Annotated in this window: 87 protein-coding genes, 1 pseudogene and 1 riboswitch; of the genes and pseudogenes, 57 read left to right on the forward strand and 31 right to left on the reverse strand. The window is 48.0% G+C overall.

Annotation, left to right across the window (positions count from 1 at the left end; genetic code table 11):
* On the forward strand, positions 1–168 hold a 168-nt coding region (locus tag AC0J20_RS10875), incomplete at its 5' end, for an IS3 family transposase (RefSeq protein WP_473021722.1).
* Positions 169–266: 98 nt separating this feature from the next.
* Here the strand turns inward: AC0J20_RS10875 and AC0J20_RS10880 are convergent.
* The 4 genes and pseudogenes from AC0J20_RS10880 to AC0J20_RS10895 form a co-directional block, all read right to left on the reverse strand.
* Positions 267–1,769, reverse strand: a complete 1,503-nt coding sequence (locus AC0J20_RS10880; RefSeq protein WP_473021723.1) for a DEAD/DEAH box helicase family protein — start codon at positions 1,767–1,769, stop codon at positions 267–269.
* Positions 1,758–2,585 (reverse strand): annotated as a pseudogene (locus AC0J20_RS10885) (TOTE conflict system archaeo-eukaryotic primase domain-containing protein); the annotation flags it as partial. The gene AC0J20_RS10880 and the pseudogene AC0J20_RS10885, both read right to left, overlap by 12 nt.
* Entirely contained in the window at positions 2,582–2,875 is a 294-nt protein-coding gene (locus tag AC0J20_RS10890) for a type II toxin-antitoxin system RelE/ParE family toxin (protein WP_473021653.1), read from the reverse strand. The gene AC0J20_RS10890 and the pseudogene AC0J20_RS10885, both read right to left, overlap by 4 nt.
* Complete coding sequence (locus AC0J20_RS10895; protein WP_473021654.1) at positions 2,862–3,122, reverse strand: type II toxin-antitoxin system ParD family antitoxin; 261 nt, start codon at positions 3,120–3,122, stop codon at positions 2,862–2,864. The genes AC0J20_RS10890 and AC0J20_RS10895 overlap by 14 nt, the downstream gene beginning before the upstream one ends.
* Before the next feature lie 491 nt (positions 3,123–3,613).
* Between AC0J20_RS10895 and AC0J20_RS10900 the strand changes: the two genes are divergently transcribed.
* The 10 genes from AC0J20_RS10900 to AC0J20_RS10945 all read left to right on the forward strand — a co-directional run bounded on the left by AC0J20_RS10900 (position 3,614) and on the right by AC0J20_RS10945 (position 12,563).
* A complete protein-coding gene (locus AC0J20_RS10900) occupies positions 3,614–4,852 on the forward strand; it encodes an RNA polymerase sigma factor (protein ID WP_473021655.1) in 1,239 nt (412 codons plus the stop codon).
* 109 nt (positions 4,853–4,961) lie between these two features.
* Positions 4,962–5,834, forward strand: coding sequence for a YciI family protein (locus AC0J20_RS10905; RefSeq protein ID WP_473021656.1), 873 nt, complete (start codon positions 4,962–4,964; stop codon positions 5,832–5,834).
* A 10-nt stretch (positions 5,835–5,844) separates the two neighbouring features.
* On the forward strand, positions 5,845–6,201 hold the full coding sequence (locus AC0J20_RS10910) for a YciI family protein (RefSeq protein WP_229530022.1): 357 nt from the start codon (positions 5,845–5,847) through the stop codon (positions 6,199–6,201).
* A gap of 48 nt (positions 6,202–6,249) precedes the next feature.
* A complete protein-coding gene (locus tag AC0J20_RS10915) occupies positions 6,250–6,729 on the forward strand; it encodes a VOC family protein (RefSeq protein WP_473021657.1) in 480 nt (159 codons plus the stop codon).
* Positions 6,730–6,747: 18 nt separating this feature from the next.
* Positions 6,748–7,125: a nuclear transport factor 2 family protein gene (locus tag AC0J20_RS10920; RefSeq protein ID WP_229530020.1), complete on the forward strand. Its 378-nt coding sequence runs from the start codon at positions 6,748–6,750 to the stop codon at positions 7,123–7,125.
* Complete coding sequence (locus AC0J20_RS10925; protein WP_473021658.1) at positions 7,122–7,436, forward strand: hypothetical protein; 315 nt, start codon at positions 7,122–7,124, stop codon at positions 7,434–7,436. Before AC0J20_RS10920 ends, AC0J20_RS10925 begins: the two co-directional genes overlap by 4 nt.
* A 12-nt stretch (positions 7,437–7,448) precedes the next feature.
* Complete coding sequence (locus AC0J20_RS10930) at positions 7,449–8,012, forward strand: GNAT family N-acetyltransferase (protein WP_473021659.1); 564 nt, start codon at positions 7,449–7,451, stop codon at positions 8,010–8,012.
* 85 nt (positions 8,013–8,097) lie between these two features.
* A complete protein-coding gene (locus AC0J20_RS10935; RefSeq protein WP_473021660.1) occupies positions 8,098–8,463 on the forward strand; it encodes a hypothetical protein in 366 nt (121 codons plus the stop codon).
* A 73-nt stretch (positions 8,464–8,536) separates the two neighbouring features.
* Positions 8,537–11,080, forward strand: a complete 2,544-nt coding sequence (gene secD, locus AC0J20_RS10940) for a protein translocase subunit SecD (RefSeq protein ID WP_473021661.1) — start codon at positions 8,537–8,539, stop codon at positions 11,078–11,080.
* Between the two features lie 19 nt (positions 11,081–11,099).
* On the forward strand, positions 11,100–12,563 hold the full coding sequence (locus tag AC0J20_RS10945) for a potassium/proton antiporter (protein ID WP_229530015.1): 1,464 nt from the start codon (positions 11,100–11,102) through the stop codon (positions 12,561–12,563).
* On the opposite strand, the gene AC0J20_RS10950 is transcribed toward AC0J20_RS10945, so the two are convergent.
* Complete coding sequence (locus AC0J20_RS10950; protein WP_473021662.1) at positions 12,560–13,672, reverse strand: Kelch repeat-containing protein; 1,113 nt, start codon at positions 13,670–13,672, stop codon at positions 12,560–12,562. The genes AC0J20_RS10945 and AC0J20_RS10950 overlap by 4 nt on opposite strands.
* Before the next feature lie 212 nt (positions 13,673–13,884).
* Here AC0J20_RS10950 and ylqF point away from each other — a divergent pair, with 212 nt between their 5' ends.
* On the forward strand, positions 13,885–14,889 hold the full coding sequence (gene ylqF / locus AC0J20_RS10955) for a ribosome biogenesis GTPase YlqF (RefSeq protein ID WP_473021663.1): 1,005 nt from the start codon (positions 13,885–13,887) through the stop codon (positions 14,887–14,889).
* A gap of 29 nt (positions 14,890–14,918) precedes the next feature.
* Here the strand turns inward: ylqF and rlmE are convergent, their stop codons facing one another.
* Positions 14,919–15,539, reverse strand: a complete 621-nt coding sequence (rlmE, locus tag AC0J20_RS10960) for a 23S rRNA (uridine(2552)-2'-O)-methyltransferase RlmE (protein ID WP_473021664.1) — start codon at positions 15,537–15,539, stop codon at positions 14,919–14,921.
* 95 nt (positions 15,540–15,634) lie between these two features.
* Between rlmE and AC0J20_RS10965 the strand changes: the two genes are divergently transcribed.
* Entirely contained in the window at positions 15,635–16,378 is a 744-nt protein-coding gene (locus tag AC0J20_RS10965; RefSeq protein ID WP_229530011.1) for a TrmH family RNA methyltransferase, read from the forward strand.
* Positions 16,379–16,433: 55 nt separating this feature from the next.
* On the opposite strand, the gene rluF is transcribed toward AC0J20_RS10965, so the two are convergent.
* Positions 16,434–17,171, reverse strand: coding sequence for a 23S rRNA pseudouridine(2604) synthase RluF (gene rluF / locus AC0J20_RS10970; protein WP_229530010.1), 738 nt, complete (start codon positions 17,169–17,171; stop codon positions 16,434–16,436).
* A gap of 140 nt (positions 17,172–17,311) precedes the next feature.
* On the reverse strand, positions 17,312–18,904 hold the full coding sequence (locus tag AC0J20_RS10975) for an ABC-F family ATPase (protein WP_473021665.1): 1,593 nt from the start codon (positions 18,902–18,904) through the stop codon (positions 17,312–17,314).
* 502 nt (positions 18,905–19,406) lie between these two features.
* On the opposite strand from AC0J20_RS10975, the gene AC0J20_RS10980 reads away from it, so the two are divergent.
* On the forward strand, positions 19,407–20,195 hold the full coding sequence (locus AC0J20_RS10980) for a peptidylprolyl isomerase (RefSeq protein ID WP_229530008.1): 789 nt from the start codon (positions 19,407–19,409) through the stop codon (positions 20,193–20,195).
* Between the two features lie 155 nt (positions 20,196–20,350).
* Positions 20,351–22,054, forward strand: a complete 1,704-nt coding sequence (locus AC0J20_RS10985; RefSeq protein ID WP_473021666.1) for a protein adenylyltransferase SelO — start codon at positions 20,351–20,353, stop codon at positions 22,052–22,054.
* Positions 22,055–22,162: 108 nt separating this feature from the next.
* Here AC0J20_RS10985 and AC0J20_RS10990 read toward each other — a convergent pair whose 3' ends face one another.
* Positions 22,163–22,831, reverse strand: coding sequence for a hypothetical protein (locus tag AC0J20_RS10990; protein ID WP_473021667.1), 669 nt, complete (start codon positions 22,829–22,831; stop codon positions 22,163–22,165).
* Positions 22,832–22,860: 29 nt separating this feature from the next.
* Here AC0J20_RS10990 and AC0J20_RS10995 point away from each other — a divergent pair, with 29 nt between their 5' ends.
* The 12 genes from AC0J20_RS10995 (at position 22,861) to AC0J20_RS11050 (ending at position 33,630) form a co-directional block, all read left to right on the forward strand.
* Positions 22,861–23,019, forward strand: a complete 159-nt coding sequence (locus tag AC0J20_RS10995; protein WP_473021668.1) for a hypothetical protein — start codon at positions 22,861–22,863, stop codon at positions 23,017–23,019.
* 99 nt (positions 23,020–23,118) lie between these two features.
* Positions 23,119–23,265: riboswitch (cobalamin riboswitch) on the forward strand.
* Positions 23,266–23,368: 103 nt separating this feature from the next.
* Complete coding sequence (locus tag AC0J20_RS11000) at positions 23,369–24,184, forward strand: ABC transporter ATP-binding protein (RefSeq protein ID WP_229530002.1); 816 nt, start codon at positions 23,369–23,371, stop codon at positions 24,182–24,184.
* Positions 24,185–24,186: 2 nt separating this feature from the next.
* On the forward strand, positions 24,187–25,209 hold the full coding sequence (locus AC0J20_RS11005) for a FecCD family ABC transporter permease (protein WP_473021724.1): 1,023 nt from the start codon (positions 24,187–24,189) through the stop codon (positions 25,207–25,209).
* Between the two features lie 4 nt (positions 25,210–25,213).
* Complete coding sequence (gene cobT, locus AC0J20_RS11010; RefSeq protein ID WP_473021669.1) at positions 25,214–26,284, forward strand: nicotinate-nucleotide--dimethylbenzimidazole phosphoribosyltransferase; 1,071 nt, start codon at positions 25,214–25,216, stop codon at positions 26,282–26,284.
* Entirely contained in the window at positions 26,277–27,083 is an 807-nt protein-coding gene (locus tag AC0J20_RS11015; RefSeq protein ID WP_473021670.1) for an adenosylcobinamide-GDP ribazoletransferase, read from the forward strand. Before cobT ends, AC0J20_RS11015 begins: the two co-directional genes overlap by 8 nt.
* Entirely contained in the window at positions 27,080–27,595 is a 516-nt protein-coding gene (gene cobU, locus AC0J20_RS11020) for a bifunctional adenosylcobinamide kinase/adenosylcobinamide-phosphate guanylyltransferase (RefSeq protein WP_473021671.1), read from the forward strand. Before AC0J20_RS11015 ends, cobU begins: the two co-directional genes overlap by 4 nt.
* A 4-nt stretch (positions 27,596–27,599) precedes the next feature.
* Positions 27,600–28,238, forward strand: a complete 639-nt coding sequence (locus tag AC0J20_RS11025; protein WP_473021672.1) for a histidine phosphatase family protein — start codon at positions 27,600–27,602, stop codon at positions 28,236–28,238.
* A 6-nt stretch (positions 28,239–28,244) separates the two neighbouring features.
* Complete coding sequence (locus tag AC0J20_RS11030) at positions 28,245–29,738, forward strand: cobyric acid synthase (protein WP_473021673.1); 1,494 nt, start codon at positions 28,245–28,247, stop codon at positions 29,736–29,738.
* A 12-nt stretch (positions 29,739–29,750) separates the two neighbouring features.
* Positions 29,751–30,602 carry a cobalamin-binding protein gene (locus tag AC0J20_RS11035; RefSeq protein ID WP_473021725.1) on the forward strand — a complete coding sequence of 284 codons (852 nt, stop codon included), beginning with the start codon at positions 29,751–29,753 and terminating at the stop codon, positions 30,600–30,602.
* A gap of 196 nt (positions 30,603–30,798) precedes the next feature.
* The gene (locus AC0J20_RS11040; protein ID WP_473021674.1) at positions 30,799–31,968 is read left to right on the forward strand and encodes a hypothetical protein; all 1,170 of its coding nucleotides are present in this window, start codon (positions 30,799–30,801) and stop codon (positions 31,966–31,968) included.
* Positions 31,965–32,768, forward strand: a complete 804-nt coding sequence (locus tag AC0J20_RS11045; RefSeq protein ID WP_473021675.1) for a hypothetical protein — start codon at positions 31,965–31,967, stop codon at positions 32,766–32,768. The genes AC0J20_RS11040 and AC0J20_RS11045 overlap by 4 nt, the downstream gene beginning before the upstream one ends.
* Positions 32,755–33,630: a hypothetical protein gene (locus tag AC0J20_RS11050; RefSeq protein ID WP_473021676.1), complete on the forward strand. Its 876-nt coding sequence runs from the start codon at positions 32,755–32,757 to the stop codon at positions 33,628–33,630. Before AC0J20_RS11045 ends, AC0J20_RS11050 begins: the two co-directional genes overlap by 14 nt.
* Before the next feature lie 132 nt (positions 33,631–33,762).
* Here AC0J20_RS11050 and AC0J20_RS11055 read toward each other — a convergent pair whose 3' ends face one another.
* Positions 33,763–35,295 carry a hypothetical protein gene (locus AC0J20_RS11055; RefSeq protein WP_473021677.1) on the reverse strand — a complete coding sequence of 511 codons (1,533 nt, stop codon included), beginning with the start codon at positions 35,293–35,295 and terminating at the stop codon, positions 33,763–33,765.
* Positions 35,296–35,934: 639 nt separating this feature from the next.
* Here AC0J20_RS11055 and AC0J20_RS11060 point away from each other — a divergent pair.
* From AC0J20_RS11060 to AC0J20_RS11070, 3 genes are read left to right on the forward strand one after another with little or no spacing between them, the layout of a single operon-like run.
* The gene (locus tag AC0J20_RS11060; RefSeq protein ID WP_473021678.1) at positions 35,935–38,406 is read left to right on the forward strand and encodes an imelysin family protein; all 2,472 of its coding nucleotides are present in this window, start codon (positions 35,935–35,937) and stop codon (positions 38,404–38,406) included.
* Between the two features lie 3 nt (positions 38,407–38,409).
* On the forward strand, positions 38,410–40,635 hold the full coding sequence (locus AC0J20_RS11065; protein ID WP_473021679.1) for a TonB-dependent receptor family protein: 2,226 nt from the start codon (positions 38,410–38,412) through the stop codon (positions 40,633–40,635).
* 9 nt (positions 40,636–40,644) lie between these two features.
* Entirely contained in the window at positions 40,645–41,637 is a 993-nt protein-coding gene (locus tag AC0J20_RS11070; protein ID WP_473021681.1) for a sterol desaturase family protein, read from the forward strand.
* A gap of 82 nt (positions 41,638–41,719) precedes the next feature.
* On the opposite strand, the gene AC0J20_RS11075 is transcribed toward AC0J20_RS11070, so the two are convergent.
* From AC0J20_RS11075 to AC0J20_RS11090, 4 genes are all read right to left on the reverse strand, one after another.
* Entirely contained in the window at positions 41,720–43,468 is a 1,749-nt protein-coding gene (locus tag AC0J20_RS11075; RefSeq protein ID WP_473021682.1) for a HEAT repeat domain-containing protein, read from the reverse strand.
* Positions 43,468–45,441: a hypothetical protein gene (locus AC0J20_RS11080; protein WP_473021683.1), complete on the reverse strand. Its 1,974-nt coding sequence runs from the start codon at positions 45,439–45,441 to the stop codon at positions 43,468–43,470. The genes AC0J20_RS11075 and AC0J20_RS11080 overlap by 1 nt, the downstream gene beginning before the upstream one ends.
* Positions 45,442–45,553: 112 nt before the next feature.
* Positions 45,554–46,606, reverse strand: coding sequence for a helix-turn-helix domain-containing protein (locus AC0J20_RS11085; protein WP_473021684.1), 1,053 nt, complete (start codon positions 46,604–46,606; stop codon positions 45,554–45,556).
* 643 nt (positions 46,607–47,249) lie between these two features.
* Positions 47,250–48,632: a sensor domain-containing diguanylate cyclase gene (locus AC0J20_RS11090; RefSeq protein ID WP_229529985.1), complete on the reverse strand. Its 1,383-nt coding sequence runs from the start codon at positions 48,630–48,632 to the stop codon at positions 47,250–47,252.
* Positions 48,633–48,829: 197 nt separating this feature from the next.
* On the opposite strand from AC0J20_RS11090, the gene AC0J20_RS11095 reads away from it, so the two are divergent.
* Entirely contained in the window at positions 48,830–50,245 is a 1,416-nt protein-coding gene (locus tag AC0J20_RS11095) for a diguanylate cyclase (protein ID WP_229529984.1), read from the forward strand.
* A 122-nt stretch (positions 50,246–50,367) separates the two neighbouring features.
* Here the strand turns inward: AC0J20_RS11095 and AC0J20_RS11100 are convergent, their stop codons facing one another.
* The 4 genes from AC0J20_RS11100 to norR all read right to left on the reverse strand — a co-directional run bounded on the left by AC0J20_RS11100 (position 50,368) and on the right by norR (position 55,002).
* Positions 50,368–50,760: a VOC family protein gene (locus AC0J20_RS11100; RefSeq protein ID WP_229529983.1), complete on the reverse strand. Its 393-nt coding sequence runs from the start codon at positions 50,758–50,760 to the stop codon at positions 50,368–50,370.
* Positions 50,761–50,972: 212 nt separating this feature from the next.
* The gene (locus AC0J20_RS11105; protein WP_473021685.1) at positions 50,973–51,749 is read right to left on the reverse strand and encodes a PRC-barrel domain containing protein; all 777 of its coding nucleotides are present in this window, start codon (positions 51,747–51,749) and stop codon (positions 50,973–50,975) included.
* 270 nt (positions 51,750–52,019) lie between these two features.
* The gene (trpS, locus tag AC0J20_RS11110) at positions 52,020–53,042 is read right to left on the reverse strand and encodes a tryptophan--tRNA ligase (RefSeq protein ID WP_229529981.1); all 1,023 of its coding nucleotides are present in this window, start codon (positions 53,040–53,042) and stop codon (positions 52,020–52,022) included.
* A 379-nt stretch (positions 53,043–53,421) separates the two neighbouring features.
* Positions 53,422–55,002 (reverse strand): nitric oxide reductase transcriptional regulator NorR, encoded by a 1,581-nt coding sequence (gene norR / locus AC0J20_RS11115; protein ID WP_473021686.1) that lies wholly within the window; start codon positions 55,000–55,002, stop codon positions 53,422–53,424.
* 184 nt (positions 55,003–55,186) lie between these two features.
* Between norR and AC0J20_RS11120 the strand changes: the two genes are divergently transcribed.
* The 5 genes from AC0J20_RS11120 to AC0J20_RS11140 all read left to right on the forward strand — a co-directional run bounded on the left by AC0J20_RS11120 (position 55,187) and on the right by AC0J20_RS11140 (position 58,696).
* Positions 55,187–55,474: a hypothetical protein gene (locus AC0J20_RS11120; protein WP_473021687.1), complete on the forward strand. Its 288-nt coding sequence runs from the start codon at positions 55,187–55,189 to the stop codon at positions 55,472–55,474.
* A gap of 4 nt (positions 55,475–55,478) precedes the next feature.
* Positions 55,479–56,690, forward strand: coding sequence for an NnrS family protein (locus AC0J20_RS11125; RefSeq protein ID WP_473021688.1), 1,212 nt, complete (start codon positions 55,479–55,481; stop codon positions 56,688–56,690).
* A gap of 10 nt (positions 56,691–56,700) precedes the next feature.
* On the forward strand, positions 56,701–57,876 hold the full coding sequence (gene hmpA / locus AC0J20_RS11130; RefSeq protein WP_473021689.1) for an NO-inducible flavohemoprotein: 1,176 nt from the start codon (positions 56,701–56,703) through the stop codon (positions 57,874–57,876).
* Between the two features lie 159 nt (positions 57,877–58,035).
* The gene (locus tag AC0J20_RS11135) at positions 58,036–58,200 is read left to right on the forward strand and encodes a hypothetical protein (RefSeq protein WP_473021690.1); all 165 of its coding nucleotides are present in this window, start codon (positions 58,036–58,038) and stop codon (positions 58,198–58,200) included.
* 67 nt (positions 58,201–58,267) lie between these two features.
* Positions 58,268–58,696, forward strand: a complete 429-nt coding sequence (locus AC0J20_RS11140) for a nuclear transport factor 2 family protein (protein WP_229529975.1) — start codon at positions 58,268–58,270, stop codon at positions 58,694–58,696.
* Here AC0J20_RS11140 and AC0J20_RS11145 read toward each other — a convergent pair.
* From AC0J20_RS11145 to AC0J20_RS11165, 5 genes are all read right to left on the reverse strand, one after another.
* Positions 58,693–59,190 (reverse strand): hypothetical protein, encoded by a 498-nt coding sequence (locus AC0J20_RS11145; protein WP_473021691.1) that lies wholly within the window; start codon positions 59,188–59,190, stop codon positions 58,693–58,695. The two genes, AC0J20_RS11140 and AC0J20_RS11145, sit on opposite strands and share 4 nt — an antisense overlap.
* Positions 59,191–59,412: 222 nt before the next feature.
* Complete coding sequence (locus AC0J20_RS11150) at positions 59,413–67,887, reverse strand: FG-GAP repeat domain-containing protein (protein ID WP_473021692.1); 8,475 nt, start codon at positions 67,885–67,887, stop codon at positions 59,413–59,415.
* 175 nt (positions 67,888–68,062) lie between these two features.
* The gene (locus AC0J20_RS11155; RefSeq protein WP_473021693.1) at positions 68,063–68,569 is read right to left on the reverse strand and encodes an RNA methyltransferase; all 507 of its coding nucleotides are present in this window, start codon (positions 68,567–68,569) and stop codon (positions 68,063–68,065) included.
* A 72-nt stretch (positions 68,570–68,641) separates the two neighbouring features.
* Positions 68,642–69,079: a hemerythrin domain-containing protein gene (locus AC0J20_RS11160; RefSeq protein ID WP_473021694.1), complete on the reverse strand. Its 438-nt coding sequence runs from the start codon at positions 69,077–69,079 to the stop codon at positions 68,642–68,644.
* Positions 69,080–69,256: 177 nt separating this feature from the next.
* On the reverse strand, positions 69,257–69,874 hold the full coding sequence (locus tag AC0J20_RS11165) for a TetR/AcrR family transcriptional regulator (RefSeq protein WP_229529970.1): 618 nt from the start codon (positions 69,872–69,874) through the stop codon (positions 69,257–69,259).
* A gap of 138 nt (positions 69,875–70,012) precedes the next feature.
* Here AC0J20_RS11165 and AC0J20_RS11170 point away from each other — a divergent pair, with 138 nt between their 5' ends.
* Genes AC0J20_RS11170 through AC0J20_RS11180 form a run of 3 tightly spaced genes read left to right on the forward strand, consistent with a single transcriptional unit; the run spans position 70,013 to position 75,496 of the window.
* Positions 70,013–71,203 (forward strand): alpha/beta hydrolase, encoded by a 1,191-nt coding sequence (locus AC0J20_RS11170; protein ID WP_473021695.1) that lies wholly within the window; start codon positions 70,013–70,015, stop codon positions 71,201–71,203.
* 54 nt (positions 71,204–71,257) lie between these two features.
* Positions 71,258–72,382 (forward strand): efflux RND transporter periplasmic adaptor subunit, encoded by a 1,125-nt coding sequence (locus AC0J20_RS11175; RefSeq protein ID WP_473021696.1) that lies wholly within the window; start codon positions 71,258–71,260, stop codon positions 72,380–72,382.
* Between the two features lie 3 nt (positions 72,383–72,385).
* Positions 72,386–75,496: an efflux RND transporter permease subunit gene (locus tag AC0J20_RS11180; RefSeq protein WP_473021697.1), complete on the forward strand. Its 3,111-nt coding sequence runs from the start codon at positions 72,386–72,388 to the stop codon at positions 75,494–75,496.
* Between the two features lie 60 nt (positions 75,497–75,556).
* Here the strand turns inward: AC0J20_RS11180 and AC0J20_RS11185 are convergent, their stop codons facing one another.
* The gene (locus AC0J20_RS11185) at positions 75,557–76,432 is read right to left on the reverse strand and encodes a LysR family transcriptional regulator (protein ID WP_267498321.1); all 876 of its coding nucleotides are present in this window, start codon (positions 76,430–76,432) and stop codon (positions 75,557–75,559) included.
* 129 nt (positions 76,433–76,561) lie between these two features.
* Here AC0J20_RS11185 and AC0J20_RS11190 point away from each other — a divergent pair, with 129 nt between their 5' ends.
* Together AC0J20_RS11190 and AC0J20_RS11195 are read left to right on the forward strand one after the other, a co-directional pair.
* Positions 76,562–78,073 carry an NADH-quinone oxidoreductase subunit L gene (locus AC0J20_RS11190; RefSeq protein WP_473021698.1) on the forward strand — a complete coding sequence of 504 codons (1,512 nt, stop codon included), beginning with the start codon at positions 76,562–76,564 and terminating at the stop codon, positions 78,071–78,073.
* The gene (locus AC0J20_RS11195) at positions 78,070–80,469 is read left to right on the forward strand and encodes a YbcC family protein (RefSeq protein WP_473021699.1); all 2,400 of its coding nucleotides are present in this window, start codon (positions 78,070–78,072) and stop codon (positions 80,467–80,469) included. Before AC0J20_RS11190 ends, AC0J20_RS11195 begins: the two co-directional genes overlap by 4 nt.
* A gap of 16 nt (positions 80,470–80,485) precedes the next feature.
* Here the strand turns inward: AC0J20_RS11195 and AC0J20_RS11200 are convergent, their stop codons facing one another.
* From AC0J20_RS11200 to AC0J20_RS11225, 6 genes are all read right to left on the reverse strand, one after another.
* Positions 80,486–81,895 carry a winged helix-turn-helix domain-containing protein gene (locus AC0J20_RS11200; protein WP_473021700.1) on the reverse strand — a complete coding sequence of 470 codons (1,410 nt, stop codon included), beginning with the start codon at positions 81,893–81,895 and terminating at the stop codon, positions 80,486–80,488.
* A gap of 46 nt (positions 81,896–81,941) precedes the next feature.
* A complete protein-coding gene (locus tag AC0J20_RS11205) occupies positions 81,942–82,721 on the reverse strand; it encodes a hypothetical protein (RefSeq protein ID WP_473021702.1) in 780 nt (259 codons plus the stop codon).
* 7 nt (positions 82,722–82,728) lie between these two features.
* Entirely contained in the window at positions 82,729–84,399 is a 1,671-nt protein-coding gene (locus AC0J20_RS11210; RefSeq protein WP_473021703.1) for an alpha-amylase family glycosyl hydrolase, read from the reverse strand.
* 163 nt (positions 84,400–84,562) lie between these two features.
* Entirely contained in the window at positions 84,563–85,564 is a 1,002-nt protein-coding gene (locus AC0J20_RS11215) for a LacI family DNA-binding transcriptional regulator (protein ID WP_473021704.1), read from the reverse strand.
* 22 nt (positions 85,565–85,586) lie between these two features.
* Positions 85,587–87,119: an MFS transporter gene (locus tag AC0J20_RS11220; RefSeq protein WP_473021705.1), complete on the reverse strand. Its 1,533-nt coding sequence runs from the start codon at positions 87,117–87,119 to the stop codon at positions 85,587–85,589.
* A gap of 34 nt (positions 87,120–87,153) precedes the next feature.
* Positions 87,154–88,503, reverse strand: coding sequence for a GH1 family beta-glucosidase (locus tag AC0J20_RS11225; RefSeq protein ID WP_473021706.1), 1,350 nt, complete (start codon positions 88,501–88,503; stop codon positions 87,154–87,156).
* A gap of 235 nt (positions 88,504–88,738) precedes the next feature.
* On the opposite strand from AC0J20_RS11225, the gene AC0J20_RS11230 reads away from it, so the two are divergent.
* The 9 genes from AC0J20_RS11230 (at position 88,739) to AC0J20_RS11270 (ending at position 103,605) form a co-directional block, all read left to right on the forward strand.
* Positions 88,739–91,255 carry a glycoside hydrolase family 3 protein gene (locus AC0J20_RS11230; protein ID WP_473021707.1) on the forward strand — a complete coding sequence of 839 codons (2,517 nt, stop codon included), beginning with the start codon at positions 88,739–88,741 and terminating at the stop codon, positions 91,253–91,255.
* Between the two features lie 16 nt (positions 91,256–91,271).
* Positions 91,272–92,624 (forward strand): MFS transporter, encoded by a 1,353-nt coding sequence (locus AC0J20_RS11235; RefSeq protein WP_473021708.1) that lies wholly within the window; start codon positions 91,272–91,274, stop codon positions 92,622–92,624.
* Complete coding sequence (locus AC0J20_RS11240; RefSeq protein WP_473021709.1) at positions 92,621–95,008, forward strand: GH36-type glycosyl hydrolase domain-containing protein; 2,388 nt, start codon at positions 92,621–92,623, stop codon at positions 95,006–95,008. Before AC0J20_RS11235 ends, AC0J20_RS11240 begins: the two co-directional genes overlap by 4 nt.
* Complete coding sequence (locus tag AC0J20_RS11245) at positions 95,005–95,511, forward strand: gluconokinase (RefSeq protein WP_473021710.1); 507 nt, start codon at positions 95,005–95,007, stop codon at positions 95,509–95,511. Before AC0J20_RS11240 ends, AC0J20_RS11245 begins: the two co-directional genes overlap by 4 nt.
* Positions 95,501–96,271, forward strand: a complete 771-nt coding sequence (locus AC0J20_RS11250; protein ID WP_473021711.1) for a sugar-binding protein — start codon at positions 95,501–95,503, stop codon at positions 96,269–96,271. The genes AC0J20_RS11245 and AC0J20_RS11250 overlap by 11 nt, the downstream gene beginning before the upstream one ends.
* Positions 96,272–96,545: 274 nt before the next feature.
* Positions 96,546–99,482 (forward strand): TonB-dependent receptor, encoded by a 2,937-nt coding sequence (locus tag AC0J20_RS11255; protein WP_473021726.1) that lies wholly within the window; start codon positions 96,546–96,548, stop codon positions 99,480–99,482.
* Positions 99,483–99,587: 105 nt separating this feature from the next.
* Positions 99,588–101,150: a tryptophan halogenase family protein gene (locus tag AC0J20_RS11260; RefSeq protein WP_473021712.1), complete on the forward strand. Its 1,563-nt coding sequence runs from the start codon at positions 99,588–99,590 to the stop codon at positions 101,148–101,150.
* Positions 101,147–102,619, forward strand: coding sequence for a tryptophan halogenase family protein (locus tag AC0J20_RS11265; protein ID WP_473021713.1), 1,473 nt, complete (start codon positions 101,147–101,149; stop codon positions 102,617–102,619). The genes AC0J20_RS11260 and AC0J20_RS11265 overlap by 4 nt, the downstream gene beginning before the upstream one ends.
* A 110-nt stretch (positions 102,620–102,729) precedes the next feature.
* The gene (locus AC0J20_RS11270; protein ID WP_473021714.1) at positions 102,730–103,605 is read left to right on the forward strand and encodes a class I SAM-dependent methyltransferase; all 876 of its coding nucleotides are present in this window, start codon (positions 102,730–102,732) and stop codon (positions 103,603–103,605) included.
* A gap of 36 nt (positions 103,606–103,641) precedes the next feature.
* On the opposite strand, the gene AC0J20_RS11275 is transcribed toward AC0J20_RS11270, so the two are convergent.
* The gene (locus AC0J20_RS11275; RefSeq protein WP_473021715.1) at positions 103,642–104,835 is read right to left on the reverse strand and encodes a GAK system CofD-like protein; all 1,194 of its coding nucleotides are present in this window, start codon (positions 104,833–104,835) and stop codon (positions 103,642–103,644) included.
* A 155-nt stretch (positions 104,836–104,990) separates the two neighbouring features.
* Here AC0J20_RS11275 and AC0J20_RS11280 point away from each other — a divergent pair, with 155 nt between their 5' ends.
* From AC0J20_RS11280 to AC0J20_RS11310, 7 genes are all read left to right on the forward strand, one after another.
* A complete protein-coding gene (locus AC0J20_RS11280) occupies positions 104,991–106,628 on the forward strand; it encodes a phosphotransferase (protein ID WP_473021716.1) in 1,638 nt (545 codons plus the stop codon).
* Positions 106,621–107,505 (forward strand): GAK system ATP-grasp enzyme, encoded by an 885-nt coding sequence (locus AC0J20_RS11285; RefSeq protein ID WP_473021717.1) that lies wholly within the window; start codon positions 106,621–106,623, stop codon positions 107,503–107,505. Before AC0J20_RS11280 ends, AC0J20_RS11285 begins: the two co-directional genes overlap by 8 nt.
* A 1-nt stretch (position 107,506) precedes the next feature.
* Positions 107,507–108,598 carry an HprK-related kinase B gene (locus tag AC0J20_RS11290; protein WP_473021718.1) on the forward strand — a complete coding sequence of 364 codons (1,092 nt, stop codon included), beginning with the start codon at positions 107,507–107,509 and terminating at the stop codon, positions 108,596–108,598.
* Positions 108,599–108,609: 11 nt separating this feature from the next.
* Positions 108,610–109,299 carry a histidine phosphatase family protein gene (locus AC0J20_RS11295; RefSeq protein ID WP_473021719.1) on the forward strand — a complete coding sequence of 230 codons (690 nt, stop codon included), beginning with the start codon at positions 108,610–108,612 and terminating at the stop codon, positions 109,297–109,299.
* A gap of 35 nt (positions 109,300–109,334) precedes the next feature.
* Positions 109,335–110,645 carry a metallophosphoesterase gene (locus tag AC0J20_RS11300; protein ID WP_473021720.1) on the forward strand — a complete coding sequence of 437 codons (1,311 nt, stop codon included), beginning with the start codon at positions 109,335–109,337 and terminating at the stop codon, positions 110,643–110,645.
* A gap of 9 nt (positions 110,646–110,654) precedes the next feature.
* Positions 110,655–110,918, forward strand: a complete 264-nt coding sequence (locus AC0J20_RS11305) for an amphi-Trp domain-containing protein (RefSeq protein WP_229529939.1) — start codon at positions 110,655–110,657, stop codon at positions 110,916–110,918.
* A 222-nt stretch (positions 110,919–111,140) separates the two neighbouring features.
* The gene (locus AC0J20_RS11310; protein ID WP_473021721.1) at positions 111,141–112,178 is read left to right on the forward strand and encodes a CHASE domain-containing protein; all 1,038 of its coding nucleotides are present in this window, start codon (positions 111,141–111,143) and stop codon (positions 112,176–112,178) included.
* Positions 112,179–112,209 lie beyond the last annotated feature (31 nt).

The following is a 112,209-nucleotide window of genomic DNA, read 5'->3' on the forward strand; positions in this document are numbered from 1 at the left end:
ATCCACAAAGATGGCCCATGGAAAGGGCTGGAGCAAGTTGAACTTGCCACCCTAGATTGGGTTGACTGGTTCAACAACAAGAGACTGCTACAACCTATCGGTGATATTCCACCTGTTGAATATGAGGAAAACTATTATCGACAATTAGGCGAACATGCGGCAGCATAGCTCAAACAAATCCGCCTCCGAATTTACCGGGGCGATTCACTTAGTAATTTTAGCTGACCTAAAGAACCGTATTTAGCCGTGTTTTGGGCTTCAAATAGTCAAGCTTTATTAATTTCGTAGCCTAACGCCAAATACCCTTTTTCTCTCTTTTGATACATACGATTTAACATTGGCTCGTTGATTTCTACATAATCATAAATGCGAACTTCTTCTTTATCATCAAAAGTACGATGAATACGACCAGCGTATTGAGCAAGTGTGCCTTTCCACGAAATCGGTAATGTAATAAAAAGAGTGTCCAGTCGGGGAAAATCAAAACCTTCACCTATGTATTTTCCGGTTGCAACCAACACTTGTGAGTTGGGCAGTCTTTCATTTGCTTCCTTTCTTTGCCTGGCGCTCATGCCACCTGTTAATAAAACACACCTCAAACCCTGTTCAACCAACATATTCAACAGTTTTTCTGCATGACCACGCCTTTCGCTTAACAGAAGACAATAGCGGCCTTCATTTGCTGAGGCAATAACATCATCAATAATCATGACATTGCGCTGTTCATCCTCACTCAGCCATTGGTAAATTTCGCTGATATGCAGCTTCGAATCGTCCTCGTTTGACCTAGCAAACTCAGCACTTCTAGTTTTGACAAACACTGTCTGTGTGAAGCTTTTATCAGCTTCATCTAAAACGCGATGCCTCACTTTGCCCGCTAACATAAACATGATTTTCTGCAAGCCATCTTGCCTGTTGGGCGTTGCGGTTAGTCCAACAATGTACCTTGCAGAAGTTTCAGAAAGAACCAGCTCGAAACTTGCCGCTGGAACATGGTGGCATTCGTCTATGATGATTTGTCCATAGTTATGTAGTATTGAATTTACCTTGTTGTCTTTCCGATTTATCAAGCTCTGGTAGGTCGCGATATCCACTTCATGCGAGACAGACTTCTTAGCACCCATATGCACTCCACATTGGATGCCAGTAGTAAAGGTGTTTATACGCTCCCGCCATTGATCGATTAATTGCTTGTTATGGACGAGTACCAGCGTATTTGTCTTTCGTTTAACGATAATACCAATTGCTGTGACCGTTTTGCCGAAAGCTGTAGGTGCATGCAAGATACCAATGTCGTGCTTTAAAATCTTATTAACGGCTTTGGCTTGCTCCTTCCTCAACCTGCAAGTCATCTTGATTTTGGTTAGCCTGTTCCCCTTTACTGTTTTTGTATCGAAATGTGGCTTAATGTTTTGGGACCGTAGCAAATCAATCAAGTCATCCTCGCAGCCGCGAGGTATTGAAAGGTAGTCTCCTTCTATTCGAGCCAGACTGATAAATCTTGGTGTGTCGTAAGTAGAAAACCGTAACGCCTGTTTTTTGAAAAATTCAGGATTGGAGAAACTGGCTATTCTTCGAATGCAACTAACCAACTTGGAAGGTAAACTCGCTACTGAAATAAACAACCGATTTGCTCTCACAATCGTTAATTCCTGAGGGCAGTCTGGAATTATTAATGTTGATACCGATTGCCTTTCCCACGGCAGCTCATCCATGGGTTGATCATCAGATTCTGATTTGACCATCTGAGCAACTTCTAAATGGCTCATTCTCGGCAAATGTTTTAAGAACTGCCATTGATCTTCTATTTGAGCCAAATTGGCTGTAACAAATTCAGTGAAGCCACTTTTTCTGCGCTTTTGTTGTAAAGGCAAACCAATCAAATTCCCAAATCCGCCTTCTGGCAATAAATCTTGGTTGGGGAACAGGCGATCATAAGAATCAAACGTTAAGCTTGAACACAATTCCATTGCTTTATCTAAGAGCAAGAAACCAAGGCGACGGGCAAGCTTTGCTGGAACATTTTCGCTGAAGAATACCCATAGGTGGGCACCGTTACCGGATTGTGAGATTTCTATAGCGTGTGGAATGTCCACCGTGATTGCAGCCTCAGCTGTCGATTTAACCGCGAGTTGCCAATCGGATTTATCAAAATCGATTGCCAAAAACCTACACACACCTGAACGTCCGAGAGCATAGGTTCCAATTACCTACATTTCGGTGAGATGTTTATAGGTTTCCTGCTCGTTTAGTTCTTTAAAGTTTTGATTTTTGCAATCTGTACATTTGGTATAGGGCTTGTTACAAATCCCTTGTATCCACTCATTATGACACGCTGGAGAATAACCAGACTTTCCACTTTTCAGGTTCTCCCACTTTAAAGCAAAAACATCACTCCTTCCCGTGAACAGATCCGTAAATATAGATATTCTTTCTTCAGCAGATATTTTGTCGGTGTTTGAAGGATTCTGTGATTGGTGGGTTTTCTCAAGACTAAATTTACGCTCAATTAAAATTTGCTTTCGACTCTCAAGGTCAGCGAGTTCTTCCTCTATAGCTTGTAATTGTTCGTCAATTGAACTCATTCGAAAGCTGAAAGTGGGTCCATTCTTTGGTGCAAAATCCTCGCAACTTCTATCCCTACATCAGACTTCCAATAATAGACAATGTGTTTTTGCGCAGGGAAACTCTTCGCCTCAGGAAATATTTCAGGCCTGTTTTTACCAATATAAGGAGTATTGGCGATTTGTGTCATTGCTTCATGAAGAAGCAACACATATTTTTCTGCCTGGGACCTACCCCAATCTTCAATAGTTCTTGCAGATATGAGTCGCAAGTCTTCTTCTGCAAGCTCAGAAAGTTTATAGCTTGCCATCTAGTTCTTTGTTCACATCAGCAAAAATATCCAGCGCAGACTTATCGGAAGTTTGCCCGTTAGCCAATTGCTGAAAGCCTTTGCCAACCTCTTCACGTAATATTTCTAGTTGTTGTTGCTTCGATACATCTTTTTCAAAAAGCAACCTCAAACCATCTCTGATTACTTCGCTGGCTGAGGTATAAAGGCCAGAGGCAACTTTCTCATTTATGCGTTTTTCAAATTCTGAACCAAGAGTAACATTCATAAACACCTCCACATTATATGCTCATATTATGCGCACATTATGACAATTTTTCTAATTTAAAATTATGATTTGAACAACGCACTTCTATTGAGCTTGTTGACCAAGAGACCGAGTTGAATACTTTGCTGGCTATGCAAAGAATTTGCAAAGTGTCTTTTTCGATTTTTAAACTATTGATTTAGTTAAACTAAAATACACGCAAACTTTTCAAAATCCGCCGGTAGCAATACTGTGCCGGTTCAAGTATGAAATACATCCTGTATTTCACCCTTCGGGCCATGCTTCGCAAGCCAGCTAAAGCTGTCCTATTTTGTTCCAGACAAAATAGTGTTGTATCTGGGCCTTGGTAATTTTTAAGTTGCCGGACTAAAGAAGCAATCCTTGGTATTACGCCCCACCCCAATATTGTTGCTTGCCAACTGCTTGATTGTTAGGTCGATAGTTGCTCAAATAAGCTCAGGCCTTCTAGTTGTCACTCAAAATTGAAGTCAGTGAATACCGCAATTAATCAGCAGCTATCTCAGCTATACAAAGAGCAATCAGGTAAAGTACTTGCCACGTTAGTGCGCTTGCTCGGTGATTTTGAGTTAGCCGAAGAAGCCATGCACGAAGCGTTTTCAGTCGCCCTCGATTCCTGGGGGAATAAGGGCATACCGGCCAATCCAACCCCCTGGTTAATCTCAACTGCTCGTTTTAAAGCCATAGATACCCTCAGACGCAACAAACGCTTCAGTGAACTAGAAGCTGACGTGCAACGATTAATCAGTGAGCTTGAAGAATACAATCACGAAGTCAGCACACAAGAGATTGAAGACGATCAATTGCGTATGATCTTTACATGTTGTCATCCGGCTATAGATCCGAAAATTCAACTCCCTTTGACCTTACGTGAAGTGTGTGGCTTATCTACAGAAGAAATTGCCAGCGCATACCTGGTATCGCCTTCTACAATGGCACAACGTATTGTCAGAGGGAAAAATAAAATTCAGAAAGCGAAAATACCTTTTGTTATTCCAGAGATTACTGAATTGCCAGAGCGACTCGAAGGGGTTTTATTGGTGATCTATTTAGTCTTTAACGAAGGCTATGCAGCGTCAAATGGCGACTCGCTGTTACGTGTCGACCTGTCTAATGAAGCTATTCGCCTTGCCCGCTTAGTTTTATCGTTATTGCCCGACTCAGAAGTTATGGGGCTGTTAGCCTTAATGTTGCTGCATGAATCCAGACGGTATGCCCGTACCGATGCCGACGGTAATATTATCTTGTTAGAAGACCAGGATCGAAGCCTATGGCTGCAAACCTATATTGATGAAGGCATGGCCTTAGTCCAGCAAGCATTTACCAACGGTCAGGTTGGCAGCTACACACTACAAGCCGCTATTGCCGCGGAATACGCTAAATCAACGGGTATCACAGACTGGAACCAGGTCATCAGGCTTTATTCCCTTTTACTCCAAGTAGAACCATCTCCCGTCGTTGAGCTTAATCGAGCTGTGGCGATTGCTATGCGTGATGGTGAAGAAGCCGGGCTTAAAATAATAGATAGCATACTAGCCAGTGGAGCATTGCAAGACTATCACAAACTCCATTCGACTCGTGGCGAATTACTTGTCCGCTCAGGTCAAATCTCTTCTGCCATTGCAGCCTTTGAGCAAGCATTAGTGTTAGTCAAACAAGCCCCGGAAAAACGTTTTTTAGTACAAAAATTAGCGCAACTAAAAAGCCAGTAACTCACTTTTATAAATTTTTTTAAAAATATTTTCATTTCTTGTCGATTAGCTTTTGGTTCATTCGATTAATCAATACAAACACAATCATTAACTACAACAGGAAAAATTTATGAAAGTCATGGTAATAGTCAAAGCAACGGATAGCTCAGAAGCAGGGGTTCCGCCTACTCAAGAGCTCATGAATGCCATGGGTGAGTTTAACGAAACGCTGGTAAAAGCGGGAATTATGGAATCCGGTGATGGTTTAAAACCCAGTAATCAAGGCTTTAGAGTGCGCTTCAGTGGTAACAAACGTGAAGTTGTCCAGGGGCCTTTTATTGAAACTAATGAACTGATAGCTGGTTATTGGATATGGAATGTCGATTCCATCGAACAAGCCATCGAGTGGGTGAAAAAGTGCCCTAATCCCATGTTAGAAGATTCGGATATAGAAATTCGTCCTTTCTATTCTATGGAAGATTATGCCGACTGGGATACTACTGGCGAAATTGCCGAGAAAGAACAATGCCTGCGCGACACTGTCACGATGCAAAACAGTATGCAACAAGCCACTATGAACAGTTATCTGTTTTTTTCTGGTCGCTGCGAAGAAGCACTCACCTATTACCAGGAGCACTTAGGTGCCAGTATTAGTATGTTAATGCGCTTTAGTGACAGCCCCGAACCGCTGCCAGAAGATGCATTAACGCCAGGCTTTGAAGATAAAGTCATGCACTGCGAATTTAGTATCGCTAACATCAAATTATTCGCCTCGGACGGCTGTGGTGATGGCACCGAGATAAGTGGTTTTAGTCTGGCGTTAACCCTAAATGATCCAGACGAAGCCCACAGAGTCTTTAATGCGCTGGCAAAAAATGGCCAAATCAATATGCCTTTAACAGAAACCTTTTGGTCACCACTTTATGGCCAAGTTACCGACCAATTTGGCGTTGCCTGGATGGTAATGTTACCGGGTGAAGCGCCCGATTCCGCAGATAAATAAGGAGCACAAAATGCAATATATGTTATTGATTTACAGTGACGAAAATTGTTGGACGGAAGAAGAAATGCAATCCTGCTTCCAAAAATCTATGCGTATAAGTGAAGAACTCGCTGCGCAGGGAAAATTAGTCTCTGCCGCCCCTTTGGACTCAATTACCACAGCCACCAGCTTGCGAGTTCGTGATGGTAAGCGACAAATCACGGACGGCCCCTTTGCTGAAACCACAGAGCAGCTTGGCGGCTATTATATTGTGGATGTAGAAAATTTAGATGAAGCATTAGAAATAGCAGCCCGTTTACCCCCAGCGGAAAAAGGCACAGTAGAGGTGAGGCCGTTGTTTCCACTTCCTGAGAAGGTTGAAGGTTAGTGCATGATTGAATGTGGCGAATATCAATACCCCTAAAGTAGGATAATTATGACAGAACTTGTAACTTGTGTATGGTTTGATCATGGTGAAGCCAGTAAAGCCGCGGCGTTTTACGCGGCTACGTTTCCCGATAGCCATGTTGAGCGAATAAATACCGCGCCTTGTGATATTCCAGGTGGTGGACAAACAGGCAGTGAACTAACCGTTGAGTTCACTATATTGGGACGTAAGTTCATTGGCTTAAATGGTGGGGAATACTTCAAACCTAATGAAGCGGTAAGCTTTATGCTGGTGACCAATGACCAGCAGGAGACAGATCATTATTGGCATAGGATTATTGACAATGGTGGCAGCGAAAGCGCATGTGGTTGGTGCAAAGACCGCTGGGGATTTTCGTGGCAAATCATTCCGAAAAGACTACTCGATTTAACAACCAGTAAAGATCTGGTGAAAGCCAAACAAGCTTTCGAAGCTATGATGAACATGAAAAAGATCGATATAGCAGCATTAAATGCTGCGGTTATGTAAGACGAAATTAGAAATAATATGACAAAGATTGTTTCAACACCTAATTGTGGTAACTCACCTAAAATGGCTCTTTTAACGCAATTCAATATTGCCTTTGCAAAGGCTGATATCGAGTTTTTAACAGAACATGTAACAGATGATATCGAATGGAATATCATGGGTGACAGACACCTGGTAGGAAAAAGCCAATTTATTGAACAACTTGAAAAGTTAAAGTGTGAAAACGTAGCTGAATTAACCCTCTGCCAGGTTTTGTCACATGGTAAAGAAGGGGCTGCAAATGGTATTTTAAAAATGCCAGATGGCCAGCAATACTCATTCGCTGATTTTTATCGTTTTCATGGAGCAAAAAACGTGAAGATAAAGGCGATTACCTCTTACTGTATCAAAACTTGAAGGAAGTATTGACCAGAATAAAGCTATGGTCAGATCCTGAAACCGGACGTTATCAAAGTGTTACTGTAAGACCTGCGCTCAGGGAGTCAGTTTCCCACACAAGCTGGCAGGCCATCATGAATCCACTCACAACGGATGCCGGCCAGTTTGCCGCATATTTAGTGGAGGAAGATAACGTAAACTGCACCCAAACAGCATATTCTTTCCGAAGTGAAGACAAGCCGTTTCTTGCCGGATTCATCGGACAATGGCATGTTTTAGAATACAATAAGAAACTTTTCGTCGATTATGAGCAAAAAAATAATGCGTAAGGGTTACATCCCATGAATGGTAAATTCAATTTTCAGCCTCATTTGAAGGGAGATACCTTCTCCATTCGCCCGTTGCGAGTAAACGACTTTGACGAACTTTATCAATGCGCATCGGATAAAAAGTTCTGGGAAGGACACCCAAGCAAAGATCGCCACGAAAAATCGGTATTTCAACGCTGGTTCGACAAAGCCATCGCTTCTAATGCCACAATAGTTATCACCGACAATACGAATGACGACGAAATAATCGGCACATCCAGGTATTATTTCTATGAAGATGATGACGACATCTCCATCGGATTTACCTTTATTGTTCGAAAGCATTGGGGCGGCAATACCAACTTCAAAGTCAAACAGTTGATGATGTCTTATGCCTATCAATTCTTTGATGTTGTATGGTTTCATATTGCACCACTCAACATCCGCTCACAAAAGGCCACCGAAAAACTCGGCGCTACCTTTAGTCATGAAGTGATATCCAATATTACCGGCAAACCAGAGCCATGGTATTGCTATCGTTTCGACAATAAGCAGTTCAACAAATTGATAGGACCGACCCATTACAAGTCTATGTAACTTGATTAATGTACAATACACCCCACATTGGGTATCTTGCACCCATTGAGCTGAATCTATTGTTTAACCCAGAGCAGACTTGCTTTTGAAAACCGCTAATTCCTTAAATAGGTTAACTTCGCACGCGCCACAATTTTTGGTGTGGGTATTGTTGTGCATGGTGTTTAGCGCCAGTTTTCAGACCGGTCAGGTGGCTAATCAGGCCGAGGTTACCGAAGATTCACCCTATGCTCAATTCAGTTACTCTGGCAATCAGTACACATTACGCTTAAATAGCACCAGGCTTGATAGCAATGACGGTGACGACGACTCCAAGGTCGCATTGCCCAACAATTCCCCGGTAATTTCTGAAAGGTTTAGTGTCCATGACGCACTTTTGCAGGTCACGGCCCTCAATGTTGCCCCACTCTATCGCCACAACCCAAGAGGCCCTCCCCTCATCCTGACCTAAACAGATTCAAACGGTGATTCGGCGAATTAAAGCGCCCTTTGCCTTGTATTTTATTTATTTCAGGAATTTAAAAATGACACGATTTTCAGTTCGTGGCTTAGTGTATTTGCTGATCGTATTGCTGGGATTACTCAGTGCAGCACCGAACCTATTGCCACACAACATAAAACAGCAATTACCCGAATGGTATAGCACCAATACGCTTTCCCTTGGTCTGGATTTACAAGGTGGCTCGCACCTGTTACTTGCGGCGGATACCGAGGCTCTTTTTGAAAAGCAGCTGAGCAGCTTTAGCGAAGATTTATTAGGCGAACTACGTCAGCAAAATATCCGATATACCCGTAAACCGGCTTCTGGCAAAGGTGAAATGAGTTTTGTACTACGCCATAAGGAAGATGCGCGCAAAGTAAGAGAATTAGCCTATTCGGTTTCTGCGCAACCCTCGGGAAGCAGCGCTTTGCAAATTGATATAGAGCAGGCGAAAGTTACTGTTCAGCTCAGTGAACTGTACACCAGCAAGCTGTTAAAAGATGCACTGGGCCGCAGTGTCGAAGTGGTGCGAAAGCGCCTCAACGAAACAGGACTCAATGAACCCAATGTCACCCTGCAGGGCAGTGATGCTATTTTAGTCCAAATGCCCGGGGTATCAGACCCAACCCAGGTCAAAGAACTGCTGGGTACTACTGCACAAATGAGTTTTCATTGGGTCGTTAACAATCAATCCGGGCAGACGATGGTAAAGCCTGATGACAGTGGCCACCTCTATCAGCTGGAACAAAAAATCGCCCTGGAAGGCGAACACATCGTTGATGCCGCCGGGACCTTGAGCAGCGAAACCGGACAACCGGTTGTTACCTTCCGCCTGGATAGTGCGGGGGCAAAACAATTCGCTATGATGACGCGCGACAACATTGGCCGGGCACTGGCCATTGTCTTGGATGATAAAGTGGTCACCGCCCCGGTGATCAATAGTCCAATCCCCGGAGGCAGCGGCGAAATTACCGGAAATTTCACGTTACCGGAAGCATCTAACGTTGCGCTGATGCTGCGAACCGGAGCATTACCTGTACCACTTACCGTCATTGAGGAGCGCACTGTAGGCCCCGATCTCGGTAGTGATGCCATTCAGGCTGGTATTGAAACCGGTGTGGCAGGCGCACTGCTGGTGCTGGTTTTTATGGTGGCGATATACGGCCGTTGGGGCGCGATTGCCAGTTTTGCCTTGTGTATTAATATCGCATTGGTGTTTGGGGCCCTCACCTTATTCGGTGCCACATTAACCCTGCCGGGTATTGCGGGCTTAATTCTGACTATGGGTATGGCAGTAGATGCTAACATTCTGATCAATGAACGGATCAGGGAAGAAAGCCGAAACGGACGGCCTGCCACAAGCGCCATTGAAGTAGGATTCAACAAAGCGTTTGCAACCATTGTAGATTCTAACTTTACTACCCTGATTGCTGTAAGTTTGCTATTTATGTTTGGCAGCGGACCAGTAAAAGGCTTTGCCATCACCATTGCATTAGGCTTGATTACCTCGGTATTTACGGCAGTTGCGCTTACAAAAATGATGATGTTGCGTGCAGTGCAATTCAGAAGAGTTGACCAGCGGGACCGTTCATCCCTGACCTTTTCGTCACCGTTGTTAAGGCTAAGTGACAAACTGCGCGGTATTAACTTTTTGGCGGCGCGCAAAATGGCGCTGCTGGTGTCGCTGCTGTTAACTTTGCTGTCAGTGGGTTTGTTTGCCAGACCGGGGTTGCATTACGGCGTTGATTTTACTGGTGGCACTATGATCGAACTGACGTCACCACAATTATCAACGGAAGCTTTGCGGGAGGTGATTCGCAGCAATGGCTTTGAACAGGTGGCCATTCAGGAATATGGCAGCGCGCACCACTACCTGCTCAGGGCTCCGGTTGTAAGCTCCACCGATGCCGACAATCCTGCAAGCCACAACAGCAATCACATCGAGCAGTTAAAAAGGGCCATCGCCCAGGCTGACAGCCAGGTGCGCTTTGATAAGGTGGATATGGTGGGCCCAAAAGTCAGCGGTAATTTTGCTGAGCTTTCCATTCTGGCATTGCTGATCGCCGGTGCAGGTATGCTAGTATACCTCTGGGCCCGATTCGAAGCGCACTTTGCCACAGCGGCACTTTTGACTGTGATGTTAGATTTAACGAAAACCATTGGTTTTTTCGCCCTGACAGGGATTGAATTTAACCTTACGGCAGTTGCCGCGTTATTGGCGCTGATCGGTTACTCGATAAATGACAAAGTTGTGGTACTTGACCGTATCCGGGAGCTTCTGAGAATAGATGCAACCAAACCGTTAAACAATATCATCAACGATGCCATTAACAGCACATTGAGCAGAACCCTGTTTACCTCAATGACCACACTATTAGTGTTGCTTCCCATGGCCTTTTTTGGTGGTGATGCCGTCGAGAGTTTTGCCGTGCCTATGGCGTTTGCGGTAGTGATTGGAACGTCCTCAACATTATTCATCACCTCAGGATTACTTTACTGGCTGGGAACAAGACGAGAACAACAAGGTAAAGCGCAGTTGAAGCCCACTGCCGAAGAAATCAAGGCTTCGTTGGCACACATGCCTTAATCTGAAAAAGGACCCCAAAATGTTCGCAGTTGATCACATTATTTTACTCAGTGCCGTACTCGCTATTATCGGTGTGTTGGCAAGTAAATTATCACCGCGCTTTGGGGTCCCGGTTTTAGTATTATTTCTCGGCGTCGGCATGCTGGCAGGCGAAGATGGGATCGGTCGTATTCTTTTTGACAATGCCGATGCAGCTCACGCCATTGGTACGTTAGCCCTTATTCTGATCCTGTTTGATGGTGGCTTACAGACCTCAAAAAAATCGATTGAACAGGCCTGGAAACCAGCCGCATTGCTGGCGACGATAGGGGTGATTGGCACTGCGGCCCTCACCGGGTTGGCGGCCACCTATATCCTGGATTTGCCGCTATACAAAGGCTTGCTGCTCGGTGCCATTGTCGGCTCTACTGACGCAGCCGCGGTTTTTTCGGTATTGCGCAATGCCGGGATCAGCATCCCCTCTAAACTCAAATCCACTCTGGAGCTGGAAAGCGCTTCAAACGATCCGATGGCAATATTTCTCACGATTGGGCTGATTACACTTATTCAGGACACCACAACACAGCCAGAAGATCTGTTGCTGTTGTTCAGCAGTCAGATGGGTGTGGGAGCGTTGGTAGGGCTTGCTGTAGGTGGTATTGCCGTGTGGTTATGTCGACGAGTTACCCTGATGGCCACCGGTTTGTATCCGGTATTTGTTATGCTGTTTGGGTTACTGGCCTTTGGTGTCGCGGCCAACCTGAATGGCAGCGGCTTTTTAGCGACCTTTATTACCGGTGTCATTGTAGGTAACAGTCGCTTTGCCTATCAACGCAACACTTTTGTCTTTCTGGACGGCCTGGCCTGGTTAGGGCAAATCGCCATGTTCGTTATTCTCGGTTTACTGGTCACCCCCACAGAACTATTTATTCACTGGAAAGAAGGGCTACTGATCGCCTGTGTCCTGATTTTTATTGCACGACCACTGGTGGTGATGCCGATACTGTTACTTACCCGTTTCTCGTTCAAGGCGTCCCTGCTAATTTCCTGGGTAGGATTGCGCGGCTCAGTACCTATCATTCTGGCCATTTTCCCGCTAATTTTCGGAATGCCTTACGCCGAACTGATCTTCAATGTGGTATTTTTTATCGTTCTGATATCCACCCTACTGCAAGGTTCTACCTTGCCGTTTGCCGCGCGAAAATTAGGCCTGGTGCTGGAAAATGAAACCCGTTCTTCGAATACCTTAGAAATTGTTAATATTGCAAAAAGTCAAAGAGAGCTCATTGAAATTGAGCTGTCAGCACGTTCTATAGCGGTTAACAAAACCATCCGTGAACTGGACCTACCGGACTACGCCGTAGTGGCCATCATTGCCCGCAAAAAAACCACCTTAATTCCCAAAGGCAGTACCAAACTGAAAAAGGGCGACCACCTGTTTATCATTAGCAAATTATCCGACACAGAAGCCGTCGAGCGTTGTTTTTACCCTGAGGAAGATTAGTGTTTCTGGGCTTGCAATCTTTCCGGTGAAAAGACACTCATAATGGCGCTGGTTTGTTTGCCACTGGCTTGCAAAGCACCGGCAATCACATAAATATCACCAGCTACACTCAGTGCACCAAGGCCGTGCCGGGGCTTCGGCATAGTGCCAGCGGCCTGCCATTTGTCACTTGCAATGTCGTATTGCCAAACCTCGGCATAAACACCGCCGCCATTGTCAAAATACTCGCCACCAAACACATAGATATATTGCTTGTGTGCGGCACAGGCTAACCCACCTTGAGCTTGCGGTAATGGCGCCAGTGTTTGCCATTTTTTAGTGGCAAAATTATAGACTTCGTGATTATCCAAATTACCCCCTGAGACCGTTCTGCCTGCAATGGTATGCCAGTTGCCATTCACTATGACACTACAGGCACTATTACGCGCAGTGGGGACACCGGCCCCTTGTGACCACGACAAGCTTTGTGGATCGAAGATATAGTGAGTGTTCACATCTGTTTGCTCAATCCACTGGCTGTTCCTTTCGCCATTAATGGGGGTTCGTCCTGTGGTAAGATGCACCTTACCCTCATGCACGGCACTTAAGGTTTCTGCCTGCGGCGCCGGTAATTGCGCTATTCTTTGCCACTGGCCGTATTGCAGTTTGGGTTTTTCTGACGCGTCCGGATTAGCCACCAGCTCATATACATCCACACTGTTATGCCACATGCCCTTCACATCAAGAGTAAATCCGCCAAATGAAAATAAGCGATCTTTCACCGCTACCAGCATCGGATGATGGCGCGGTTCAGGCAACCTGGGCGCTTCTATCCAGATCTGCTTTTTAAGGCTATAGGCCACCACGCGATCGGATACCCCAATCCGGTTTTCATTCACATCAGGCGACAAACCGCCCGCAACAACGATATGGTCGTTATAAACCGTCGGATAAATCTCCTGAACGCGGTACGGCAAATCCGGCGCTGATTGCCAGGCCTGCAAAGATGTATCTTCTGCATGAGCAACGGTCATTGCGAATGTCAGAATCAGCCCCGGGATTAACTGACAATACAACGCCAACGGGCGAAAAATGGTCGGGCGATGACTACCAAAAAGTGATGTAAGCATTGTATTAAGTGGCTCTGTTAAGGCTGAGTTTGAAAAAATTAACAGCTTAATCAGTCACCTGCAACAGCTATTCCACCATGGAGTAGCCTAATCACTGCTATTGCAATAACCACTCTGTTACCCATTCCTGACGGACAGCTACTGTTGCACGGGTGCTTATACAGCAGCAATACAGTAGAATACCCGCAAGAGTGATTTAAAGAGAAGTCGACGTGGCGTTACAGTGGTTTCCGGGGCATATGCACAAAGCCCTGAAAGAAATAAAAGAGTCGTTAAGTCAGGTAGATATCCTGATTGAAGTGTTGGATGCGCGCATTCCCTACTCCAGTGAAAACCCTGAAATTGCTAAAATTCGGGGCGAAAAGCCCTGTATTAAAATTCTCAACAAGTTTGATCTCGCAGATCCAGACATAACCCGCCGCTGGCAGGAAGATTTAGAACGCCAGCGCGGGGTCATGACTATTACTACGTCCAATGACAAACCTGCAGGCAGCAAGCAAATACTGGGGTTGATTCGCAAGCAATTTCCGCAAAAAGACTCCTCAGTAAAACACATTAATGCCATGATCACCGGCATTCCCAATGTCGGCAAATCCACCCTGATCAATATTCTTGCGGATCGCATCATTGCCAGGACGGGTAACGAACCTGCGGTCACCAAAAGCCAACAGCGCATTAATCTTGGTGATGGCATCGTGCTGTATGACACTCCCGGTGTGCTTTGGCCAAAGCAGGAAAATCCCAACTCTATCTATCGCCTGGCGGCATCTGGTGCTGTCAAAAATACCGCGATGGAATTTGATGATGTTGGTTTTTTTGCCGCCGATTATCTGATTAAGGCCTACCCGGAATTGATGAAAGCACACTATAAACTTGAAGAGCTGCCAGATACCGAATTAGCGTTTCTGGAAGCAGCGGCCAGGCAGCGGGGGGCAATCATGACGGGTGGCCGGGTTAACCTGCATAAAATCTGTGAGGTATTGATAACTGAACTGCAAGCCGGAAAGCTGGGCAGGATCAGCCTTGAAACCCCCGAGATGCTGACCAGAGAAAAAGCCGAAATGGTCACTGCCGCTGAGAAAAAGGCCGCAGACAAAGCAAGGCGTAAACAACGATTCAAAGAAGGTTCATTGACACCTGATAAACGCGATCGCAAAGAAAAGCGCACCGAAAAGCGAGCTGCTCAAAGTCAACGCATGAAAAAAGGGCGCGCTTAAAAGTCGTGGCCGGTATCAGTTACCGGCTATTAGCCTTTAAAGCCCTTACCTACCAGATAAACTTCCCGGGAACGGGGGCGAGAGGCTGCGGGTTTACGCACGATGACCTTGTCAAAGGAGCTACGCAAATCTTTTGCGTATTCTTCGTAGCCCACTCCCTGAAACACTTTTGCACAAAAACTGCCACCGGGTTTTAACACGTTGCGTGCCATATCCAGAGCCAGTTCCACCAGGTACATCGCAGCATATTGATCGGTGTTTTTAACACCGCTTAAGTTGGGTGCCATATCAGAGATTACCGTATCGGCCTGGGCGCCACCCAGTGCCTGTAAAATAGCGTCGTAAACGGATTCTTCGGTAAAATCCCCCTGAATAAAATCGACGCCAATAATCGAATCCATGTGCAGAATATCGGATGCGATCACGCGCCCGCGCTCACCCACCACAGGCGCTACTATCTGTGACCAACCACCAGGCGCGGAACCAAGATCCACCACCACACTGCCTGGTCGGTACAGATCGTCTTTTTCATTGATTTCAATCAACTTATAACTGGCGCGAGAGCGATAGCCATCCATTTGCGCTTTTTTCACATAGGGATCGTTAACATGTTCATCCAACCACTTTTTACTGGTTTTTGATCGCGCCATTAAGTTTGCCTGCTCCGGTATCGCAAAAAAGGCGAATATTGTAAACTCACCGGCCTGAATTGCAAAACGCTTCCCTCGACAGCAGGCCCATAAAAATGAAACTAGACGATGTTAAAAAACTGCATCAAAAAAAATACCGTGCGGAGTTTGGTCATTATTTGGTGGAGGGTGAGCATCTCATCATGGAACTGCAAAAAGCCTGCAAAGATGTCGCAGATGAACGGCGCATCACGTTATATGCCACTCAATCCAGACTTGATTGGGCACAAACTCTGTCGGCTGATTTTCAACTGGAAGTGGTCAGCGATAAACACATGGCCAAACTCAGCGATACCAAAACACCCCAGGGTGTCGTGGCCTGTGTACCTTTGCCCACGCCAGATAAAAAACCGAACGCAGTAACACCAAACGAGCGCTGTATTTATCTTTACGAAGTTCAGGACCCCGGCAATCTCGGCACCATTATCCGTAATCTGGTCTGGTTTGGTGGCTTTCGTTTATTGCTCAGCCCAAATAGCGTTGACCCTTTTAACTCAAAAGTAGTGCGTGCCAGCATGGGTGCTATCTTTCATCTGCCGCTGGAAACCGATGTCCCACTTGAAGCGCTGTCACAACGATTCCAAAAATTTGCCTTTCTGGATTTACAGGGAACGAAAATTAACCAGCCTGAATTTAGCCACTACGACTGCTATTTGTTTGGCAACGAAGCCCGAGGTGTGCCTCTGCAGGATCTGAATTCACTGAACGCCGACGCTTTTACCATTGCCGGCAGTGGTCGCATTGACTCACTAAACCTGGCCAATTCGGTAGGCATCTGCGCCTATCAGTTGTCGGTGTAAAAAACTAAATTAGCCGCGCGTGTTCTGTCGCATATCTTGCACCGACAATAGGGTGCTAAGCGGTTTTCCTGGAGTGTTTTACCGCGTCTTTTAATTGCTGTAGTTCCTGATTTGTCAGGTTGCGCCACTTACCCGGCGGTAGTTTGCCCAGTTGCAGGTGCATAATACGAGTGCGCTTTAGTTTGGTTACTTCATAGCCCAAAAATTCGCACATGCGACGGATTTGTCGGTTCAGCCCTTGTGTCAGAATAATACTGAACTGGAATTTGCCTCTCGCACTGACCTTACAGGGTTTGGTCACCGTGCCCAGAATCGGTACTCCCTTTGCCATTTTCGTTAAGAAACGCTCACTAATCGGCTGATTAACCGTCACGATATATTCTTTATCGTGGGCATTTTCTGCACGCAGGACTTTGTTAACGATGTCGCCATCACTCGTCAGCAGAATCAACCCTTCAGAGGGCTTATCCAGTCGGCCAATGGGAAAAATACGCTCTTTGTGGCCTATCGCATCGATGATGTTGCCTTTGACATGCCGCTCCGTAGTACAGGTGATCCCTATCGGTTTATGATAGGCAATATAAATGCGGTCAGACTTGTCTTTGGCAACGCTACCGACCGTTTTGCCGTCCAATTTAACCGTATCACCTGACTGAACTTTGGTCCCCAGTTCCGGCAACTTACCGTTGATAGTGACACGCTTTTGTTCAATCAGTTTATCGGCTTCCCGACGCGAGCAAACGCCGGTATCGCTCAAAAATTTATTTAGTCGCTTAGGTGCTTCAGTCGTCATATTAACAAGTCTATGTCACGGCTAAGGTGCCTTAAAGGCAGGTGGTAATTTTGACAAAGTATATCGAAATTTCATCATCCAGGCAGTGGTTAATCCCAAATGGCTAATGTCATTTATCGCGATACCATTTCCGACTGATATTACTGACTGGCATTACTGGCCTGAAACTCATCATAAGTACCATCGAAGTAGTTCAGTTTTTGATTTTTGATTTCTATTACCTGGGTTGCCAGTGAAGAGATAAACTCATGGTCGTGACTGACAAAAATAATGGTGCCATCAAAGCGCAATAAGGCGTCATTCAAGGCTTCGATTGATTCCATATCCAGGTGGTTAGTGGGTTCATCAAGCACCAGAACATTAATATCTTGCAGCATCAATTTACCGAAGAGCAGACGGTTTTTCTCGCCACCTGAGCACACCTTAACTTTCTTATTAAAATCATCGGCGCTAAATAACAAGCGTCCCAGCATGGCTTTCACCTGAATGTCGTCGTGCTTTTCGCCGCGCCATAAAGACATCCACTCATACAGAGTCCAGTCCCCATCAAAATCACGGCTGCTGTCCTGTGCAACATAGCCAATGGCGGCATTTTCGGCCCACTTAATTCGCCCTTCATTAACCGTTAATTCATTGATGAGACATTTTAATAAGGTGGTTTTACCGGCACCGTTTTCACCGATGACCGCCAAACGAGAGCCTGCTTCAAGTAATAAGTTTCCGTCATTAAACAGCGGTAAATCCGGATAACCATGGCCAATGCCATCCAGTGTAATGGCCAGGCGATGCAGTTTTTTATGTTGCTTAAACTGAATATAAGGACGACGTCGACTGGAGGCTTTTATCTCCGCCAGTTCAATTTTTTCCAGGCGTTTGGCCCGTGAAGTGGCCTGCTTGGCTTTGGAAGCATTGGCGGAAAATCTGGCCACGAAGGCTTGTAAATCCTCGATTTCAGCAGATTTTTTGGCATTTTCGTGCTGAAGTTGCTCCTGAATTAAGGCGGCGGCAGCGACAAAATCATCATAATTGCCAGGGAAGATGCGCAAATCCTGGTAGTCGATATCCGCCATATGGGTACAAACCGAGTTAAGAAAATGGCGATCGTGCGAGATGATCAGCATGGTGGATTTGCGCTTGTTCAACTCTTCCGCCAACCAATGGATGGTATAAATATCCAGGTTGTTGGTAGGCTCGTCCAACAATAACACGTCGGGTTCAGCAAATAGGGCTTGCGCTAATAGCACCCTCACTTTACGTCCCGGAGCCACCTCTTTCATCAAACCAAAATGATAGCTTTCCTCAATGCCTGCTGCAGCCAAGATGTCACCGGCTCGCGCCTCGGCGGTATAACCATCCATCTCAGCAAATTGCACTTCCAGATCCGCAACTCGCATGCCCTCTTCTTCGGTCATATCCGATTTGGCATAAATGGCATCGCGCTCTTGCTTCACTTGCCAAAGCGCGGTATCGCCCATGATCACAGTATCCACCACCGATATCTCTTCGTACGCAAACTGGTCCTGATTCAGTACCCCGAGCTTGGTGCCCGGTGCTAAAGAAACATTTCCGGCAGTAGGAGCTTGCTTACCGCTAAGAATACGCATGAACGTAGACTTTCCACAGCCATTGGCCCCAATAAGGCCATAGCGATTGCCATTGGAAAATTTAGCGGAGATGTTTTCAAACAGCGGTTTAGAGCCAAACTGCATGGTGATATTGGCGGCACTTATCAAAGGGGGGTACTCAAAAATTAAGGTTGTCAGAATAGCCGTTAGGCTGGCTGGCGCGCAGTATAGCAGACAACCACTTAATGTGGGTCAGTTCCCGCCAACTTTTTGAATACTGGATTCTCAATCTGCGCAATGGCTCTGTGATTGCGTTGCCAATCAAATTAGAGCGCAATAACAGATATCATATTGACCTTATTGTCGGAGTGTCCGACTGCACATAAAGGTAGTGAGGTTCAGTACTTCGAATAAACTCTGAGCAAAACCAAAAGCGAGGTAGTCTTGCTGTGTTATAAAATGACGACACTAAGTTTCCCGACATCATGGTCGCAAAATGAGCATTCATGCACTCACCCGGTATAACGGCGCCCTTAAACGGCTTATACTATCAATCAAGGGAATGCTAATTCAAAAGTTACAAATTGATACACGAAAACAGTTTTGACACCTTTGTAGTTTCCTTACCATTAGCCCCAATTTTTTAACCACTCAGAATAAGAATCTAATCGTGCTAAAAACAATACTCGCTTTTATTTCAGTCGCCCTGCTAAGTTGTCAGGCTGCGGCAACCGTCGTGGAAATTCGCACCAATATGGGCACCATCAGCGTGAACCTGTTCGATGAGGACACACCTGAAACTGTTGAAAACTTCCTTGAATATGTCAATTCCGGTGCCTATGCCAACAATGTGGTTCACCGTCTTGAAACTGACTTCGTTATTCAGGCTGGAGGCTTTCAGTACAACAACGAATTACCGCTGGATAATGTCGCAACCGGCGTACCGGTAGTGAATGAGCCTGAGCTGTCGAATGTGCGTGGCACTATTGCTATGGCAAAACTGGCTGGAGATCCAAATAGCGCCACCTCACAGTGGTATATCAATCTCGCCGACAACAGCCAAAATCTGGATGTACAAAATGGCGGTTTTACCGTTTTTGGCCAGGTTATTGGCGACGGCATGAATATTGTTGATCAAATCAGCGAGTTGCCCCGTTTTAATTTGGGCGGTGCGGCTACATCGATCCCGCTGAATAATTACAGTGAAGATGACGCCGCCAATGGCGTAGACCCGGATGAAGAGAATTTTGTACTGATCACTGATATCGTAGTCACAGACTCGGCTACTGTCACTAACCCGGACCTGAATCCCACGCCAAATACCCTGATCAACAGCGGTAATGGTGGCGGTTCTGACAACCCTTCCGACGGTGGTTCTTCAGGTGGTGCTCTTAACCCCCTGCTATTGATAATGCTGTCGCTGCCAGCACTATTATTGCGTCGCAGACAAAAATCCTGACCTTGACAGAAGGTATCAGTTGACCACAACGAAAAGGCGAAGCGAACAAACTTCGCCTTTTCACTGTTTAATCATTTCCCCAGAGCCGCTTTACCTGTTTTCAATTGTGCAGGAATGTTAATCTATCAGGTATTAAACCCTGTTATTGACAGTTTATGAGCAGCTTACCATCCAATAAAAGTCGTGCCCCGGTAAAGACATTAGACGATCTTGCCGAATTGGCAGATTACTCTTTTCTGGATAACCTGACACCGGACCCGGCAACCGTGGCATCCGGCGAAGATTATCGTCCGAGACAGGTCTTTTCAGGCCACTATGTCACCGTGAAGCCCACGCCGATAAAAGCCCCCAGATATATCGCTCACAGTAAAAAACTGTTTGAAGAACTCGGCTTTACCGATGAACTGGCACACACAGATGGTTTTCGGCAACTGTTCTCTGGCGATATGTCGCAACTTCCTGCGACAATGCGCCGGGTTGGCTGGGCCACGGGTTATGCGCTGTCAATTTACGGCACTGAATACATTCAACAATGTCCTTTTCAAACCGGCAATGGCTATGGTGATGGTCGGGCAATTTCAGTGCTGGAAGGCGTTTTTAATGGCCAGCGTATGGAGATGCAGCTAAAAGGTGCCGGACGCACGCCCTATTGTCGCGGCGCAGATGGCCGCGCGGTTTTGCGCTCCAGTGTCAGAGAGTTTCTCGCCCAGGAACACATGCACGCGCTGGGCATTGCCACCTCACGTTCGTTGAGCCTGTTTGTTTCCTATGCTGAAACGGTAGAGCGCCCCTGGTATCTGGAAGGCTCTGATTCACAAGACCCGGAAATTCTGGTAGATAATCCGGTGGCCATTTCCACCCGCGTTGCACCATCCTTTTTGCGAGTCGGTCAACTGGAACTGTTTGGCCGAAGAGCCCGCAGCCAACAGCATCCTGACGCAATGCAGGAGCTGGAGCAAATCGTGCAACATTTAATCGCCCGGGAATATCAGGAAGAAATAGATACAAGCCAGCCACTATCTGAACAAATTCTGCAACTGGCTGTGGCATTTCGGGGACGATTAACCACTCTGGTGGCTAACTGGATTCGGGTGGGATACTGCCAGGGTAACTTTAACAGTGATAACTGTGCCGGTGGTGGTTTTACCCTGGATTATGGACCCTTTGGCTTCTGCGAGTTGTTTGATCCGGCGTATCAGCCCTGGACCGGAGGAGGCAGGCATTTTTCCTTTCTCAATCAACCCGCTGCAGCAGAGAAGAACTTTGCCATGTTTTGCCGGGCTGTTATGCCGTTACTGGCGCAGACACCAGATAAATTACAGGCTTTGGACGAGATTCAAAGCGGTTTTTCTGACGTAATGGAAAGCAAAATGCAAGCTATGTGGGCCGCTAAGCTTGGACTGGAACACTATCATGCCGATCTCACCATGCAATTACTGCAACTAATGGCCCACTCATACGTGGATTACACCATGCTGTTCCGTGAACTGTCGGCACTGCCCACTGACGCAGCAGCACTCAGTAAGGCGTTTTACACGCCATTGTCAGAAAAGCTTCAAACACAATGGCAACAGTGGCTGGAAAGCTGGCAGCTCAAAATAGCTGAAACAGGCGATTCACAGACAATTGCTGAGAAAATGAAAAAAGTAAACCCCAAATACACCTGGCGTGAATGGTTGGTGGTACCCGCCTATCAGCAGGCTGAGCTGGGTAACTATGAACTGCTTGAAGAATTACAAGCAATCTTGAATAACCCCTATGACGAGCAATCCCCTGAGACCGAAGCCAGATATTATCAGCTAAGACCTGTAGCCCTGTTTAATGTTGGCGGTGTCTCTCACTACAGTTGTTCGTCTTAACTCGCTGATGACTACTCCATGTAAGCGAAAAAACCCGTAGACGCCTGTCTGCGGGTTTACCAGGGACTAATCACCAACGTTATATTTTCATCGTTGCGATTTAAATTGCTAATTACTGACAGTCCTGTAGATATCCCCCTCCATGGCATTCAGCTCGCTAATGATAAATCCTGAATTCGCCACATCAAAACCACAACTGCAGCGGGTTTCATAGCTCTGCCTTTTCGGTCCTTCATCACCAGAAAGCGACATGACTTCAATGTGATAATCAAATCCTTTGGCATGGTCGTTATCCGTCAAAACCTGGTAGTACAGGTTGCCATTGTGCACTTTCAGATTGCGGTAGCCCTGGGGTAAGTAGACTTGCATTGCCTGAAGGGCATGGTCTGGGATCACCACCGTTTGTTCCGCAGCAAGATCCAGTTGACTGACAGCCAGGTAATGTAAGCGATTGTCTTTGCCGTCTACCAGATATAAATACTCGGGAGATTGATGGTCTGTCACCATACTGGCCCAGCGCGCTGTCAGAGACACCAGTGAATCCGTATTTTTGCGGTACAAATAGCCACGATTTTTGCCATATTCTTCGACTCTGAAATAAATCAGATTGTCATTCAGCCACTCGGCACGGCGCAACAAACCTTTAGCCGTAACCAAAGCCGCCTCAGGAGACAGATCCAGCAAGCTATTACTCTCTGACTGTAAGCTCACATCCACCAGCCAGATATGACTCCTGTCACCGACTAAAAGAGTGCTATCGTCCGGAGAAAAAGACAAAAGCCGAAATCAGCCATGAAGCGTCATGGGTGCCCACCAGCCTTGCCAGTGAAAACGCGTGTGTCATTGGCGGAACACGCACCGGTGCGCAAAAACATCAGGATCTGCCGTTTGTCGGGGTCATTGATGAGATGTTATTGTTTTCCAGAGCATTGAGTGCTGACGAGATAAACGCGTTTTCTGAATAATACCAGTGTAAACCCATATTATTTTAGCAAACCCTGTAACCAACTGGTTTTATTCTCCCCCGCTTCTGTTCAACAGCAGCGGGATTCTGCTATATTCCAATGCTGAAAAAGTGTTGAGGTGTTTTCCAGGCTTTGGGCTTCGAAAACGTAACTGGGAATCTGGTGAAATACCAGAACTGTACCCGCAACTGTAAAGATGACGGCAGGTCATTAAAGTCAGATACCAACCTCTGCACAGCGCCATTAACTCGTGCGGGAATACGCGAACGCAAGTCAGCCAAAATTCTGGGCCACCGGGCACAGGATGCCACTTGCCTGTTTATTCTCGCCTGCCATGCAGGTGGAATCTTTGTCCGACCATAATAACTTACTGGTAAACCAGGTATCGCTGAATATCGCGGATAAAGTCATTCTCGATAACGTCAGTTTTGCGCTTAATCGCGGCCAGGTACTTGGCGTTCTGGGGCCTAACGGTGCAGGCAAAACCAGTCTGCTTAAGGTGTTATCCGGGCAACGGGAATATCAGGGCTCCGTTACCTGGCAACAACAAGCCATTTGCGACTATTCAATTCAGGCCTTAAGTCAGCAGGTAGCGGTAGTTAATCAGCTCAATGACATGGTGTTTTCACTGTCTCTGCAACATGTAGTGAGGATGGGCTTACTGCCGCATAAGCAGTTGTTATCGCGCCACACCAAAGCAGATGATCAGCGTATTCAGCAGGCCATTCAGGCGGTGGGACTCACCGACAAAGTACATCAGGAGTTCAGCAAACTTTCCGGTGGTGAGCAGCAGCGGGCATTAATAGCCAGGGCTTTAGTGCAGGGCGCGCCTTTGTTAATCCTGGACGAACCGGTAAATCACCTTGACGTGTATTACCAGCACCAGACGCTGCAGCTGTTACGCGATCTGGCGCAACAGCTGAATGTCACAGTTGTGATGAGTTTGCACGACATCAACCTCGCGGCCCATTATTGCCATCAGTTAGTGATTTTAGACAATGGAAAGTTGGTAGCCAGTGGTGAGCCGAATTCGGTACTGCAACCAGAACTGCTGACCCGGGTATTTGACCTGCCCTGTCAGGTAGAACTGCAGCACAGTATCCCGAAAGTCACCTTTTCGCCTGAAGGTAAAACCTTACTGGATTTAAGCAGGTGGTCCCTTTGAACATGCACATTAAATGGGCACTACTGATTGCGCTGGCCATACTCACGTCAGTTACCTCTTTGTTTTTTGGTGCCGCAGAGCTGTCTGCGAGCAGCATCACCCAATGCCTTTTTCAGCAATGTGAAACCGCCACCGAAGAGCTGATTTTCTGGCAAATACGCGCCCCCAGAGTGGCCGTGGGATTTTTGGTAGGTGTGGGTCTGGCCATTGCCGGAGCTACGTTGCAAAACGTCACCCGAAACAGTCTGACCGACCCTTATTTGTTTGGCGTTGTTGCCGGTGCCGGACTGGGTGCCAGTATCGCCACCCTGCTGTTTAACGATGCCACAGCTCAAAAGCTCCCCTTTAACATTCTGACCTCTGAAGCCGCGTTTTCTGTGGCACTACCCGCCGCGGCATTTTTGGGGGCGTTGTTTGCTGTTGCTCTGGTGCAGGTGCTGGTGGCCAGCGCCCTGGGAAGGCGCACTGAGCATCTGTTGCTGGCGGGGGTTGCCGTGTCTTTTATGTTAGGAGCGGTTTCGCATTTTATCCTGTTTCTGGCGGAACCATTTGCCGCCAATAAAGTGGTGTTCTGGTTGATGGGTAGCTTAGCCAGAGTGGAAGCCTGGTACGCCTGGGTTATGTTGCCAATCATTGCGGTCAGTCTGGTGCTGCTGCTGTTGTGCGGACGCCAGTTAGATGCGCTGTTGCTGGGTGACGAAAGTGCCCGCTCCCTGGGTGTTAACGCGCAACGCTTACGTATGATCCTGCTGGCCATTTGCGCCGCGTTAACGGCCTGTATTGTGTCTTATTGCGGTGGAATTGGCTTTGTGGGGCTGATGATCCCCCATATTGTCCGCAACTGGCTGGGTGTGACCAGTCGCACTCTGCTCCTGGGCTGTGTCTTGCTGGGCGGCTCTTTTATGGTCATTGTAGACATACTTGCGCGTGTTGCCCTTACCGGTCAGGAGATTCCTATCGGTATCATCACCTCTGCCATAGGCAGTCTGTTTTTCTTTTTAGCGATTCGTCAACGAGGCACCTGATTTCATGTCCACTCTGCCAAACTGGTCCATTCCCGCTATCAGCCATGACCTGGATCACCATTTTAACGGGTTGATAGATAATAAAGCCAAGCCCCCTGGTTCACTGGGAAAACTGGAAACGCTGGCCCTGCAACTGGCCCGTATGCAGTTAACTGAAACACCCCACGCAGAGCTGCAAATTAACCAACCCACCATGTTAATTTTTGCTGCAGATCACGGTATCGCCAGGCACCCTGTCAGTATTGCGCCGCCTGAAGTGACCCGGCAAATGGTATTAAATTTCCTGGCCGGAGGAGCGGCCATTAATTGTTTTTGTCGATTGCACGACATCGCCCTGAATGTCATAGATGCCGGAATGCTTGAACCATTATCTCAAACTCAAAACAATTATTTTACCCAACGCCTGGGGGCAGGAACCGCAGACATCAGTGTTGAATCGGCCATGTCCGCCGCGGTTGCTGAGCGCGGTTTGATAGCCGGAGCAACACTGGCCAAACAAGCGATATTGAGCGACAGTAATGTTGTCTGTTTCGGTGAAATGGGCATTGGCAACACCAGTTCAGCAGCCGCGTTATTGTGTGCCTATACCGGTAAAAAGGCCCGGGAAGTAGTGGGACGCGGTACGGGTATCAACGATGCACAGTTAGACGCCAAAATAGCGCTTGTGGACAAAGCCCTGCGCCGAACCGAACAAATGCCAGAAGCTGAGACTAAAAATCCCCTTCTGTGGCTGGCCTCACTGGGCGGATTCGAAATTGTGCAAATCATTGGCGCCATGCTGGCCACTGCCGAGCAGGGAAAGCTCATCGTTGTAGACGGATTTATTGTCACCGTCGCGGCACTTTACGCCTGTGCAATTGCTCCGGGAGCCAGACAGTACATGGTGTTTGCCCACATGGGCACAGAACGCAGCCATCAACTTGCGTTAACAGCCTTACATGCAGACCCCCTGCTGGATTTAGGCCTGCGCCTGGGTGAAGGTACCGGTGCTGCACTGGCAGTGCCGTTATTGCGCACCGCAGCCGCGTTTTTTAATGACATGGCCACGTTTGAGAGCGCCAACGTCAATGTCTGAACAAGCAGAAAAATCCTCATTCTGGCGCGCTGAAGTCAATTATTTTCGACTGGCGCTGGGCTTTTTTACCCGTATCCCGATGGGCCGGACGGTACAATACCAACCGGAATTTATGCATACCTGCACCCGTTATTTTGCCCTGATTGGCTGGTTACTGGCGCTACTACTGGTTGCCCTGGTTTACCTGGCTACGCCCATATGGGGTAGTACGGTGGCCATTGCCCTCATGATGGTCGCCAGCGTGCTACTCACCGGCGCTTTACACGAAGATGGCCTGGCCGATACCTGTGACGGCTTCTGGGGTGGCCTAACAGCAGAACGTAAAATTGATATCATGAAAGACAGTCGCATTGGCACTTATGGTAGCTGCAGTCTGATACTGGCGCTGACATTAAAGTTTGTGCTGTTGCAATCGCTGGCACAATCAGAAATGTTGTATCTGGCCATTGTCCTGGCCTACCCGCTTTCCCGGGCGATGGCGCTGACTCATGTTCAGGATTTACCCTATGTCTCGGGTCTGGGCACGGTCAAAAAGAATAAAAGCGATCCCCTGGCAAGGCCCGTTTCCCACAAACACCTGCTGTTTGTCATCGCCACTGGCGGAATAGCGGCACTGGCTTTGCCGGTCAGCACGATTCTGATTTTGGCTCTCGGCGTACTGCTGGTGCGCTATCTGTTGCGCTTTATTATGCAAAAACACATCGGCGGTTTTACCGGCGATGTGTTAGGAGCGGCGCAACAGGTACAGGAGCTCAGCATTTATTTAATTCTGCTGGCGATGGTGGGAAGTAATTCATGATTCATCTGGTTTTGGGGGCCGCGCGCTCCGGCAAATCCCGTTTTGCCCAGCAACAGGCAATGCAATGTGATAAACCTGTGATATATGTGGCCACCGCCACCATTACGGATGATGAAATGGCCTTGCGCATCGAACGCCACAAAGCTGACCGCCCTGCTCACTGGCAAGTATTGGAACATCCCGACAACTTGCCTGCCGTCCTGGAAAACCTGAATACTGTTGATGATGCCGTCATCTTAGTGGATTGTTTAACCTTATGGCTAAACAACGAGATGTACCTCAATCCTGAGTGTCACATCGACACGCTGCAATCAGACCTGGTGCAGATACTTAAAACCAGCCGCCAAGATATCATTCTGGTGAGTAATGAAGTGGGTATGGGTATCGTGCCAGCTTCGGCATCTGCGCGAAAATTTGCCGACTGGCAGGGCTGGCTCAATCAGGCGGTAGCCGGAGCGGCTGACAAGGTCACACTGGTGGTGGCAGGTTTACCCATGCAAATTAAGGGCTGAACTCTTGGTAAAAATAGCGCACCAGATTTATCTTTTACGCCACGGAGAAGTAGCGGGTCCGTCAGCCCTGTATGGTAAAACCGATGTACCGCTGAGCCCCCGGGGATGGCAAAACATGGAGGCACAGTGCGCTCGCCTGTCACAGCTTACTCAGGTGGTTTGCTCTCCGCTGCAGCGCTGTCAGCACTTTGCCAGACAACTCAGTGAACAACGCAATCTGACATTGCAGGTATTGGACGAAATGCAGGAATGTGATTTCGGACAATGGGACGGTGTCGCTTTTGATGATATACCTCAAAGTGCCTGGGCCGAACTGGACGCATTCTGGCAGGCCCCGGCCAGTAATCCGCTGACCGATGCTGAACCCCTGACGGTCATGTATGAACGGGTTTCAGCCGGCTGGCAAAAACTGGCAAAGCAACTGGCCAGCACACAGACGCCGCAAACTCTTTTGCTTATTTGCCATGGCGGCGTGATCCGACTGTTGCTTGCCCACCTGTTAAATCTGGATTGGCGCAACCCGGCGCTATACAGTCAATGGCAAATCGGTTACGCCAGTCTCAGTAAATTCACCCTGCCTGCGACAAATCACGCCCAAGCCATTATTCACTATGTGGGGATGCCCGCAGAGCATGAGATTTAACCCGATATGTTAACGAATACACTGATGATACAGGGTACCTCTTCTGACGCCGGTAAGAGCATGTTAGTGGCCGCTCTGTGTCGCTGCCTGTATCAACGGGGGCTCAGAGTAGCCCCTTTCAAACCACAAAATATGGCGCTGAACAGTGCCGTTACCGCCGATGGCGGAGAAATTGGCCGTGCCCAGGCGCTACAGGCACAGGCGGCCGGTATTGCCCCACATGTAGACATGAACCCTATTTTACTCAAACCCAGTTCTGATACCGGTGCTCAGGTGATTATTCAGGGCAAAGCTATTACCGATATGCAGGCTGCGGCTTACCACGATTACAAAAAAGTCGCCATGTGCGCGGTACTGGAATCCCACCAACGACTGGCAGCGCAGTATGATTGCATCATTGTTGAGGGTGCAGGCAGTCCTGCCGAAGTCAACCTGCGTGAAGGTGACATTGCCAACATGGGCTTTGCTGAAGCCGTGGACTGCCCGGTTATTCTCATCGCTGATATTGATCGCGGCGGTGTATTTGCGCAGCTGGTGGGCACGCTGGAATTACTCTCGCCGTCAGAGCAGCAACGGGTGGTGGGATTTGTGATCAATAAATTTCGCGGCGACATTGGTCTGCTGGAATCAGGACTGGACTGGTTAGCAGCACGCACCGGAAAGCCGGTGTTGGGTGTTCTGCCTTTCTTACCAAACCTGCAATTAGCCGCCGAAGATGCCATTGAGACATCCCAGGCCAGCACGGCAACCGGTCCAAAATTGATTGTAGCCGTGCCTGTATTCAGTCGCATCAGCAATCACACTGACTTTGATATGTTGCGGGCTCACCCGGAAGTGAAACTGATTTATGTCCCCCCTCATTCGCGTATTCCGGCCTGTGATCTGATCATTTTACCCGGCAGCAAAAATGTACGGGCAGATTTAGCACAACTGCGCGCTATGCAGTGGGATCAGGATATTCTTCGGCACCTGAGATACGGCGGAAAAGTACTGGGCATTTGTGGTGGTTATCAGATGTTAGGAGAGTGTATTGCTGATCCCGATGGTATAGAAGGTCCGGCCGGTGAATCAAAGGGACTGGCTTTGTTAAAGCTAAGCACCCGACTGCAAGGTGAAAAACAACTGACCCAAAATCAGGGAGTCATATGCTTAACACCAGAGGGTGACGAAGCAACAATCCCCGTCAGCGGATACCAAATTCATGTGGGCGTCACCCAAACAGAAGAAAAGCGCTGTTTTGCCTTGCTGGAAAACAATCTTCCGGATGGCGCTGTCAGCACCGATAATCAGGTGGCCGGTACTTATTTGCATGGTCTGTTTGACCAGCCCGAAGCAACCCGGGGCATATTGGCGTGGGCAGGTGCAGATATAGAAGTCACTCAACATTACGAAATGCTGCAGGAAGCGGCAATTAACCGTCTGGCCGAGATGTGCGATAAACATCTGGACTGGACAAAAATAACGCCTTTGATAGGTACACTTACAGGCAGAGGAAGTTAAACAATGAGACACATGATTTTTATCCTGACGCTGTTCGCATCAGGTCTTCAGGCGCAGGAAAGCAAACCGCAGAAAGACGAACTACAGGACAAACGAATAGTAGCACTGGCCCCCCATATTGTAGAGTCTCTTTACGACATTGGCGCTGGTGACCAGATTATTGCCACCACAGAACATTCTGATTATCCGGAAGCGGCCAAAAACATCCCCAGAATTGGTAATTACGCTCGTCTGCAAATAGAGCGTATTGTGCAATTGGCACCGGATGTCATTATCGCCTGGCAAACCGGTAATCCACAGGACGATCTGGACAGGTTGAAAAACTACGGTCTGAATATTGTCTATTCGAATCCCACAACCCTTGCCAGTGTTGCAGATGAACTGCTGATGCTGGGAGAAATCACCGGACGTACTACAGCCGCACAGCAAATAGCCCGGCAATTCTCACAACGTCTCGAGGCACTTGAGTCCAAATACAGCAACGCCCGGCCCGTAACCGGATTTTACGAAATGTGGGCCAGACCATTGCGCACCGTAGCCAACAAAGCCTGGTTGCAGCAGCAGCTAGTTGTGTGCGGTGTTAAAAACCCTTTCGCGTCACTTTCTGAAGACTACCCGCTGATTGGTCTGGAACAGGTCTTGGCCAGCAAGCCTCAAATCGTATTGCAACCTACGCCTCACTCTCCACAAAACACCGATGCCCTGAACTGGCAACAATGGCCAGAAATCCCGGCCTCAAAACACGGATTTATCTTTCACCCGGACGCTGATAAAACCCATCGCATGACATTGCGCATGCTGGATGAAGTGGAAATCCTGTGCAGGCAGGTGGATAAGGCACGGGATTTTTATCTTGCCCACTAAGTAACTGACAGTAGACGGTTGACCTGACTTTACCCTTTAATTCGGCAATTGCTGGGCTAATTAATCCCTGTTTTTATCCGATAAGTTTGCTATAAACTGTATTTCACTTCTCAGCGCCGGTAACACTGGATCTGAGAAGTGATTTACAAGAACCGTTTTTCCAGAAGGAATGCAGTAACAGTGTCGGGGGTTGCAAATGGCCAAATATAGCCTGCTGTTTAAAGGACAATTAAAACAAGGTGCAGACAAAAGTAAAGTCACCGCCTCGCTGTTAAGAACGCTTAAACTGCAGGACGAATCCCGGCTGTATTCCGGCGACGCCTTTACCCTGCGAACCGGCACGGATAGAACCCAGTTACTGGCATTTCAGGCAAAGCTGGAAAAACACGGTATCCTGACCGAATTTCAGGAGCCGCAAGCGCCTGCAACCGGGTCCGGCAATGCCCCGCCTTCGCCCAAAAAAGCAAAAGACAAACCGCCCACTCTGGAACACGCAGACTTGTCTGCGCCGACAGTGAACCCGGTAGACCAGGCAGAGCTGCAATCTGGTCCGGTGTTGCGCAGTGGCAGGACCTCACGATTGCCTCTGTTGTTGTCACTGACACTGAATCTGCTGTTGTTAGGTTACATTGGTGTCAACCACATTATGGCGGATAGCGAGCTCAATATCGGAGAGTTATTTCAGCAGGAAATGGCTACCATTTCCGGGCTGTTTTCCGAAGATACGCAGCAAATTACAGAAAATACAGACACCACATCAGAACCACACACACCGCAACCTGCGCCCAAAGCGGATCCACGAATCAGCAATCCCCAACTGCAGCAACTGAGCGAGGAAAACACCCGCTTCGCCGAATTTTTCAACCTCATACAGAACAATAGTGACGGCCACTGGCGACTGGAAGATAACTTCAATATCAACAATAGCTCCCGGATCGTGTATTTCACGGCGGCAATGACCGAAGCCATGGCACGGCGCTGGACTATGAATCTGTCGAACGCCGTGTTTGAGAGCGCCTATCAACAACACTGGCAAAATCGCGAGATATTCGGTACCCACCCCGATGAGGAGTGGCAAAACCACGGTTGCGCGACGCAATCCGGTGAGCTCAGTGCCGAATCCGACAGCCCGATTTTTTCCACGCTGCAATGTGACGATCCATTAAGGGCTACCCTGCATTTTTATCGCTCGATATTGTCTGATGACAAGGTGGCAGGACTGACGAAAGTGGATGACCCAATCGAATTCGAATTTGCTGTGGGTAAAAACAATGATGTGGCTATCCGACGTGTCGACTGTGTCGGTTGCGATAAACAGGGTAAAGATTTGATGTTTTATATTCTGACCGGGGAAAGCAGACCATGAGACTATTCCTTTATTTGAACCTGCTGATGGCAGGTCTGAGTGTGTGTTGCGGCACAGCCATGGCGCAAACCCCCTCGACTCAGAACGAGCCGCCGCAAGCCTCTGTTTCCCACACCATTCCCTCTATGACTCACTTTCAGGTGAACACCAGTATGCAGCAGGCCTGTAAACAAATTATGTTAACCCCGGCGCTGAAGAAAACCCTGTTGTTCTCGCCGTTTTACAGCGACTGCTCAGAGTCAGGACTGGTGGATACGCTGGCTATGGCGGTATTAAAAAACAAAAAAGTACAGAATATCCGGCCAGGAGGTTACGAGGTTCGTATCAAAGATGGCGAGCTGCATGTGGTGGATAAAACCCTGCGGGAAATTTACAAAGAAGATTTGCCTCTGCGCATCACCATGGAAGACCACCTCAGCCATAACTCATCGCTGCAATGGGAGCTGATTTTTGATGAAGCGCCGGAGGCTGAAAACAGCGACGCTGTCCCCCTCAGCTTATATGGCTACACCCTGGTTTCCAAACAACCTGATCCGTCCCTGGTACTGGCGCTCAAGGGCCGTTTTACCCGAATCCTGGATGACCTGAACACACTCCCTGACGACAGTGTGGTGATTGGTATTGATGCCACATCCAACCTGCAGGGAGCCGGAGACTTTTACGCCGCAGCGGGTCTGCAACGCACTCACAGCAATGGCGCAAGCTATCTGTATCAGGGCATGGGGCTGGATATTGATGGCAATGGTTTATATCTGGTTCACTGGGGTATGTCAGAGGAGGTGTTCAATGAAATTTGGTAATGCATGGTTTGCGCTGTTGCTAATGAGCCCGGTGTTGTCAGCAAACTCCTGGCTGGACCTGATCGCCTCCGCGCCGGACCTGGAAGAAAACCTGGTGATCTGTGGTGAAATTTGCGCTACAGATATATCCGACTCCGGCGCCATCATGGCATTAGCCAGTTTTAAACGCGGTAAACCACCTTTGATACGCTACCGCTACGGCGGAAATTCCGGGCCGCCGGGGATCGGGCCTGAAGAACGGCAACTGTATCGCGCTTTCTTTAATTTCAATGCCGCGTTTGTGCAACAGGTAGAGGCGGAATCGCAAATTTGCCTGAGCGCCTATGAAAGCGAAGGAATTGCAGCCTTTGACCAACCAGCCTGTATTAATCATTTGTCTTATCGTTACTTATTTAGCCACAACGGCAATCACGACAGGTATAACCCTGCTTTAGCAGCTACAGATTACCGCATGATGTTGCCCTTAAGCCCTCCTTATCTGCCGGGCATGGCTTTCAATGGTATGACTGACACAGCCTGGTGTCATAGCAGCGTTAGTCTGTTAGAACACTGGGCCGGTGAAATTCTGGAAACCGTAGACTGGTGGCAGCCCCATTTTGGCAAAGAAAACGTCGATCCCTGGACAGAAGAAGAACTGGCATTTTTTGACTATGCCAATCAAATGCGCGCCGGATTCCGGCAATACTGTGAGGAGCTGCCCGGTCATCTGCCAGGTTATTTCGAGCTGTATTATAAAACCCGAAAAATCAACAGCACCCGTTTTGATTCGCTAAATCCGGTGGGGGCGGTGCCACGCACCTTGAAACCCAGGCGCCTCACTATTCCCACCTTAAATCAGGGTCGCAGAAAGGTCAAAATCTGACAGTGAGTGCCACCTGCAGGCACGGGTACAGAAATTAGAAAGGCAGCCTTAGCGGGCTGCCTTTTTATTTACATCAACTATGCCGGCCTTTGTCGTAACTTTAAAGGCCGTATACGCTTGCAACAGCGTTGCTTAGTTACCCGGTTTAATTACGACCAGGCGCGCACCATTGGCATCATAGTTTGTGGTCATGGCTACGCGAGTGCCATCAGGCGACAGTGCTGCGCCGAAAAACTGGGCGCTCACCGACGGGCTGCTCAGTTCAATAATGCCATCACCGAATACGCCAGTATCTGGCTGACCATCTACAGTCAACACATAAGCCGCAGGCACACCACCAAAACGACCCACAATCACAGTACGTCCATCTGGCAATACCACCAGGTGACGCGCGCGATCTTCACTGGAAGGGAAACCTTTGCCTTCACTTTGGATCACTGCCGCACCAGATACGCCATCACCAAAGGTCAGATCCTGACTGGTAGAGACACCAGTAGAGGTTCTGAATGCCACCATATCCTGGGCAACATACGACTGATGACCGAAGGAAGATTCAAAGCCTGAACCTGTGGCACCGCCGTAACCGGCCAGAACGTAAGAATTCGTGCTTTCCTGCAGACCAACTGCATAGGCTTCGGCAAAGCCACCATCGACCTGGAAGGGGTTAAACACTGCTAAACCTGGTGTTGCAGCTACCAGATTCTCTTCATCGCTGTAACCAGCAAAGGTGTCATCCATTGAACCGTCTTCGTTAAGACGAATCGCCATCACATGGTGACGAATGCCATCGCCCAGGTTGTTGTAACCAGCAGCAACAATCTTACCGTCAGCTTCGACGATACCGCGACGTTGGTTGTCGCCAAGTCCTAATCCACCCGCATCAAAGGAAAATGCCACGCCACCATTGAATGTTGCGTCCGTTTCGATACCAGTGTCGGTAACAACAACACGGGTAATGTAGCGATCGGTATCGGTACGGGTACCGTCATTGGCAGAACCGTTACCGAATACCACCACGCGATCAGTGGCGACACTGCGGTCAACCTGTAAGTCCCAGATAAAGTCCTGTACTGAGTCACCTGGGAAATCGGCGTTGTCAGCATCGGCATAGCCAAATACCACTTCCGCTTTGCCATCTGCATCACCCCAGCCTGTGGCCAGTTCGCCTTCTGGCGTTACGCGGAAAAGAAAAATTGAACGTCCGCCAGTGGCTTCAGCGGCATTTACCGCAAATACCACATCACCGCTTTGCAGCTCGGCGACACCCAAAGATTGCTCGTCACTGCTGCTCAGTTCTGTTGTTGCCTGAACTTCAACAAAACCGTCGCCGCCAAACGCCGTGTCCGGTGTCCCGTCAGCGAACAGACGACCGACTACGGCCATTCTCGTCGCATCATCCGTGCCCACAAAACCAGACACGTAAATTTTACCCGCCTGGTCGCCAACACGCGCGTAGGTCAGGCCGCGAAAATCGTTGGCTTCCGGATACACCCGGTCAACAACGATCTGAAGAGAAGCACCGTCTACGCCATCTGTACCATCAGTACCGTTTGTGCCATCTGCACCAGGAGCACCAGCGGCGCCATCGACACCATCGTCTCCGTCACAGCCGGCAAGACCCAGAAATGCGACACTTAGCAGGGTCAACATAAACTTTTTGTTCATCTTGTATGTTTCCTATCAGTTTTGAAATTTTGTTCTTATCGCTGAAATAAGCGCGGAGTTGAATCCACACTAACGTCGAGATTTTAGTAACAATAAAAATCTCCTCAAAAACGATAATCGGAAGTATTATCATTAAGGGGAAATAAGTCAACCTTAGCAATGCCTGTTAGCCACCTGCGAGCTGGCCACACTAACTCCACACAATCGCCGCATTAGCGCCTACAGACTTACCCGGCACCCATTTTTTTAGCTAATGTAGCGTTCATTTGACAAAAAAGATAAAAATGAAAACAATCCGCATTTATAAAAGTTACGTATGATTGTCGCAATTACCCTAATTAGATGCGAGAATTCAAATGATAGCTGTTAGCAATACTGTTTTTATACACCCACGGGGGTGATTGACAGGGCGAATTTAGCAATATTTACAACACGTTGGTGACACGACCAGGCTGGTCGGGATGCCAGCCTTAATAACTCAGCACAACCTCAACTATGCGCAAAATTCACTTTCAATACGTTGTAGGCACAATCAGTGCCTTTGAAGGCTGCGAAAATTTTGACAATAACCTGAGTTGTAGATTGTAAAACATGCAACCAAACAACCCGAGCACAACGTTGAAAACAAGGTTTAAACACATGAAAACTCGTTTAATTTCCGCAAACAAGCACAAGCAGCGAGCCGCTTTTCCCGTGGCGATTGCCAGCCTTTTGACCCTGTTGGCAATCCCGCAATTATCACTGGCTCAGCCCGACCAAGACTCAGCAATGCTGGATTATGATGGTGACGGTGTGGATGATATCGCGTTCAGAAGAGCATCCACCTTTGAGACCATAGTGTATCGCTCTTCTGATGGCCAAACCCACCAGGTTGAGTTTGGCAAACGTGCCGGGGATGTCCCGGTTGTCGGAGATTTTGACGGAGATGGGATTGCCGATGTCGCTGTTCGCAGAGCATCGGGGCAGATCTGGTATGTCCAGAATTCCAGTGGCACCGATCGCATCAGTGGCAATAGCGATGGTGTGACTCGTATGCGCTTTGGTTTGCGCAGTGACGATATTCCGGTGCCCGCCGACTACGACGGTGACGGTATTACTGATTTAGCGGTTCGCCGCCCTTCTACCCAAACCTGGTATATTCTGAATTCCTCAGGCGTTGATACCCTGACAGGTAATAGCGACGGCATAACTCGTCGCCAATTTGGTACACAGAGCGACGACATCCCGGTACCCGCAGATTATGATGGCGACGGCAAGGCCGACCTGGCAGTGAGACGGCCCGGCACACAGTTTTGGTATATTCTGAATTCCTCCGGCGTTGACCCTTTAACCAGCCATACAGACGGTATCAGCCGGATACGTTTTGGCACCCAACAAGCGGATATCCCGGTTCCTGCTGATTATGACGGTGATGGCAAAGCGGATTTAGCCGTCAGACGACCTGGCACCCAGTTCTGGTATATTATGAATTCTTCAGGTGTTGACAGCATAACCGGTCACGCTGACGGTATTACCCGTCGCCAATTCGGCTTGCAGGAAAATGATGTTCCTGTACCGGCCGACTATGACGGAGACGGAAAAGTTGATTTAGCCGTGCGCCGCGCGGCGACAAGCCAATGGTTTGTACTGAACAGTTCCGGCAACGATAACCTCACCAATCACAGCGACGGTATCTCTCGCCTTTCATTTGGCAGTTTGTTTACCGATTTACCGCTGGCGCAACCTATTTACAGCCTCTGGAATAACAGCGATATTGATGAGGACGGTCTCAGCAAGCTGGAAGAAGAGACACTGGGCACCGACTATACCGCAGCGGATTCCGATGGCGATGGTCTGACTGACGGCGACGAAGTCAATCTGCACAATACCAACGCGACTGTTGCCGACTCCGATGGTGACGGTCTCAGTGATGGTGACGAAATTAATATCTACAACACTGACCCAGGCAATGCGGACAGTGACGGTGATGGCGTTAACGACGGCGATGAAATAACTGCCGGTACTGATCCCAATGTTGCGCCTGTTGCAGAAGAGTTCACCCAAAGCGCCTTAATCGCTTCGATTGTAGACAATATCTATGTACCTACTTTCGAATTGTTTGCCCAAAAAGCCCTGACATTAAACACCTCGGTAAGCGCCTATTGCGCCTCACTCCCGGCTGACAGCAATAACAATCGTGGCGCGGCTCAGGAGCAATGGAAAACCACCATGGACACCTGGCAAATGGCTGAATTGATGCAGGTAGGCCCGCTGTTTTTCAATAACAATGAATTGCGAGATAAAGTTTATTCCTGGCCAAATAACCGGGCCTGCTTTGTGGATCAGGATGTTGTCTTAGCTGAACAGTCGGGCTACAACATTGCCACCCGTAATGTCTCGCGTAAGGGACTGGATGCCCTGGAGTACTTGCTGTTTGACGAAGATTTGGATCACAAATGCACGACACCGGGCACAGAACCGGCGGGTTGGAATGAACGCAGCGATGCAGACCGAACTGCAGCACGTTGTAGTTTTGCCAGCCTGGTATCATCCGATGTGCTGAGCACAGCGAATGACATTGTGACTCAGTGGACAGGTACCAACGGCTACGCCAGTGTTTTGAAAGACGCCGGCAACCCAGGCTCTGACTTTTCAACCACACTGGATGCCATCAATGATATATCTGATGGCCTGTTTTATTTCACCGGCCCGGTAAAGGATGGCAAAATTGCTGCCCCGGTGGGTATCCGGGTGAACAATTGCGGTCTGGTGCCCTGTGCTCAGGATGCTGAATCACCTTATGCGGATTACTCACTGCAAAACATTATCAATAACATGCGGGCGTTGAGAACCTTGCTAACAGGTAGCAATGAAAGTGATGCCAGCTTTGTTGACTTTCTCACTGACGTTGGCGATGAAGATACAGCCACAAACATCATCGCCCAACTGGACGAAGCAATCACACTTGCAGAGCAAATGACCGGCACATATAGCGATGTACTAACACAAACCCCGGAAAGCGTTGAGCAGCTCCACAGCGAAGTAAACGATGTTGATGATATTCTCAAAGGCGACTTTATTCAGAGCCTTTCGCTGCAGCTTCCAAGCACGTCTGCCGGAGATAATGACTAAAACATGAAAAATATCAGGCAAATTACTGCAGCAGTTGGGGCTGCCTCCTGCTGCCTTTTGGCGCACCCGGTGAGCGCTGATGAGGAAACCAATACTCAGTCTATCGAACGCATCAGTATTATCGGCAATCAGCGCAGTATGGCGCTTTCTGCAGGCTCTGTAGCACTGGTTGATGAGGTGGAACTGGAACAGTTCGAATACGATGATATCGCCCGTATCCTGGCCACGGTGCCCGGTGTCAATGTTCGTCTGGAAGATGGATTCGGGTTGCGCCCCAACATTGGTTTTCGCGGTGTTACCCCGGAGCGCAGTAAGAAAATAAATATCATGGAAGACGGTCTGTTGATTGGCCCGGCGCCCTATTCAGCACCTTCTGCCTATTTTTTCCCTCTCACCAGCAAAATGGTGGGAGTAGAAGTCACCAAAGGGCCTGCCGCGATCAAATACGGCCCCAATACCGTAGCGGGTGCCCTTAATATGCTAACCCGAAGCGTCCCTGAACTGGACGAGGGTCAGATTGATGTGGCCCTGGGCACTGACGGCTATCAGAAACTGCATGGCTATTATGGCAAAAATATCAGTGATCGCTTTGGCCTGCTGGTCGAAGGGGTAACATTGCGTTCAGACGGCTTTCAGGAGCTGGATAATGGCGGTGATGTAGGTTTTGAAAAGAACGACTACAACCTGAAGTTGCGTTACGACCTGTCCTCAGGATCGCTGTCTCAGGAACTCATTTTTAAAGCCAATTACGCCGATGAAGTGTCGAACTTTACCTATACCGGCCTGACTGACGAAGACTTCCGGGACAACCCCTACCAGCGTTACGCCGGTGGACAACAGGATAAAATGGATTGGGAGCACAGTGCGTTTACCCTGTCTCATTTTGTTGAAGGCAGCAACTGGAATCTGGCCACTCAGGCCTATCGCACCGATCTTGACCGGGCATGGAACAAACTCAATCGCTTTGTCAGTTCTTTCGGAGAAACCTTACCCAGCCTGCTGGATATAGTTTCAGATCCCGACGAACCGCGACACTTTGAGTTATTAAGCGTATTGCGCGGTGATATCGACGGTTCAGCCAGAGAGCTGCTGGAATTGGGTAACAATGATCGCTCACTCTACTCTCAGGGTATTCAAATCGACGGTGATATTAGCTTAGCAATGAGTGGCATTGAACATCTCGTCGAATTTGGGGTGCGTTTTCATCAGGACGAAATCCAGCGCAACCACACCATCGAAAACTACTTTATGAGAAGTGGTGCCCTGGTCGCCACCGGAGAAGGCTCCAAAGCCAGCACCACCAATACAGAACAGACGGATGCTATATCGGTATACATACAGGATAGTCTCTCTTGGGGTAATTTCGTCATTACTGCGGGGCTCAGATACGAAAATATCGATGGTGATTTTCAGAATCGGGCACCCGGCAGCGAAGACGATGCCTTGCAAAAAAGCAATGATATCTTTTTGCCCAGATTCAATATCCTGTATCAGCTAACTGAGCAATCAGTGCTGTTTACCGGTGTACACCGCGGATTTGTACCTACCAGCCCGGCACAGGACGAATCCATTGAGTTTGAAAAAAGCGTCAACTATGAGCTGGGTTATCGCTTCAGCGGTAAAGACAGTCATTTTGAGTCAGTGGCGTTTTTTAACGATTATTCCAACCTGATCGAATCATGCTCATTTTCAGCGGGCTGTGATACTGATCTTGCCTTTAGTGGTGGCAGCGTTGATGTGTACGGTCTCGAAATGGCAGCAGGTACTGTGTTTTCGGTGGGATCGGGACTGGAGGTGCCGGTTGATGTCATGTACACCTTTACCGACTCTGAGTTTAAAGAGAGTTTTTACTCACCCTTTTCTTTGTGGAATTTCGTTGATGAAGGTAACCCTTTGCCATATCTCGCCAGACATCAGGCGACTTTAAGTGTCGGCCTGGAAGGCGAAAATTGGAGCATCAGGGGCAATATTGTGTATACCGACGCCATGCCGGAAAGTGGTCAGGCGGCCCTGACAGATAGCCCCCTGGATAACCCTCTGGCCGGAAAATTAAGTGACAGCTTTACCGTTATCGATATTGCTGCCTACTATCGTTTTTCATCGGCTGTCAGGGTCTATGCCAAGGTGGACAACTTGCTGGATGACGCCAGCATTGTTAGTCGCCGTCCTTATGGTGCCAGACCAAACCGTCCACAACAATTACAGGTAGGGGTTAAATACAATTTTTAATCAGGCTTTATGCTAGAGCAATTTAAATCCGAACTTATCGAACTTGGCCGTTACCTGCTGGATCCCAACAAGCGCCTGTTTTTGGGATACATCGCAGGGGCGCTGATATTCGCTTTGTGGGTGTACATTGCTCAGCAGCGCAAGGTTAAAAACGATAAGGGCTTTTTTTACTACCTGTTCAACCCTAAAGTCTGGCTGCATAAAAGCGCCGTACTGGACTATCAACTGTTTATTGTGAATCGCCTGGTCCGCGCGTTTTTGTGGGCGCCCCTCATTCTTACTATGGTGCCTATTGCGATGGGTCTGAGCGATGCACTGGAATGGACTTTCGGACGAAAGCAATTGCTGACCGGTATCGAAAACGATGCCATCGTCATATTTGTTTTCACCCTGGTGCTGTTTCTGTTTGACGATTTCACCCGATTTTTACTGCACTATTTATTACACAAAGTCCCGTTTCTTTGGGAGTTTCACAAGGTGCACCACTCAGCACTGGTACTGACTCCCATGACAGTGTACCGCTCACATCCGCTGGAGAGCTTCCTGTACGCCTGCCGCATGGGTCTGGCGCAAGGCTGCGCTGTAGGAGTCTGCTATTTCCTGTTTGGTCCGACCCTGTCCATGGCGGATATTTTAGGGGCAAATGTATTTATATTTTTGTTCAATGTGATGGGCTCTAACCTGCGTCACTCTCATGTTAAATGGCGTTGGGGTGACACCCTCGAAAAGTGGTTTATCAGCCCGGTACAACATCAAATTCATCACAGCCGTCAGGTGCAGTTTCACGATAAAAACTTTGGTACAGCACTGGCCATCTGGGACCGATTATTTGGCACATTAGTACTGTCCGGCAAAACGCGCTTTTTGTTGTTCGGGCTGGATAAAAAGGAGCCGTCACACAAATCGTTACTGGATGCGTACGCCAGACCATTTATCGCTTGTAAAAACCGCTTACTGATCCGAAAAACCAGACTGCCGTTGTCCGCTAAAATCCCGGAATGAGTGCCGCCATCGCGGTGAACAAAAGCAAGTCAATAGAGCGTGCTGATCTTTGCGCTACAATTTTGCAGCCGGTCAACCCGCTCTAGTTTTCTGTCCCAACTTTTTCATCGGAAAATTGTGCCAATGCCCTGGCAGCCTGTTCAAAATTCTCACGATTGCGCTCGGTTTTTAAAATCTGATTCAGTTTCTGGCTAACCAGTTGCTGATGCTTTTTCTGTTTTGACAGCGCTTCTATCGCGCGTTTACGGGTGCCATCCCGCTGGCTGTTTTGCGCCAATTCAGACACCACCTGAAGATCCTTTTCATCCAGCTCAAACTGAGCAATCGCGCCCAGCACTTCCCCCTGTACAAAGCCATCCGTTTCCCGGTGCAGCATATAATTCAATGCCTGCTTAGCTTTTTCAGACCCTATCTGACCTAAGGCATAGGCTGCATTGGCCCTGACAGAGGCGGAATTATCGGCGATATGATTGGTTACCGTATCCGTGACACTTTCGTCATAAGTATTACCCAGTGCTGCCAGATAAGAAGCTTTGTCCCGTTCGTTCTCAGCCAAGAGTAATCTGTCCATCATCTCCACTGTCAGAAGCTGCGAAAACTCATTGTTTTCGCGGCGATTAAGCATCGCGCCAAATGCCATCAGCGACGCACCACGCATATCGGGCCTATCCGGAAAACTGTTTTCCTCAATGCTGTTTAGCAGGCTTTCTGTCAGTGCTTTAGTCAATGGTCGGGTTCCCTGAGTTAATGCCTGAATAGCGCGGAACCGCGTCGCGTATTGCAACTCCTGTTCATTCATCAAGGCCACCAACAACAGATTGCTGCCGGGACTGTCCATCAGACCAAGCGCGTGAAACAAGGTCATTTGTTGCGCTTCACTCAAGGTATTTTCACGAAAAAGTTGCTGTAAAACTGGCAATACAATGTCAAAATTTTTCAGCACACTGAGTAATTCATCAACGCTTATAGCTTCAAGGTCAATTTCAGCTAATGTCGCCAGTAAGACTTCGCGCATTGCAGCGAGTTCCGCTTCTGTCAGATTAGCCGGTTGTTCGGTTTTTTCTGCCCAGTGATGAATATCAGCCGGCATTTGCCACAATAGGGTATTGGCTAATTGAGAGTTAGTCTCGAAGCTAAAATACTGTTCGGTTTTCGCCGTGTATTCTCCGCTAAAAACGTCTATTTGCAGCTTTTCCTTTCCCAGGGTACGTTTTAGCCAACATGCTGATGGGTGAATTGTCTGTGTAGATTCCAGGATGTTTATCTTGTCTAACCTGGCTAACCGGTTGGGTTGCTTTTTGACAGGTTGCTCGCTGAGATAGCGGGCTTTTTGTTTTAACAGGGCATTGTCCTGCTTTTGATAACTCACTTCGTACAAACCGGAATTGTCGCGCTCCTTGTGTATCCAGGGGCCAGCAATGTCAGCGTGATTAAACTGTAGCGTATAGGCCAGACCTTTGAGTTTCTTTTGTTGTTGCTCTGTTAAAGGCTCAAAAAATTTAAATGGTCCGAGTAATCCATCGTTTTGGCGATATACCGCGAATGGCCGCGCAAATACCGGATCTACCTGAGGCATCCCATCCGATTTTTCCAGGACATTGGTAAAATGTAGTCCCCACCAACGGCCCGATTCATCCCGATTTAATGCTTTAATGGACAGATAACCGGAAAGGTGATGATGGTTATTAACGACTTGTCCCATGTTAATTTCAGCGTGCGTCCGGGTACTGAAAGAATAACTGGTACGGCAGTCTGTGTTGGGTCCGGACTCACCAAAGCAGGCAGGTCCGAACCCCAACAGCCCCAGGATAATTAAGGTTCGGTTATTCATTACAGCGAAAAGGTGCCACTGTGGTTCAGAATATCAAACTCTGTGGAATAAATTCCGGGCGTTTCGTAAATCCAAAAATACTTTGCCGTAAAGTCGATAAACCAGGGGGTAATTTTAGGCCAGGGGCCCTCAGCGTAAACACCAATTCGACCACGGATCACGTCAATCTGATCGTGTAATTTAAAACCATAGCCGATTTGCTCATCAGTCAGCATTTTGGAAATATCAGCATAGCCATCCAGCTTAAGGGTGTTTTCGATCGCTTTAAGGTTCACTGCGACACCTGCGTTAAACTTAGGGACTCCCAGACCACCGCGGGCAATAGCGCCGACATCTACTTTCGCCACATTGCTCTTAAACGACAGTCGTTGCTCGTTACTGTTGTTGCTGTATTTGATCTCAGTCAACTGAAAACCGAAACTGCCGCTAATACCGGCCGCCACAGTAATAGGAATAAACTTGATCCAAAAGTTAGCTTCTGCCAGCATTTGCTCTTTGGGAAACGTCAACGCTGGCAGGGAGATACTGATTTCTTCTTTCTTCTCGAAATTCTCGTAAACCTTGTAACCCAAAACATCAACGCCAAGGTAAAACTCCGACTCCTTACCGTTTTCCAGGTAGCCGGTTAATTCCGCCCGGGCGCTGGTGATATCCACGTCATTTTCAAATATAGTAACGCTGATTTTGCCACTGGCCTCGATAGATGCTGATTTTTCAGGAAAATTACCCTTCACTCCCCCGCCAAAAGCGACACCGGCTTTAACTTTCTTGGGATCACCATATCCGGCTCCGAATGAACCCGTTAACGAAGGATATAATTCCTGTTGGGCGCGGGCAGCGAACCTGTCACCGGTTTGTGCCTCCGGTGTAAATACAAAATAAGGGACGCTCAATAATCTGATGTTGTTGCTGAGATCTTCATCACTGTCTCCCGTGGTATCATTGATGGTGAGCCTCAGCGAGATCTGGCTCAACTCAGTATCGTTGTCGGCCTGTTCCAGCAAATACGATTCCGTCAGTGTGGCTAATTGCTGATCAGTGAAGGCTATCTGGAAAGCGACGTGTTCGGTGGCTTCTTCTTCAGAAGACTCTTCAGGCAAGCTTTCATCGATACTGTCCTGAATAGAATCGCCGTGCTCGTAATCCACTTCAAACAATAACGGTGAATCACTGCCTAAAACAAACTGATCATTAGCATCGTCCCAGTGCAGGACTTCTTCGTATACACCATTGATCATGACCTCAATGGTTAATTCAGCCTGATCGGCGCTGAGATCGCTACCCATATATCTGGCATCCATATAACCGGACAGGTCAATGCGATTTTCACCAGCTAAGTCATCATTTGCGACGTTATCCAGCACGACTACATCGGAGCTGATCTCGGCATAAACAATTTCAAAATCGTTGGCAGCATTGCCAATTGCTATCAGCTCGTAAGGAGCATCTGAACTCAACAGCGCGTCAAAGTAAGCTTCCACTGAGGTGTTGAGCGTTTCGTCTCTTTGTGTTTCTAACTCCGAGGCATCCACCACGGTGTAGATACGATAATCCCCACCTTTTTGAACATTGGGCACAATAAATGTGGCGCTGGCAATGTTACTACCTACCTCAGGTGCTTCAAGCCAGGCCATACCTAAAAAGTGGCTGTCATAGGTACCGTCATCCATGGGTGTCTCGCTAACCAGATGAAAACTCAGGTCGATACCATTTTCAGCAATATCATCTTCATCCAGACTTCGCACTTCATAGGCAAAATCCAGTTGCAGGGTATCCAACTCCGCATATTGAACCAGTGAATTGGTATCCAGGTCCGTAATAACGACGTTTTCTTCAACCGTCGGTAATAAAATGGGTTCCGGTGTTTCTTCAACAACCTCAGGGGCAGGATCATCGGAACCACCGCATCCACTCAGGCAGACAAGCAACATACCGACAGGTAAGGTTTTCAATAAATAATGATTAAGCGACATATCAGGTTAGCTCCAGAAAATACGCATGTTCAATGCAAGTAACCTGAGTATATCAACGCCTAATCGGGGTAAATTGTAGCTACGTACTTAATAATTGTCTCTCTGTCCTTTTTTACGCTGAAAGCGATTTCATCCAGTCAACGAAACGGGTATTTTCATCAGGCACCACAAAGTTTTGAGGCACATTAGAATCATTGGCAGACATTTTCACTTCCGTCGGTAAAATACCAAAATGCGCTTTAAAGCTTCTGGAAAATAGTTGGTTACTGGAAAATCCCGATAAATACGCAATTTCCTGAATCTGAGATTGAGGGCGACTTTTTAATAAATTAAATGCCAGTTTTAGACGTCGACATTTCACTAAATTCATAACCCCACCCCAGGATTCGCAGAGCCGATACAAATAAGTGCGTGACACTCCAACGGCAGCAGCAATAAAATCCGGTGTAAGCTGGCTATCAATATGTTTGTCTATCACTTTAATCACCTGAATCACCTTTGCAGAATCTGCGCCCGGGCGATGCATTTCATTCAGGTGCTGATTGCACACCAGCAGTGATGCGATTAGCTCAATTGTCGGCTGCGTTACTGCCTGCGCTTCTTCAGTCGACATGCCAGCGGCATTGCCAAACAGGGTCAGCATGTAGCTTTTTATGACTTCATTGATGGCAGTACCGGATCTGAACACCCGATTGTGTAACTGCTCTGCATTGGGGATCAGGGCTTCAAGTTGATACCGGGGAATAAACAGATTCAGGTTTTCAAATTGATAACTGGCGTTGCAACCATCACTGGCAATTTGTGCTTTGTGAACCTGCAATAAATCCAGTACCTGAATATCCCCTGGGTAGACATTCAAACAACGATCATCGAGCAAAATTTGATTGGTACCGCGAACGTACAATTGCACCAAAAAGTGATCCATGCCACTTTGCACTATCTCTTTGGTTCCCCGACTAAAAGACTGTCTGAAAGAGTGGCAATTCGACATCATTAAGCCACCAATGAGATAGCTATCCACCCTGGTATCACTGTCGAAAAACATCACTTCGGGAGGCAAATCTATTGAAAATAGCGCGGAAATAGCATCCTGCCAGAGCGGTATTTTATCCTGAATATCGATGGTGCTGGTGGAAAAAATGGTTTTTGGTATTGTTCTGTTCATGGTCAACTTCCCGGACAGCTTAATCAAAAGAATAAACTGCTTATAATTCGCCTTCCCTGCAGTCCCTTGTAAATACACATTGTGTTTTTACACTCTCCACAATATATATAGAACACTATGACATTTTCGCTATATTAAAAATTACAATTGATAAACATAAATAGCAACACCGGTTTAACACCAATAATATTTTTCTAAAAATCCATCAATTCCGTGGAAATAATAACTCATGTATAGAACAGATAAATCGCTCCACACTGGCCAGTAAAATAATATCTGAAGCCATAAATATCATTTTCACAGATATCTAAGTAACTAGCGGGTGCGTAAGCGAAACTCACCTTAGCCGTTGCCAAAACGATGAGACACAGTTCCCGGGGACTCAGTGATATGAGCACCTATTGCTCAGCCTGGCCCCTGGCACACACGGTCACTCCGTCTAAACAAACATCGGGCGTTGCACGGCCGACTCAATTCAATGCTTCCATTTTCGCGTCTACAGCAAATTAGCATACGATGCAGGGAAGCCATTTCTGGACAATTCCGGAATAACTTCCGCTGGTATAAGCTTCTGTATTCGTGTTTGGATGTTATCAGGTGGTGAGATTCATTTAGTATTGGCTTAGGTCTGATCTACCACAATTCAGCTGATGGTCACTTTATCCTTACCGGTATTTTTTGATTCATAAAGAGCGATATCAGCGTCTTTGATTTCTTTTTCGAAGTCGATGTCGGCATCATGAGCGCACACTTTCATCCCTATGCTGGCGGTAATATTCAGGCTCTGTTGTTCATTGATTGCCACTTCAAGGTCACGGATCGCACTGATCAATCGGTTGGAAAACCCGTCAAGTTCGCTGTTTTTGCCAATCGTTAACACAAAAGCGAATTCTTCTCCGCCGTAACGACAGAAGGCATCATCAGCGCGAAATAACGCCTGTAATACTTGTGCCAGTTCAATGAGCACTTTGTCACCAACATCATGACCATAGTTGTCATTGAGCAACTTAAAATCATCAATATCAAGCATGCCAAAAGCCAGCGCCTCGTGTCTGCGCTGACTGGATTTCACCAGGCGATTGACGTGATCAATGAAGTAACGACGATTAGGAACATTGGTCAGTGGATCATAAAAGGCTAACTTTTCTAATCTGGCTTTCGCCATTTGCAATTCAGAAGTGCGTTTTTCAATGGATTTCTCCAAATCACGTTTCAGTACTTTCAGATCCTCATTGCGTTTTTCCAGCTGCTCAAGGTGAAACTTTTGTTTAGAGATGTCCCGCTCAATAGCCGCAAAATGGGTAATATCACCATATTTATTTTTCAGCGGAATGATGTTCATTTCAACCCAGTAAGGACGCCCATCCGAATCGTAATTCAGTAGGGTTTCATAGATTGGTTGGTGTTTTTCAAGCGCAGCGTGAATACGGGTTTTTGCATCCTGATCGGTTAACGCTCCCTGTAATAGTCTGGGGGTTTCACCCAGTATCTCTCGCTGGCTGTATCCGGTCAGTTTTTCGAAGGCCTTGTTCACATAAACAATTTTGGGGCCGGTGGGATACTCAATATTTTCTGCTTCGGTAACAATCACCATATCCTGGGTATTTTCGACAATATCCTGAAAGGAAAATAATTGCTTGGTGTCAGAAATATCGTTGAAGGTCACCACAATAAAACCGCTTTCTTCTCCTGGCTCACCTTCATGGTAGGCGTTAACTAAAAACCAGCTAATGTGGTCGCTACTGCTGTCTACCACGCCAACAATTTCATTTTGCAGGCGATCACCGCGCATTTTAACTTTGTTAACCGGGTAATCTTCAACCAGCAACTTTCGCCCGCCTTCGTCCAAAAAGCTCCATTGTGGGTCATAAGCATCTATACCTATCATCTGCTCATAGCTCAATCGCATCAATCGCAACGCAGTGGGATTCGCATATACAATCGATGTATCCCAGCGATGAATGACCACGCCGATATGGGCATGTTCTAACAACTTCTTTAAATTTAAGGCATCGATATCAGACATCAGTAAATATGTTTAGCAATTCTTAATACAGTGTAGACCACCATCAGCAAGAGGGGAAAACGCGTATTATCCGGGTTTGGGTTAGTGTTTTTACCGAAGTGCTTGTTTTTTAGATTATTTATCGAATTCCACTTGTCTAAATGTTCATTATTTGTACTATACTAACGCTATTATTGGAGATTTGGGCAGGATGGCCATTGGTTAGATTAATCATTCAGATAATTTATTTATCATTACTCACAGCGCTGGTTACCGGTAGTGTAAACAGTTATGCCAGGCAACCCATCATCAATCTAACTTATTGTGTCGATACCGATTGGTTACCCTACGAAGGCTTGCGGGATGGTCGCCACACAGGCATGTCCAGAAACTATCTGGACCTGATTTCGGCACACTCAGGGATAAACTTCTCACTGCTTAAAACCGCATCCTGGCTAGACTCATTGCAACTGCTCAAAAGTGGTCGATGCGACGCGACTCCGTTTTTAAACGTTACCCCCAATCGCTCGGAATTTCTGACTTTCAGCGACATCATATTCAAAGCGCCTAACGTCATCATTACCCATAGCGAGGGCACGCCCATCCCTAACCTGGCCATGATAGAAAACGAAAAAGTTGGTGTTGTTAAAGGCTATCGACAGCATGAATACATCACCACCCGCTTTCCCGATGTGCCTATCTATGAAGTCCCCAGTGAACTCGCCGGGATCAGACTGTTAGCCGCTGGGGATATTGACGTCATGGTGGGTTCGATGCACACCATTTTGGAGCACATTCAAACCAATGGTTTACACGATTTGAGGATCACAGGCTGGATGGGCCTGGACGACGAATTACGGCTGGGACTCAGCAAAAGTAAATCCGTCCATTTACCGGCCATCAATGCCGCGATAAAGCAGATCACTGCCCAGCAACACAATGAAATCTATCGTCGCTGGAACAATGTTAAAATTATTCGCGAAGTCGACTTTTGGTTGATGGCAAAAATCATTCTGCCCATTGTTGTGCTGCTGATTATTTTAGGGATACGTCATTCGATTGTGGTGCGCTACCGGGACAGAATTCAGCAAAAAAATAACGCCCTGGAAAGCCTGCAATCGGCACTGAAAAAAAAGAACGACAAACTACACTATTTATCCACTCATGACCCGCTCACCGATCTGTTCAATCGGGTGCAAATTACCATTGAAGCCGAAGAGCATATCAAGCGCAAGAAACGCGGTATCAACGATTGTGCTTTGGTATTTATTGATATTGATGACTTTAAACATCTGAATGACCACTATGGTCATAACATTGGCGATGCCGTATTGGAACAATTTGCCAATATATTGAAAAAGTGTGCCCGGGAAACCGACATCATTGGCCGCTGGGGTGGCGACGAATTCGTTGTACTATGTCCAGGTGCACTAAAAACTGAAGCAGAGAATTTTGCTCAGCGATTACAAAAGGAGCTGGAAGACACCATTTTTAGCCAGGGAGTCAGCGTGAGTTGTAGTATCGGCTTAAGCGAAGTGTTGAAAAGCGATACCATTGACAACTGGTTAGAAAGGGCAGACAACGCCATGTATCAGGCTAAATCTTCCGGTAAATGCTGCATTAAGGCCGTTTGAGGGAGTTTCAGCATTTAGCCGTGCTTACAGCTTATTTCGGATCAGTTCTGTTACGGGGAAACCAGGAAGTGCGTTGCAATACGGCCACAAGCACTTCCGCCTTTAACGCTCAAACAGCGCGGTTACGCCGCCGGCACCATGCAAAACGCGTTGAGTTTGTTGCCATCCAGATCCCGAAAGTACCCGGCGTAAAAGCCCGCGCTGGCATCTTCTGGTCTGAAACCAGGTTTGCCTTCACAACTGCCCCCCAGTTCTAATGCCTTGTGATAAAACGCATCGACCTGTTCCGGCGACTCAAGTACCACCGCCACCATAGTGCCATTGCCGGCAGTTGCCGCTTCTTTGTTAAACGGCAGTGTTACTGATATTGCCGGTTCATTTTCGCCCTTTGACCAGGCAATAAAATAGTTGTCTTCCTCCATAAAACGCGCAGCACCGATGGTTGCCAGCAATGCATCGTAATATGCGCCAGATTTCTGTAGATCCGCAGTACCTAATGTCACATAGCCAATCATAAATTTCTCCTTTCAGATGATGATGAATTCGGGTTCATCATACTCCTGGTGCTGTGACAGAAAGTGTCAGTAGTCATTTGAATTTGCAGCTCGAGTAATCGGCCCCTCACAACATTGCCGCCGCGGTATAGCCGACACCATTTTACCGACGCTGAGTTGCCCCAGCTAATATGCAAAGCGCCGCTGTTTTTCTGGCTGACAGAGTGTCCCCTTTAAAGCCGTTCTGACTTACCCGGCCGCACGGATTTCAAAGTGTTGACGACTTCCTGAAGGTAGTCATTATCATTGAGAGAGTCGCCATGGTATTCGGGCAAGTTTTTAATATTGCCGTCACTGAGACTGGTTTTGAGTGCCTGGTCAGCCCAACTGATTTCTTCTATTTGCTCAGGCAGCATGAAGACCTTGCGCCCGCCGGGCAACCAATCCCGGGTATCCAACACTAAATAAGCAATCGACCAATTGTCAGTGTTCAGGACAAAGTCATGCACATGGCATTCGGCATCATCAGTACCACAAATGAGGTAATGCTGTATCTCTTTGACCGAACGCAGATGATTGGCATTGTCATCTTTCGCCCGCTTCTGTTCTGCCTTTCTGGCATTGGCTGATGGGGGTTTGACAAGATCAGTGGGGTAGGCATATTCTCCCCAGGCTCCCGGCCCTACCCAGTAATGACCAAATCCAAAATAATTAAAATATTCTCGCTCGAATTCTCGGGATACCGGCTCATTGGTGTCTGTTGAAGGCGCAGATTTAACCTGCTCTTTAGTCAGATCCACATGGATTTTTTCATCATCCTGAACAACATTGTTTATCGAAACGGGGCTGATCAGTACCTTGTGACTCAGTGGCAACCAGGGATGCGTATCCACGGTTAAGAAGCGGCAGGTCCAAAACCTGTCGTCAAATAATAAATCATGGCACTCGCCAATCGCACCATCAGAAGCCTGAATAGCATAGTGGCGTAACGAATTAACACTGAGTAGCATAACCTGCCTCCTGACCCGATTGGTCGTTTCTACATGCTCCCGAAGAGGTATATCCGGGACCGGTTGACCTGGGTTGCCTGTTCATGCAGTAAAGCGCACCAGGCCCTGTGTACAACTGGTTGCTTCTTAAAATTATAATAGCCAACAGAGGTGAAAACTCAAATCCTGAGCCGTTTTCAGCGTCGTCAGGTTGCCCCCTGTAAGAAAAGAAAACAGCCCAGGGAAAGTCAGCGATGCCTTCCCTAAGCTGACGGCTAAAAAGCAAGCCAATCAGAAAATATTTAAGCCAAAGATGTCTTTGACATCAAACAGGATTTTTTCGGTTTTATCTCTGGAGCGCTGGCTACCTTTCACTAAAATGTCAATCAGTTGAGCCTTATCATTTAAAAACTCCGCTCTTCTCGCTCTTATGGGTCGAAGGATGTCCTGCAAACAGGCTTCCAGTATTTTCTTCGTGGTACCATCGCCCAGACCTCCACGCTGATAGTGTGCTTTTAGTTGGCTGATATAACCTTCATCTGGGTGAAAAGCATCGAGATAGGTAAACACGACATTTCCTTCTATTTTGCCGGGATCTTCTACTCGCAGGTGATTAGGATCGGTATACATGGATTTTACCGCTGCCGAGATTTCTTTTTCGGTAGCCCCGAGATTAATGGCGTTGCCCATCGACTTCGACATTTTATTTTTCCCATCCGTACCAGGCAAACGTGGGGCGTTACTTAACAAAGGGGCACATTCATTAAGTACAGTGCGCCCGGCGAGCGCGTTAATCTTTCTCACTATTTCATTTGACTGTTCGAGCATTGGCAATTGGTCATCCCCGACAGGAACCAGTGTGGCGTTGAAGCCAGTAATATCGGCCGCCTGAGATACTGGATAGGTTAAAAAGCCCGCCGGAATGGAGCGTTCAAATCCTTTGTTGTGTATCTCACTTTTGACCGTTGGATTTCGCTCCAATCGACTGATTGTGACAAGATTGCTGTAATACATAGTCAACTCAGCAAGCGCGGGGAGTTGTGATTGAAGACAAATCGTTGTTTCAGAGGGATTTATACCAACAGCCAGATAGTCAGCCACCACATTGAGAATATTAGATGATACTTTTTTCGGATTGTGGGCATTATCAGTAAGGCCTTGCATATCGGCCACAAGAATCGTTTGCTCATGAATAGCCTGCAATGCAACACGCTGTTTTAAAGAACCGACATAATGGCCTAAATGCAATGGCCCGGTGGCTCTGTCGCCAGTTAAAATAATTTCTGATTTTGCAGTAGCTTGCTTTGTGTTCATGGGGGATCTCCAGGTTAGAACAGATCACTACTGGAGATACAAAAGAAATTACAGTCTCAGCTACCTTCCAGCAGCTTAAGAATGTAAAAATTCAGCGCCGCTCTAAGTAGAGCGCCACCAGGAAAATAATGATAAAGGCATTAAAATGTATTTCATTTAACCAATATTGCCAGAATTATTTCGAAATTCAATCGACTCGGGGTTAATTTATAGCAGTTACATTTTAAATGCGAAACAGAACAAGGCTTACAGGAAGTAGTCAGGGCACTAATTTATCCAGGCAATTTTCGTTTCAGGATTGGCAATTCCGGGTAACACACAACCGTTTCAGATTTCGACGTTATTGCTGGCCTGCCCCCGCGATGATGTCCGGATTCGCTCAACTCACAATTTGCTTCTGTATCTCAATGCCCAGTCGTTTTGCCATACGCACCAGATTTGAACGATCCGTGTTTAGCTGTCTGGCAGTGGCCGCCCAGTTCCCGTCGCATTGCAACAGCGTTTGCCTGATAAGATTGCGTTGAAACAGGTCGGTTTGCACCTTAATGTCCATTGGCAGCTGCGCAGCATTCGGTGTTATTTCTGATGAAGAGGCAACTTCGGGGGCATCAACTATTTTATGACTGCTTAAATCGCCACAATGTTCCGGGTTGATAGTCACAAACGGCAGATTGTGCTGATCATAAGCGGCCTTTAAGGCGGCTCGCGAAATAACATGTTCCAGTTCCCTGACATTACCTGGCCATTGATACTGATTGAGATAGGCGATACAACGGCTGCCCAAATTTAGCTGCTTCAGACCCAATTTACGACGAGACTGTTCCACAAAAAAACCAGCGAGCAGCGCAATATCATCGATGCGCTGTCTGAGCGGCGGCACCTGAATAGGGTAAACACTAAGACGATGGTACAAATCAGCACGAAAGCGCCCCTCACCCACCTCTGAGGCTAAATCCCGGTTGGTGGCCGCCAGTACCCGCACATTCACATGCTGAATAGTATCCTGTCCCACGGGTTGAATCTCATTAGATTGCAATGCTCTCAATAGTTTGCTTTGTGCGCTTAGCGGCATCTCTCCAATTTCATCCAGAAACAGGGTTCCGCCATCAGCCAACAGAAATTTACCGGCTCTGTCTTTGTCCGCACCGGTAAATGCCCCTTTTACATGGCCAAACAGTTCACTTTCAATCAGGTTCTCAGGTAGCGCCGCACAATTGACATACACCAATGGTTCGTTCGCCCGGGAGGATTGCAGGTGCAGATGCTTAGCGATCAACTCTTTACCCACCCCGGTTTCGCCGAGGATAAGAACACTAAAGGGTGAAGCAGCCACCAGACTGATTTCTTTTTTTAACTTTTTCATAACCGGACTTTCACCGATTATTTCATGCCCTTCGCGGGCCAGGCTCTCATGATTGAGTTCAGCCACCAGCAAATGAGAGCGAGCATTTCTGAATTCCAGTTCATCCAGCATCAGGGCGATTTTTAAGGTTGAAGCGGCAATCGCTGAGATGATTTGTAGCTTGTTTTCGGGTAAATCATCAAAAGCCGATGGCGTTAAACTATCAAAGGTGAGCACCCCAATCAGAGATTTGGCAAAAAACAGCGGGATACCCATACAGGCATGGATAGGCAAATTGCCTTTGTGGCCGGTTAACAAGCCATCATAGGGATCAGGCAACGGACTATCAGCTGCAAAGCGAACCGGACATTGAGACTCCACAATCGCGGTGAATCTGGGGTGAGCTGCAATACTAAAGCGCCGCCCCAGCGTGTCATGAGTTAGCCCTTTCTGCGCCAGAGGTTTTAGGGTTTCACCTTGTATTGCCAGTAGCACGATGGCGTCACAAACAATTAATCCCGCCAGAGTGTCCAATAATTGCTCAAAACGATCGTGATTGGTTAATCCGGCTACCTGTGCTGTAGCAAAGTCTAACAGCGTTTCTGAAGTAAGTTCCATACCGAATCCATTTGACCCTTTCAGGTCATTATAACCTATTCATAATCAGGTCTAAATGACCTTTTTTAAGTAAATTGAAAACAGCCTGACACGCTATCTATTTGTTTTTTATATCCTTTTAAATGTGGCACAAGAATTGGTATAGCAAAACCAGTTATTACTGCATACAAGAGGATTTACACCTATGGCAACCTCACTCGCAAACCCGATTACCACTGTGCCCATTGCCACAACTGAGCAACAAGACCCATTGAAAAACTTCAGGCTTTGTTTGCGTATCGGTAATGGACTCATGATCGCTTCTTTGGTGGCATTTATTGCGGCGATATTACTCGGTTATCAGTTTAACCAGCTGATACCAATGCAAGTTGAAATTGCGGCTCATATAGCCTCTATGATCTTACCCGGGTTATTTAAAATAGGGTATGTATTGCGCTGTATCGGACGCAAGCATCTCGGCAAGGTGGTGTAGCTTTATGACCTCCCTGGCTAAACTTTTGATGCACATTCCGGGTATCCAAAATCACATTACCCATTGGCCTGTGTGGCAACTGGCCTTTCGCTCCTGTTTTTTGTTGGCCACAGTGGCTTCATCCCTGTCGTTAATCTACTGGCTGGGCATGCTAAGCGGTTGGTGGAGTCTGCCCGGCAATGGTATGTCAGCTATTGTCTGGCATTTACACGAAATGATTTTTGGTTTCGCGGCGACAGTAGCCATTGGCTTCTCACTCACAGCTGTACAAACCTGGACCGGATTACCCAGTTTGCAGGGCAGATCTGTAATGCTGTTAGCCGGTCTTTGGCTGTTGGCCAGAATTGGTTTTTGGCTTAATAACCCCGACAGCTTGCTGATGGCCACTATCGCTCAATGCCTATGGTGGTACTGTTCTATCTACGCCTTTACCAGGTTGTTATTTTTGTCAGGCAACCGACGCAACTATTTGCTGATCCCAATTTTCTGCGCGATGGCTCTCGTTAATCTGATAGTCATTCTTGCGGACTTTAACGGATTTACCGGGATGGCCTTGCATCTGGGCCGAACTATGGTGCTGATGTTTACCTTGCTCATCGCCATTATTGCCGGTCGCGTAATTCCGTTTTTTACCGAACGCGGCATTGGTCTAATCAAAATCACTAAAACCCAAACCCTGGATCGCATCCTGATGAGTGTGTCGTGCGCCGGTATTGTGGTTTTTACATCCGGGTATTTTTACCCGCTGCCAATTTCACCGGCACCACTATTGATTGCTGCCGGCACCTTGCATCTGGTTCGACTAGTGTTCTGGTTCAAGCCGGGCATTTTATCACGTCCGTTACTGTGGTCATTGCATCTTTCCTACCTGTTTTTAGCGGTTGGTCTTATTGCAACGGGTCTAAGTTTTCTCATAATCCAACTTTCACTCAGCGCCGCATTACACCTGATCACGGTCGGTGCCATTAGTTTAATGATACTTGCCATGATGAGTCGGGTTTCACTGGGTCATACCGGCAGACCGTTAACTCCCGCGCCCTGGATAAGTGTCGCTTTCATTCTGTTAGCGATAGCAGCAGTGATCCGCAGCGCCTTACCTGCACTGGGCTATCCGCTGTTAGCCTGGCAACTAAGCATTGCGTTGTGGGTATCGAGTATGTGCCTGTTTTTAAGGTTCTATTCACCCATTTTATTTTCGCCTAAACAATCCAATTAAGAGGTAAATCATGCTCACGCAAAAGCACATTGATATCGTAAAAAGTCTGGCTCCATTACTGGATGAAACCGGAGCGGCATTAACCGACCATTTTTATAATCGGATGTTTCTTGAACACCCAGATCTAAAAAATATTTTTAATATGAGCCACCAGGTCTCCGGGACTCAAAAACTGGCCCTGTTTAACATCCTGGCCGCCTACGCCAGGAATATAGAAACGCCGCAGGTACTGCAAAGAGACGTTGAACGAATCGCCCATAAACACACCAGTTTTAACATAAAACCTGAAATGTACCAGATTGTGGGCCACCACCTGACTGAAACTCTCAGAGAACTCACCGGCGAATTGTTTACTGCCGAGGTTGAAGAAGCCTGGCGTGAAGCCTATTTGTTTCTGTCAGAATCCTTTATCAACCGCGAGCGTCATTTATACGCTGACAAAGGCGGCCAGATCGGCGGCTGGCAGGACGCCCGCCGATTTGTTGTAAAAGCAATTCAGCAGGAGTCTGAACTGGTGAAAAGCTTTACGTTTGTTCCGCAAGACACTGGACCAGTACTTGATTACAAAGTAGGTCAATATTTGGGCATTAAAGCGCAACCACCCGCCCATCCCTATACAGAAATCAGGCAGTATTCCTTGTCCGATAAGCCCAATGGTCGCAGTTACCGTATTTCGGTAAAAAGAGAATGCAACGGCGTACCAGGGGTTGTTTCAAATTATCTGCATGACGAAGTCCAGGTCGGTGACACCATTGAGCTCCATGCCCCTGCCGGAGACTTCTTTTTTGAAGATCGAAAGACGCCGGTAGTGCTGATATCTGCAGGGGTTGGTGTCACTCCCATGCAGGCAATTTTGGAACAATTGTCGGCTGACAATTATGCGCAAGAAGTCTATTACTTACACGCGTGTGAAAACCAGCATCAACACAGTTTTTCAGATCGCACTGAACAAATTGCACAGCAGCATGATTGGCAGGCGTATACCTGGTACGCAAAGGAAGCATCGGCTAAAGCGTTTTATGGCATGATGAATTTTGAACAGGTCAGGCTTCCCTACGGCCAGGCCCACTTTTACCTGTGTGGGCCTGTGGGTTTTATGGGGTTTGTCAAAAAACAGTTACTAAATCAGGGAGTCGCCAGCAACCGTATTCACTATGAAGTCTTTGGTCCCCATCAGGATCTCTAAATTAACCCCCTCCACCTTTGGTGGCTTTGTCACTGACAGAGCCACCGGAGCGTAGAGTAAACACTCATATTATGCCAAAGTATAACTGCAGAATTTTCCGAACCAGGCGATAAATAGATATCACATGATGGTTTTTTAGTCGTATTGTGGGAGGCAGTCATGGGCAATATACAAAATGAATCCAATGAGAATCGCGAAGAACAGGCCATTGTCGACACACTGGAGAGCGACCCGGTTTCACCAGGTAACTCAGAGGTGGATGGGTTATTTTTAATGCACCTGGATATTCCGGATGACATTCGGCAGAAGATGAAACCGCACTGATTCGCTTGTTTCCAAAAGGTAAAAGAATTAGTCTTTAGCTCATTGCTCATCTAAGGAAACGCTCATCATGTCACGATACTCACTTGTTGCCGGGCTAACAATCCTGTTCTTCACTGCCTGTCCGGCACTGGCGCATGGATTTAAAACCCCGGAAGAGGCGGTAAATAGCTACATCAAAGCGGTAAAAACCGGTTCCGGCAAACATGTGGAAATGGCGTTTTCAGAAACCGCTTCTATTCAGTATTACAATGATAAAGGGGTTTACCAAAGCTACACCCGCGATGCTTTCGCAGCGTTAGTGAATACAGGTAATCAGTGGGACGCCAACATTCACATCACAGACCTGAAAACCACCGGGTATGCGGCCAATGCTACAGTGGCGTTTAGTTGGGGCGAAGAACAGAAAAAAGGCTATATTGACTACCTCAATCTGATCTATGACGGTAAAAGCTGGCATATTACCGACAAAGTTGCACAGTATATTGACCGGAACTAAAGCCGGTTTAATCTGGCTCTGGCCAGTTTTCTGGATAGTGTGTAAACCAGGTAGGTGAGCGCAATGAAGATGGCAATCTGCAGGATACTGTAACGACCAAGATAGTGAGCCGGCCAGCTGATAGCCTGAACAAAGTTCATGATTTGTTCAATAAACAGGCTAATCAGTGTACTGATACCTAATCCCTGTAAAAAATCATCAAGTCCCGTCCAGCCAAGGATAAATGCCTGTATTTCTTCAATTTCGATAAAAATCAATTGAATAAAGGCAATAATACCGTAGTAGCCACCTCCAAAATCCAGCCACTTATCCAACAACCCATTGCCGGTTTTGTAATCCTTTTTTTTGCCGTCAGCCCCCTTTTTTAACGCTTCCGTTTTTACTTTATCAAACTGATCAGCAATGCCGCGCTTAAAGGCGTAATAATGCAGTACAAAGCCCAAAGCAAAAACAAAAGCACACATATAGGTGGTATGCCAGACAAGCCCTAACATGATGTTTTCCCAGATTGGTTATTTTTATCTCAAACAAGTTATGCCTGCGATCCTGGGAAATGTCAAAAACCCGCCGAGGAAACTGAAGCAATCAGGTGTTGAACACTGCGTAATTTGTGTTCTAAAGTCGGCACTAAAAAGGCCTGAGCCACGCAGTATTTACGTTGCTGCAGGGAACAGGCCTTTTTGGGAGCTTACGCCTAAGTCTGTTGATTTATACGGCTACTGCGCAAAACGCACATTATCGATATAGGCAGCGTCATCATAGGTGTTTACACTGCCATCTTTGCGGTAACGCCACTCAATAACATTTTCCCCATTACTCAATGAAATCTCGTAAGTTTCCCAACCTGAATTGGAAATGACTATTTGCTGTACATCATTGAGATAGATATATAACTTATCACAACAAGATTCAGCTGAAACACGTGCACTAAACGTCAGCATGCCGTCAGTAAACAAGCCTTCAATCTGTACCGCACTATACTGACTATGTGAAATATTCCCCGACTTCAGACTCATACTGCCATCAGCAGCGTGCGCAGAAGTAACAGCCCAATCAGCATTACTGTCAGTAACCGTTCGCCAGAAAGGTGTTACGCCATCTTCAAAAGATTCAGTCAGAGATGAAATGGCGTCAGGTAGCGATTCTGCATCATTGGGGTCCGTTTCATAAATGAAGATTTCATCCGAATCACTGAATCCGTCTTCGTCAGTATCGTGACTTAATGGATTTGTACCGTGCTGATTAATTTCAGCGCCATCATTGATACCGTCAGCATCTGTATCCTCAGCGAGCGGCGAAGTATTGTGGGTGTTCACTTCATCAAAATCGCTCAAATCATCAGCATCACTGTCAGTGTTGTCTGGATAGGTTCCAAGCAAATATTCCTGTAGATTACTCAGGCCATCCGAATCAAGATCTAAGTCAGCGTCTTCTGCGTCAGAGTCCGATAAGCCGTAGCTAATTTCCCACCAGGCCGGAAGCATATCGCCGTCATTGTCTCCCAATGGAATGTGGGAATAAACCAATTCAACTCCGTTGTGTTGCACGACAGTCAGGTCATCTTCGTGTAGCGCTAATGACAGTATTGAATATTCCAGTTGGAAACTGGTCAAAACGGCGTAGTCGTCATAAGACAGGATATCCACAAACCAGGCGCCATCAGATTCTCTGGCGGTCAAAAGCATGCCCGCGTAATCTAATGCATCTACAAGGGTAGTTTCCAAATTATGCATTATTTCCAGATTGTCGGCGTTGTAAATTGCGCCACTGCCTAAAATCACTTGTGAATCTTGATTGATAACCCGAACCGGTCCCGTCATATTAGTCGATGAATGATAGGGCGAATCACCAGAACCATTAAGCGCCCCGGTAGTCTGATCAATACTTTGATAATGCAAATCAACTGGACTATAGCCTCTGCGCAAGTAATAAAACTTGCTGGTAGCGCTGCTCCAGGCATATTGATCGGATGAGTATGTACTGGAACTACTGGCCACCAGGGTACCATCAGCGCTGAATACATTGCGTCGGTTTCTACCTGTAGTCCGCTCTTGCACCATCAGATAATTGCCCGCGGCAACCATGCTACCAAAGGCGCTTAACCGATTAAAATACTGCTCCTGATTACTACCGTCCAGCGCGACATAAGTGAGATTGCCTGACTCATAGCCAAAATAAAGCCGGTTATGACTTTCTGAATAAACCATCGCTGTCGGTGCTGCTGAGCTAAATTCGGTGGACTCACCGACAAAAATCGGATTTCGATATTGCTGAGCCTGGACCGACCAAACAAATACTTTACTGTTAGACTGACTGAGCATATATATATTGCCATCAGCATCTGTAATAATATCGTCGGGCACAAAATCCGGGACGGTAGCCGCAAAATCACAACTTCCCGAGCCATCATCATGATTCTCTGACCAACACGCAGCATCTTCCGGGAATACATCCAGAATCAGGCCAGTAGTAGAGTCCGATTCGCTATAACCTTCATTCCAGCTATCCGGATAGCCGTCATTATCACTGTCAACGGATGCGGCTATATCCATTGGGAACGCATCAAGCAAGTTTTCTACACCGTCCCCATCTGAATCATTATTAGGTTCGTACAGGGTAAACGAAAGGGCATTATCCACCAGTGCGACAATAACTTTATAGTCACCGGCATGGACGGCTCTTAATAACGCTCCATTTAGCGACAGAGTCTCACTAGTTTGATACTGAGAATTCAGACGTTGCACCGTTATCCCTGAATCTTGTTGGCTCAGCAGCAATAGTTCGTCATTGTCCAGCCATAGGGCATCGTCCAGGCTTCCTAAGCTATTTTGCCAACTGCGATCTGCCGCGGAATAAATTTCACCATTGCCCAACAGTATTTTGCTGCCATCCGGTGACACTCGAATAGGACCATAGGTACTGGAGTTATTAAAATCACCACTGGAAAGAATATCACCCGTTACTGGATCAATTTCCTCATATTGCAGCTCATTGGAGCCGAAATAATAGACTCTGTTATATGCCGGGTTCCACGCATACTCGTTCGAGTAATAATTCCAGTCACGACTATCTGTTAATGTGCCATCTGCATTTATAATGTAGTGAGTTGCCCAAGCTCCACTTTCGTCCTGAGCCAACATAAAGTCGCCCACAGACGCTAACCCGTTAACAGATAAAGAGAGTTGAAAGTAGAACTGTTCCTGGCGTTCACCACTAAGTTCAATAAAGGTGATGAGTCCTGAATCGTAACCAAAATACAACCGGTTATGTGCTTCAGAATAACTCATCAAATCCGGCGACCCATTAGTCAAACTGGTCGTACCAACAATATAGGGATTTTGGTATTGTTGCAGGGCAGCTGACCAGGTATAAACCTTGCTATTTTCAGTACTTAACAGGAACAGGTTCCCATCATTATCCGCCACCACTTTATCAGGGATGAAATTTGGAATCGTTGCCATGTAATCACACGTCCCCGAACCATCGTCATGCTCAGCAGTCCAACACGCTGCATCCTCCGGAAAAACATCCAGTACAAGACCAGTTGTAGAGTCGGCTTCAGTGTAACCTTCATTCCAGCTATCCGGGTAACCATCATTATCACTGTCAATGGATGCGGCTATATCCTGCGGAAAGGCATCTTCCGTATTGTCTACTCCATCACCGTCACTGTCATTGTTAGCAACAAACAACTCAAACACTAACTCGTTATTTAGCTGACTAACAATGACATTGTGTTCCCCGGCCCTTACCAGGCTGATCAATTGGCCGCTGAGAGTTGATAACTCAATGGTGCTGTATTGATCGTTTTTGCGGCGCAATGCTATTTCCGAATCCAGCTGCGTCAGTTGCAACAACTCACTATTTTCCAACCACAGTGCATTGTCCAAACTACCGACATTGCCTAACCATGTCAGATCATCTTGCGCATATATATCACCGGAACCTAATAATACTTTACTGCCATCTTGAGAAATGCGGATCGGTCCATAGACACTATAGTCACCATGGTATGGCGAGTCATCGCCAGCACCAAACTCTCCAGTGTTTGAATTAAATTCCCGGTAATAAATATCCCTTGGACTTATACCATCTCGCAAATGATATATGCGATTGTAAACCCCATTCCAAGCCGTAGCCTGGGAAAAATATGAGCTACTAAGGCTATCCACAAGCTCACCATCAGCAGCGAACGAATACAGGACACCGGAGCTATATGCGACAAGAAAGTTATCGGCCGCGATAATACTGCTCACAGAATGTGGTAACTGATAGAAGTACTGCTCTTGCGGACCACTATTCAGATCAATATAAGTCAGTAGTCCGGAGGCATAACCAAAGTAGAGTCTGTGGTGATCTTCTAAATACACTACTCGTTGTGGCGCTTCCCCACCAGAGTTAAATCTATCACCCACAGCAAACGGGTTCTGATACTGCTGAGTTGTCGCAGACCAGGTAAATACTTTGCCATATTGCTGGCTAAACAAATAAACATTGCCTTGCCCATCCGCCACAACTTCATCAGGAACAAATTGAGGTATTGTAGCACTGTAATCACATCCGCCATTGCCATTGTCATGGTCATCTAGCCAACAGGCCGCATCACCGGGAAAGACATCAAGTATTAACCCTGTGGTGGAACTATCTTCACTGTACCCTTCATTCCAACTATCGGGATAGCCATCGTTATCACTGTCTACAGAGGCAGCAACATCCGTAGGAAAGGCGTCCAGGACATTATCAACACCGTCACCATCAATATCGTTGTTGGGTTGATATAGTGTAAATGCAAGCTCTGAGCCCGACTGAGTGACGATCAGGTTTTGTTCTCCGACAGGCAATGCGTCAATTAGCTGGCCGCTCAGACTAACGGTTTCCACGGTACGATTTTGACCATTTTTGCGTTGCAATACTACTTCTGCACCACTTTGCTCCAACAAAAGCAGTTCATCATTGTCCAACCACAACGCGTTGTCTGGGTATGGAACCTGGCTCAGATGACTCAGATCCTCTGCGTTATAAACATCACCAGAGGATAGCAGTACTTTACTGCCGTCTTTAGCAATGTGAATTCCGGTAGCGCCACCATAGTAATCGTTGTTATACGAGCGATTACGCTCGCCAATTTCACCGGTATCCTGATTAACTTCACGCTTGTAAAGATAGTAACTCCGGTAGTAATAAATAGCGTCGGTAAACTCATTCCACGCGTTGTATCGGCTGAAATTGCTGCTACTTATTACATCGGTTTGCAGGCCATTTACATCGAACGAACGTAACGTCGAATTGGAACCATATACTACAAGGAAATTACCTGCCGCGACCAGGCTTTGCACTTCCTGAGGAAAATGATTAAAAAACTGCTCTTTTGGACTATTATTGATATCAATAAACGTCACCAGTCCGGAAGCGTATCCCAGATAGAGCCGCTCTTGTGCTGCCGAAAAGGTCATTCTGACGGGAGATTCATTGGTCAACCCACTACTGCTTCCCACGCTGAAGGGGTTTTGGTATTGCTCTGTAGTAGTTGACCAACTGAATACCTTTCCATGGGTTTCACTCAGAAGATAAACATCTCCCGAGGCATTGGCCTGTATTTCATCTGGCACAAATTCCGGGACAGTAGCACTGAAATCACAATTTCCCTGACCATCGCTATGCTCCGCCAACCAACAGGCCGAATCTTGCGGAAACTCATCAATCACCAGACCTGTAGTGGAGTCTTGTGCACCATAGCCGGTATTCCAACTATCCGGATATCCATCATTGTCAATATCCAGAGCCGCGGCAATATCATTGGGAAAGGCATCCACCGTATTTGAAACACCATCGCCATCTGTATCATTGTTAGCGACATAGGGTATAAAACTTAATCCGCTATCCGTCAGCGTCACAATGATATCGCTCTCGCCAGCCCTGGCAAGGCCAACCAGGTCACCGCTCAGAGTCAAATTCTCTAACGTGAGTCCCTGGGTATTTTTGCGTTGCAATGCGATAGTATTGGGCAGTTGCGATAGCATTAACAATTCATCATTTTGCAACCACATGCCGTCATCAAATCCTCCCACAAAGCCAACAAAAGTAAGATTACCAGTGTTATAAATGTGCCCTGAGCCCATCAGTATTTTGCTGCTATCTGCGGATAAGTGCAGCGGACCGCTGAGTGAGTTACCTGGCGCATAGCTCGTGCTACCAAACTCACCCGTGGTCTGGGCCAATTCAATGTAGTAAAGATCTGAGTATCGGAAATAAAACAACCGGTTATGATTTTCATCCCAGGCATTGACACCACTAAAATAACTGCTCGAAGCGGTATCAATCAGAATCCCATTCTCATCCAGGGAAAGGAGCTGTGAATTGTAACTACTGCCATTTGTTGCCACCAGAAAGTTACCCGTTGATATTAAATACCTCACCGGACCGGTTGTCTGATAGAAGGGTATTTCGGTTTCATTGCTATCGGGAGTAATAAAAGTAATTTGTCCGGATAAATACCCTAAATAAAGTCGGTTGTGCGCTTCTGAATAGGCGACAGAAATGGGGGTATTGCTGCTAAAGAGGTTGCTTTCACCCACACTCAGTGGCGACAAATAACGCTGTGTCTGCGATGACCAACGATAAATTAAATCACTCGATGCATTAAACAGGTACAGGGTGCCATTGTCATCCGCGATAATTTGTTCAGGAATAAAACCTGACATCGTGGCGCCGTAATTACAGCCTCCGAAACCATCATCATGGCTGACATCCCAACATACTGCATCTTCAGGAAATACATCCAGGGTTAAACCGGTGGATGAATCCAGCTCGTTTAGGCCGATATTCCAACTATCCGGATAACCATCTTGATCCGAATCCACCGAGGCGGCGATATCTGCCGGGAAATCATCAATGTCGTTTTGGATACCATCGCCATCAATATCATCCAATAATTCATGCACATGCAATCTGAGACTGTGAAGTTCTTTGGTCAGAACCACTACAGCGTCGGCATATTGTGCCATTTCAGTCGGGAAACCATCAAATTGCGGCGCTTCCAACAGGCTTAAAGCACCGTCGTACCGATTTAAAATGGACTTGCCTGCCTGGTAGGCCAGGGTCAGAATTTCATTGCTTCCGGAGACGGACTCAAAGTCAGATACCGACAGCGCATTCCATTCGCCAAGGTAAGACAAGGAATCGCGCGAGAACACTGACGAGCCAATCATAATTACATCGGGTTCATTTTCCACCTGGAACATAGGGCCCTGGTAGCTATCTCCGGAATAAAAATACTCCTGTTTTTCCAGTGACAGCTCACCCGTTTCGACGTTAAATAAAAATTGACTCAGGTAAAAATAGTAACTGCTCCCTACTGCGGTAAAGAGCTGGCCTGCCTCCGAATCCCAGTAGATACTCCTGGGGTCAGAACCAATGTTAACGGAACTCGTTAGAACACCACTTTCATCGTACACATAAAGATTGCCGTTGTTACCAATCAGCACATAATTATCCAGTGACTGTACAAATGAAGCATTGCTAATGGTGTCGACAAAGCTGTGATACTCCTGGTTGTCATCAAAATAACCAACTTCACCATCGTCTAACACAACGTAAATTCGGTTGCTCTGTGGAGCGTGGTGAATAGCAATAGCCGTTCTGGTATCCGGCATTTCAATCAATGCAAGAAATTGTCGGGTCGCCAGATCAAAAGGGTAAATCTTGTCTGCTGCAGGTGAATAGATCAGTAAGTACTGAGCTGAAGACGTTGTGAGCAAATTATTTTTATCACCATTTAACAATCTCAGGTAGCAACTTTCACCATCTCCATCTGACAGCGCAGAGCATAAATTATCATCCGGATAAGCATCCGAATTATCCCCGACACCATCGGCGTCGGTATCGGTGGTTTCATTGGGGTCGAGAGGAAACGCATCGGCATTGTCGCCTACCCCGTCATTATCGCTATCAGCAGATTCGGCAGGGTCATTGGGATAAAGGTCAGAATTATCGCCAACACCATCGTTATCCGCGTCCGACGATTCGTTCGGATCTAATGGAAAAGCATCCTGGCTATCAGCGACATTGTCTCCGTCAGTATCTGCAGCGATGGGGCTCGACCCCCTGGCGACTTCCTCGCCATTGTTGAGACCGTCACCATCAAGATCTAATTGGTAAAAAATGCTATAAGCAGGCTGAACCAAAGGAATGTCTGTCGCTCTCAACCCAAATCTGAGGCGACTAACCCCATCATTGTGCCCACTCAACAGATCGGAGCCACTGGAGTTAAGGACATACCAAAGCTGGGTTCCGGGGCGTCTTACCGCGATATCGCTGCGGCCATCGCCGTCATAGTCAGCCACCACGGGAATATCACTACTACGCATGCCAAACTGACGACGGGTGATACCGTCTGCATATCCGGTAGTGGAGTCAGTTCCCGAAGAATTGAGAATATACCAGGTTTGCGTGGAAGGACGTCTCACCGCCAAATCCGCTTTTCCGTCACCATCATAGTCTGCAGGCACCGGAAGATCTTCAGCGCGCTTACCAAACTGATGTCGAGTTATCCCATCAGAATTGCCGGTTACAGGATCAACGCCTGATGAGTTTCTAATTAACCAGTATTGAGTATCTGCCTGACGAATAGCGATATCCGCCTTTCCGTCACCATCGTAATCGGCCGGAACAGGAAAATCAGAAGCCTGTTCGCCAAACGGAATTCTGGAAATACCGTCTCTGTTGTTAGTTTGACGGTCCACTCCGGAAGAATTGAGAATATACCAGGTTAGGTTTTCACTGCGATAGACAGCGATATCCGTGATACCGTCACCGTCATAGTCTGCGGGCACAGGCACATCCGTAACACGACGTCCAAATTCACGGGTGACAACTTCTCCGGTTGAACTATGCTGGATAATCCATTCGGCGGTCGATAAACGTCGCAGTCCAAAATCACGAATGCCGTCGCCATCAAAATCACCTGTTATCGGAACGTCATAGTCCGTGCGTTCGAAAAAGTGCCTTTGTATGCCATCACCGCGCGTAGAATTGAAGTCTTGCCCTGAGGAGTTGCGAATATAAAACGCCCCGTTTGACAGACGACTGACCGCAATATCGGCCAGCGTATCATTGTCAAAACTGAAATTTGACGCCTGTATTGAAGTGAAAAATGAAAGAAATGCGCCTGCAATAGCGAGTTTTTTGTACACTCTGAGTCCCTTCTGAACGTGATATTTATTCCGGGCCTGAATATAAAGTAACCGGGTGTGTTTTGCAATCCGCAAAGGACCAGTATCGGTGTGCTAAAAAGAAGCGCTTCGTCCAAAAACAAGGAACTAAACAAGCGCCGGATTCCGGGTATGTGGAGATCATTTGGCAGTCAGCTTAGGAAAAAGCTTTTAGTCGATTATTGTTATCCCTGCTGCGTTTTAAAAAATCCAGACTGCGATCAAATTGCGATTTTGCTAAACGATCGTACAGCACCACATTGACCGTTGCAGCCAAGTTCATGCTGCCATGTGTGGGTATGTATATCACCTCATCAGACTGGGCCAGTAACTGTGGATCCACCGAACCATCTTCCGGACCAAATACATAATAGGCATTGTCCGGGTGCTGAAAATCCGGCAATGGAATGGCCCCTTCCACCAATTCTACCACCACGCGTTTTGCGCCTTTTGGTGTCATTGCAAACAAATCCTCAACGCCAATAGTGGGAATTTTCAGATGCATGTTTTTGGTATCTGCATTGAATTCTTTGGCATAGCGATAGCGATTGCCGGTATAAAATACCGAACTGGCCCCATAACAACCCGCTGCCCTCAAAATAGAAGCAACATTGCTGGCTGACTTGGGATTTTGTAAACCAATGGAGATTAACTGAGTGTGCATGGATTTTCTCTTGCCTGACAGTGGCAAATTGTATTACACCGTCAGGCAAGCGAACAACTGCGAATCTGCGCTTTAATTCAGATGTTCCTGCTTCTCTTCCTCAAAGTCATCAGCGAGATCGCGCTTTTCCACCCCGCTAAGTACATGGCCAGCCTGTTGGAACACTTCCTTTTCCTCTTCTTCCAGGTGATGCAGTACTTTTTCGCGCAACTGTTTCATATAGTGCAACCAGGCCGGAGAACTCATTTCGGTTTCGTCCAACACCGTAATGAGTTCGTCGATTTCATGATGTTCATGAATACCATGACGTGACTGTTCTAATGTTCTGTCAGAACGCATCAAGGTTTTGTAAAAATGACGCTCTTCTGCTGCCGCGTGGGCTTGCAGCTCTTCTTTCAGCTCCGCAAAATATTGACGACGCGACTCAGAATCTCCCGACGTACTGATCAGGATTTTCATTAACAGGCGCTGCTTTTCATGATCGCGTCGAATCGTTTCAAAAATTTCCATCGTTCACTCCTTTTGTTGTTCAGCTTATCTGGAGCGAGGATTGTGCCAATCTCGAAAGATTCTTAAGTAGTTGTTTTTATTTATTTTTATATGACAGTCAATGACAAGCCGATGGGCACTCTGTAAAAATTTCACAGCGGAACAGGTAAGATTTATCAGTACCGGTGCGCTGACCTGTCAGAGACCGGACTGATAGTAAGCCAGAAACATCGCGGCAGTGGATTCAGCAATTTCCAGTTTTTCTGCTTCAGTGGGCGCTGCCTCGGCACACATGAGTTGCGGCCAAAAACAACTGCCTTTAACCAGGCTGTGGATTTGCTTATTTGCCTTTTCAATATCCAGTGGTTTTAAGCGCTTATCCTGCAGGGCGCGTTTTAACCAGCGCTGCAACACGGTTTCATAATCCCTGAACACCGCCGACTCCTGTTTCAGATCCTCCGGAGAATACATAAAATGTCCAAAGGCAACTCGCGTCAGATTGAGATACTCTGCAGACGAGATGACATCAATTTCAGACTTGATCAGCGCCACTAATTGCGGTTTGAGGGGTTGACCGGATTGATAATTGTCATCACTGTCCACCATAGAACTCTTCCATATTGAAGACAAAATGTGGATCACCAGATTTTCTTTAGCTTTAAAATGATTGTAGACCGTGCGTTTGGATACCTGCGCTTCTTCTGCAATTTTATCCATACTGGTACCTTGCACACCATCACGCTGAAAAGCCCTTTTTGCGGCACTGACGATGGCCTCGCGTTTTAATTCTGAGCGCGTTTTTTTTACTTCAACCATAGAATTGTTGCCACCTGTTGTGTAATGCCAAATCTGATACTTTGCAAAATTTACACTAATCAGTTTACTTTTTCCAATCTTTAAGTAAACTACACCGTGTCGTTTACTTTGTTCCACTACCTATTCCGGTGCTCACTCATGCGCTTAAAAGTCATATTATTTCTCAGTATTTTGTTGCTGACTCTGGGCTGCAGCACAACACATCATCGCGCTCCATTACACCTGTCCGGGCAATACTACAATTATCTGCAGCCGGATTTTGCGTCCTATTTACAAGCAACCGAAACTTACCTGACCGGAGCGCGGGATTTTCTGACTGATGACCACGTCCTGGAACTCAGCATGAATATGCCTTTTGAGCGCACACCCGAACAGCCAGCAGAGAAGGCTATTTTATTGGTTCATGGACTCAGTGATTCACCATTCTCATTTGTAGATATTAGTCGCTCCTTAGTAAAACAGGGGTTTTATGTACAAACGCTGTTGTTACCTGGCCATGGCACCAGGCCAGCGGATATGAAATTAGCCCGCTATGAAGACTGGCAAAATATCGTGGATCACTATGCCGCACTGTTGAAGCAAGACTACCAGGAAGTGTGGTTAGGCGGATACTCTACCGGTGGAAACTTAGTCACTATTCATGCTTTACAGCAACCTGACATCGCTGGCCTGCTACTGTTTTCACCGGGTTTTGAATCCAAAGCGGTACGCCTGGAGCCGCTGACACCCTTGCTGGCCAGCGTATTACCAGTAACCTGGCAATCCGATGATATCAATCTGGCCCGCTATTCTGGTGGTCCATTGCACGGTGCCGCCGCTTATGCGAAAAGTGCAGAGATAGTACGCAACCTGCTGCAACAAAAACCGGTAAACATTCCCACGTTTGTCACCATTAGTGAAGCTGACAGTGTTATTAACGCCCAGGCGATTAAAGATCTTTTTAGCCGCAGTTTTACCCATTCTGCCAGCGAGCTGCTATGGTTTGGAGAGCAACAGTTTGCCGAAAACAACATCCGGAGCAAGTCTATGCAGTTACCGCTGTTTAATATCAGTTCCGGCTCACACATGAGTTTACTGTTTGCTCCCTGCAATCACTATTACGGATTGTCTGGCAGTAAACGCATGTGCAACAACGGCTTAAACAGCAAAGAGAAAGCGATTTGTGAATCGAGCAGTGATGTCTGGTTTGCTGCCTGGGGCCACGAACATGAAGACAGAATTCATGCCCGCCTCACCTGGAACCCCTATTTCGGCACCATGATGGAACGTATTCAGACCGTTCAGAATTGGACACATCTCACAAATCAGCAACTTGTATCAAAAGAGTAAAGTCGCCAGGCAATAATACCGTAACCACCACGCCATTACCCAGAGGACAATATTATGGCTATCGCAAGCAACACCCAACGTTTCGCCGCATCGGCGTTACTGTTATTAATGACAATCGGACTGTCAGCCTGTCAACAACAGGAAACAGCCCAGCAACAGCAGGCACCACAAGCGATGCCAGTTAAAGTACTGAATCTGGCCACCGAAAACGTAACCGAGTGGGATGAATTCACAGGCCGCTTTCAGGCAGCAAAACGCGTTGATGTAAAGGCCCGGGTCAGTGGTTTTATCGAATCGGTAACCTTTAATGATGGCCAGTTGATTACCAAAGGCCAGGTGCTTTACGAACTGGATAAACGCCCTTTTCAGATAGCACTGGACAGCGCCGAGGCTCAGTTGAAACTGGCCCGCAAAGAGTTGGATCGCGGGCAAAACCTGGTAAAAAACAATTCTATCTCGCAGGAACAGTTGGATGAACGGCTGCAACAATTACAGGTGGCACAAGCAAACTATGACCAGGCTCGCCTGAATTTAGAATTTGCCTCTGTCACAGCGCCAATCACCGGGCGTATTGATCGCACCTATGTTAACGAAGGCAATCTGGTGGTGGGTGGTAATGCCAGCGGCGAGCCATTAACCACGATTGTGACCACTAACCCCATTCACTTTTATTTCTCAGCTAGTGAAACCACCGTGCTCAACTATATACGTCGTCAGATTGCTCAGCCCGATGCCATCAAGCGTGAAGACGCCTGGCCAGTATTCGTGAAATTACAAGACGAAGACAGTTTTGCTCACGATGGCACTATGGATTTCACCTCAAATTCACTGGATTTTGCTACCGGAACTATCGAGGTGCGCGCCGTGTTCGATAACCCCGATAATCTGCTGCAACCTGGCATGTTTGGCCGCTTAAGGCTATCCCCCCTGCCGCCTTATGACGCCATCACAATCGAAGACAAGTGGGTAATGTCAGAGCAAAACAAAAAGTATGTGTACATCGTTAACGGTGAAAACAAAGCGGAAAAACGCTATGTCACCCTGGGTGGTACAACGGAAGCCGGACTGCGCATTATCAAACAAGGCTTAACCTCAGGCGAACAGTTGGTCATTGGCAACCTGCAAATGATTCAGCCGGGTGCATTATTGCAACCTGTGCCGGCCAATACCGGAGCCTGAGTTATGCAGTTAACCCATTATTTTGTCGACCGGCCGCGCCTGGCCACTGTGGTTTCATTGATGATTGTGATTTTTGGATTTTTAGGGCTGGCCTCTTTGCCGGTGGCTCAATATCCGGAAATCGCGCCGCCGCAGATTCAGGTAAATGCCTCCTATCCGGGTGCCAGTTCGGAAATTATTGCCTCCACCGTGGCCGCCCCGCTTGAGCAGGAAATAAACGGTGTCGAACGCATGTTATATGTTTCTTCACAATCTACCAATGATGGCCGCTTAACCATCAGTATTACCTTCGCCCCCGGAACCGACCTGGATACAGCACAGGTACTGGTACAAAACCGGGTATCAGCGGCATTGCCACGACTGCCCGAGCCGGTGCGTCGGTTGGGTGTCACTACAGTGAAGAACTCCCCGGATATGCTGATGGTGATCAACCTGTTTTCGCCGGACAACAGTTTTAACCAAACTGAAATTGGCAATTATGCGGTACTGAATATCGTCGACCGGTTGTCCCGCCTGGATGGTGTGGGTAATGTGCAGGTATTTGGTGCCAGCGAATACGCTATGCGGATCTGGTTAGATCCAGGTCGGATGGCAGAATTTGGTATTACCGCAGAAGATGTCATGAGCGTTGTGCGTGCCGAAAACCAACAGGTATCCAGCGGTATACTGAATCAGTCTCCCATGCCGGAACAGAACGCCTTTGAGATCAGTGTGCAAACCCAGGGCAGGCTGAAAACAGTCGAAGAATTTGAAAACATTATCATTCGCCGGGGCGGTCAAACCGGTCTGCTGTTACTCAAAGACGTTGCCCGGGTGGAAATTGGCGCACAGCACTATGCCACGCGAGGGTATCTGGGTAACAACCCTTCGGTTGCCATTCCCATTACAATGCGTCCCGGTGCCAATGCGTTGGCAACAGCGGAAGGTATAAAAACCTTAATCGCTGAGATGCAGCTTAACTACCCCAGTGGTATGAAGAGCACCATTATTTACAACCCTACTGAATACATCGAACAATCCATGCAGGAAGTGTATATCACCCTGGCGGAGACCATTGCCCTGGTGGTGTTTGTTATCGTGGTGTTCCTGCAAAGCTGGCGCACGGCCATGATCCCGGTAATTGCCATACCGGTATCGCTGATTGGTACATTTGCCCTGATGTCGGTATTTGGCTTCTCTTTAAACATGATCTCACTGTTCGGCCTGGTATTAGCTATCGGTATCGTTGTGGATGATGCCATCGTGGTAGTGGAAAATGTCGAACGCAAATTGCGTGAAGGACTATCCCGTGTCGAGGCCGCCAAAGAAACCATGACTGAAGTTGGCGGGGCATTGATTGCCACCAGCCTGGTTTTGGTGGCGGTGTTTTTACCCACCATGTTGATGGAAGGGATCAGCGGCGCTTTTTACCAACAATTTGGCGTAACAATTGCGTCCGCGACCATGCTTTCAACGGTTGTATCCCTAACCTTAAGTCCGGCCATGGCCGCGATTTTTATGCGTAAATCGGATCCAAAACCTCACTCCAAACGGTTTCGGGCCGGTGCCAGATTTAATGCGGCTATCGACAAGGTTTCCGGAAAATATGCCAGTCTGATCCGTCGCTTATTACGCATCACCGCCCTGGTTTTAGTGGTGTATGCGGGCCTGATCAGCTTTACCGGCTGGCAGCTCAATAAGATCCCTACCGGGTTTATTCCCGAACAGGATCAGGGTTATGCCATAGTGGCAATTCAGTTGCCCTCTGGTGCCGCTCTGGACCGCACTGATGCCGTCATTCAGGAAGTGGTGCGCAAATTACTGGCAATTGAGGGGGTTGAAAATACCGTTGCCTTTGCCGGTTTTTCCGGGGCCACCTTCACCAATGCCAGTAATGCAGGGGCGATATTTGTGGTACTGGAAGATTACGAAACGCGACGCAGCGCCGAGGCCATAGTTCAGGAGATTCGCCAAAAAGTGGGCTTTAATGAAGAAGCTTACGTAGTGGCAGTAACCCCCCCACCAGTCAGTGGCATCGGCAATGCCGGTGGCTTTAAAATGATGATTCAGGATGTAGCCGGTCATGGCCCACAGGCACTGGAAGGCGCCGCGTGGACAGTGGCGATGGCTGCCAACCAGGCCGCTGAAACAACGGCCGTATTTACCTTTTTTGAAACCAGTACGCCTCGCGTATACCTGAATATCGATCGCGACAAAGTGCGTCAGATGGATGTTCCGCTGGAAAATGTCTTTACCGCGCTGGAAAGCTTTATTGGCTCCAGTTATATCAATGACTTTAACTATCAGGGTCGCACTTTCAGAGTGGTGTTGCAGGCGGACTCACCTTATCGCGTCGACACCCAGGACTTACTGGACCTGAGAGTCAGAAGTGCCACCGGCGCTCTGGTACCCATTGGCTCGATTGCCACAGTGGAGAATACATCCGGCCCTTCGCGCTTGCCCAGATACAACCTGTTTAACGCCGCTGCGGTAACCGGTAATGCTGCCCCCGGATTTAGCTCCGGAGAAGCACTGGCAAAAATGGAGCAAATCGCGGAGCAGGTATTACCAGCGGGTTTCAGCTATGAATGGACCGAACTGGCCTATCAGGAAAAGAATACCGGTAATACCGCCATTATTGCCTTTGCACTGGCGGTGTTGTTTGTATTCCTGCTACTGACGGCACAATATGAGAGCTGGACATTGCCTCTGTCCATCATACTCATTGTACCTATGTGTTTATTGTCCGCCTCTGTTGGTCTGATGATCATGCACATGGATAACAACGTCCTGACGCAAATAGGTCTGGTGGTGTTGGTCGGACTGGCAGCCAAAAATGCCATTTTGATCGTAGAATTTGCCAAACAAAATGAAGAGCAAGGCAGCTCCATTATCGAGGCAGCGGCTGAAGCGGGTCGCCTGCGACTGCGGCCTATTTTAATGACGGCATTTTCCTTCATTTTCGGTGTCATTCCGCTGTTAGTAGCAACCGGTCCGGGCTCTGAAATGCGTCAGGCCATTGGTCTGACCATGTTTAGCGGTATGCTGGGTGTCACGCTGTTTGGCCTGCTGTTCACCCCGGTATTTTATTTTGTTTGCCGTAAAATGACCCTGATGTTCAGAGACACAAAATAGGCTGACTGCTTTAATGTTCAGATAAAGGCAACTGCGGTTGCCTTTTTGTTATCCTCTTCTCTACCCCAACGACACCGGACCACCAAATAATTTCGGGAAAATCCCCTGATCAATGGTGGTGGCATAAAATTGTTCATAGGCTTCCGGAATTTCTTCAAATACCACTAATTGTCCATTGGCTATTTCATCTTTAACTACCACCGGGGGTAATACCGCACAGGCGTCGGTATCCCGGGTTAACAAACGCAACATAGCCATGTCATCCACCTCGGCCATAATGTTGGGTTTGTAATTGTTTCGCAAACAAAAAGCTTCAAATGCCGAACGGATAGCGGTGCCTTTGGCGGGCAACAACCAGTTGACTTGCTCATAGCCCAGAGGAAAAGTGGTCGCTGGTTTTTGAGGGGGGTGGCCGATAATGGCCACCGGCTGTTGTGCCACCAGATGCTGTTGCAAGCTGCTTTCCTGCTGCTGCTCGGTAATTGAACAGTTCGTCAGAACAATATCGAAATCGCGACGATTCAGGCCCGCCACTAAATTAGACAGGATGCGGGTGTGCAATGAAAAGCTGATTTTCTTTTCCAGCAACAAGGGTTTGATATATTCCACCACAAAATTGCGCGACAGGTTGGTTAACACGCCAATTGATAAATGTTGCTCAGAATGAATGCCCTTGCTTAACAACAATTCCAGTTCTTGCCCTTTGGCAAAAATATCCTGAGCATAAGTAAAGACTCGCTTACCCGGATCGGTCAGTACTAACCTGCGGCCATCGCGCAGAAACAGCTGTTCATCGATCTGGTGTTCCAGTTGTTTGATCTGCGCTGAAAGCGCCGACTGAGACACGTGCAACTCCTTCGCCACATCGGTGAGTTTGCCATTTTTAGCCACCTGCCAGAAATAATACAAATGATGATAATTCAGTCGTTTCGCCATTGATTCAAAACCCACTCACAAAGTTAGTTCTTTAAAACAGAACGTTTAATCAATTTATATCTATTTTAATTAACATTATTAGTTTGGCAAACTTGCGTCTCACTAAAACAGGCGATAGGTGGGAACGTTGTGCAAAGTTGGGTAGTGGCAAGTACGTTGTTAATGATTCCGGGTTTATTGGCTCTGATGGGCTGGATGGGCGGCAGAACCCGAACAGACAAATCGGCAGAGCGGATATATCGCGCCACCTTGTGGCTGGCAATGGGTTCAGTACTGATGTCTGGTGTGGGCGTATATCAGTTTTACAGCCAGACATCGTCAGCCGCCAGCGGCCAACTGTTTGGTTTTAATCAGATCAATAGCATCGTACTGCCACTGGTGCTGTTTATTGCCACCATCATTATTCGCTTTTCCCACAATTACATGGCCGGCGAAGCGTGTTATCCGCTTTATTTCCGCTGGATGACGTTAACCATCACAGCGGTACTGGTTACCTTACTGAGCAATCATCTGGTCATCTTCTGGCTGGGCTGGTTTACTATCAGTCTGACATTGCATAAATTACTGACCCTTTACCCCGAACGACCAAGAGCCATCCTGGCTGCCCACAAAAAGTTTATACTGGCACGCAGTGCGGAACTCTGTTTGCTGGTGGCGTTTAGCCTCTTGTACCTGCAACATCAAACCCTGTACATCGATCAATTACTACTGACTATCGGCGCCATTGCCAGCACAGCAGAGCAGGTAGCTGCGCTATTAATTGCGCTGGCGGCACTGATCAAGTGTGCGCAATTGCCGGTACACGGTTGGCTGATTAAAGTGGTAGAAGCACCCACTCCTGTCAGCGCTCTGCTGCACGCCGGTATTATCAACCTGGGAGGATTCTTACTGCTGACCTTTGCGCCCTTATTGCAAATTTCAGACTGGGGGCGCTGGACGGTACTGCTGGTGGCCGGTATCAGTACCTTACTGGCGTCTTTGATTTTACTCACCAGGGTCAGTGTTAAAGTGCGTTTGGCCTGGTCAACATCGGCGCAAATGGGCCTGATGCTGATTGAAATTGCTTTGGGTTTGTACGAACTGGCAATTTTGCACCTGATTGCCCACTCACTGTACAAAGCATTCTCTTTCCTCAATAGTGGTAATGCGGTTTATGAGCAATTACAGCAAGAGTTGACCGGCAAAATTCACGCCCCCACTCGCCACTGGTTGGCATCTTCCCTATTTAGTTTATTACTGGTATCCCCGGCAGTGGTTTTGCTTTCTGGTCCGATTGCCCCCTGGGTATTGCTGTGGATGGGATTTACCATACTGTTAGCCACCAGCAGTCAAAAACTTTATGCAAGTTTAATGGCCATCAGTCTGATAGCCATTTATCTCGCGCTGAAATTCGGATTAGGACACGTGTTTCCAGGCAATGCAGTGGTGCCTTTCAGCGCTGAAGACTGGTTTATTACAGTGCTGATCATCAACATGTTTATTTTCGGTATGCATTTGCGCTTTAACAATCAAAAGCCCTGGGTACAGCGCCTATCAGCGGCCTTGTTTGCCGGCCTGTACCTGGATGAATGGTTTACCCGCATCACACTTAAATTCGGGCCGGTCAGAACCCACGCCAACGCAGTTAAGGAAATACCATGAATCAGCTAATGTTATCAGGCAACCCTCAGCGCAATTTAATGCTTCATGAGACAGTGCTGCAGGTTTGTCAGCGTATCGCACCCAACTGGCCTTTAGACAAAGCCATCGCCGTAAACCCATACTGGGAGTTAAAACATCAGCCTTTTACAAAAGTGGCGGCTAAATTGTCAGCCCTGGGTAACATGCAAAGTCAGATGCCCCTGACTTTCTGGCAGGATCTGTACAACCAGCGGCAAATCAGTGATTCCGCTCTGCAACAAGCCTGTCGCCAGTTTAATTACGACAAAGGCTTATCGGCACTAGCCACACGGGAAGCCCCCCAAAATGCAGCCAAACTGCGATGGCACAATCTGTCGATGCTGGTTGATAACTATCGCTCCAGGCATCAAGTGTCCTGGCATGATGAAATTATTCATCAGCTCAGTCAGTTTTGTGCCGCGTTTTTTCAAAGCAGTCCTGTCCTGGAGCAGGTGAACAGCCCGCAAAACAGCCCCTGCTTTTATGCCAGTTGGCGCAAAAACATCACCAAAGACAGTGGCATTTCGATATTGATGGGTGAACCCAGACTGGCGCAGGCTATTCGGTCTTTACCTCATGATCCCGAGACAGTATTTGAACTGGCCAGCGCAGAATTAGCCCTGTCTGCAACAGCGACTGAACATTATCTGCATGCCTTACTTCTGGACGTTAATGGCTGGGCGGCCTATATCGCGTACCGCCGCTGGCAGGGGCTGGATGACAATATGTCACAGCTACTGGCCGCCCGTCTGGCATGGGAGCTGATTATCTGGCGTCATCTGGCCCAGTCACATCCCGATTTACACGCCAACATTCAGGCTCATTGGCAAGAAGAACAGGCCCGTATTGCTGACAAGATCCAGCGACAAGAGCAACAGCAACTCAAATCCTGGATTTGGCAAACTGCCTATGAATTAACTCAACAGCAAAAATTGCAACAACAACTGGCAACAGCTCCCGTTGTAACAGCATCTGCGGTAAAAATGCAGGCGATATTTTGCATTGATGTCCGCTCAGAGATTATTCGCCGGGCACTTGAACAACAGGACGCGGGCATTGCAACCTATGGCTTTGCTGGATTCTTCGGTATGCCCATCGCGTTCTCACCTAAGGGCACCACGTTGCATCGCCCACAGTTGCCCGGGTTATTATCACCGCAAATTTCAGCCTCGTTGCAGTCCGACAAAATCACCCGACTACGCCCCATTAAAAACAAGGCCAACTGGCAACGCTGGAGCCACAGTCCCACCGGATCATTTTCCATGGTGGAGTCCTCCGGTTGGTGGTATGGCTTTAAGCTGCTGAAAAACATGTGGTTTCCGGAAAAACAGGAAAATCCGGTCAGTAGTCTGAGCCATGACGCTAAATGGCAGCTATCAAAAAACGGTCAGCCTCTGTCTGGCGATGAATGTGTGGAATTAGCCAAAGGGGTCCTCACTGCAATGGGACTCAAATCCTTTGCTCCTGAGGTCTTATTGGTAGGACACGGTAGCCAGTGCAGCAACAACCTGCACGCGGCCGCGTTGGATTGTGGCGCTTGTGGCGGGCAATCAGGTGAAGTCAATGTGCGGGTGTTGGCACAATTGCTCAACGACAAAGCAGTCAGAGAGGGTCTGCAAACGCAAGGCATTACCATTCCGCAAACCACCCGCTTTATTGCGGCGCTGCATAATACCACCACAGATGACATCCAGTGTTTTGCTGAACAGCTCAATGAACAGCAACAGCGTTGGTTGCATGAGGCAACTGCGTTAGCTCAGTCTGAACGCGCCACTAGTGTGGATTCAGAATTGTCATTCTTATCGCAAAAGCAGCGCAATAAGGCCTATCAAAAGCGCAGTAAAGACTGGTCACAGGTAAGACCAGAATGGGGGTTAGCGGGCAATCACAGTTTTATTATTGCCCCACGGTCATTAACCCGATCTTTGAATCTGGCGGGCAAGGTATTTTTACACGATTATGACTGGCAACAGGATAACGCATTTGCTGTACTGGAATTATTGCTTACTGCGCCCATGGTAGTCACCCACTGGATCAACATGCAATACAATGCGTCTGTGACTGACAATCAAAAGTTTGGTTGTGGCAACAAGGTACTGCACAACGCCGTAGCAGGAAATATTGGGGTATTTGAAGGCAATGGCGGTGATTTGCGGATTGGTCTGTCAATGCAGTCAGTACACAATGGAAAGCGATGGATGCATACCCCGCAAAGGCTCAGTGTCTATGTTGATGCACCACAACAGGCCATCGCGGATATAGTGCAAAAGCATGAGCACATCCAACACCTGGTGGACAACCAGTGGTTGTATTTGTTCTGCTGCCAGCAGCGGAACAATATCTCTCGCCTGTATCAGGGAAACTGGCAACGTTGGTAATATCTTCGCCCCGAAGTTACTTTGTTGTCGCTTCGGGGAAATACTGAGAAAATTCCTGCAACTCACCGTATAAAAAAGACATTTCTTTGGACTGAATCAAGGTTCTGGCCTGTTCAAATACCCGTCTGGCCAAATCGCTTTGTCCGGTTTCCAGATGTAACAAGCTCAATCGGAGTTTCAGCCCCGCCGCATTGACAGGAGCATTGATCTCATCATAAAACGACTGGGCTTTCAGGTAGCTGCGCATGGCTTCTACGGGCTTAGTCTGGGCGCGATAAACATCGCCCTGTAACTCTTCCAGTTTAGCGCGAGTCAGCCAGTTAGTTTCAGCCTGAGTCAGCTGCAATCCACTGGCGATAATTGACAAAGCCTGTTCAGGTGCACTTTGCCATTGCGATAAAGCTTTTAAATACAACAGGCGAGCCTGTTGATGTTCACTGATTTGCGTCGCCTGCAATGCTTCGTTAACTATCGCTTTCGCTTCAGGCTCACGGGATTTCCAGATCAATAGTCTGGCCAGCATAATCACCCCCTCAGTATCTGACTGAGGGTCCACAATCAGACGCTGCAACACCGGAATCGCCAGTGCCCAGTCGGTTTCATAGGCCTGAACCATTTGCGCCAAACGTGTTTGTTCTGGCTCGCTGTCGATTTCATTGCGACCAAGCATCCCGTCTACGTTTTCCGCCAGGGTGGAAAATGCCAGTTCAATATCATGGCTGAACAGCACAAATTGCTGAGCCTGTTGTTGATTGGACAGGCTGTAAATCAACTTATAGTCATACACATCGCCATATGTCTTTACCGCCAGTGACCAGCTATCAGACCCGGCAGCAAGTTCTGCCTCACTGAACAACCGTATTTTCCGTGTACTTTGCTTTTTACTCAGTATTTCCCTGAGCATTGCTGCACCGGAATCTGCTAACCACTGATGGTCATTGCGATCAATGCGGCTCTGAACCGGCGCTATCAGCAACAGTTTTTGGTTTTCATTGTTAAACCAGAAATATGACGCAGCGCCAGACAGCAGTATAAAGCTGATAGCTATCATCGCTCTGATCAACAGGATATTCTTTGCTTTAGATGAATTGGGTGAAGGTAAATACTCACTTTCCTCATGTGATTCAGGTATTGGCGTTGTCGCAATTAACCATTCATAACCTTTACGGGGATGATTCTGAATAACCGTAATGTCAGAAAACAGTTGTCTGATCTCACGGACGGATTGAAAAATAACCCCTTCATTCACCTGCACATCATCCCAGACTTCATCCAGCAGTTGTGATTTGCTGATGATCTGTTCCGGGTGGGCAATCAGGTAACGCAACAGAGCCAGAGTTTTTGGCCGCAACACCTGTACCTTATCAGCGCACACCAGTTCACGGGTGTGGGTATTGAGCACATAGTGGCGGATCTTAATTTTCATTCATCGAAGTAAGTAGCGGAGCTTGTCCGCTATACTAACGGGAAGTTTAGGGAGTGGCTACCAGGTCCATAATCCTGGCCGCCATTGCGGGGTTGATTTCGTAGTGTTTGCGCACAAAGTCCAGCATATGTTGTGCGCAAAGTGGCAAATCTTCTACGCCTGAGAGCATAACCTTAAAATCCGACAAATAGGCCGGGTGACGCAATTCCACCCGCCGGTCTACACAAAACCCGTCCCGGGTGGTTAAGCGTTCCTCAGACAGAGATATATCCAGCAGTGAAATGAGTCGGTCCAGCGCGTAAACCTGAACAAAACGCATCGCTGAACACCACTCACCGCGGCGATAACGGCAAAGGCCCACATACAGATTGGTGAGCAGTTCACCTAATAAAAAGTCTTCGTCTATGTTGGCCGTTGGCAACGCCTGAGCGGGTGCCGCCAGAGATTCGGGCAGACTGTCATCTCGCCAGATAAACTGCCCAGTTTCGTAAGGAATGTGCCCCAGCTCTTGCGGCTCAAACACCGCAAACTCACAAAACACACCGTCACTAAACAGCAATTTGTAGCCATCGCGGCTATTGCGAAAAGCATAAGCAATGTCGCAAATCTCCGATAACCAATTTAAATTCTCGATAAACTGCCACTTACAGCCAGGTGCCACAATGGCAAAAAAGTCGAGGTCAGAGAAGCAATCCATTCTGCCCTGATCACCGGCAGAGCCCAGAGCTAACAGCCCTAATCCATGACGGTGATGCTTCAGTGTTTCCGCAATGTCTGTCAGTCGCCCAATGAGTAATGCAATGGTAACCCCCGGTGTTTGCTGCACCCTGTTTTTACTCCCCTAACAACACCCAGGACCAGGGACTATCTATGATTACCTGACCTTCCTTTACCCTGACTTGCTGCCCAGAGTAATAGTCCTGCAACAGGGTTCCTTCGGTAAAGACATCCGCAACCAGAAGCGTCTTGTTGCCTGGCTTCAAATCCGCCGCAACCACAACGGCTTTGTGATTTGCCAGGGTTCGGCTAAACACATAAGGTTGAGCTGTAATAATTTGATGTTTTCCCGCGCCCACCGCAGGAAAACGCTGACGAAACTGTCCCAGCCTTTGCCAATGGCGCAACAACGCCTGGGTATCAGGCTGTGTCAGATCCTGCCAGTTCATATTCGCGCGCAAACCGGCGTCGCCAAAGGCATCTTCGACAAGCATAGGTCGCGCTAACTCATCCCCGTAATAAATTTGTACACCACCTGGTGCCATCATTAACTTAAACGCACTGTCCCAGATCTGTGCGCGGGATCTATCCCAGGAGTCCTGATCATCATGGGAGCCGATGTAGTTCAGTATCCCTTTCCCCTTAAAAGCGGGCGCCTGCAACCAGGCAGAGTATTGACTAAACAAAGACTCAGTGTCCTGGCTGATGTGGCTAACAAAACCCATATTGATCAAGGCATCAAAACCAAAATCAAAAAACTGGACCTGTTTATCGCCATAATTGTATTGATTGTTTTCAGGGTTAGCACTTTTAAAACCAGCGACGCCCCAGTTAAACACTTCACCCACCATGTAAAACGGCAAATCTCCCAATGCGTCATCTGGGTGCTCAGTTCGCCATTGAGCAAGCGCTAACTCACTTTCTTTTTTCAAAATCGCCCATATTTCCGGCTCTACGTGTTTCGCGGTATCCACCCGAAAGCCATCAATACCATATTCCCGTACCCAATCGGTTAGCCACTTAACCAGGTAATATTTGGGCGCTTTGGGATAACCGGTACGCTGAAAAAAGTCCCTGAGTTCCGCCAGTTCAGTATCCAGACGACCTTCCTGACGCCACTTTTCCAGCAGAAACTCTGGCAGTTCAACCTCCTGTTCAGATTCGGTTTTAATGTCGGTCAGGGATGTGGCTAACGCGCAACTGACATTTTGTTGATAGCTGGTCCAGTTGCACAACGGCTCTGTTCTGACCCAGTTCGCTGGCCAGAGTTGATCCTGCTCGGTTTTGGGGCCGGTATGGTTAATGATGACATCCACCAGTACCCGAATCCCCTGTTTGTGGGCGGCCTTGATCATAGCGGCTAAATCCGCTTCGCTACCAAAATTGGCATCCACAGCCGTCCAGTCTTTGGGCCAGTAGCCATGGTAGGCGTAAGTCAGGCGGTCGGACACATCAAACCCGTGTATCTGTTCAATCACCGGCGTAGTCCAGATAGCATCTACACCAAGACGGTTAAAATAACCGGCTTCGATTTGTTGCGTAATCCCTTTGATGTCCCCGCCTTCAAAGCCTCTTAAGAGTGCAGCCTGCTGATGACGTTGATAACTGGCGTCATTCCCCGGGTCCCCGTTGCTAAAACGGTCGGTTAACAAAAAATACACGGTGGCATTGCGCCAAAAGTCAGGGGTCTCTGCCCAGCTTTTATTGATGGTCGCCAGCAGCAAGATAATACTGCTGAGTAACAAACAGGTGGCTACCGGGTTTGATTGGGTTGGTGTGGATTTCATGGTTCAGACTCCAAACAATTAAGATTCGTTTGAAGCCTCCGACAATTTAGCGGTTTATGACACTGAAACCTTCTTAAAAACACTTAAATGCGTTTTAACATAAGCCATTATGGTATGTAAGTACTTACATTTAAAATTAAATAAATGCCATTCAGTTAGCTCTTCAGTCTGGTGAAGCGGACAACACAGAGTCCCGCAATACCATTTCTGCATCATACAGGTGTTGCAGTTGGTGCTTTTGACCATACACCTTATTCAGAATATGTTTTGCCGCCATCTCACCCATTTCATAAATCGGGTTACTGACGGTGGTCAGTTTCGGATAGACGTGATGGGCAATTACCACGTCATCGAATCCGACAATGGATAAATCTTCCGGCAGTTGTAGCCCGATGTCGCGGGCGCAACTCATGGCGCCAGAGGCCATCCAGTCGTTGGCGCACACCAAGGCACTAAACTTGATGTCTTTGGCCAACAGTGCCTTTAATCCATTAATGCCGTCTTCTTCTTTAAAGCGACCTTCATACAGGCTTTCCGGAGAGAAAGGTATGCCGGCTTCCTGAAGCGCCCGTTTATGTCCGGCCAGACGCAACATGGCATCAGCCTTGTTGCCAGGACCGGAGATGTAAGCTATGTCCTTGTGACCCTGCTCTATCAGATGCCGCGTGGCGCTGTAGCCACCGGATTCGTTGTCCAGACAGAAACAAGCTTCATCCAGTTCTTTGACGTGACGGTTGATGATGGACACCGGCAAGCGCGATTGCAGCGCCACCAGATCCTGATCAGACATGGCCTCAGAATGCAGAATAAGCGCATCACAATTGCGGCTGATCAAAAATTCAACGGCATCCAGCTCTTTGGCTAAATCATTGTGACCAACACTGATGATGACATGTTTGTCCTGTGCTCTGAGTGTCATTTCGATGGCCTGCATCATTTCCCCGAAAAAGGGAGTATGTAACTCGGCCACCAGCACCCCGATGCTGTCAGTACGACTGTTCGCCAGTGAGCGGGCCACTGAGCTGGGACGATAATTCAGTTCCTGAACTGCCTTTTCTACTTTTTCACGGAGCAGTGGATTCACCGTTTTACGGCCATTCAACACTCGCGACACCGTCGATAAAGATACACCGGCTCGTTCTGCCACCTGATAAATTGTCGCCACTCATCCTCCAGAGAAAGGGTTTTTAAGCAGTCTGGGTTTGCCGTTTCATTGACAGTGCCAGGGTAATTTCAGACTGCTTGTTGTCATCCAGAGGATAAAACCACATTAACAGCGCGCCCGCAACGCCAAATCCCGCAGGGATCCAACTCATCAACAATAAAATCCCGGGTAATGCCTGTTGCGCGGTTGATTTATCGAGGCCATCGTAACCGTACCAGGCCAACACTAAGAGTACTAATGCGCCGGCAAACCCGCCTCCGGTTTTTTGCACGAAGGTACCGGCAGAATAAACCAGTCCTGTAGCCCTTCTTCCTGTGCGCCATTCCGAATAATCGGCCGCATCGCCTAACATGGCAAAAAATAGCGTAGGCATCATAGCGGCAAAAAACTCTGCAACACAACCCAGGATAAATATCCAGGCCAGTTGCTCAGAAGGTAGCCAAAACATCAACCCGGTAAACAGGCTGCTGAGCAGCAGTACCCAGATAAACAGCCATTTGCGTCCCAACCAGGCAGACAATTTTGGCGTCAGTAAAGCGCCCAGCACCGACACGACCAACAGCGCAATAAAATACTGACCCGCATACAGTTCCAGACCAACATAATACTTGAAGTAATAAGCTATCGCGGCGTATTTTACACCATTGAACATCATGGTGAGAAAACCAATCCCCAGCAGAATCAACCAGGGTTTGTTATCGAGCAGATCCAGTAAATCCCGCTGGGTTCGGCTGATATTGTCGTTCGCCGAAGACTTTAACCGGCGCACTGCCCATCCAATACCCACCAGCACAAGCACAAAAAACAACCCGGTGGACCAGTTGCGGAAATAAAAGAATAAAGTCATGGCCAGAAGCGGCACAACCAACCAGGGAAGTTGTTTACTCAGATCCAGCAATTCCCTGCCCAGCGAGCCGGTAAACTGCTGGCTGGTAACCACCCTTTCACGGGTAAAGCCGACAGTAACAAGCATTAATAAAACCAATAAAACGGCATAAAAATACATGGCATACTGATAACCCTGTGCGCTGCTTCCATCGCCCAACGCTTCAACCATCATGGGTAAAAAGCCCATCACAAACATACCGCCGATAAAGGCACCGGCAAAACGAAATCCCGATAAACTGGTGCGTTCATTGTGGTCATGGGTCATCACCCCCATCAACGCCGAATAAGGCACGTTGCTCATGGTATAGGCCAGCGTCAGGCCGATATAGGTAATGTAAGCATAAACTAACTTGCCGGAATCGCTGAGATTTGGGGTACTGAAACACAGCACCATAAACACCCCAAGTATGGGGGCAGACCAGAGAATCCAGGGGCGGAACTTACCCATTTTGCTTTGGGTTCGGTCGGCGATCATCCCCATTAAAATATCGGTAATGCCATCAGATAAGCGCACGACCAAAAATAACATCGCCGCAGCGGCCGCCGAAATGCCAAAGGTATCCGTGTAAAAAACCGCCATATAGGCCAAGGCACCACGCCAAACCAGGTTTGCGGCGGCGTCACCGGCACCATAACTGAGCTTTTCCGCCAGACTTAATTGCGCCATAATTCGCCGCTCTCCTTCCCCTCAAAACCACTGTTCACTGATTTAGTTCTCGTTTTTGTTGCAATAACGCCTGCCAGGCAAGCGCACTTTGTTTTAATGTGCGCTGCTGGCTCTGAAAATCCACGTAAACCAAACCAAAGCGCTGAGTATAACCCTCGGCCCACTCAAAATTATCCATCAGGCTCCAGGCAAAATACCCCTTAACTTCGACACCTGCCAGCATCGCCGCTTCCAACGCCTCAAGATGAGACTGAAAATACGCTACCCGATCGGTATCCATCACCTGCCCACCTTCGAGTTGATCCGCCATCGCCGCACCATTTTCAGTGATGTAAATAGGTGGCAGATCAAAACGTTGCGCTAATCTGATAAACAATTCCCGCAACGCGTCCGGGTAAATTTCCCAGCCGATGGCGGTTTTAGGTCCCTGGTGCTCGTGCTCGGTATACAAGCTATCGCTGTCGGTTGCTGCAGAATAGTGTAGACGGGTATAGAAGTTTACGCCCAGATAATCCAGCGGTTGTTGGATTATCGCCATATCACCTTCATGGATAACCGGCTTGTCGGATTCCGGGAGACGTTCAAACACATCGGGATAAGTACCTTCCAGCAAAGGCTGTAAATACCATAGGTTAATGTACTCATCGGCCAGAGTAGTCGCCTGCACATCTTCAGGATTATCGGATTTCGGATAACAGGGCGTAAAATTCAATACAATTCCGGCCTGCACATTCGGGCAGTTTTTGCGAATAATGGGCATCGCCAAACCATGGGCCAACAAGATATGATGTGCTGCCTGGCGTCCTGATGCCCGACCGGTTTTACCCGGCGCATGTACACCAATTTCGTACCCCAGGTAGGCAGAACAAAAGGGTTCGTTAAACGTGGCATAAGCCGCGACTTTATTGCCCAGCCGCTCGGTCACTTTAGCCGCATAATTTGCAAAGGCATAGGCAGTATCGCGATTCAACCAACCGCCCTGCTCTTCCAGGTATTGTGGCAGATCCCAGTGATACAAGGTGACAAATACCTGAATATTCAGACGGTTTAATTGTGCAATTAATTGCTGATAAAAGTGCAAACCGGACTCGTTGATCTCCCCTTCCTGGGTCATCACCCTGGGCCAGGAAATGGACAGGCGATAGGCGCTGACATTCAACTGTTGTAATAACTCAACATCCTGCTCCCATCTGGCGACGTGCTCACAGGCAACTTCGCCATTGCTGGCATCTTCAATTGCCCCGGGACGCTGGCAAAATGTATCCCAAATGCAGGGCAAACGGCCGTCAATATCGCCCTCAATCTGAAAGGAGGAAGTGGCCACACCGAAGATAAAATCTCGCTGCATTAAGGGGGAAGAAGGGCTTAACTGAAGGTTTTTCATATCACTGAGTCATTGTTAATTTGTAAACTGAAATTGTCACAGCAGCACACTGCTGCCACCGTAAACTTATTGTTAATTTGCTGTTGTATTTATGTTTATAACATGCAATTCTAATTTTGAGAAAGCGCTTTCTTAATATTTTTATCAGATTTAGAAAGCGCTTTCCATAAAAACAATTTGAATATCTGACATTCCGCTCCTGTGGCATTGTCAGGTAACTGATTAGAGAACCATGATGAAACGAGCAATAAACAGACTTTTAATTCCACTGAGTTTGATACTGAGCAGTGCGCAAATATCAGCACAGGTTTCACTTTGGCCGGCACAGATCTCCGGAATGCCAGAATCCGCCGAAATGGAACAGCGCATAACCACCATGCTTGAAGACATGACGCTGGAACAGAAAGTCGCCCAAATGATTCAGCCCGAGATCCGTGATATTAGCGTGGCAGATATGCGCAAATTCGGATTTGGCTCTTATCTGAATGGCGGTGGCTCGTTTCCCTACGGCAATAAGCAGGCAACCATTTCTGACTGGGTGCAATTGGCCGATGATCTGTATCGGGCCAGTATTGATGCCAGTGAAGATGGTTCAACTATCCCGACCATGTGGGGTACGGACGCGGTTCACGGTCACAACAATGTTATCGGCGCTACCCTTTTCCCTCACAATATTGGTTTAGGCGCAGCAAACAACCCACAACTGATTGCCGATATTGCCCGGGCCACAGCCCTGGAAGTACAGGCTACGGGAATCGAATGGATCTTTGCGCCAACCGTTGCCACTGTCCGGGATGACCGCTGGGGTCGCACCTATGAAGGCTATTCGGAAGATCCGGAAATTGTGAAAGCCTATTCAGCGGCAATTGTGCAAGGATTACAGGGCAGCGATGCGGATTTTATGCAGCCAGATCGGGTTATCAGTACCATCAAGCACTTTTTAGGTGATGGTGGCACTATAGGTGGCGATGATCAGGGTGACAATATCGATACCGAATCCCAGCTGGTAAAAATTCATGCACAGGGGTATGTCAGTGGTATTCAGGCCGGAGCCCTGACCGTCATGGCATCATTCAATAGCTGGCATGGTAAGAAGATCCACGGCAGCAAGTATTTACTCACCGATGTGTTAAAAACCCGCATGGGTTTTCAGGGTCTGGTGGTAGGCGACTGGGCCGGTCATGGTCAGGTGGCAGGGTGTAGTAATGAAAGTTGCCCCCAGGCCATTAACGCCGGGCTGGATATATTTATGGCACCTACCGCTGCCTGGCGTCCTCTGTATCACAATACCGTACAACAGGTCCGTGATGGCATTATCCCAATGACGCGGGTAGATGACGCAGTACGCCGTATATTACGCGTAAAACTCCTGGCTGGTGTATTTGAACGCCCGGCCCCTGCTGAAAGGTTATATGCTAACAAACAAGCGCTTATTGGTGCCCCGGCACACCGGGAAATCGCCCGTAAAGCCGTACGTGAATCGTTAGTGTTGCTAAAAAACAAAGGCGGGCTTTTGCCATTGTCGCCCAAACAACACATATTGGTGGCAGGAGATGGGGCTGACAATATCGGTAAACAATCCGGCGGCTGGACTATTACCTGGCAGGGCACCGGTAATCAAAACAGTGATTTTCCCGGTGCCACTTCCATCTACCAGGGGATAGCAGAACAGGTGCGCAATGCCGGAGGCAGCACGGAACTCAGTGTCACCGGTGAGTTTGAGCAGGTGCCCGATGTAGCCATCGTAGTGTTTGGAGAATCACCCTATGCAGAAGGTCATGGGGATCGCAACGATCTGCATTTTCAGGCCGGCGATAAGCAGGATCTGGCGCTATTGCAAAAGCTTAAAGCCAGGGGGATTCCGGTGGTGGCCATTTTTCTCAGTGGCCGACCCATGTGGGTAAATGCCGAGCTGAATGCATCCGACGCTTTTGTAGCAGCATGGTTGCCCGGCAGCGAAGGTCAGGGGATTGCCGATGTCATCCTGCGTGACAAAGATGACAAGATTGCGTATCCGGTCAGCGGCAAACTCAGCTTTTCCTGGCCCAAAACAGCCCACCAGAAAGTCAATCGTTTTGACCCAGACTACCATCCCTTGCTGCCCTATGGTTTTGGCTTGCAGTATGGCGAATCCGGGCCACTGGATAATGTGACGTTAGACGAACAGGTCAGCAGCAGTGCACAGAGCACCTTGCCAAGAGTGATTTTCAATGGTCAAACCCAAAAACCCTGGATCTTGTGGTTGCGGGAAGGTGAGCAGCGCTTGCAGGTGAATAGCAATACCCACCAAATGCAACAGCTCAGCTTTCGCACCATCGATAAGGCCATTCAGGAAGACGCGCTACAGGTGACGTTTTCAGCGCAGGGAGACAGCAGCCTTTACTTTGCCAGTAAAAGTCATTTTCGAGAAGATTTGCGTGCTGATCTGCTGGCAAAAGCGGCCTTAAGCTTTGCTCTTCGCAGTGCAGACAAATCTGACGCACCGATCTGGTTACAGCAGGGTTGCGACAATCCCGACAAACAACATTGCGGCGCTCAATTGGATCTGCGTCCTTATCTGACCACAGACAACCGTTGGCAAACCCTGACAGTTCCGCTGACCTGTCTGCAAGCGCTGGGAATGGAATTCCAAAACAGTGTAGTGCCCTTTGAAATCAGCAGTAATCAGGCCATTACCCTTGCAGTGGCAGAAGTGCAAATAGTGGCACCACAGCAAGATTCCAGTGTGAATTGTGCCGACTTCGCTCAATAACAGGACCCGACAGAACATGAACAACAATATGATGCTGCCCATCAGAGAAAAGGTGGGATATGCCATGGGTGATGTAGCATCCAACTTTTACTGGCGGGTGCTGGATCTATTTCTATTGATTTTTTATACCGATGTATTTGGTATATCAGCGGCCGCCGTCGGCACCATGATGCTGGTGACCCGCCTGATTGATGCGTTTTCCGACCCTATCATGGGCGCCCTGGCTGACCGCACCCGCACCCGATGGGGACAATTTCGCCCTTATCTGCTTTGGGGGGCGATTCCACTGGCCGCAGCAGGGGTTTTAACCTTTACCGTACCGGACCTGGATCAGGACGGTAAACTTGTCTGGGCTTATGGTACCTATATCTTTCTGATGCTGGCTTACACCTTTATTAATGTTCCCTATGGCGCGTTGATGGGCATCATGACATCTGATACGCAGCAACGCACGCAGCTGACCTCTTTCCGGTTTATTGGTGCATTCAGTGGTGGCACTTTGGTGGCCTGGTGTACCCCGGAGCTGGTAGCACTACTGGGTCAGGGCAATGATACCCGGGGCTGGCAGCTCACCATGATGGTCTACGGCGTGATAACCAGCCTGCTTTTCATTACCACCTTTTTCAGTGCCCGGGAGCGCATTCAGGTACCCAGTCAGCAACATAGCAGTACCTGGACTGATATTCAGGATCTGTTGCACAACAAACCCTGGTTAATCTTATTTTCTCTGGCCCTGATTATCATGCTGACAATCAGCTTGCGCGGCAGTTCAGGCACCTTTTACCTGAAATATTATGTCGGTCGCGAAGATCTGATTGGCCTGTTTGGCATGGTATATATGCTGTCACTGGCCACAGGAGCGGCAATTACGCCGTTGTTGTGCCGCTTCATTGATAAGCGTCGCTTACTGATGGTGCTGATGTCAGCGGTTACTTTATTTTCGGTGTTGTTTTACTTCATCCCCAAAGACAACCTGCTGTTAATATTTTCTTTGCAGTGCCTGATTGGCTTGTGTCTGGGACCGAAATCGCCACTGGTATTTTCAATGTATGCCGATACCGCCGATTTCGGCGAATGGAAAAACGGCAGACGCGCAACCGCTATGGTATTTTCAGCGGCAGCCTTTTCCCAAAAACTGGGCGGTGCATTGGCCGGAGCCACTATTGGCTGGGGTCTGGCCTCGCTGGGTTACACCCCCAATCAGGTACAAAACGATGCCTCGGAACAGGGCATTCTACTGCTAATGAGCCTGCTTCCGGGACTGTTTGCCCTGATTTCGGTGGTGATCATTCACTTTTACTCACTCAGTGAACAACGACTGGAACACATTCAGCAGGACTTGCAGCAAAGAAGGGAAACATTGTCATGAACCACAATAAATCAGCGCCATTTGAGTTTGATCAGCACACAGGTGCCATCCACCTTTACAATCCCGATGACATTCCCAATGCCAGTGGCTATCTGTGGAACAAAAAAATGTTGCTCAACATGACCTGTCGCGGCTTTGCCAGTTGTCACTTTATGCAGCCTGAGCCCGCTACCTACTCCTGCGGTCCGGCACTGGAGGCGAAGACCTTTCTTCAGCCAGAGCATTATTATTATCAGGGCCACCCGGGACGATTTTTTTATGTCAGGGATCATCAAACACAGGAACTGTTTTCCCTGCCGTCTGAACCCATGAGCAAACCACTACAGCAGTTTCGATTCACGCTGGAAAACGACGCAATCTGTTGGCATATTCGCCATCTGGACTGGTGTTTCGATATCCGGGTTAGTCTGTCCTGTGATGACGTCGTCGAGATTTGGCAACTTAAGATCAGCAATAGCAGCAATACGTCTCGCAGCCTGAGCATCTATCCTTGTTTTAATATTGGCTATCAGTCCTGGATGAATCAGGGCGCGAATTATTCTCCCGTCAGTAACAGTATTATTGGTACCAAAATCACGCCCTACCAAAAACTACCAGATTACTACCGCCAAAAAGATTATCTGGAACTGAGTTTTTTTAGTGCCGATCAGCAGCCCGACAGTTACGCCGCTAATCTGGCGCAATTTCTCGGCAGTGGTGGCTGGAGCCACCCCGCAGCGCTGAACAATCGTTCTCTGGGCGATACCCAGGCGGTTTACGAAACACCTGTCGCTGTGATGCACTTTGATAAGCACATCAAGGCACAGGACAGCCAGCAACTTGGTTTTATATTTGGTGCCGCACGAGATGAAGCGCAAATTCAGCGTTTGCGGGCACGCTATTTAACGGCGCAACAACAGGACGACACCCGTTTTCAGTACCGGCAATACCTGAACGCACATTCAGCCTGTATCCAGGCACAAACTCCGGATGCGGAACTTAACCAGATTATCAACCACTGGTTGCCACGGCAGGTTTATTATCACGGTGATGTCAACCGACTGACCACTGATCCACAAACCCGAAACTATCTGCAGGACGCCATGGGGATGTGCTATCTGGCACCAGACTATTACAAACAGGCATTGCTCAAGTCGCTGGCTCAGCAGGCCAGTTCCGGGGCGATGCCGGATGGTATTCTGTTGCATGACAAAGCCAGCTTAAAATACATCAATCAGGTGCCCCATGCCGATCCCTGTGTCTGGCTGCCAATCACCTTGCAGGCTTATCTGGATGAAACCGATGATTTTGCTGTGCTGAATGATACTGTGCCTTTTGCGGATGCTGAACAAAAAGCAACGGTTTTGCAGCATATCGATTTGGCGATGAAATGGCTGCAGGCCCAGTTAGATGAGCGCGGCCTGAGTCTTATTGAACAAGGCGACTGGTGCGATCCCATGAATATGGTTGGTCATCAGGGCAAAGGGGTTTCCAGCTGGTTATCCATGGCCAGCAGTTGGGCCTTCCAGATTTGGGCAAACCTGTTAATGCGGGTCAATCAGACTGAAACCAGCAACTACTGGCAAGAGCAAGCGCTTGCTATCAACAACAATGTGAATCAGCACTTTTGGCACCAGCAGTGGTATGGTCGGGGCATTACCGATGCAGGCCGCTTGTTTGGCACTGAAAACGATCAGCAGGGTAAAATCTACCTGAACCCGCAGAGTTGGGCGATGTTGTGTCAATGTGCCTCGCCAGAGCAGGAGCAGCAGATGTTGGCCGCGGTACAATCCCACCTCAGCACCCCTTTTGGCGTGGCTATGTTAGCGCCGGCCTATACCGCGATGGTAGAAGATATCGGACGCTTAACTCAAAAATTCCCCGGGGTGGCCGAAAATGGCTCGCTATACAACCACGCCGCGGCTTTTTTTGTTTATGCTTTGTATCAGCAAGGCCACAGCAAGACCGGCTATGCCACTTTGCAGCAAATATTGTGTCGTTCCGATCAGGCGTTGCAAAAGCAACAACTCCCTAATTTTGTGCCGAATTATTATCGGGGCGCCAGCCCGCAACACCCGGAATACTGTGGACTGTCCAGCAGGTTGTTCAATACCGGTACTATCGCCTGGATTATGCGTACTATTACGGAGCAAATCTTTGGCCTGAAAGGCACAGAAAACGGTTTACTGGTGCAACCGCAACTGCCTCCGGAATGGCCGGAGGCTCGGGTATTGCGCACGTTTCGCGGTCACAAACTCCAGGTGCGATATCGTCGTAATCCGGACCTTAGCCAGCAAACGCTGGTGTTAAATGACACACCGGTACAGGGCAACATCATCGCTACAGAGCAGTTAACAGCCGACAACGATTTGCTGGTATTGCTACCGACGGAAACTGACCAGTGAATCGGCTGTATGTGGTAATGGGGGTCAGCGGTTGCGGTAAATCCACCCTGGCGCAGCAAATAGCGCAGCACCTGAATGTTAGATTTCTCGATGCCGATGACTATCATAGCGAGCAAGCTGTCGCGCAAATGCAGACCGGAGTTGGCCTGACGGATGCCCAGCGCGCGCCCTGGTTTGACCGTATCGGACAGGCCATTCAAGGCCAGCGCGAAACCACCGGCGTACTGGCCTGCTCTGCGTTAAAAGCGGCATATCGACAGCGCCTCAGAAAGATGGCCAGGCAGGTCATCTTTTTGTGGTTGAAGGTAGATCAAGACACCCTGCTACAACGCCTTGCCGGGCGTCAGCAGCACTTTGCCGGCACGACCCTGTTGCAAAGCCAACTGGCGACACTGGAGCCACCGGAGAATGAACCTGACGTTTTACACTTTGATGGAAGTCTAAATTCAGGGATACTATTTAACCAGGTTCTGTCACAACTGGAAAATATCCATGACCATTAAACGCACTATCTTTTCTCTGCTAATGATCAACCTGATTGGCACAACGTCTGCCGCAGAACGGATTGGGATCAGGCACACTGCCCAAGCCCCGGTCATTGATGGGCAAGTGGACGAACTTTGGCAACAGGCCCCCTGGTGGCCTCTGGATAATCACATTCTCGGTGACATTCCGGACAAAGCTGACTTTTCCGGTCGCTTTAAACTGCTTTGGGATGAAGGCAAACTCTACCTGTTAGCAGAAATCCAGGATGACGTGTTAGCGGATTACTACCCCAATCCGAAAACCCAATATTGGGATGACGACTGTCTGGAGATCTTTATCGACTCAGACGCATCCGGTGGTAACCACCTCTATACCCACAACGCTTTCGCCTATCATATTGCTCTGGACAACCAGGTAGCCGATATTGGCGAGAACCGGGGCGCGGGAGAAAACTCGGTGGTGTTACTGAACCATCACCTGAAAAGCCGCTGGCAACGCACTGACAGCGAACCCTATCCGGTAATCTGGGAAGTTGCAATGAACCTCTATCCTGATGCCTACAGCGATGCTCACCCGCTCCCCCCGTTAGCCCTTAAAAGTCATCAGGATATCGGCTTTATGCTGGCCTATTGTGACGCTGACGGGCAGGGTTATCGTGAGCATTTTTATGGTTCCACGGCTATCCAACCTGTGGATGGTGATAAAAACCTGGGTTATATCAACGCTGACGTGTTTGGACAATATCAATTGCAGCCCACAACAACTACACAAAAATAACAAATAGAAATTTTTTACTTACCTAATTTCAGTAACTTACATAATTTTTGTTAATTGATTGTTAATTTATTATTGACTGACGGAATCACTTGAACTAAATTGAGAAAGCGCTTTCTCGGAAGCATGGAAGCATATCGGCGCCTCGAGAAAGCCCTTTCTCAGATTGAGATAAAAGTGATTAAAACTTAAAGAGAGCAACACAGTGAAAAACGCAAAACTAAGCAAAACTAAATTAGCCACCAGCGTATCCCTGATACTCGCTGGCGGTATGACAATGCCAGCACTGGCGCAAGAAAGCAGCGAGCTGAATGACGTTGAAGTTATTCAGGTCAGCGGTATTCGCGGCAGTATGCAGGAATCCATGGGTGTAAAGCGGGAATCATCAGGCGTCGTCGATGCAATTTCTGCTGAAGATATCGGTAAGTTTCCGGATACCAACCTGGCAGAATCGTTACAGCGCATCACCGGTATTTCCATCAATCGGAACAACGGTGAAGGTAACCAGGTTACTGCACGTGGCTTTGGTCCGGATTACAACATGGTGACCTTAAATGGCCGTACTATGCCTGGCTCAGCATTACCTGCAAATGGCGGCACGCCCAACTCCCGCGCTTATGACTTTTCAGACCTGGCATCAGAAAGTGTGCGTGCGGTTGAGGTGTATAAAACCGGAAGGGCCAGCATCGCGACCGGCGGTATTGGTGCCACTATCAACATCAGAACAGCACGCCCGTTTGATGCCTACGAAACAGGATTCAGCGCCAATGTCGGTGCTAAGGCACTGCACGATACCACCAATCGGGTTAATGACGATGTTACCCCCGAAATCTCCGGGTTTGCGAATTACGTCAACGAAGACAAAACCTTTGGTGTTACCCTCACCGGTTCCATTCAGGAAAGAGACAGTGCCGCGGTAGGTGCTTTCGTTAACGAATGGCGTGTTAACCCTTTTAATGGCACGGTGCCGCAATCACCAGATCCGGCAACCAACCCGGCCAGCGGCCCGGCCGTGGTACTAAATAACGCACCGGATATTGGCCAGTTGTTTGCCATCCCGGCCGATTTGCGTTACTACGTGTCAGACCGTGAGCGCAAGCGTACCAATGCCCAGTTAACCGTACAATTCGCCCCATCAGATAAGCTAACTGCTACTCTGGATTACACTTATTCCAAACAGGATCTGTACGAAGCCCGCGCTGAACAGTCAATCTGGATGGACGATCGCTATTTTGCCGAGCTGACCTTTGATGATGAAGTAGTTGCTACCCCCATTCACATCACTCAGGAGCGTCGTGATCTGTTGCCTCGGGATTTGGGTTTGGCAATACAGGAGCTTAATCAGGTCAATGAAAACAAGTCTCTGGGTATCAATCTTGAGTACATGGTCAACGAAGACTTTTCACTGGTATTCGATGCCCATCACTCCTCGGCTGAAGGCAGACCTGATGCACCCTATGGCACCTGGACCAACCTTGGTCTTGGCGCGAACGTGGTACGCGGTCAGGGCGCGGATTTCTCTGTAGACTTCCCGATCATGACGGTGGATTTTGACGATCTCAGTCGCAGCAACCTGAATGGCAACGGTGTCCTGGATCAGGACGACGTGGGTACCTCCATTCTGGATATGAACTTCAGCTCTCAGGACACTGAAGTCACCCAGGCACGTTTAGATGGTCAGTATCACTTTGACGAAGGCAGTATCAAGTTTGGTATTGAATCTCGTGCTATGGAAAGTACTTCGCTGCAATCCTTAACGCGACATACTATGGGTAACTGGGGTATTGAAAACCCAGGTGAGTTACCGGCAGGCGTATTAACACCTCTTAACCTGGCGGAAGAATTCACTGATTTCAATACCAATGGTATTTTTTCTCAAGGCTTTACCGGTAGTGTGGCTGAGATAGGTGCATTTGCTGCAAGCACCTATGGATTTAATTTACTGGCCGACAACCCATACGCCACTAACCGCACCATTGAAGAAGACATTGTCGCACTGTATTTTGAATACGATTTATCCGGCGAACTGGGCGGAATGCCTTACAATTTGCTGATGGGTCTGCGCTATGAAGATACTGAGACTACGTCCATCGCCAATATTAGTTTGCCCAGCGCTGTTGCCTGGGAAAACAACAATGACTTCAATATCCGTTTCGGTAGCGCTATGGAAGATGTCGCGTATAAATCAGACTATGACCATCTGTTACCGGCTCTGGACTTTGATATTGAAGTGGCAGAAAACGTCATTACCCGATTCTCTTACAGCAAGACTATTGCCCGTCCTACCTATAACCATTTGAGCGCTGCATCGGATCTTAATCAGCCCAGCAGTGCCACCCCGTTTTCGGACAGACCCACTGCGTCAGCGGAGTCCGGCAACCCTTATCTGAAGCCGCTGGAGTCGGATAACGTGGATATCTCGGTAGAATACTATTTCGACGAGACCAGCTATGTGTCAGTCGGCTTCTATGACAAACGGGTACGCAACTTTATCGGTAATGAACAGGTAGAAGAAACCATTTATGACCTGAGAGATGCCACGGCCGGTCCCAGAGCACAAGCGGCTATCGCCGAGCTTGAGCGCTTAGGAGTACCACTCAGTGACAGCACCTTATTCAGTATGGTGGCGGCCATGGAAAATGGCGTTGACTTCTTCTCCATGACCGATGAAGAGTTTGAAGCAACCTATGATATTCTGCCCAATGGCGATGATCCCTTGTTAACCTTTATCAACAGTAAGCCGGTTAATAACAAAAGCGCAAATATCTATGGTTTTGAGATTGCAGCACAACACTTCTTTGGCGATACCGGATTTGGTGTAGCGGCCAACTACACCACAGTTAACGGTGATATCGCCTTCGATATCAATGCCGATCCTTCAGAGACGCAATTTGCACTGGTGGGACTCAGTGACACCGCTAACCTGATTCTGATGTATGAGAAAGACGGCCTGCAGGCGCGTATTGCCTATAACTGGCGGGACAAGTTCCTGAATAATGCCGCCTTTTACGTGAATGAGCCCAGCTTTACCGAATCATTATCTCAGATTGACTTCAACGTGTCTTATGACGTCACTGAGGATCTGACGGTATTCCTGGAAGGTATCAATATTACGGAAGAAGACAGCCGCACTCATGGCAGAACCAGTGCGCAATTGTGGCGCATGGAAGACCTTGGCGCCAGATATGCGTTAGGTGCGCGATACAAGTTTTAAGTGTGTCCATGTGGTACCGTTTTCCAGTGTCCTTCGGGGCACTGGTTTTTTCGCATTTTCAGTTGAATAAATTATGCTTACAGCAGGTTTGCATAAAGGTACAACATGGATAACCCATTAAAACATATTGTCATTTTAGGTGGCGGCTCAGCCGGTTGGTTGACCGCTGGTCGACTCGCCGCACAAATGCAGCAGCGGGAACAGCAACTGCAGATCAGTCTGATTGAGTCTCCCACCTTAAGTACCATAGGTGTTGGTGAGGGTAGCTGGCCTTCCTTGCGCCACACACTACGCCAAATCGGTATTTCTGAACTGACTTTTTTAGTGCGCTGTCAGGCTTCGTTTAAACAAGGTTCAAAATTTATTGGCTGGCGCAATGAAACAGCGACCGGGCACTATTACCACCCCTTCACAAACCCGGCAGGCTATACCGAAATTAACGGCTATCAACATTGGCAAAGCAGCGCCCAAGCGATGCCATTTGCCGATGTGTTTTGTCCGCAACCGGCAGTGTGCGAGGCAGGCCGTGCCCCTAAGCAACTGGCCACGCCCGAATACGCCCAGGTGGTTAACTATGGATACCACTTTGATGCCGATAAACTGGCAGAACTGCTAACCGAGCACTGCACCCAACAATTGGGGGTCAACCATATTCGCGACCACATAGAGCAAGTAGAGTGCCATCCTAATGGCGATATCAGGGCACTGATTGGGCAACAAAATGGGCCAATAACAGCAGACTTTTTTATCGATTGCAGTGGTATGGCTTCCCGTCTGATCGGCCAGCATTACGCCATCCCGTGGCAGGCGGTAACCCAGGTACTACCCAGCGACTCGGCAATCGCGGTGCAGGTTCCCTATGCGCAGAACGATAGCCCCATTCAGTCCACCACCAATGCCAGCGCTAAACCAAACGGCTGGATTTGGGACATCGGCCTTTATCACCGCCGGGGGGTAGGCTTTGCCTACGCCTCCGGATTTTGTGACAAAGCACAAGCGGAGCACACTTTGCTCGACCATCTTCGCCAACAACTCAGCGAGGAGCAGGTAGCCACACTGACGCCCAGACACCTGAAATTCACCCCCGGCTATCGCAAAAAATGCTGGCAAAACAACTGCCTTGCCATCGGTATGTCAGCCGGATTTATTGAACCCCTGGAAGCCTCAGCCATCGCCATGGTGGAACTGAGCATTAACATGTTGTGCGAGGAATTCCCACAAACCAGACGTCACATGGACATACTGTCGCAGCGTTTTAACAAACGCTTTGACTATCGCTGGCAGCGGGTGATTGACTTTGTCAAATTGCACTATGTATTGAATAAACGACAAGACTCTGAATTCTGGAGCTGGCAGCGCCAACCCGAATCAATACCTGACTCACTGCAAACCCTGTTAGCACTGTGGCAATTTCAGACGCCTTCCCGTCTGGATTTCATCGAAAACGAGGAAGTATTCACCTCAGCCAGTTATCAATATGTACTATATGGCATGGGGGCACACAGTCAGCAAATCAAAGACAACAATTTTTATCAAAGCCAACCTCGGGCAAACACACTGATGCAACAAACGCAAAACATGAAACAACAACTTTTGCAGGGACTACCGGAAAACCGCAGCCTGCTAAGCGCTATCCGACAAAAAATGACAACGGAGGTAGTATCGTGAACAGCATTTCTGATGTGGTTATTGCCGGTGGCGGAACAGCCGGGTGGATGGCGGCCGCGTCCCTGTCAAAACTGCTGGGAAAAAGTTTGAATATCACCCTGGTAGAATCAGATGAAATCGGCACAGTGGGGGTCGGTGAAGCCACCATACCGCCCATCAGAACTCTGCACAAATTGTTAGACATAGACGAACGTGCGTTTATGAAAGCCACCCAGGCCACCTTTAAACTGGGTATTCAGTTTGAGAACTGGGGACAACAGGGCGATAGCTATATTCACTCTTTCGGGATCACAGGTCGCGAATGCTGGGCTGGCGAATTTCATCACTTTTGGCTCAGGGCACAACAGGAAGGCATGACCACCCCGTTTGGGGCCTTTTGCCTGGAACATGAAGCGGCACTGGAAAACAAATTTGCATTGCACCAGCAAGTACCACTGAATTTTGCCTATCATCTGGATGCCACCCGCTACGGGCAGTTTTTACGGGAAATGGCCCAACGGCAGGGGGTTACCCGTACCGAAGGAAAAATCGCAAAGGTCATGCAATGTCCCGACTCTGGCTATATCAGTGCCTTGCAATTGCAAAATGGTGACACCGTTCGTGGCGATTTGTTTATCGACTGCACCGGTTTTCGGGGCCTGTTAATCGAACAAACGCTGCATACCGGATACGATAACTGGAGCCACTATTTACCCTGCGATAGTGCCCTGGCAGTGCAGTGTAGCAACCCTGATGCTCCCAAACCTTATACCCGTTCCATTGCTCATCAGGCTGGCTGGCAATGGCAAATTCCATTGCAAACCCGGGTAGGGAATGGTCTGGTTTATAGCAGTCAGTACCAGGATGACAGCGACGCGCAAACCCTGCTGATGCAAAACATCCCGGGAGAGCCGTTAACCGACCCCAGAGTGATCCGCTTTACCCCCGGCAAACGTCGCAAGGGTTGGCACAAAAACTGTGTCGCATTGGGGTTAGCATCAGGCTTTATCGAGCCTCTGGAATCCACCAGCATACATCTGATCATGACCGGCCTGGTCAGGCTGATGCGCCTGTTCCCGTTCAATGGCATCACCGAAGCCGCCATCAATGAATACAACAACAAATTCGACAGTGAAATGCAGTGTATTCTGGACTTTATTGTCATGCACTATGCCGCAACAGAGCGCCGCGACAGCGAGTTCTGGCGTCATTGTGCCAGCATGGAACTCCCCCCGTCGCTGCAACACAAAATCGCATTGTTTAAAGAGACAGGTCGGGTATTTTTAGATGACGGTGATATATTCAGGGTAGATTCCTGGACACAGGTGATGCTGGGACAGCGTCTGAAGCCGCAACAATATCACCCCATCGTTAATGAAATGAGCCAGCCTGAATTCCAGCGCTTCATGCACGGCTTGCAAATGCAGGTAAAGCAGCAGTGCAATGCTCTGCCTGAACACGGTGCCTTTATTAAACAATACCTGGGCTGAGTGAGGCCCCTTTTGGTAAATATTTATGTAAGACATCAGTTTGTAGTTGCGTCATGTGCAAAAGCCTTCTAACTTTTACTGCAATCACAATAAATTTACCGGAACTTTGCATGAAACAGCCACTGAACTTTAAAAACAAAAAACGCGTCACCTCGATATTGGGGGCGGCGTTGCTTCTGGCATTGAGCCACAATGCCCTGGCAAAAGTGGAAAGCCATAAAACCCTGAAAGCGGTTGTGGCAGAGCGCTCCGAAGAAGCCCGGGCCCGCGATCAGCAACGTCACCCGGTAGAGACCCTCAGCTTTTTCCAGTTAAAACCTGGTATGACTGTTGCCGAAGCCTTACCCGGCGGTGGCTGGTATTCCGGTATCATTGCCAATTACCTGGGTAAAGACGGCGCGCTTTATGGCATCAATTATGTGGACAGCATGTGGCCCAGATTTGGTTTTTTCAGTGAAGAACGCATCAAGGATATGATTGCCTCCACCGCTGCCTTTCCAGACATGGTGGCTGAGTTAAGCGACAATGGTATCAGTGCTGACGGCTTTACCTTTGAAACTATCCCTGCTGCAATTCATGGCACGGTAGACCGGGTATTATTTATTCGGGCGCTGCACAACCTGAACCGCTTTGAAAAAGAGGCTGGCACCCTTACCCAGGCCTTAACAGCTGCACACCAGTTGCTGAAACCCGATGGCATGGTAGGCGTGGTACAACACGAAATTGCCGAGTCAGATGCCGATACCGATGGTAGCCGGGGTTATCTGAAAGCGTCGCAGGTCATCGCCAGTTTTGAAGCCGCCGGTTTTGAACTGGTTAGTCGCTCAGACATCAATAAAAACCCCAATGACAAGCCGTCTGAAAGTGACATGGTGTGGCGCTTGCCCCCCACCTATTACGGTGCGCAGGACGACGAAGCCCGTAAACAGGCGCTGGATAAAATTGGAGAATCCAATCGCATGACTCTGCTTTTTAAAAAGAAATAAAGTAAATCATCTTTACGGCGGACCGCTACTGGTCCGCTATATTAACGATATCAACGCCTTAACTAACTGCCCATCATCATAATATTTAGGTTGATGGTCGTGCAGTAGTGGCGTATCAATGACCTGAATGCCCATCCGGGTATAGTGCGCAACATCCAGTTGCTGTTTTTGTGGTAAGTGACGACTGTCGTACAAAATAAAATTTAATAACTGCGTCGTTTCTACCGGTTTATCCAGTTGGCCTTGTAAACGGGCCAGAATAGTATCCACCTGATCATTGATAGTCATACCGATTTGTTCCGGATCGGTACCGCGATTGGGAATGTACACCTTGGGGCAAGGGTTCTGCGCAATGCACTCAGCAACCCCGTAAGGCAATAAATTGGCCACCAGGCTGGAATAAAAACTGCCGGGTGGGTAGCAAATTAACTCTGCGCTTTGGATCAGGTTGCGGTTGCGCTTTTTTAACTTGGTAGTAACCCGGCGCAAACTGTTCAGATCCTTGCTCAGGCGTAGCTTTTTTATGGCACAGTTGATCGGTGGTTGTTCTTTTCCGGTCAGGCAGTGTTGACCGATCACCTGAGAACCATCCGCCAGTTCTGCCGCCAGGTGATAATTGTCTTCGGTTATTGAGCGCACCACCCCTTTTACTTTAACCAATTCAGAAAACAAAAAAATAATAGGGTCCAGTTGACGATGCTGATTGATATAACCGCCCACTAAAATCAAATTGCCGATACTGGCACCGCGCAGGTTAAATGCGGCGGGCATCACCTTTAAAAAGTAGCCTAAATGGTTGCAAATCAGGCTGCGCATGGGGTTGAGGATATCGCGGGTCAGGTCATCTTCCCCTGCCACCATCGACTCCAGACGCGCTCTTAATGTGTCATTGTCTGTGGTTTTGTCAAAGCGGTAGTTAAACAGGCGGAGTATTTCAGGGTTCCCCAATACCGATTCATCGGCCAGCGCCATCATGCGGCTGCGCAGGTCACCCACTGCAGGCATATCAAAAAACTCCCGGATCACCGCTGAGCTGCCACCGGAGTCAAATGGGGTAACCAGGTGAATTGAATTATGGGTGAATTCTTTCAGTTTGCGCGCTACGCCATTCAGGGCACTGCCACCACTGAAAAACAAAATACGCGGGCCGAGTTCCGGAATTTTTTTATAGCGACTACTGCGCATAGGATCAGGGATTGTGCCTCCCCTGGTAACCAAAAAACGAGTCATCGGTTATCTAAGCCTTGTTGTTATTTTCATTTTTTCAACGTTTGTTGTTGCAGATCTATTCCGCTTTCGCCAGCCACCCGTGGTTTCATACGGGTGACATATTCCGATGTCAGTATAGACTAACAGCATAACAGTTATTTTACAGCAGAGGGCGCTTGAGCAAACTTAACAACAGCACTATCGAGCATCTGCATTTCTTGTTGTTAGAGATTGAGCAACAATTGCTGCAAACGGAAGCCTTTTTTGTTGCCCCGGAAGCCAGCGTCGCCAATCGCATTTTGGGTCGCGCCGGCTATGCTGAAAACCTGCGTACCCGCGCCAGGCGCAGTTTGCTGAGTCAGTTGCAGCGTCACCCAAAATCACCCTTACAGTTTAGACTACAGGCCGCAGAAAATCTGGTAGCCGAATTATTCCAGTTTAGTCATTTCGGACGTCAGGCCATCAGCGATAGCTTGCGACTCAAGCCCCGACGCCTTAGCGAGCTGCCTCATAAAGAATGCGCCAAATTGGTCAAACGTATGCGTCTGGCGCTGGGGCAGGTGGAAAGCGCCCTCGTCAATGCGAACTCCAGGGTGGCTATAGATATCGATAATGAACGGCGCAAATTAACCCGTAGATTGTCTAAAACCATGAACAAAGCGGTTTTAGAGCTAGGCGAGGAACAGCGCTTGCAGGAAGCCGCTGAAATGATGTTTCCCATCTATGCTCTGCGCCAAATGATCGCCTTAATGGGCGCCATTGCCGAGTCGGTACTGTCGGCTAATTTGGGCCAGCAAATGAATCTCAGTCGTTATACCTCCCTGACTGATATTGCCGATGACGTGGCAACAGAACCGGAAAACCTGACCCTGAATACCATTGCAGAAACCCGTTCCGGCAGCGCGATTTCTGCAGTATCCAGAAAAGACAACAGCAATGACGACCCGCTGGCCATTTTCAAAGAAGGTGACAAAGGAAAAGTAAAAGAGGAGCGAGCCAGTGTAAAAAGCTGGCATGATATCTACCCGGGACTGGCCCCAAAAATTCTGTCCTATCACAAACGCGGTGATACCGCCTCGATACTGATTGAACACCTGCCGGGTTTTACCCTGGAGCGTATTGTCACAGAACACACAGAGTTGGTTCAGCCAGCGTTAAAAAGCCTGTTAAAGACGCTGCAAAATATCTGGCAGGAAACCCGCACACCCCGACCTGCGCAGGCCCAACATATGCTGCAGTTGGAAAAGCGCCTGCCCGCAGTCTTTCAGGTTCACCCTGAATTCGCCACTCAGAAGCAAATGCTCTGTGGTGAGACCACCGCCTCGCTGCAAACTCTGATGAAGCGCGCAGCAGAGCTGGAAAAGAAGCTGCACGCACCATTTTCCGTGTACATACACGGTGACTTTAATCTTGACAATATTATTTATGATCCGATTGATAAGCGGATCAATTTTATTGATTTACATCGCTCCAGATACATGGACTACGTGCAGGATGTCGCGGTTTTTATGGTGTCCATCTACCGTCTCGGCATTCTGGAAACCCAGCAACGCAGCAGATTACTGACGATCGCTAAGCAGTTCCTCGCTCCGGTCAGACGTTTCGCCAAAAAAGAACAGGACGACAGCTTTGAACTCAGACTGACACTGGGACTGATCCGTTCTTATATCACCTCTACCCGCTTTATCCTGGACCCTACCTTGTCCCGACGTATGTTTTTGCGGGCCATGTATTTACTGAACCAGATCACCACCTGTAAAGCTGATAAACTGGCGAGATATCGCCTGCCACTGGAGGAACTTTTCTTTGAATAAACGCATTGCCGTTGTGGGCATACCGGGAAAATGGTCCACAGAAGTTCTGGCTGATCGGATTGAACAACAAACCGGGTTCAGGCTGGTTATCAGTATGCAGGATGTCCGGCTGGATACTGCCAGCAACGCGCTGTGGTTTCAGGATGTGAACCTGTGTCAGTTAGACGCCATCGTTGTGAAAAAGATCACTCAGGATTATGATCGGCACATGTGGGATCGCATCGAACTACTGCGTTTTGCGGAAATGGCCGGAGTCAGAGTGTTCAGTTCCTGTCAGGCCATGCTGCAATTGGTCAATCGTCTCGGGTGCAGTGTCACTCTGGCTGCCCAACACTTACCTTTGCCGGAAACCTGCGTGACTGAAAATTTACAGGACGCGGAGATGGCGGTTCAGCGTTTCGGTACCGCCGTGCTGAAACCCATGTTTTCCACCAAAGCCAGAGGCATGACGCTGGTCAGTGCAGCACAATCGGATTTAACCCAAAGGTTACGCACTTTTCAGCAACACAACCCTATGCTTTATATCCAAAAGAAAGCCACCCTGCAGGGCTGGGATTTGGGCATGGTATTTGTTGGAGGCAACTATTTGTGTACCTATGCCAGGGTTGCGCAGAATGATTCATGGAATACCACCATCCACAGTGGCGGTAAATACCAGGCCTATCATCCTGACAGTGCTCTGGTGGAATTAGGCCGGCAGGCACAGGCGCCTTTTGGTCTGGATTTTACCACCGTCGATATTGCGCTCACTGACCAGGGACCAATTATCTTTGAAGTATCGGCATTTGGCGGCTTTAAAGGCGCAGCAGAAGGTTGCCAGACGGATGCTGCTCAGGCCTATTGCCAACATATCATTCGCACCTTAACAGAAGACTAAAATGCACACCGGATTCAACACACTTTCACTGACGACACAGGACTTTTACTGTTCGCTACAACTGACTTTTGACCGCCAGAATTATCAGGTAAAGAGTAATTCTCCCGAGTTATTACAGGCACTAGGTCAGTATTTTGCCGGTTATGAGACCAGGGTGACAAGCAGCGCAGTGAGTATTTATCTGTATGATGACGAAGTACAGCAACCCGCTATCCAGTGGCAAAAGTGGACTGCCGAAGCCGGGAAAACTCGTCAAAAAGAACAGTATTGCGATGTTGAAGACGGTCGCTGGATACATAAACTAAAAACCGGCATGGTATTATTCCAGCACCTTAGTGCACCTTTGGCGATTGGCCCCTGCGAACAATTTCTCAGCCAGACGGTAAATTTCATCATTAATCAGCACATCAATTATTTGCAACAACAAGGCGGCCTGATTTGTCACGCCGCCTGTTTGCAGGTACAGCAGCAGGGTATCGCGATTGCCGCTTTATCGGGCGGTGGTAAATCCACTACGATGCTAAAACTGATGGACTTGCCAGATAGCCAGTTTATTTCCAATGACCGTCTGTTTTTATTTGCTGAAAGTTCAGGCATTGTGGCCCGTGGCGTGGCTAAACAGCCCAGAGTTAATCCCGGTACTTTGCTCAACAACCCCAAATTAGTCGATATCCTTTCAGTGAAGCGACAACAAGAGCTGGCCAGCATGCCCGGTAACGCACTCTGGCAGTTAGAGGAAAAGTACGACGTCATGGTAGAGCGGGTATATGGTAAGGCCAGCCTGGGGCACAGTTGCCCGTTACAACAGGTTGTATTACTCAACTGGCAGCCAGGTCACAACGCCCCAGTTAGCATGCAGTCAGTGAGTCTGGATTCGCGACCGGATTTAATCAAAGCTATCGCCAAATCTCCAGGCTCTTTTTATCAGGATGCCAGGGGAGCCTTTTTAAATGCAGCGATTATTCCGCCAAATCAGGCCTATCAGGACAGGCTACGCTCAGTCCAGGTGTGGGAGGTCACTGGTGGTGCAGATTTTGCTCAGCTTACTGACCTACTCAGCCAAAAAATATCACTACAAACGATGTCATCATAGGAGTTGCGAAAATGGCACAGACGCTGATTGCATTGATTCGACATGGCGCCTACCACCAGAAAGTCGATACCCCCAGCGCGCTGCAACCTTTTCCTTTAACAGCCCAAGGCATAAGCGAAGCACGACAACAAGCACAACAATTTTCCAGATTACTGACAGACAAAGGCTGGCGTCTGGCGTCACAAGTGCACTCCTCTCCCCTATTGCGCGCCTGGCAAACCGCGCAGATATACATACAGGAACTCAACGACTTTTTTATTGAGCCACCAGTGCATCTGCAATTTCCGGCGTTAGTTGAACGCTCGGTGGGAAACGTAGCGAACCTGACCACGCGGGAAATAGAGCAGTTGTTGGTTGAGGATCCGCGTTATGCTCCCGCCCCGTCCGGGTGGAAATCCGACAGTGAGTATTGTCTGCCCTTTCTGGGGGCAGAATCTCTGATGGCGGCCGGTGCACGCGTAGCCCGGCATATCGAGTCACAATGCGCTGAGACGACATCAAACACCGTGCAATTAATTGTCGGCCATGGCGCAGCCATGCGTCATGCTGCATGTCATCTAAATGTCATGCAGTTTTGCGATATTAAAAAATTAAGTATGCATCACGCTCATCCTGTCGTTTTGGAAAAAACAGATACAGAGTGGCAACACATTGCAGGCCAGTGGAAGATTCGTAAAGCGGGAAGTGAGGCAAAAGATTAATCAGCGCGACAAGCCGACAGCCATTGAGTCAAACCATGTCCTATAATTCACTGCAAACTTTTCCTATCGATCTCGCCGGATACACCACCATTGGCCAACACTGGTCTCAGTTTCGACATGTAGCAAATGATGAGCAACTGCCTGCAAGAGAACAGCCTTCACCGGAATCCCTGTCAACCGAACACTGGCGTTGGCCAGACAAAGCGGTTATTTTTATCTCAGATCCCCATGCTGATGCGGAAGCGTTTATTGCTTCTTTGCTGGCTTCCGGTGGCGTAACCCGCAACAGCAAGGGTAAATTAAAGTTAACCGCATTAGGTAAAAAAGCCACCTTTGTGATAGGCGGTGATTGCCTGGACAAAGGGCCAAGTAATCTGGATTTATTAGAAAGCCTGAAACAATTTATTGCCACTAAAGCCAAAGTAAAATTGCTGGCCGGAAATCATGATTTACGTCTGTTAACCGGACTTTCCGCCATCAGCCGGGAAAAACACGTCAGCTATGAGCACATGTTCGTGCGCATGGGGACCAAAGTTATCCCGCTGTTTAAAGAGGTCTTTGAGCGCTATCTGGCTAACAGCGACTGGCAACAGAAAACACCTGATGCGCAAACCTGCAAACAATATCTTTACCCCAGAGACAGTTGGTTTGACGCTTTTCCGGTGTTTGCGAAAGAATCGTTGAGTGCCAAAGCCATTGAAAAGGAAGTGAAACGATTGCGTAAAAAGGCGGGCAGGTTCGAACAGGATTGCCAGGCTCAGGGTATGGATATTCGCATGGTGTACGCTGCCGCGCAGCACTGCCAGCAGCTGTTTTTCAGTAAAAAAGGTAAATTCCGCTGGTTCTTTAAAAATATGCAGTTGGCCTATAAAAAAGGCAGCTTCTTGTTTGTACACGCAGGATTGGACGACGACGTTAGTCAGCTGATCAAACGACATGGCATCAAAAAGCTCAACCGACAGTTTAAAACAACGTTGCGCGACGATCTGTTTGCCTTTTATTTCAGCTCTCTGGCAACACCGTTTCGCACTAAATATCGCGATTCCGATCCCATCTTTTCAGCGAAAGGTGCAGAGGCAGTAAAACAGCGCGATATTCACTGCGTAGTACATGGCCATGTAAACCATGGCGACGGGCAACAGATATCGTTGCAAAAGGGCCTGTTGCATGTAGAAGGCGATATCACCTTAGATCGCAACTCCCGTCGCAAGGAAGGTTTATCCGGAATCGGCTTTGGGGCCACCCTAATCCACCCTAAGAAAATGATAATAGGTATCAGTTCTGATCACCCGGTGGCCAAGGTATTAACACCCCGCTGGCACAACATTTGGCCAGTTCAACAATGAGGTAGCGCAATGGAACACAAAAGTGAATTCAGGCACGAGTCTTTACAGGACGGTAAGTCCATTCAAAAACTGCTGGAAGCTATTTCTAAAGGGCTGGGCAAAGGAAAACTGGAATTCAGTGACGAAGATGGCAAGTTAGCACTTACCCCCAAGGGGCTGTTAGACCTTAAAATCACGGTTAAAGAAGACGAATCCCGCCACAAGCTCGATATCCGGGTCAGCTGGAACAAGCAAAATCAACATCTGTCAGAGTCAATTCTGAAAGTAAAATAATCGCCTTAAATCTCAGCACGATAATCCGGTGTTGCTATCAATAAGGGTATCTCAATCCCTGGCCATGTCAGACCAGAAGTTGTTGTTGCTTTTATAACCAGATCTCATCAATTAGTCTATAAACCGCACATTCTATTTGGGATACAGGCAAAGCATTGCTAGTATTTAGGCGAAAGAATTAATCCCAGCGCTAAACAGGAGTATCTCTTCAGAGATCAGCAGATGCCTGAAACATCCAATCACCAAACTAAACTTCGAATCAAATTAAAGTTTCTGGCCGCTGCCGCAGTGTCTGCGCTTTTGCTGCTTTTGGCTTTAGGCCTGTTTGAATTAATCAGTAATGAGCGCCATCGCCAAACGCAGAGTAACGAAGTCACCGCCGAGCTCACCGAGATTAGAGCCTCACTTGAATACACCATCAATCGCAACCTCAGTTTAACCCACGGTCTTGCAACCTACATCTCCCTGAATCCGGAAATGGACCAATCAGAGTTTTCCAGGTTTACTCAACAACTGCTCTCCTCTGCCAATCAAATACGGCACATTGGTGCCGCAAAAGATCTGGTAATTAGCCATGTCTACCCAATGGAAGGCAACGAACAAGCGCTTGGTGCCGATTACCGGAATATTCCTGACCAATACGAAGCAGCATTACGAGCTATTGAGCTTAATCGAACAATTCTGGCTGGTCCGTTAAATTTGATCCAGGGAGATACAGCACTGATAGCCAGAACGCCGATAATTAACGCCCGTTCAGGGGATGTTTGGGGGTTACTGTCTGTTGTCTTGCGCTACGAGGAAATTTTACAGGTCAGTGGTGTTTCCTTGCAGACAAAACTGGATCTCGCCATTCGGGGTAAAGACGCCAGCGGGTCTGCCGGTGACTTTTTCTACGGGAACAGCCAGATTTTAGCGCAGGAGCCAATTGGGCTCCTGATCAGTTTACCTCAGGGGAATTGGCAATTGTTAGCGACCCCCAAAATGGGTTGGCAGGATCTACGCATAAATATTCCGGTTTGGATTGGAGCTCTGCTGCTTTTTTGCTTGTGGTTGCTGGTTTTAAAGCACAGATACAGCACCGAAATGCTGTACCTTGACTCAATTCACAATGTCTTTCGCTCGGAACGCAAATTTCGGAATATATTCCACAATCACAATGCCGTGATGTTGCTTATTGAGAAGTCCACCGGACAGATAGTAGACGCTAACGCCGCCCCCCTGTGTCAGGATAGTTGTCGCCTCAGTTTTTCGTATTGTTAGACAGGGGGTGGATGACAGGTTTGAGTGAAAC

It is taken from the genome of Planctobacterium sp. R6, assembly GCF_055755215.1.

What these genes read in the sequence shown, in the direction of transcription:
- AC0J20_RS11270 (WP_473021714.1), top strand. Translation starts at nt 102,730, where the DNA reads ATGAAACAGCCACTGAACTTTAAAAACAAAAAACGCGTCACCTCGATA.
- AC0J20_RS10985 (WP_473021666.1), top strand. Translation starts at nt 20,351, where the DNA reads ATGAGCAGCTTACCATCCAATAAAAGTCGTGCCCCGGTAAAGACATTA.
- AC0J20_RS10930 (WP_473021659.1), top strand. Translation starts at nt 7,449, where the DNA reads ATGAATGGTAAATTCAATTTTCAGCCTCATTTGAAGGGAGATACCTTC.
- norR (WP_473021686.1), bottom strand. Translation starts at nt 55,002, where the DNA reads ATGGAACTTACTTCAGAAACGCTGTTAGACTTTGCTACAGCACAGGTA.
- AC0J20_RS11135 (WP_473021690.1), top strand. Translation starts at nt 58,036, where the DNA reads ATGGGCAATATACAAAATGAATCCAATGAGAATCGCGAAGAACAGGCC.
- AC0J20_RS11080 (WP_473021683.1), bottom strand. Translation starts at nt 45,441, where the DNA reads ATGTCGCTTAATCATTATTTATTGAAAACCTTACCTGTCGGTATGTTG.
- AC0J20_RS11070 (WP_473021681.1), top strand. Translation starts at nt 40,645, where the DNA reads ATGCTAGAGCAATTTAAATCCGAACTTATCGAACTTGGCCGTTACCTG.
- cobT (WP_473021669.1), top strand. Translation starts at nt 25,214, where the DNA reads ATGTCCACTCTGCCAAACTGGTCCATTCCCGCTATCAGCCATGACCTG.
- AC0J20_RS11060 (WP_473021678.1), top strand. Translation starts at nt 35,935, where the DNA reads ATGAAAACTCGTTTAATTTCCGCAAACAAGCACAAGCAGCGAGCCGCT.
- AC0J20_RS11145 (WP_473021691.1), bottom strand. Translation starts at nt 59,190, where the DNA reads ATGTTAGGGCTTGTCTGGCATACCACCTATATGTGTGCTTTTGTTTTT.
- AC0J20_RS11200 (WP_473021700.1), bottom strand. Translation starts at nt 81,895, where the DNA reads ATGAAAATTAAGATCCGCCACTATGTGCTCAATACCCACACCCGTGAA.
- AC0J20_RS11250 (WP_473021711.1), top strand. Translation starts at nt 95,501, where the DNA reads ATGACCATTAAACGCACTATCTTTTCTCTGCTAATGATCAACCTGATT.
- AC0J20_RS11015 (WP_473021670.1), top strand. Translation starts at nt 26,277, where the DNA reads ATGTCTGAACAAGCAGAAAAATCCTCATTCTGGCGCGCTGAAGTCAAT.
- AC0J20_RS10905 (WP_473021656.1), top strand. Translation starts at nt 4,962, where the DNA reads ATGAAAGTCATGGTAATAGTCAAAGCAACGGATAGCTCAGAAGCAGGG.
- AC0J20_RS10910 (WP_229530022.1), top strand. Translation starts at nt 5,845, where the DNA reads ATGCAATATATGTTATTGATTTACAGTGACGAAAATTGTTGGACGGAA.
- secD (WP_473021661.1), top strand. Translation starts at nt 8,537, where the DNA reads ATGACACGATTTTCAGTTCGTGGCTTAGTGTATTTGCTGATCGTATTG.
- AC0J20_RS10945 (WP_229530015.1), top strand. Translation starts at nt 11,100, where the DNA reads ATGTTCGCAGTTGATCACATTATTTTACTCAGTGCCGTACTCGCTATT.
- AC0J20_RS11305 (WP_229529939.1), top strand. Translation starts at nt 110,655, where the DNA reads ATGGAACACAAAAGTGAATTCAGGCACGAGTCTTTACAGGACGGTAAG.
- AC0J20_RS10950 (WP_473021662.1), bottom strand. Translation starts at nt 13,672, where the DNA reads ATGCTTACATCACTTTTTGGTAGTCATCGCCCGACCATTTTTCGCCCG.
- AC0J20_RS11195 (WP_473021699.1), top strand. Translation starts at nt 78,070, where the DNA reads ATGAATCAGCTAATGTTATCAGGCAACCCTCAGCGCAATTTAATGCTT.
- AC0J20_RS11140 (WP_229529975.1), top strand. Translation starts at nt 58,268, where the DNA reads ATGTCACGATACTCACTTGTTGCCGGGCTAACAATCCTGTTCTTCACT.
- AC0J20_RS11035 (WP_473021725.1), top strand. Translation starts at nt 29,751, where the DNA reads ATGATTTTTATCCTGACGCTGTTCGCATCAGGTCTTCAGGCGCAGGAA.
- AC0J20_RS11300 (WP_473021720.1), top strand. Translation starts at nt 109,335, where the DNA reads ATGTCCTATAATTCACTGCAAACTTTTCCTATCGATCTCGCCGGATAC.
- AC0J20_RS11225 (WP_473021706.1), bottom strand. Translation starts at nt 88,503, where the DNA reads ATGAAAAACCTTCAGTTAAGCCCTTCTTCCCCCTTAATGCAGCGAGAT.
- AC0J20_RS11180 (WP_473021697.1), top strand. Translation starts at nt 72,386, where the DNA reads ATGCAGTTAACCCATTATTTTGTCGACCGGCCGCGCCTGGCCACTGTG.
- rluF (WP_229530010.1), bottom strand. Translation starts at nt 17,171, where the DNA reads ATGACGACTGAAGCACCTAAGCGACTAAATAAATTTTTGAGCGATACC.
- AC0J20_RS11290 (WP_473021718.1), top strand. Translation starts at nt 107,507, where the DNA reads ATGCACACCGGATTCAACACACTTTCACTGACGACACAGGACTTTTAC.
- AC0J20_RS11055 (WP_473021677.1), bottom strand. Translation starts at nt 35,295, where the DNA reads ATGAACAAAAAGTTTATGTTGACCCTGCTAAGTGTCGCATTTCTGGGT.
- AC0J20_RS11210 (WP_473021703.1), bottom strand. Translation starts at nt 84,399, where the DNA reads ATGAAATCCACACCAACCCAATCAAACCCGGTAGCCACCTGTTTGTTA.
- AC0J20_RS10965 (WP_229530011.1), top strand. Translation starts at nt 15,635, where the DNA reads ATGAAACTAGACGATGTTAAAAAACTGCATCAAAAAAAATACCGTGCG.
- AC0J20_RS11255 (WP_473021726.1), top strand. Translation starts at nt 96,546, where the DNA reads ATGCCAGCACTGGCGCAAGAAAGCAGCGAGCTGAATGACGTTGAAGTT.
- AC0J20_RS11065 (WP_473021679.1), top strand. Translation starts at nt 38,410, where the DNA reads ATGAAAAATATCAGGCAAATTACTGCAGCAGTTGGGGCTGCCTCCTGC.
- AC0J20_RS11275 (WP_473021715.1), bottom strand. Translation starts at nt 104,835, where the DNA reads ATGACTCGTTTTTTGGTTACCAGGGGAGGCACAATCCCTGATCCTATG.
- AC0J20_RS11120 (WP_473021687.1), top strand. Translation starts at nt 55,187, where the DNA reads ATGGCAACCTCACTCGCAAACCCGATTACCACTGTGCCCATTGCCACA.
- AC0J20_RS10915 (WP_473021657.1), top strand. Translation starts at nt 6,250, where the DNA reads ATGACAGAACTTGTAACTTGTGTATGGTTTGATCATGGTGAAGCCAGT.
- AC0J20_RS11310 (WP_473021721.1), top strand. Translation starts at nt 111,141, where the DNA reads ATGCCTGAAACATCCAATCACCAAACTAAACTTCGAATCAAATTAAAG.
- AC0J20_RS11105 (WP_473021685.1), bottom strand. Translation starts at nt 51,749, where the DNA reads ATGCTACTCAGTGTTAATTCGTTACGCCACTATGCTATTCAGGCTTCT.
- trpS (WP_229529981.1), bottom strand. Translation starts at nt 53,042, where the DNA reads ATGAACACAAAGCAAGCTACTGCAAAATCAGAAATTATTTTAACTGGC.
- AC0J20_RS11160 (WP_473021694.1), bottom strand. Translation starts at nt 69,079, where the DNA reads ATGGAAATTTTTGAAACGATTCGACGCGATCATGAAAAGCAGCGCCTG.
- AC0J20_RS11100 (WP_229529983.1), bottom strand. Translation starts at nt 50,760, where the DNA reads ATGATTGGCTATGTGACATTAGGTACTGCGGATCTACAGAAATCTGGC.
- AC0J20_RS11125 (WP_473021688.1), top strand. Translation starts at nt 55,479, where the DNA reads ATGACCTCCCTGGCTAAACTTTTGATGCACATTCCGGGTATCCAAAAT.
- AC0J20_RS10920 (WP_229530020.1), top strand. Translation starts at nt 6,748, where the DNA reads ATGACAAAGATTGTTTCAACACCTAATTGTGGTAACTCACCTAAAATG.
- AC0J20_RS11230 (WP_473021707.1), top strand. Translation starts at nt 88,739, where the DNA reads ATGAAACGAGCAATAAACAGACTTTTAATTCCACTGAGTTTGATACTG.
- AC0J20_RS11165 (WP_229529970.1), bottom strand. Translation starts at nt 69,874, where the DNA reads ATGGTTGAAGTAAAAAAAACGCGCTCAGAATTAAAACGCGAGGCCATC.
- AC0J20_RS11295 (WP_473021719.1), top strand. Translation starts at nt 108,610, where the DNA reads ATGGCACAGACGCTGATTGCATTGATTCGACATGGCGCCTACCACCAG.
- AC0J20_RS10880 (WP_473021723.1), bottom strand. Translation starts at nt 1,769, where the DNA reads ATGAGCCATTTAGAAGTTGCTCAGATGGTCAAATCAGAATCTGATGAT.
- AC0J20_RS11045 (WP_473021675.1), top strand. Translation starts at nt 31,965, where the DNA reads ATGAGACTATTCCTTTATTTGAACCTGCTGATGGCAGGTCTGAGTGTG.
- AC0J20_RS11155 (WP_473021693.1), bottom strand. Translation starts at nt 68,569, where the DNA reads ATGCACACTCAGTTAATCTCCATTGGTTTACAAAATCCCAAGTCAGCC.
- AC0J20_RS11235 (WP_473021708.1), top strand. Translation starts at nt 91,272, where the DNA reads ATGAACAACAATATGATGCTGCCCATCAGAGAAAAGGTGGGATATGCC.
- AC0J20_RS11090 (WP_229529985.1), bottom strand. Translation starts at nt 48,632, where the DNA reads ATGTCTGATATCGATGCCTTAAATTTAAAGAAGTTGTTAGAACATGCC.
- AC0J20_RS11030 (WP_473021673.1), top strand. Translation starts at nt 28,245, where the DNA reads ATGTTAACGAATACACTGATGATACAGGGTACCTCTTCTGACGCCGGT.
- AC0J20_RS11260 (WP_473021712.1), top strand. Translation starts at nt 99,588, where the DNA reads ATGGATAACCCATTAAAACATATTGTCATTTTAGGTGGCGGCTCAGCC.
- AC0J20_RS11170 (WP_473021695.1), top strand. Translation starts at nt 70,013, where the DNA reads ATGCGCTTAAAAGTCATATTATTTCTCAGTATTTTGTTGCTGACTCTG.
- cobU (WP_473021671.1), top strand. Translation starts at nt 27,080, where the DNA reads ATGATTCATCTGGTTTTGGGGGCCGCGCGCTCCGGCAAATCCCGTTTT.
- AC0J20_RS11040 (WP_473021674.1), top strand. Translation starts at nt 30,799, where the DNA reads ATGGCCAAATATAGCCTGCTGTTTAAAGGACAATTAAAACAAGGTGCA.
- AC0J20_RS11085 (WP_473021684.1), bottom strand. Translation starts at nt 46,606, where the DNA reads ATGAACAGAACAATACCAAAAACCATTTTTTCCACCAGCACCATCGAT.
- AC0J20_RS11005 (WP_473021724.1), top strand. Translation starts at nt 24,187, where the DNA reads ATGCACATTAAATGGGCACTACTGATTGCGCTGGCCATACTCACGTCA.
- AC0J20_RS10890 (WP_473021653.1), bottom strand. Translation starts at nt 2,875, where the DNA reads ATGGCAAGCTATAAACTTTCTGAGCTTGCAGAAGAAGACTTGCGACTC.
- AC0J20_RS11050 (WP_473021676.1), top strand. Translation starts at nt 32,755, where the DNA reads ATGAAATTTGGTAATGCATGGTTTGCGCTGTTGCTAATGAGCCCGGTG.
- AC0J20_RS11075 (WP_473021682.1), bottom strand. Translation starts at nt 43,468, where the DNA reads ATGAATAACCGAACCTTAATTATCCTGGGGCTGTTGGGGTTCGGACCT.
- AC0J20_RS11175 (WP_473021696.1), top strand. Translation starts at nt 71,258, where the DNA reads ATGGCTATCGCAAGCAACACCCAACGTTTCGCCGCATCGGCGTTACTG.
- AC0J20_RS11240 (WP_473021709.1), top strand. Translation starts at nt 92,621, where the DNA reads ATGAACCACAATAAATCAGCGCCATTTGAGTTTGATCAGCACACAGGT.
- AC0J20_RS11185 (WP_267498321.1), bottom strand. Translation starts at nt 76,432, where the DNA reads ATGGCGAAACGACTGAATTATCATCATTTGTATTATTTCTGGCAGGTG.
- AC0J20_RS10895 (WP_473021654.1), bottom strand. Translation starts at nt 3,122, where the DNA reads ATGAATGTTACTCTTGGTTCAGAATTTGAAAAACGCATAAATGAGAAA.
- AC0J20_RS11220 (WP_473021705.1), bottom strand. Translation starts at nt 87,119, where the DNA reads ATGGCGCAATTAAGTCTGGCGGAAAAGCTCAGTTATGGTGCCGGTGAC.
- rlmE (WP_473021664.1), bottom strand. Translation starts at nt 15,539, where the DNA reads ATGGCGCGATCAAAAACCAGTAAAAAGTGGTTGGATGAACATGTTAAC.
- hmpA (WP_473021689.1), top strand. Translation starts at nt 56,701, where the DNA reads ATGCTCACGCAAAAGCACATTGATATCGTAAAAAGTCTGGCTCCATTA.